The organism is Streptomyces sp. NPDC033131, from assembly GCF_055578365.1.
Genome location: NZ_JBVIPA010000010.1, coordinates 112,080 through 223,780 on the forward strand (window position 1 = coordinate 112,080; position 111,701 = coordinate 223,780).

Genomic DNA, 111,701 nt, shown 5'->3' on the forward strand with positions numbered 1-111,701 from the left:
CGAGGGCACCGCCTACTTCGTACCGCCGAAGAACGCCTTCGAGCGGCTGCAGCAGGAGCTGGCCGTCGTCTCCTTCAAGGAGTACGGGCTGCAGGACGGCAACACCCTCGAAGCGACCCAGACGATGCTGCAGTCCCGGGCGGCCCGGGACTTCCCGCTCAACGACCAGGAAGTACTCCTGCGGCATCTGCACCACACGGCGATGCGGTACGTGAACGATCACGAGGCGAACACGGCCGACGTGTCCTGACAGCAGCCGACAACCCCCGGGAGACACCGACCATGGCGCAGACCTTCCCGCCCGAATTCGCCGCGCTCGAGCCCTTCGCCGACTGGGCGATCCCGACCGAGCGCGCCCGTTACGCCAAGCGCATCGCCTCCACCATGGAGGAGCTCGACGCCTTCTACAGCGTGGCGTTCCCGCTTCTGCGGGACGGCACGGCCTACCTGGAGCAGGTGGACATGACCGAGCCGGAGAACCTCTCCGAGCAGGACAAGCACCTGCTGTGGGCGTTCTGCGCGCTGGTGACCGTCGCCTTCCCCGTGGAGGCCTGGCGCCAGCCGAGGGTTCCCGACTCGGGCGCCTCCAGCATCGACGCCGTCCTCGAACCGGCGGTGTAGGCATGGCCCGGCCCCGCATGCCGTCGCCTCCCGTGCTCCTGCGCGCCGCCAGGCTGCTCGACATCGAGAAGGGGCAGTACGTCACCGAGGGCTCGGTCCTCGTCGAGGGTGAACGGATCACCGCGATCGGCCCCGACTCCCTGCCGGAGGACACGGTCGTACGCGACCTCGGTGATGTCACCTTGCTGCCAGGTCTGATGGACATGGAGGTGGACCTGGTCCTGGGCGGGGCGGACCACCACAGCCCGCTCATCCCGGTCCAGGAGGACCCGGCCGTACGGACCCTGCGCGCCGCCGCCAACGCCCGCCGGACCCTGCGCTCCGGATTCACCACCGTCCGCAACCTCGGACTGTTCGTGCAGACCGGCGGCATCCTTCTCGACGTGGCCCTGAAGAAGGCCATCGACCTGGGGTGGGTCGAGGGCCCGCGGATCGTGCCCGCCGGCCATGCGATCACACCGACCGGCGGCCACCTCGACCCCACCATGTTCCAGGCGCTCGCTCCGCACGTCATGCCGCTCACCGTCGAGGAGGGCATCGCCAACGGCGTCGACGAGGTCCGCAAGGCCGTCCGCTACCAGCTCAAGTACGGCGCCCGCGTCATCAAGGTCTGCGCATCAAACGGCGTGATGTCGCACACCGGACCAGCCGGCGCCCAGCAGTACTCCGACGAGGAACTGCGCGCCATCGTGGACGAGGCCCACCGCGCCGGCGTCAAGGTCGCCGCCCACTGCATGGGCGACCGGGCCATCCGCGCCGCCCTCGACGCGGGCATCGACTGTATCGAGCACGGCTTTCTCGCGAGCGACGAGACCTTGGACCTGATGGCGGAGCGGGGCACTTTCCTCGTCGCCACCACCTGCCTGACCGAGGCCATGGACCTCACACACGCCGCCCCCGAACTGCAGGCCAAGGCCGCCGAGGTCTTCCCGCTCGCCCGCGCCACCACCTCGCGCGCCATCGACCGCGGAGTGCGCGTGGCCCTGGGCACCGACGCTCCCGCGATCCCGCACGGCCGCGGGTCGAAGGAGCTGATCGCCCTGGTCGACCGGGGGATGACACCGCTTCAGGCGCTACGGGCCGCCACGGTCGTCGCCGCCGACCTCATCGACGCCGAGGACCGCGGCCGGCTCGACCCCGGGCTGCTCGCCGACATCGTGGCTGTCACGGGCGACCCCCTCTCCGACATCGCGGTGACCGGTGACGTCCGGTTCGTGATGAAAGGCGGGCAGGTGTACCGGGACTGAAGCCTCGCCTGGGCCCGATCCTCGCGAACACGGCCCAGACATAGGGGAGAACCTGGTTTCTGCGCACTGTCCGCGAGCCTTTTGATGGGGGAGAGGCGCGATCTCGCCCGTGCGCTAGGCTTGGGCCATGACCACGAGCGATCCGGCGCCGGAGCCCTTTTCCACCGAGACCACCGCCAGCTGGCGTGAGCTGGCCGTCGCGCGGTCCGTCGATCCCGCGCGGGTGCGGGCCGAGAAGCGCGTGCAGCGCTTTCTCGACGCGGCCCTCGAACTGCTGAGCGGCGAGTCCGGCAAGGACTTCACCGTGCAGGAAGTGGTCAAGAAGTCCGGCCAGTCACTGCGGAGCTTCTACCAGTACTTCGCTGGGAAGCACGAGCTGTTGCTCGCCCTGTTCGAGGAGTCGGTGTCCTCCACCACGGTCCGGCTGCGCGACGCGCTCGAGGAGATCGCCGATCCGCTGGAGCGTCTGCACCGCTTCACCGTCGATTACTACCGGCTGTGCCGGCCGACCGCCACGGCCCCCAAGGAGCGCACGGCGGCAACACTCGGTATGGCGGAGTTCGCCCAGCAGTTGATGACCGAGCACCCCAAGGAGGCGGCGCGCGCCTTCGGGCCCATCAACGCCCTCCTCGTCGAACTGCTCGAGGCGACGGCCGCCTCCGGTGCCGTGCGCCAGGATCTGGACCTCCGCCGCGTCGCGGGGACGGTGCTGCAGGCGACCATGTTCAGTTCCTTCGCCGTGACCATCGGCGGCCTGCACGCCGGGGACGACACAGCCGCGGAGGCCGAGGAGCTGTGGGAGCTGCTGTTCGGCGGGCTCACGGCCGAGGGCCGCAGCGCGGTCGAAGCGCCGGCCAAGGCCACCGCGAAGAGCACGGCGCCTGCGAAGCGGGCGCCCGCGGCCAAGAAGGCCCCGGCTAAGAAGACGACCGCGACCAGGAAGACCGCCGCGAAGAAGGCACCGGCCAAGAAGCCGACGACCGCGGGCACGACCGAGCGCGCTGCCGACTGACCTCCGTACCGCCTCAGCGCATCACATCAGCCCCGCGCGTACTGCACCAGCGTCCGCGCGGGGCTTTCGCGTTGCCGGCGGCGTGTACCAGGGCCGCCATGGCCGCACCGGGATGAGATTGTCGTTGTCATGTGTGAAAACGTCCTTCTCAAGGCTGTCCGGTGTTGGTAACTTCCCTACCGGGTAACGCCGATGAAGGGAGCCGTGCGGGCAGTGACGGACGATGAGACGGACTTCGAGGCAGTGGACTTCTTCCGTGACGAGAGCGTCGTCGCGGACCCGTACCCCTATTTCGACGGACTCCGCGCGCGCTGTCCGGTGCAGCGCGAGAGTCACCATGACGTGGTCATGGTGACCGGCTACGACGAGGCCGTACGGATCTACAACGACACCGAGGCGTTCTCCGCGTGCAACGCGGTGAGCGGGCCGTTCCCCGGATTCCCGGTGCCGCTCGAGGGCGACGACATCAGCGGGCTCATCGAGGCGCACCGCGACGAGCTGCCGATGAGCGACCAGCTGCCGACTCTCGACCCGCCGGTGCACACCGACCACCGGGCGCTCCTGATGCGGCTGATCACGCCGAAGCGGCTGAAGGAGAACGAGGAGGCCATGTGGCGCCTCGCCGACGGCCTGCTCGACGATTTCCTGGAGGGCGAGGGCGTTGCAGTCCCGGGTGAGTTCGTCAACGGGTTCGCCGGTCCCTTCACCTTTCTCGTCATCGCGGATCTGCTCGGCGTGCCGGAAGGCGACCGGGCGGAGATCGCCGCTTTGCTGAGACACGGTCCGGCGGACGGCGGCGGTATCGGCAGTACCGGCGAGGACACCCTCGACCGCAACCCGCTGGGGCACCTGTACGAGCGCGTCGCACGCTACGTCGAGGACCGGCGCCGTGCGCCGCGCGAGGACGTCCTCACGGGCCTGGCCACCGCCACCTTCCCGGACGGCAGGCTGCCCGAGGTCGCGGACGTCGTGCGGGTCGCCGCGAACCTGTTCGCGGCGGGTCAGGAGACCACGGTGCGCCTGCTCGGCTCCGCACTCAAGCTCATCGCCGAACAGCCGGAACTTCAGGCCCAGTTGAGGGAGCACCGCGACAGGGTGCCGCTCTTCGTCGAGGAAGTGCTGCGCACCGAGAGCCCGGTGAAGGGCGACTTCCGGCTCACCCGCGTACCCGTCACCGTCGGCGGTGTCGATCTGCCCGCGGGCACCACGGTGATGCTCCTCAACAGCGCGGCGAACCGCGACCCACGCCAGTTCGACGACCCCGCCGCGTTCGATCCCGCGCGCCCTGGGGTCCGCCGTCACATCGCCTTCGGGCGCGGACCGCACACCTGCCCGGGAGCACCGCTGGCCCGCGCGGAAGCCCGGGTGGCCATCGAACGGCTCCTCGACCGCACCACCGACATCCGCCTCTTTGAGGACCACCACGGCCCCGAGGGCGCGCGCCGCTTCCACTACGTACCGACCTTCATGTTGCGCGGACTGACCAGGCTGTTCCTGGAGTTCACGCTCGCGCCCCCGCAGGAGGCCGCGTGAAGGCCAGCGTCGACGACGAGCGCTGCCGGGGCCACGGCATCTGCGCGCTCGCCTGCCCGGAGGTGTTCACCCTCACCGATGACGGCTATGCCGAGGCGCGTGAGGGCGAGCTGCCGGCCGGGACGGAGGCGGGCGTGAAGACGGCGGCCGGGTCCTGCCCCGAGCGCGCCATCACCGTGAGCTGAGGGTCCGCCTGCACGTTCCCTGCCTTCCGTCGTACGAAGAGAGGTCCCGTATGCCCAAGGGCTATGTCATCGTCACCGAGGCCATCAAGGACCAGGCCGGAATGGATGCCTACGGCCGCGCGGCGGCGCCGTCCATGGCCGAGGCGGGCGCACGGGTGCTCGCGGTCGACGCGAGCCCGCAGATCCTGGAGGGCCAGTGGCACGAAGGGCGCACCGTCCTCGTGGAGTTCCCGTCGGTGGAGGCGGCCCAGGCCTGGTATGACTCCGCCTCGTATGCGGAGGCGAAGGTGCTGCGGCTGGCCGCGGCAGACTGCAACGGCGTGCTGCTCGCGGGGTTCGAGATGCCGCCACGCCAGAGCTGACCCTGTCGCATCGCCCTGCCCGCGCGTCCGGTTCCCGGGCAGGGCGATGGCGCGCCGCGCTCAGGGGCGGCGGCGCAGCACCTGTTCCGCGGCTTCCCAGTGCTCGTCCGCCACCCACAGCTCGGCGAACGCGTCCACGGCCTCCTGCGCGGAGACTCCGCGGACCACACGCTTGATGCTCGCCGCGGGACGATTGGCCAGCGACGCCGCCAACTGCCGCCAGCCGTCGGCGAATTCGGCTCGCGGCAGCACCAAGTCCACGAGCCCCAGCCGCTCGGCCTCGCCCGCGTCCAGAATCCGCCCCGCCCCGGCCAGCAGCAGCGCTCGTCCCGGCCCGACGAGCGTCGCCAGCCGTTCCGCGCCGCCCCACGCCGGCATGATCTCCAGGCTGACCTGGTTGAACCCGATTCGTATGTCCTCCGCGGCCACCCGGATGTCGGCTGCCACCGCGATCTCGGCACCGCCGCCGAGGGCGTGCCCGTTGAGCGCGGCGATCACCGGCGCGGGGAAGTCCGCGATCCGATCGCAGACGCCGCGCATCCGCCGGGCCATCCCGGCCGCCTCCTCGTGGGTCCGCAGGGCCGCGAGCTCCTTGAGGTCGCCGCCGGAGACGAACGCGCGGTCTCCCGCCCCCGTGATGACCAGCGCCCGCGCCCCTTGTGCCGCATCCAGGGCCTTCTCCAACTCGCCCATGGTGTCCAGGGAGATGGCGTTGCGTGCGTGCGGGCGGTTGATGGTGACGACCGCGACCGCGCCGTACAGCTCTAGCTCGACCGTCGCGACCGCGCCGTCCAGCTCGACCATGCGGAACCTCCATACCCGTGGCGTCGAGGATATTGGCATTCTCATATAACGGAAATAGCATATCCGGCGCCGGGGCGGGTCGGTCCAGGGGGCAAGATCCGACCGCCCGGGCCATGCGGGCGGCGCCCTGCCCGCACTCCCCGCACCGCCCGCCCATCGTGCCCCGGCCCGAGATCCGACCGCCAAGTCGTCAGGGGAGCGTTCGCCATGCCTGCCACGGTGCCGTCAGAGCTGTCGTACACCTTCCGCGAGATCCCGCCGGAGCTGGTCGCCCGCTACGAGGCGGAGGGCTGGTGGACCCGCGACACCATCGGCGACCTCCTGACTCGAGGGCTCGCCTTCGCTCCCGACGTCGCCTTCCGCGTGCATTCGCAAGTCCGGCCGTACGAGGGCACGTTCGCCGAAGTCGAGCGCATCGCACGGAGGTTGGCGGCGGGGCTGCGCGCCGGCGGAGTCGTCCCCGGCGACCGGATCGTGCTGCAGCTGCCGAACTGGATGGAGGCCGCGGCCGTCTTCTGGGCCTCCGCGTTCCTGGGTGCCGTCGTGGTCCCCGTCGTCCACTTCTACGGGCGCAAGGAACTGAGCTACATCCTCGACGCCACCCGCCCCAAGGTCTTCGTGACCGCCGGGAAGTTCGGCCATCTGAGCTTCGACCCGGAGGTCTGCACGGACGTGCCCGTCGTGGGTGTGGTGGGGCGTGACTTCGACGACCTGCTGGCCGGCGAACCCCTGACGGGCACCGCCGCCGTGGACCCGGCCGCGCCCGCACTGATCGCCTTCACCTCGGGAACCACCCGTGATCCCAAGGGGGTTGTACACAGCCACCGCACGCTCGGCTTCGAGACGCGACAGCTGGCCGACCTGTATCCGGCCGACCGCGGCGACCAGCTGACCGCCGCACCCCTGGGGCACTTCATCGGCATGATCAACGCGCTGCTCATCCAGGTGCTCGACGGAATGCCGGTCAACATGACCGACGTCTGGGACCCGGGGCAGGCGCTGCGTCTGATCCGCGAGGAAGGGCTCGCGGTCGGAGGGGGAGCCGCGTACTACATGTCGAGCCTGCTCGACCACCCGGACTTCACCGCCGCCGACGCCGCCCGCCTGCCGTACGCGGGCCTTGGCGGCGCCGCGGTCCCCTCGCCCGTCACCACGCGCCTGGAGGCCCTCGGCATCACGGTGTTCCGCTCATACGGATCCACCGAACACCCCTCGGCCACCGCCACCCGGGTCAGCGCGCCGGCCGCCAAGCGCCTGCACACGGACGGCGATCCGATGCCGGGTGTGGAGGTGCGCCTGGCCGACGACGGGGAGATCCTCACCCGCGGCCCCGACCTCTGCCTCGGGTACACGGACCCGGAGTTGACGGCGGCCGTGTTCGACGCGGAGGGCTGGTACCACACCGGCGACATCGGCGTGATCGATGACGACGGCTACCTCGCCATCGTCGACCGTAAGGCGGACGTCATCATCCGCGGTGGCGAGAACATCAGTGCCGTCGAGGTCGAGGAAGTGCTCCTCGGCCTCGCGGCCGTCGCCGAAACGGCCGTCGTCGCCGCGCCCGACGCCCGCCTGGGCGAGCACGCCGCCGCGTTCGTGCGCCTGCACCCCGGCCATGCGCTCCCTTCACTCGACGAGGTGAGGGCTCACCTCCAACGTGCCGGTCTGGCACGGCAGAAGTGGCCCGAGGAACTGCACGCCGTCGAGGACTTCCCGCGCACGGCGAGCGGCAAGGTCAAGAAGTTCGTGCTCCGTGCGGAACTCTCGGCGAAGGCGCGCGAGGACATTGCGGCGGAAGGTTGATGAGAATAGCATTCTCGTAATCAGTGAAGGAGGATCTCATGCCCTCGCGCGAGCTGCCGTATCCGCTCTTCGACGCGGACAACCACCTCTACGAGACCGAGGAGGCCCTCACCAAGTACCTGCCGGAGCAGTACGCGGGGGCGATCCGGTACGTCCAGGTCGACGGCCGGACGAAGATCGCAGTCCGGGGTCAGATCAGCGAGTACATCCCCAACCCCACTTTCGAGGTCGTCGCGCGGCCCGGTGCCATGGAGGAGTACTTCAAGGTCGGCAACCCCACCGGCAAGACCCGCCGGGAGATATTCGGCGAACCCATGCGCGCGATCCCGGCCTTCCGTGAACCCGGCCCGCGCCTGGAGTTGATGGACGAACTCGGCATCCAGCGCAGCCTGATGTTCCCGACCCTCGCGAGCCTGATCGAGGAGCGGATGAAGGACGACCCGGAGTTGATCCACACGGTCATCCACGCGCTCAACCAGTGGCTGCACGAGACCTGGTCCTTCAACTACGAGGACCGCATCTTCACCGTCCCGGTCATCACGCTCCCGATCGTCGACAAGGCGATCGAGGAGCTGGAATGGGTGGTGGAGCGAGGTGCCCGGGCAATCCTGATCCGTCCCGCGCCGGTGCCCGGCCCCGGTGGCATCACCCGCTCGTTCGCCCTGCCGGAGTTCGACCCGTTCTGGGAGCGGGTGGTCCACCACGACCTGCTCGTCGCCCTGCACTCCTCCGACAGCGGCTACTCGGACTACGCCAATGACTGGGAGGGCAACCAGCGGGAGTTCCTGCCCTTCAAGCCCAACGCCTTCCGGCAGATCAACGAGTGGCGGCCGATCGAGGACGCCGTCTCGTCCCTGATCTGCCACGGCGCGCTGAGCCGCTTCCCGGCGCTCAAGGTCGCCGTCATCGAGAACGGCGCGTCCTGGGTCGAGCCGCTGCTCGACCGCCTGGCCGACGTGTACAAGAAGATGCCGCACGAGTTCCAGGAGAACCCGGCCGACGTCTTCAAGCGCCACATCCACATCAGCCCCTTCTGGGAGGAGGACATGGCCGCGCTCGGCGACCTCATCGGCATCGAGCGGGTCCTGTTCGGCTCCGACTACCCGCACCCGGAGGGCCTCGCCGACCCGGTGACCTATGTCGACCACCTGGCGAAGCTGAGCGAGGAGGACAAGGCCAAGGTCATGGGCGGCAACCTGGCCCGCCTGCTCGGCGTATGAACACCACGAGCGCAAAGGGGTGGGAGAGTTGGGGCACCATCCCGCGGATGGCGCTCAGCGCGGCCGAACGGTTCGGTGACGCCGTGGCGGTCGTGGACGGGGCCACGCGCCTGAGCTTCACCGAGCTCGCGGAGCGCATCCGCAGGGCCGCTGGGGCGTATGCCTCGGCGGGCATCGGCAAGGGCGACCGCGTGGCCGTCTGGGCGCCCAACTCGGCCGAGTGGATCGTGGCCGCGCTCGGCGCGGTCACCGCGGGCGGCGTCCTGGTTCCGGTCAACACCCGGCTGCAGGAGCAGGAGGCCGACGACATCATCGGACGCAGCGGCGCGAAGCTCGTGCTCGTCCAACAGGGCTTTCTCGGGCGCGAGTTCGCCGCGCCGGCCGGCATACCGGTGATGGACCTCGGCTCGGACTTCCTGGCGAGCGGATCGCCGTACGACCGCGCATCCCGCCCCGATGACATCGCCGACGTCATCTACACCTCGGGCACCACGGGCCGTCCCAAGGGCGTGCTGATGACGCACCAACAGACGCTGCGGCTCTACGAGGAGTGGTGCCACCTCGCGGACCTGCGCGAGGGCGACCGGTATCTGGCCGTCAACCCGTTCTTCCACACGTTCGGCTACAAGGCCGGCATCATCGCCTCGCTGATCCGCGGCGCCACGATCCTCCCCTTGCCGGTCTTCGACGTGGACCGGGTGGTGGAGCTGATCCAGCGGGAGAAGATCACGATGCTGCCCGGTCCGCCGACCCTCTACCACTCGCTCCTCGAAGTGGCCGACAAGGGCGGTGACTTGTCCTCGCTGCGGGCCGCCGTGACGGGAGCCGCCGACATTCCCGTGGAGCTCATCCGGCGCGTGCGTACGCAGCTGCCCTTCCGGTCGATCATGACCGGGTACGGGCTGACCGAGGCCGGTACGGTCACCGCCTCACGCCCCGGCGACTCCTTCGAGTCCATCGCCACCACCGTCGGCACCCCGTGCGACGGCGTCGAAGTGCGCATCGCCGAGGACGGTGAGGTCCTGGTGCGCGGCTACAGCGTCATGCAGGGCTACCTCGACGACCCGACGGCCACCGCCGAGGCCGTCGACGCCGACGGCTGGCTGCACACCGGCGACCTCGGCACGCTCGACGCGGACGGACGGCTGCGGATCGTCGGCCGCAAGAAGGACATGTTCATCGTCGGCGGATTCAACGCCTACCCGGCCGAGATCGAGGGTTTCCTCCTCGAGCATCCCGCGGTCGCGCAGGCCGCTGTCATCGGGGTGCCGGACGAGCGCCTCGGTCAGGTGGGCAAGGCGTTCGTCGTCACGCGTTCCCCCGTAGCGCAGGAGGAACTGCTCGCCTGGAGCCGGGAGCGGATGGCCGGGTACAAGGTGCCCAGATCCGTGGAGTTCCGGACCGAGCTGCCGCTGAACGCGTCCGGGAAGGTCATGAAGGACCAGCTGACCATCGCCAAGACCTGAAGGACCAACCGCACATCGCCAAGGGAGGGCCTCAGTGACGACACATGTGGTCGAGACGACAGGGCGCGGCCATGCCTGCGCCGACCTCGCCGCACTCGACGACCAGATCATCGCGCTGCTCGCGCGGCGCCGCGAGCTCGCCCAGGGCCTGCCCATGCCCCCGGGCCCGCGCGCCGTCGACCCGGCCTACACCGGCGCCGTACGCGACACGACCCTGCGCTACGTCGACGGGCTCGGCAGCGGAGGCGAACTCGTGGCCCGGTCCGTGCTCGTGCTGTGCCATCCGGGCGGCGAGCGGGACTGATGGACTTCGAACTCGGCGAACAGCAAAGGGACATCCAGACGGCCGTCCGCGATCTGGCCCGCACCTTCACCCCCGACTACTGGGCCGAACACGACCAACGCGCCGAATTCCCCTGGGAGTTCTACGAGGCCTTCGCGAAGGCGGGCTGGCTCGGCATCGCCGTCCCCGAGGAGTACGGGGGCGGCGGACTCGGCGTCCTGGAGGCCTCGCTGCTCCTCGAGGAGGTCGCGGCATCGGGTGCCGGCATGAATGGCTGCTCCACCATGCACCTGACCATCTTCGGCCTCAACGTCCTGGCCAAGCACGGCAGCGAGGCACTCCGTCGTGCCGTACTGCCGCAGGCGGCCACAGGCGAACTGCATGTGTGCTTCGGCGTCACGGAACCCGACGCGGGCACCGACACCACCCGCATCTCCACCTTCGCGCGCCGCGAAGGCGACCACTACATCGTCCACGGCCGCAAGGTGTGGATCACCAAGGCGGGCGACTCGCAGAAGATGGTGCTGCTCGCCCGTACGACCCCGCGCGATGAGGTGGCCAAGCCCACGCACGGCCTGTCGGTGTTCCTCGCGGATGTCGACCGCGGCGCCGTGGAGATCCGGCCCATCCCGAAGATGGGCCGCAACGCCGTGGCGTCGAACGAGATCGTGATCGACGGTCTGAAGGTGCCGGTCAGCGCCCGGATCGGCGAGGAAGGGGAGGGATTCAAGTATCTCCTTGACGGCCTCAACCCCGAACGGATCCTCCTCGCCCACGAGGCCCTGGGCCTCGGCCGGGCCGCCCTCGACGTGGCGACCCGTTACGCGGGCGAGCGGATCGTCTTCGAGCGCCCGATCGGCCAGAACCAGGGCATCGCCTTCCCGCTGGCCGAGGCCCTGACCCGCCTCGACGCGGCCCGGCTCATGGCCCGCAACGCCGCCTGGCGCTACGACCGCGGCCTGGACTGCGGACGCGAGGCCAACATGGCGAAGTTCCTGTGCGCGGACGCCGGCTTCCAGGCCGCGGACCGCGCCGTGCAGACCCTGGGCGGCATGGGATACGCCCGCGAGTACCACGTCGAGCGCTACTTCCGGGAGTCCCGACTGCTTCGCCTCGCGCCCGTGAGCCAGGAGATGGTGCTCAACTACGTGTCCCAGCACGTGATGGGGCTGCCCCGGTCGTACTGAAGGTCAGGCCCGGACTCGCATCTGTCGCCGGTGTCCATCTGCCACCGGTGTCAATGACTCCTGGGGTAATCGACCACGGATTCGGTCCCGGCCACCGTGGTGTCATGGCCTCCGACCTGACCCGCCCCGCCGACCTCCTGGCCGCCATGCCGTTCGCCAACGGGCTGGGAATCGACCTCACCGGGGCGACCGCCGAGCACGCGAGCGGCACCCTGTCCTGGTCCTCCGACCTGTGCACGGCCGGCGCGACGCTCCACGGCGGTGTGCTGATGACTCTCGCGGACACGGTCGGCGCCGTGTGCGCCTACCTGAATCTGCCGCAGGGTGCCGACAGTTCGACCGTCGAGTCAAGGACCAATTTCTTCCGCCCGGTCCGCGCGGGCACCGTTGAGCAGTGGCCCGCCCTCTGCACGTCGGGCGGTCCTTCATCGTCGTGCAGACCGATGTGTTCAAGGTGCGAGGACGGGTGCTGGTGGGCCAGACCACGCAGACTCAAACGGTGCGCACGCGCTGACGCCCGGGCGACGTTCACTCGTACTCGACCGTCACCGACGGCGTTTCGGGTACCCCCTGGCAGGTGAGCACATAGCCCTCCGCCACCTCGTCGTCCTCCAGAACGTCATTCACTCGCATGCGCACCGATCCTTCGGTGACCTTTGCCATGCACGTGGCACAGTTTCCGGCCTCGCAGGAGAACGGTGGGGTCAGGCCCGCTCGGCGGGCGGTCTGCAGAAGCGTCTCGCCGGGGTGGGCGGGTACCGCGACCCGTTGGTTGCCCAGACGGATCGATATGGTCCCCGGTGCCGCGGCCGTCGGAGCGGGCGGGGCAGCCGTCGCGGGCGGAGGGGCGGCAGGAGCTGCCGCGCCGAACCGTTCGCTGAACAACTTTCCGCCGCCCGGAAGCGCCGACTCGACGAGTTCCATGAAGGGCTCGGGGCCGCACACGTACACGTCCGCGTCGCCGTCCGCACCCACGAACTCCTTGACCCGGGCCTGATCCAGCAGGCCCTGATCCGCGTCCAGATGACGTACGACTGTGAGCCTTCCGGGATAGCGCAGCACCAGCTCGTCGAGGGCCGAAGCGAAGATCATCGCGTCCCGCGTACGGTCGGCGCACAGCAGCCTGACTTTGCGTCGCGTACCGGCGAGTGCGCTCTTGGCCAGCGAGAACACGGGCGTGAGGCCGCTGCCGCCGGCGAATCCGAGCAGCGGGACCTCGCTGTCGCGCAGGCAGAACCGGCCCCGGGGCTGGGTGAGTTCGAGCGTGTCGCCTTCGCGCGCGTGGTCGCCCAGCCAGTTCGAGACCTTGCCGCCCGGCACCCGCTTCACCGTGGTCATCAGCTCGCCGTCCGTCTCCGGCGCACTCGACATCGAGTACGAACGCAGCAGGTGCCGCCCGTCCACCCGCACGCGGAACGTGCAGAACTGCCCTGCGCGATAGGAGAAATCGCCACTGTGCGGACGAAGCGTGTACGTGGTGGTGTCGGCGGTTTCCCGGACGATCCGGGTGATCGTCGCGCGGTGGAAGGCAGCAGGCGCGGGCGAGGGGGTCGGCACGGGCGGCCTCCTTCTGGTATGAAAGTTCTATCGCTTTGAGAATAACGTTCTCGCAGTCGAGATGGGAGCCTCTCACATGCAGACGTCCGGCGCGCAGGACGAGGCAGCCCTGGCCTTCGAGGAGGAGACGTACAGCCGCGGCCGGCTCGAGGCCCTCGCCGGCTCACTCGCCGCGACCCTGGTGCGCCGAGGGGTGCGCCCGGGCGAGCGGGTGGCGCTCATGTCCTCGAACCGGCCGGAGTTCGTGGTGGCCGTCCATGCCGTGTGGAAGGCGGGAGCCGCGGTCGTCCTCATCAGCCCGGCGTGGAAGAGGTCCGAGGTCGAGCATGTCCTGGCGGTCACCCGTCCCGTGGACGCGCTCGGCGACCAGCAGGTGCTCGCCGACCTGATGCCCATGCTGCACCTGGACGAGGTGACGCTTGCCGGGGACGGCGTGGGGGAGTTCCCCCCGCTTGATCCGGCCGCCGATGCCGTCCTCGTCTTCAGCTCGGGCACGACCGGACTGCCGAAGGCCGTACGTCACACTCATGCGTCGTTCGCCGCGGCGATACGGCACTGGACGGACGCCCTCCAACTCACCGGGCAGGACCGCCTCCAGGTGACCACCCCGCCCTCGCACATCCTCGGCCTGCTCAACATCGAGACGGCGCTCGCCGTCGGTGCGTGGGTGCGGCTGCATCGCCGCTTCGATCTGGACCGGGTCCTCGAACGGATCGAGAAGGACCGGATCACCGTCGAGATGGCCGTCGCGCCGATCGCCCTGGCAATGGCGAGACACTCGGACCTGGAGTCGTACGATCTGTCCTCGCTGCGGTTCATCATGTGGGGCGCGACACCCGTGACGGCCGGCGTCGCCGACGAGGTCACCCGCCGTACGGGGGTCGGCTGGGTGCCCGCATACGGGGCCAGCGAACTGCCCGTCATCGCCTGCAATCCCCTTCAAGGCGCGCGGCTCGACAGTGTGGGGCGGGCGGTGCCGGGCGTACGGGTGCGGGTCACGGACCTGGAGACGGGACGCGTCCTCGGGGTCGGCGAGACCGGAGAGATCGAGCTCAAGTCGCCCTCCTTGATGGCGGGTTACCTGCCCGCCGAAGCAACCCACGAGGCCTTCCGGGACGGCTGGTACCGGACCGGTGACGTCGGGCGCGTGGACGGCGAGGGATGGCTGTACCTCACGGACCGCTCCAAGGAGATGATCAAAGTCCAGGGATTCCAGGTCGCACCTGCCGAGGTCGAGGGCGTGCTCCTCGGCCATCGGGCCGTGGCCGACTGCGCCGTCTACGGCGTATCCGCCGATGCGGGCTCGGAGTTGGTGATCGCCGCCGTCTCCAGGCGTGCACCGGTGACGGAGGACGACCTGATCGCCTACGTCGGCGAACGCCTGGCCACGTACAAACGGCCGCACGAGGTCGTGTTCGTGGACGAGATACCCCGCCTTCCGTCAGGGAAGGTCCTGCGCCGAGTCCTGAAGGAGCGTCATGGACGCACGGCTGACCAGTGAGCAGCAGTGGCTGAGGGAGGCGGCCGGGAAACTGGCCGCGGACCTCGGACCGGGGTCGGTCCTCGACCTGGACGACGAAGCGCGCCTCACCCGCCTGGAGAAGGCCGTCGCCGACACGGGCTGGCGCCGGCTGCGCTCCGACGGCGCCACCGGTGTCGAAGTCGCCCTGGTCGCCGAGGAGTTCGGGCGCGGCCTGATCGACGTGCCGTATCTCGGTCCGGTGCTCGCCGACGAACTGCTCCCGGCCGCACCCGCGGACCGCACCGCCTGGACGCTCGCGGTCAACGGCGAGGCCGTCGACGCGCGGGGCATGCGACGCGCGGTCGAGCTGCGGGACACCATCCCCTTCGCGGGCGCGTTGGAGGACGCGGTACGCACCGCTGATCTCACGCGCTCGGGCAGCGAACTCGTCGGCGCACCAGAGCCGCTGCCCGCGCTCACCGAAGAGCGGGCCGCTCGCTTCCACGCCCTCGCGCTCGTCGCGACCTCCGCCGACCTGCTCGGAGCCGCCCGCGGAGCGCACGCGCTGGCCTGCGAATACGCCAAGATCCGCGAACAGTACGGGCATTCCATCGGCTCCTACCAGGCCGTGTCGCACCCGCTCGCCGAGGGCCTCGCCCTCATCGAGGGCTCCACCAGCGTGCTGCGGTACGCGGCCTGGGCCGTCGACGAGACCGGCCCGGACGAGGCGCTGCGATCCGCCCGTATCGCGAAGGTCTACTGCGCACGCGCCGCGCGCACCGTGTGCGAGACCGCGATCCAGGTGCACGGCGGCATCGGCAACACCTGGGAGTGCCTGGCCCATGTGTACCTGCGGCGCGTGCTCACGTCGAGCGAGCTGTTCCCCGTACGCCTGGAGGAGATCGACCTTGGACTATCGTGACGCACCCGAAGAGGCCGCGTTCCGCGGCCGGTTGCGGACCTGGCTGAAGGACAACGCCGGGCGGTTCCCCGCCTCGGGAGCCGGCGAGGACTACTGGTCCCGGCAGGGCGACTGGCACCAGGCCCTGTACGCCGCCGGGTTCTTCGGCCTCACCTGGCCGCGCGCGTACGGCGGCCACGAGCTGCCCCCGGTGTACGACGTGATCCTCGACGAGGAACTCGCCCGCGCCGGAGCCCGCCCGCGCCCCAGCCTCGGCTATCTCGTCCAGGGCCTGGGGCGGCACGGCAGCGAGGAACTGCGCCGCCGGTTCCTGCCCGGCATGATCGACGGAACGGAACGCTGGTGCCAGGGCTTCAGCGAACCCGGAGCAGGCTCCGACCTCGCCTCCCTCACCACCACGGCCGCGCGCGACGGCGACACGTATCTCCTCAACGGCCGCAAGATCTGGACCAGTTACTCGGACGTCGCCGACTGGTGCCTGATGCTGGCCCGCACTGATCCGGACGTGCCGCGCCACAAGGGCATCTCGGCGTTCGTCGTCGACATGCACCAAGAAGGCATCCAGCAGCGGCCACTGAAGATGATCAACGGGGTCACGAGCGAATTCGGACAGCTCGTCATCGACGGTGCGCGAGTTCCCGCGGACCGCATGGTCGGCGCCCCCGGTGAAGGCTGGGCCCTCGCCATGACCGTGGTCGGCCATGAGCGCGAACCTGCCGAACTCGGCTTCACCGCCCGCTACGGCAAGCTCGTGCGCGCCCTCGCCCGGCGCGCACCGGAGACCGAGCCGTCCGACGAACTGCGCTGGGCGGCGGTCCAGGCCGAGATGCTCCGGCTCCACCTGCGCCGCCGCCTGTCCGAACGACTCGACGGCGTGTCCCACGGACCCGCGGGCTCCCTCGACAAACTCCTGATGACCTGGGTCGAACAGGACGTCGGCCACGCCGCACTCGCCGTCGGCGGCACACGCGATCCGGAGCTGTTCGCCGAGTACCTCTACAGCCGTTCCCAGAGCGTCATGGGCGGCACCTCGCAGATCCAGAAGAACATCATCGCCCGCCGGATCCTGGGACTCGGGGGCTGACATGACCTGCTCGACCTGGAGGCTGACAGACCGGCGCGGCCTGGAGGGTGACATGACCTGCCGGACCTGGAGGTTGACATGACCGGCCCGCTGTACGACCTGCCGCCCGAGATCGACGTACGCGCCGAGGGACCGCTGCGTGTGATCACCCTCAACCGGCCCGACGCCCTCAACGCCGTCAATGACGCCCTGCACACCGGACTCGCCCGACTGTGGCCGCAGTTGAGCGACGACCACGAGGCTCGCGCCGCCGTGCTCACCGGGAGCGGACGCGCGTTCTCCGCCGGCGGCGACCTCACCTACCTGGACCAGCTGAGCAACGACCCCGGGCTGCGCACGCGCACCATCGCCCACGGCCGTGACCTCGTCCTCGGCATGGCGCGCTGCCGCGTCCCGGTGGTCGCCGCCGTCAACGGACCTGCGGTCGGGCTCGGGTGCAGCCTGATCGCGCTCAGCGACATCGCCTACATCCACGAGAACGCCTATCTGGCCGACCCGCACGTCCAGATCGGACTGGTCGCCGCCGACGGCGGCCCGCTCACCTGGCCGCTGCACACGAGCCTGATGCTCGCAAAGGAGTACGCCCTCACCGGCGCCCGCATCCGCGCCGACAAGGCCGTCGCCATAGGCCTCGCGAACCACGTCAGCGCGGACCCGCTTTCCGACGCCCTCGACTGCGCCAAGCGCATCGCGGGCCTGCCGCGGCAGGCCGTCGAGGCCACGAAGCGGCTGCTCAACCTGCACCTGGAACGCGCGGTCCTGGCCACCCTCGACTTCGCAACCACCGCCGAGTACCAGTCCTTCCAGACCGAGGACTTCCGGCAGACGCTCTCCGGGCTCCTGGCGAAGGACGCCTGAGCGCGGCGAACGGCATGCGAGCTGAGGAGCATGCGGCGAACGGTGCACCGCATCGCGGTACGCTCCTCAGCTCGCATGAGCGCTGAGCGCTTCGCGTTGCTACTCTGCGCCCAGCCTGCGCACAAACCCCTCCGGTACGAGCACATCCTCGCGCCCGAGTTCCCGTACCGACGCGCGCCCGAGCCCGAGCAGCGCCGAGTCGATTCCGGAGCGCAGGATGTCGAGCACGTTCTCCACGCCGGCCTGACCGTTCGCCGCGAGGCCCCACAGATACGCGCGGCCGATCATCACCGCCCGCGCGCCGAGCGCGAGCGCCTTGACCACGTCGGCGCCGCGCCGCACACCTCCGTCGAGCACGATCTCCACCCCGTCGCCGACCGCCTCGGCCACCGCCGGCAGGGCGCGGATCGCGGCAGGGGTGCCGTCGAGGTTGTTGCCACCGTGGTTGGAGACGGACAGGGCGGTGACGCCCGCGTCGGCGGCACGTTTGGCGTCGTCGATCCGTGTGATGCCCTTGAGCATGAAAGGAGCGTCCCACTGCTTGACCAGCCAGGCCAGGTCCTCCCAGGTGGGGGGCGGGGTCTGCATCCACTCGCCGTACGCGCCGAAGAATCCGGGCACTTCGGCGTCCGGGCCCTGCGTCATGTTCGGCACGGACAGTTCGGGCAGCCGGCGGGCCTTCGCGTAGGCGGCCAGCCAGCGCGGGTGGGTGAGGGCCTGGGGCGCGTACCGGATCATCGCGCGTACGTCGATCCGCTCGGGGATCGCCGGGCTGCCCCAGTCTCGGCCCTGTGAGAACGACCAGTCCAGAGTGAGGATCAGGCCCGTCGCACCGGCGGCGCGGGCGCGCTCCATGCGGTGCAGGATCTGCTCGCGGGTGCCGGACCAGTAGATCTGGAAGAACGTCCGCGGGTTCGCCGCCACCACGTCCTCTACGGGCTTCGATGCGAACGAGCTCAGCCCGAGCGCCGTGCCGCGGGCCGCCGCCGCGCGGGCGACGGCCAGTTCCCCGTCGGGGTGCACGGCCTGTACTCCGGTCGGGGAGCAGATCACGGGGAGTGCGAGTTCCTGTCCCATGACGGTGGTCGTCAGATCGCGCTGTGCGGCGAGGCCCGCCACGTGCGGGGCGAAGCCCAGTTCGCCGAAGGCCACCTGGTTGTCCTTGAGGGTGAGGCCGCCTTCGGAGCCTCCGATCAGCGCGCCGTACACGGCGGGCGGCAGTCGGCGGAGGGCGCGTCGCTGCGCCTCGGCGACCGTCTCGAACCAGGGGTTGCCGAGCAAGGCCATGAGGAGTCCCTTCTACGTACGCAGAGGTGTGCAGGGGTGGTGTGCGGGTCGGAGATGACCGGTTCTCAGAGGGCTAACCCCGCGTCGACCGGGACGACCGCCCCGGTCATGCCGCTGCTGCCGGGCCCGGCGAGGAACGCGAGGACCTCGGCGACCTCGGCCGGATCGAGCAGGCGGCCCATGGGTTGCTGGGCGGCGAACGACTCACGGTCCGGCAGGTCGTACAGGCGGGCACTCTGGGCGAGGATCGGGGTGGCCGTGGAGCCCGGGCTGACGGCGTTGGCGGTCACGCCGGTGCCGCCCAACTCCATGCCCAGGGCACGGATCAGACCCGCCACGCCCGCCTTGGCCGCGCAGTAGGCGGCGAGCATCGGCAGACCTCGCGTGGCCGCGGCCGACGCCACGGCGAGGAAGCGGCCCTGCCGGGGTTCCGGCCTGCGCAGCAACGCGGGCAGTGCGGCCCGGGCGAGGTTCAGGACGCCGCCCAGGTCGATGTCGAGCACCGCGCGTTCCTGCGCGGGCGGCACCTCCCACAGCGGTACGCCGCCTGCGATCACACCAGCGCAGGCGATCGCCGCGTCGAGGCCGCCCCAGTGTCGCTCGGCCTCGGAGACGGCCTCCGCCAGAGCCGCAGGATCCCGTACGTCGGCGACGAAGGGCCGTACACGTTCGGGTGGGCCCGCCCGCGTCGCCACCGCGTCGAGCTCCGCCTTGGTGGCCATCGGATACGGCAGATCCGGGTCGTCACAGGCCAGATCCACGGCGAGCACGGACCAGCCACGGGCGGCGAGTGCCGCCACCGTGGCGGCGCCGATCCCGCGGCCGGCACCGGTGACGAGTGCGACGCCGGGCCTCGTACCGCCCGGACCGTTCGTCATGTGTGTCCGGCTCACGGTGCCACCGCCTGCCGGCCGGCGCGCCAACGGGAGACCTGCGCGACGAGCTCGTCGGTCAACTCCCGCAGCAGCTCCGTGCCTTCGGCCGCGGTGGCGCCTGCGGGATCCCCCAGAACCCCGTTCTCGCTCGCCGCGCGCACGCCTCCTGCCCGCAGGGTCGGCATCAGTTCGGCCAGCGGACGGGAGTTGCCCGCGGCGGCTTCACGCATCCGCAAACGGCCCGGGTGCAGGGCGAGTTGCAGTGACGTCTCCGTACGCCCGGCGTGTGCGTCACCGCCGCGCCATGACGGTAGGAAGACGGTCACATCACGCGATTCTGCCCGCAGCCGGGCAACGGCTCGGTCCACCGGCTCGGCGTTGCCGCCGTGCGCCGAGACGAGCAGCACGTGCTCGAAAGTGTCGGTGGCGCTGCGTACCAGCTCGACCAGGAGGAGTTCGAGCGCCTCCTGCCCGATGGACAGCGTCCCGGGGAACCCGGCGTGCTCGCCGCTGGAGCCGTACGGGACGCAGGGCGCCACCAGCACGTCATCCCGCGCCCGAGCCAGGCGTTCGCACAGCGCGAGCGCGATGTCCGCGTCCGTGGACAGCGGCAGATGCGGGCCGTGCTGTTCGGTGGATCCGACCGGCACGGCAAGCAGAGCGCCCTGGGCGGCGTGCCGTCGCACCTCGGGCCAGGTCAGGTCCGACAGCTGCCGTCCGGACATGGCTCACGGCTCCGGTACGAACCCGGCGAGCGGGCTCTCGTCGCAGGCCCGGTCGGGGGCGTTCAGCCGCTCGGGGCGACGGCCGATCGTCACCGGGACCGGGCGCGAACGGTGCGAATGGTCCTGGGAAGGGCGGGGCGCCGTCCCCACCGCGTTCGCCAGCGCCACCTGCCCGTGCCCCTTGACGCACTCGGGATCCGGCCCGTCGAGGGGCAACCCCGTGAAGAACTTCGCCGCCATGCAGCCGCCGCGGCAGGAGGCGTACGCGGAGCAGGACGTGCACGCCCCGCCGGACTGGGGGCTGCGCAGTTCCTCGAACAACTCGGAGTGCCGCCAGATGCGTTGGAAGCCACCCGGCGAGCGGACGTTGCCCGCGAGGAAGCTCTCGTGGATCGCGAACGGGCAGGCGTACACATCGCCGACCGGATCGATCAGGCACACCACGCGGCCCGCCCCGCACAGGTTCAGGCCGGGCAGGGCCCCGTCGCCATAGCCGGACAGGTGGAAGAACGAGTCCCCGGTGAGCACCGACTCGCCGTGGCTCAGGAGCCACTCGTACAGCTCGCGCTGCTGCTCGGGCAGCGGGTGCAGCTCGCTCCAGGTGTCCGCGCCCCGGCCCGCGGGCCGCAGCCGGGTGATGCGCAACTGGGCGCCGAACCGGTCGGAAAGGTCCTTGAACGCGTCGAGCTGGCCGATGTTGTGACGGGTCATCACCACAGACAGCTTGAAGCCCTCGAATCCGGCGTCGCGGAGGTTGGTCATGGCGCGCAGCGCGGTGTCGTACGAACCGGCCCCGCGGACCGCGTCGTTGACCTCGGCGGTGGCCCCGTCGAGTGAGATCTGCACGTCGACGTAGTCGCTCGCGGCGAGCCGGCGGGCTGCGTCGGGGGTGATCCTGACGCCGTTGGTGGAGAACTTGACGCCGACGTGGTGCCGTGTCGCGTAGTCGATCAGCTCGAAGAAGTCGGGGCGCACGGTCGGTTCTCCGCCGCCGATGTTGACGTAGAAGACCTGCATGCCTTCCAGCTCGTCGATCACCGCCTTGCACTCGGCGGTGGTCAGCTCGCGCGGGTCGCGGCGGCCGGAACTGGACAGGCAGTGCACACACGCCAGGTTGCAGGCGTAGGTCAGCTCCCAGGTCAGACAGATCGGGGCCGCGAGACCGTCCTCGAAGTGCTCGATGAGGGACGCCGATGCGAGGCTCATGCGGGGGACCTCCCTTCGCTGCGGGGGCAGATCATGTCCGAGGCCGCCAGGCCTGCCAAGGCGCGGTCGAACAGTGGCAGGTCCTGCTCTCTGACTCCCGCGGCGAGACAGGCCGAGCGGGCGCTGATCTCCTGGTCGAGTGCGCGGACCACGTCGAGCAGAGTGCGGTTCTTCAGGAAGGAGAGCCGCCGCGTCCCGAAGTGGTAGAGCAGCGCGCCGAACCGCTCGGGACGGATGGCCGCCCGGGGGTGCAGCCGCCAGGGGGCGTCGAGGTCGAAGGCGGGGCTTTTGCCGGCGCCCGCCGGGTCAGTAGACACCGCACATGCCGTCGATCGAGATCTCTTCGACCAGGACGTCCTCGGCCAGGGGTTCGGTGTCCTCGGGGGCTGCGGGGCCGTCCGGTTCGGGGTGTGCGGGGCGCTCGTCGAGGGCGAGCGTTTCAGGTTCGTGGGCCATGTCCGTGCTCCTCAGGAGGATGCGCGCAGTCTTTTTGGCACTCTGTGACGAATACTCGGAACCGTAACGTCACCCTGTGACATAATCAATACGATGGAGCGAAGTCAGGGCAGGGTAGTGTCGGTTGACGACGTCGGCGCCAAGGGGGAGCGGCCCCGTGGGCGGCCGCGCGGCACCAGCGCACGTGCCCTCGACCTGATCGCGCTGCGCCTGTTCAGCGAACGCGGCTTCGACCGGGTCACGGTCGACGACATCGCCGCCGAGGCGGGCGTGACCCGCCGTACCTTCTTCCGCTACTTCGAGTCCAAGGCGGCCGTCCTCTGGCACGGCTGGGACGCTGAAGTAGCGAGGTTGCAGCGGGCGCTGGACCAGGTCGAGGAGGAAGTCCCGCTGATGCAGGCGGTGCGCCAGGCCGTCGTGGACGCCAACCGCACGCGCGGCGGAGACCCCGCCGAACTGCGCACCCGCATGACGCTGCTGACCGCCTCCGAGGCGCTGATGGCCAGCGCGGCTCCGCACTACGAGGCGTGGGGCCGGGCTATCGGCGAGTACGCCGCGCGCCGGCTCGGCGTACCGGCCGACACGCTCATCCCGCTGGCGATCGGACGTACCACGGTCGCGGCCTGCCGTGCCGCGTACGACTGCTGGCTCGCCGAGCCGGAGAGTGACCTGACGGTCTGGCTGGACGAGGCGCTGGGTGCGCTGGGCAGCGGGTTCCTGCCCCAAGAGGGCTCCCCCTAGGTCTACTTGGGCGGGAAGCGCAGCGCCCCGTCCAGCCGGATCACCTCGCCGTTGAGATAGTCGTTCTCGGCGATGTGCTGGACCAGCTGCGCGTACTCGGCCGGGCGCCCCATCCGCCTCGGATGCGGGACCTGGGGACCCCAGTACGCCTCGAGCTTGTCGCCGGCCTGTCCGTACGCGGGCGTGAGGAAGGTGCCGGGCGCCACGGTGACGACACGGATGCCCAGCGGGGACAGGTCGCGGGCCGCGACCAAGGTCATGGCGACGACGCCGCCTTTCGCCGCGGCGTACGGGAGTTGGCCGATCTGCCCCTCGTACGCGGCGATGGACGCGGTGTTGACGATGACGCCGCGCCCCGACTGTCCGTCCTGCGGTTCCTGGCGAGCCATCGCGGCGGCGGCCAGCCGCATCACGTTGAAGACGCCGGTCAGGTAGATGTCGACGGTGCGGCGGAAGCCGTCCAGGTCGAGCGGGGTGCCGTCCTTGCCGACCAGGCGGCCGCCGGAGGCCGGGCCCCCGTGCGCGTCGACCGAGATGCGCAGCTCTCCCAGAGCCTCGGCCTCGGCCAGTGCCGCCTGCACGTCCGCCTCGCTGGTCGCATCGGTGCGTATGTACCGCACCCCCAACTCCTGTTCGAGGGCCTTGCCCTTCTCGTCGGCGAGGTCGGCCACGACGACTTTGGCGCCCGCCTCGTGCAGCCGGCGGACGGTGGCCTCGCCCAGGCCGCCCGCACCACCCACCACGACCGCGGACCTCCCGCTGATGCGCATACGTGCTCCCCACTCTTGAAAGTGCGGCTCTTGAATCGCGAGAATAGCACTCTCATGAATATCACCATGATCCTTGAAATGGCGGCTTCGGCCGACGGTGAGCGGCCTGCGGTGACGGCGGACGGCCACACCCTGACCGCCGGACAACTCCTGGAGCAGGCGCGCCGCGCGGCCGGGCGCTTCCGGGGCAGGCCGGCCGTTCTCTACCGCGGTGTCAACCAACTGGCCTATCCCGTGGCGCTGTTCGGCGCGGCGCTGGCAGGCGTGCCGTTTGTGCCGCTCAATTACCGGCTGGGACATGAGCAGTTGGCGGAGATCGAAAGTCGGCATCCGGGCGCCTTGCTGCTGAGCTCCGAAGACCTCGACACGCTCACCGCGCCATCGGAGAACGGGGTTTCCGTCATCGCTCAGGAACCCGAGTGGGACCCGGACGCGGTGGCGGTCATCCTCTACACCAGCGGCACGAGCGCCGCACCCAAGGCCGCGCTGCTACGCCACCGGCACCTACTCGCGTACATCCTGGGCACCCAGGAGTTCGGCTCGGCCGAACCGGGCGACGCGGCGCTGGTCGCGGTCCCGCCGTACCACGTGGCAGGCCTGACCAATCTGCTCTCGAACCTCTACACCAGCCGCCGGGTCGTCTACCTGTCCGCCTTCGACGCGGGGGACTGGCTCGCCACCGTACGCCGCGAAGGCGTCACCCATGCCATGCTCGTCCCGACCATGCTCGCCCGCGTCGTCGAGGCCGTGAACGGTCCCGACGCGGGCACGCCGACCCTGCGCCACCTCGCGTACGGGGGCGCGCGCACCCCCCGCGCCGTCGCGGAGCGGGCCCTCGCCCTCTTTCCGGAGACCGGTTTCGTCAACGCGTACGGCCTGACCGAGACGGCGTCGTCCGTCGCGGTGCTCGGCCCCGACGACCACCGCGCGGCCCTCGCCGCCGCCGAACCCTCCGTACGCGAGCGCCTGTCGTCGGTGGGACGCGCCCTGCCGGGCGTCGAGATCGAGATCCGTGACAGTGCGGGGAAAGTGCTCGGCCCCGGCCTGACCGGGCTCGTGCACGTGCGCGGGGAGCAGATCTCCGGCGAGTACCAGGGGCGCAGTGCGCTCGACGAGGACGGCTGGTTCCCGACGCGGGACCGCGGGCGGCTCGACGCCGACGGGTACCTGTTCATTGAGGGCCGCGCCGACGACACCATCATCCGCGGCGGCGAGAACATCGCACCCGAGGAGATCGAGGACGTGCTGCTCGCCCACCCCGGCATCCGCGAGGCGGCCGTGATCGGTGTCCCCGACGAGGAGTGGGGGCAGCGGATCGTCGCCTTCGTGGTCGGCGAGGGCGAGCCCGATGCTCTCCGCGGCTGGGTGCGTGAGCGGCTGCGTACCGCCAAGACGCCCGACACGATCGTCTTCCGCGCCGGACTGCCGCGCACCGACACCGGCAAGCTGCTGCGTCGCGTGCTGGTCACCGAGTTCACCGAGCCGGAGACCGCCCCTCTCGCCGATCCCGCAGAACCGGCCGAAACCCCCGCCCAGCCGGGCGACCACCCCGACCGAGAGGCCACCCATGCCTGAAGCCGTCATCGTCCGCGCCCTGCGCACCCCCATCGGTACCGCGGGCAAGGGCACCTTGCGGGACACCAGCGCCTACGACCTCGCGGACCACATCGTGTCCGCCGTGGCGAAGGGCCTCGACCCGGCCGGCATCGACGACGTGGTCCTCGGGGAGGGTCTGTACGGCGGCGGGGTCATCGCCCGGCACGCCGCGCTGACCGCCGGCCTGACCTCGATACCCGGAGCGGCCGTCAACCGGCACTGCGCGGCGGGTCTCGCCGCCGTCGAACACGCCGCCGCGTCCATCCGGTCCGGCATGGACGATCTGGTGATCGCGGGAGGCGTCAACTCGGCCTCGACAGGGCCCCGTTCCAAGCGCCGCACGGACGGCGAGTGGAGCGACTGGTACCCGCCCACCCACCCCAACCGGCCGGACGCGCCCAACTTCGACATGTCGTACACCATCGGCTGGAACACGGCTGTCGCCGAGAAGATCAGCCGCGAGGACATGGACGCCTGGGCCCTGCGCTCGCACCGGAACGCCGTTCGCGCCATCGACGAGGGGCGTTTCGAGGCCGAGACCGTCCCTATCGGGACGCCGCACGGACTGTTCTCGGTCGATGAACACCCGCGCCGGGACACCTCGTTGGAGAAACTCGCCGCGCTCAAGCCGCTGCACCCGGAGATCGAAGGCTTCAGCATCACCGCAGGCAACGCCTGCGGCGGTAACGACGCGGCAGTGGCCCTCGTCGTCGCGAGCGACAGCCTCGGCCTGCCCGCACTCGCCACGGTGCGCGCGTGGGCGTCCGTGGGCGTCGACCCCGCGCAGACCGGCACGGCCCCGGCCCTGGCCATCCCCAAAGCCCTGGCCAGGGCTGGACTTTCCCTCGATGACGTCGACCTCTTCGAGATCAACGAGGCCTTCGCGTCCATGTGCGTGGCCGTCGTACGCCGCCTCGCCCTGGACCCCGACCGGGTCAACGTCAACGGCAGCGGCATCTCCCTGGGCCACCCGGTGGCCGCCACCGGCGCCCGGATGCTGGTGACGCTGGTGCATGAACTGCGGCGCCGGGGTGGGGGAGTGGGCGTCACCGCCATGTGCGCGGGCGGGGGGATGGCGTCGGCGATGGTGGTCGAGGTGGCGGGGCGGTGAGCCGGGTGGAAGGCCGGCTGCGGCGGGACGGCTCTGTATCCAAGAAGCCGCACCATGCAGTGAAGAGACTGCCGCCGGTCCTTGCGGCGTTCGCGGCGATCGCGGCGACGGTGACCGCCACGGGCCGGCCGACGGTGTGACGCGGGTACGAGGCGAGGTGCGGCCGCACCCGCTCACCATCGTCCCGACGAACGAGGACGGCTGGCGCGGCGAGGGCGGTTCGGGCACCCCGGACATCCTCGCGCTGCGCGTGGCGCTGGTCGCCGACGGGCACCGCGTCGTGGTGGTCGCCCCAGCACCGCCAGAGCGGTCAGGGGCGGCCGGGTCCGCCGCGCCACCGGCCACTCTCGAGGTGGTGCGACCGGAGGACGGTGTGTGGACGGTGACCCGGGGCTCGACCTCCGACAGTGTGTACTCGCTCTCGACGAAGTGCTCGGCGGCAAGCCGCCGGACCCTGGTGGTGAGGCACTACGCCTCGTCACGCACCACGGCAATGGGCCGGGGGATGCCCCGAGCACACTCAGGGCATCCCCCCGTCGACCCGCAACGTCGCTCCCGTCGTGTACGAGGCGGCGTCGGACATCAGGTACAGGGCGGCGCCGACGACCTCGCGCGGATCGCCGATGCGCTGTAGCGCGTGGTCGCGTACGCCGGCCGCGAGTGCCTCGGGGTCGTCCTGCCAGTGGCGGGTGGCCCAGGTGGCGAACGGGCCGCACATCAGGGTGTTGACGCGGACCGTCGGCCCGAACGCGTGCGCCAGGCCCTCCGTCATCGCGTTGAGTCCCGCCTTCGCCGCCGCGTACGGCACGATCGGGGCGCGCGGGCGCAGTGAGCCGGTGGAGCTGACGTTGACGATGGCTCCGCCGCCCGCCGCGGCCATCCGCTTCCCGGCGAGCACGGAGAGACGGAACGGGCCCTTGAGGTTGAGGGCGACGACGGCGTCGAACATCTTCTCCGTCACCTCGCCCAAGTCCTCGTACACCGGCGACATTCCGGCGTTGTTGACCAGCACGTCCAGGCGGCCGAAGCGCTCGTGCACCGCGTCCAGGAGCCCCGGCAGCTGGTCCCAGCGGCCCATGTGGACCCCGTACGGCAGGGTGGAGCGGCCCGTCTCCTTCTCGATCTCACCCGCGGTGGTCACGCAGGCCTCGTAGGTCCGCGAGGCGATCACGACGTCCGCGCCGCAGCGGGCCGCCCCGAAGGCCATCTCGCGGCCGAGCCCGCGGCTGCCGCCCGTGACCAGGACCACGCGCCCACTGAGGTCGAACAGGCCGTCTGCGTATCCACTGCGTCCCGCGTGTGCCCTGTGTCCCATGTGCGTCGCGCCCCCGATGACAGGTCCGGCAAGTGCATGCGAAATTAGCATTCTCGCATTCCAGAATGGAACTCTTGCGCAGGAGGTGGAGCGTTGACTCCGACCGACCCCCATCCGCTGTCGCTCGCCGAACGGGCCGTACGCCGCCGGATGGCGGATGCCGAACAGAGCGCCCGCGCCGAGGTGGACGCCCTGCTTGACGCCGGGCTGCGGCTGATGACCGAGGCTGCGCCACGGCCGCCGCGCGTCGCCGACATCGTGGCCGCCGCGGGGCTCTCCAACGATGCCTTCTACCGGGCGTTCTCCGGTCGGGACGCCCTCGTGGAGGCGATCGTCGAGCGCGGCGCACGCGAACTCGCCGGACAGGTCAGGCGCCGGATGGAACGGGCCGCGGGTGACAGCGCCGAGGACCGGCTGCGCGCCGGGATCGCCGCCGTCGTACGGCAGGCGGCGGACCCGCGACTCGCGGCGCGCGTACGGGCGGTCCTCGCCGCCGCCGTCACGCCGGTGCCGCACGCGGGGCACGCCATGGTGGTCCTGGTGGACGGCCTGGGTGCGCTCTTCGCGGACCCGGCAGGGGAGTTGGGGGCCGCTGATCCGGAGCGCGCCGGACGGACGATCGCAGGGGCTGCCGTCGCCGCGCTGCAGCACTGGCTGTTGTCCGGCCACGCGCCGGACGAGGCGGATGTCGAGCAGCTGAAGCGCTTCCTGGTTGCAGGGGCCCGGTCCTGATGGAAGTGCTCCCTGCCTGAGATCAAAATGCTGTTCCTGGACGCGAGAATGTCATTCTGCTAGCGTCCGAACAACGTTCTGTCGCCCTGAAGGGGACCGCCATATGTGGGACTTCAGCACCGACGCCGCGTTCCAGGCCCGCCTCGACTGGGCCGACACCTTCGTACGGGATGAGGTCGAGCCGCTCGACGTCCTCTTCCCGGGCAACGCGGAACCGTACGACCGCACCAGCCGCGTCTACCTCGACGCCGTCCGCCCGCTCCAGCGCCAGGTGCGCGAACAGGGTCTGTGGGCCGCCCACTTGCCGCCCGAACTGGGCGGCATGGGCATGGGACAGGTCCAACTCGCCCTGCTCAACGAGATACTGGGCCGTTCCTCCTGGGCGCCGATGGTCTTCGGTACCCAGGCCCCCGACTCCGGCAACGCCGAGATCCTCGCCCACTACGGCACCGAGGAGCAGCGCAAGGAGTTCCTCGAACCGCTCCTCGACGGCCGGATCGTGTCCACCTTCGCCATGACCGAGCCGACCGGCGGCGCCGACCCCGGCGGCTTCACCTGCCGGGCGGTGCGCGAAGGCGAGCATTGGGTGATCGACGGGGAGAAGTGGTTCGCCTCCAACTACCCGCACGCCGCCTTCGTCATCGCCATGGTCATCACCGATCCGGATGTGCCGGTCCACCAGGGTTCCTCGATGTTCGTCATCCCGGCAGACACCCCCGGCATGGAGATGGTGCGCGGCACCGGACTCGCCGGCGAACCGCTCGGCGAAGGCGTGCACGCGTACCTGCGCTTCACCGGGTGCCGTGTGCCCGCCGAGAACCTCCTGGGCGAGCCGGGCAGCGGGTTCGCCATCGCCCAGACCCGCCTCGGCGGCGGACGCCTGCACCATGCGATGCGCTCCGTCGGACAGTGCCGCCGCGCACTCGACATGATGGGGGAGCGGATAGCCGGCCGCCGCACCCGCGGCCGCCCGCTCGGTGACCAGCAGGCCGTGCGGCACGCGCTCGCGGACTGCTGGATCCAGCTGGAGCAGTTCCGCCTCCAAGTCCTGCACGCTGCCTGGCAAGCGGACCGGGCCGCCCGCAGCGGCTCGCTCGATGACGCCCGGACGGCCCGCCTGCACATCTCCGCCGTCAAAGCGGCCACCCCCAAGATTCTCGTCGACATCACCTACCGGGCCATGCACCTGCACGGGGCGCTCGGCGTCTCCAACGAACTGCCGCTGGCCCGGATGTGGCAGGCGGGACCGGTGCTCGGTGTCGCGGACGGCCCGACCGAGGCGCACAAGGACGTCGTGGCCCGCCTGTTGCTCAAGGACGTGGAACCGCCCGAGGACCCGCTCTTCGGTTCCGGACACCTGCCCGCCCGACTGGCCGCCGCCCGTGAGAAGTACGCGGATCTGCTGCAGCCCGAGGAAGCGAGCGCCCGATGACCGACACCCTCGCACTCCTCAACACCTGGACGGGCCTCGCGGACCTTCCCGGCGACGGTCCGGTGACCGACCTGTCGTCGCTCGCCGGCGGAGCGCAGAACATCCTCTCCCTCATCCGCCGCGCCGACGGCACCGAACTCGTCCTCCGCCTGCCGGGCCGCCACCTCGAGGACCGCGCCGCCGACGCCTTCCGCCGCGAGAGCGGCGCGCTCGCGGCGCTCGCGGACACGGACGTACCGCACCCTCGTCAGTACGCGTTCAGCCTCGACCAGGACTCACCGCTGGGCGGCCCCTTCTCCATCCTGGAGAAGATCGACGGCTTCACCCCGCAGGGCCGTTTCCCCGGCCGCTATGCCGAGGACGCCGACTGGCGCCGCCGCGCCGCGTTCGCCCTGGTCGACGGGGCGGCGAAGCTTGCCTCGGTGGACCCGTACGCGGTGGGCGCGGACCAACTCGGCCGCCCCGACGGGTGGGTGGAGCGGCAGCCGGCCCGATACCTGAAGATGCTGCACGGCTACCGCCGCAGCGCCGCCTACCGGGAGACCGAGTCCCCGCACGTCGACGCGGTGGCCGAGTGGCTCACGGCGCACACCCCGAAGCAGGGCCGGACCGGCATCGTGCACGGCGATCTGCAGTTCGCCAACGTGATGCTGTCGCACGACACCCCGCGCCTGGCCGCGATCGTCGACTGGGAGATGGCCTCCCTCGGCGACCCGCTGCTCGACCTCGCCTGGATCCTCACCGCCTGGCGGGAGGAAGGTGATCCACCTGGCGCCGAGCCCTATCTCCAACCCTGGGACGGCATGCCGTCACGGGCCGAACTCCTCGTCCACTACGCCGAGTCCACCGGCCGCGACACCTCCTCCTTCCGCTGGTTCGAGGTGCTGGCCTGCTTCCGGCTCGCCGCCCTCCTCGAGGGCAGCTGGTACGCCGCCGTGGAGGGGCGACGTGACCGGGCGACCGGCGAGGCGATGCACTCGTACGCCGAGTGGTTGTGGGACAAGGCGCGGCTCGAGATGGCACGGGACTGAGGGGGAGGGGACGAGTGCGCATCGAGAAGGGGCAGGTCGCGGTGATCACCGGCGGGGCCAGCGGTATCGGATACGGCCTCGCCGAGGAACTGGCGGCGCGCGGGGTGCGACTGGTGATCGCCGACATCCGCGAGGACGGACTGACCGCGGCGTGCGAGGTGCTGCGCGAAACCGGGGCGGAGGTCACAGGCGTCGTGACCGACGTGGGCGACGCGACGGCGGTCGGACGGCTCGCCGAGCGGTCGATGACCGCGTACGGGCAGGTGGACCTGGTGTGCAACAACGCCGGGATCGTCTGTCCGGGCGCACCGATGTGGCAACAGGAGGACCACACGTGGCAGCGCATGATCGGCGTCAAACTGCTCGGCGTCGTCCACGGCGTACGCGCCTTCGCGCCTTTGCTGATCGAGCAGGGGTCCGGTCACTTCCTCAACACCGCCTCCGCCGGCGGCCTCGCACCGCTGCCCGGGCGCACCCCGTACACCGGCACCATGCACGCGGTCGTCGGCCTGACCGAGACGCTCGACGCGGAACTGAGACAGGTGGCACCGACGCTTGGCGCGACGGTCGTCTGCCCGGGCCTCGTGGACACTCCACTCGGGCAGAACTCCGCAGCGCTCGGTGCCATCCAACTGCCCACCGGTACCACCTCGATGCGGGACTTCGTCCCGGACGGCATCCTCAGCCCACGTGAGGTCGCGGCGGCAGCGCTGAGCGCGGTGGAGGAGGACCGGGTGCACACCGCACCGGGCGCCGGTGTCGCGGATCGCGCACGGACGCGCGTCGATGCCTTGCTGGCCGACATCGAGGCGGAGGAGAAGGCTTCGAGGATCGGGCCCTGAAGCGTACGAATGCGTCCGGCGCGTACGACGGGACCAGCGATCCGGCCGGCGTGAGCGTCACGCGCCAGCGGTGGTCGCCTCCGTTGACATGTCCCGGTCGCAGTCCGTGCGGGCGGCCTGGACCTCTCGATATGCCTGTCGGCCCACGTCTGGATCGCTGCCATCACCGGCAGCAGGCTGCGGCCGAGCGGGGTGAGTTCGTAATCCGCCCGTACCGGCACCGACGCCGTCACCGTGCGGCTGAGCAGGCCGTCGCGCTCCAAGACCCGGAGCGTCTGGGTAAGCATCTTCTGGCTGACCCCCGTGATGATCCGTCCCGGATCGCTGTAGCGCCGCGGCCCGTCGCCCAGCGCGTTCAGCACCAGGCTCACCCACTTGTCGCTGATCCGGTCGAGCAGTTGCCGGGCCGGGCAGGCGGCGAGGTAGGCGTCGTACACGGCGTGCTCGTCGGCGCGGCGCGGCGCTGGGCTGCGGTGCGGGTGGCCATGGCACTTCCGGGTCGGTTGCGCACTCCGAAGTGCGTACTTCCTGATGGAGAGTAGCTCCCCATAGGTTCGTGAACCTGAGAGCTGTGATCACTCGTTCCTTCGGCGGTCCGGAAGTTCTTGAGGTGGCGGACGTTCCGGTGCCGGATCCGGCGGCCGGCCAAGTCCGGATCCGGGTCGCCGCCGCGGCCGTCAACCCGGTGGACATCCAGTCCCGCTCCGGCGGGCTCACTGCGGGTGGCCTGCTCCCGAAGCGGGAGGTCACCGGCCTGGGGCGGGACATCGCCGGCACCGTCGACGCGCTGGGGCCGGACGTCGCCGGCTTCCGGCCGGGCGCCCCGGTGATCGGGCTGTCCGACCGGCCGGCTCTGCCGCTCAAGGCGCAGGCCGAATACGTGGTGCTCGACGCGGAAGCGGTCGCCGGGGTGCCGGCGGGCACCGACCTGGTCGCCGCCGCGACCCCGCCGCTGGGCGGACTCACCGCCGCACAGGCACTCGACCTCGCCGCGGTCGGGCCAGGCCACACGCTGCTGGTCACCGGCGCGGCAGGGGCAGTAGGCGGCTACACGGTGCAGCTCGCCGCGCCGGCCGGTGTCCGGGTGGGCGCGGGCGCGGGTGCGGGGGATGAGGCGTTGGTGCGCGGGCTCGGCGCCGAGTTCTTCGTGCGACGCCCCGCGGACCTGCCCACCGCGGTGCGCGACCTCGTACCGGGGGTGTGCACGCGGCGGTGGACGCGGCCTCGGTGGGTGTGCTCGCGCTGGACGCGGTACGCGGCGGAGGCTCGCTGGTCGGTGTCCTTGGCAATGCGCCGACACCGCTGCGCGGCATCCGCGTGCGGAATGTGTGGATCCGCGCGGACCGTCCCCGCCTCGCCGAACTCGTCGCCGCCGGGCTGCGTCCGCGGGTCGCCGACGTCATGCCGCTGGACAAGGTGGCCGAGGCGCACCGCAGGCTGGCGGGCGGGCGGGCGGGCTGCGCTGGCGCCTGGTGCTGGTGCCCTGATGCTTGCGGGGCGTATCGAGGGATCACGTAGTGGCTCGTCGGCCGGGCAGATAGGTACTTTGACATACCTATAAAGTCAGACATAGGGTGCGGCGTATGCCCCGCACCAGCGTGTCCGCGAAGGACATCGACCACGTAGCCACCGCGCTCGTGTCGTGCCTGCCCGCGCTGGCACGCGCCATGGAGCGGCAGATCGGTCCGCACTACGAACGCCCCAAGCCGCCCGAGGCGCAGCTCGCGCTGCTGCGTCATGTGGAGGCCAACGAAGGGGTCACCGTGCGCAAGGCGGCAGACGCCTTGCTGATGAAGCCGAACAATGTGAGCGCCCTGGTGACCCAGCTGACCGAGCAAGGTCTGCTTGAGCGCCGGCAGGACCCTGCCGACAAGCGCGTCGCGCATCTGCATCTCACCGCGACCTCGCGCCGTGAAATCGCCGAGGTCCAGGAACTGATGAGCGGCCTGGTCGCCGGCGCGCTGCGGAGCATGACCGAGGGCGAACTCGGCGCCCTCGGCTCGGCAATGGGTGCACTGGAAGCGCTGAACGCGCGCCTGCATCCTGCCACCGACTGACCGCATCCGGGGCGACCGCCCCTGACGAATGCCTTCCCGAGGACAGACACTTCCGTGCCCACCCATGTCTTGAACACCCCTGAGCCGCCGACCCGTTCGGCCCCCGCGGACCAGCCACGCGGCCGACGCGCCAACCCGTGGCTGACGCTGATCGCCGTCGCCTTCGGCCTCTTCATGGTCGGCCTCGACGGCTCGGTCGTCTCGATCGCCAACCCGGAGATCGGCCGGGACCTCAACGCCTCCACGGCCGATCTCCAGTGGGTCACCAACTCCTATCTGCTCGCCCTCGCCGCCGCCCTCATCCTCGGCGGCAAGCTCGGTGACCGTTTCGGCCGCCGCACCTTCTACCTGGTCGGCGTCGCGGGGTTCACCGTCGCCTCCGTGGCCATCGGCCTGGCCGGATCCATCGAGGGTGTCATCGCCTTCCGGGCGCTCCAGGGCTTGTTCGGCGCGCTGTTGATGCCCAACACCCTCGGCATGCTGCGTGCCGTCTTCCCGCCGAAGAAGTTCGGCATGGCGGTCGGGATCTGGGCCATGGTGTCATCGGTCTCCACAGCGCTCGGTCCGATCGTGGGCGGTCTGCTCGTCGAGCACGTCAACTGGGAGTCGGTCTTCTACATCAACGCGCCTATCGGCGTCATCGCCCTCGTTTTCAGCATCGCGGTGCTGCCGCAGAGCAAGAACACCGGCGCCGCGCGGGAGAAGTTCGACATCCCGGGTGTGGTGCTGCTCGCCATAGGCCTTCTCGCCGTCGTCTTCGGCGTGGTCAAGGGCGAGACGTGGGGCTGGACTTCGGGCAGCACCCTCGCGGCCCTCGGGGCCGGCGTGCTGATCCTGCTGCTCTTCGGCTGGTACGAGACACGGGTGGCGCACCCGCTGCTGCCGATGCGGCTCTTCCGCAACCCGGCTTTGACCATCGGCACCGTCATCACCGCGCTGAACTTCTTCGTCCTGCTCGGCATGATCTTCTTCGTGATGCTCTACCTGCAGAACGTGCGGGGCTTCACCCCGGTCGAGGCGGGCGTACGCACCCTGCCGCTCAGTCTCGCCTCGGTCGTGGCGTCGCCGTTGGGTGCCGCGCTCACCGAGAGGTTCGGCCCCCGGCTCACCATGCCGCTGGGCATGGTGCTCCAGGCGGGGGCCTGCTTCTCCATGCTCGGCTGGGGCGCGGACTCCTCGTACGCCTCGATGTGGCCGCCGTTCATCGCCCTCGGGCTCGGCGTCGGCATGGTGATGGCCTCGTCCTCCGACGCCATCGTCGGCAACGCTCCGGTGAAGGACGGTGGCGTAGCCGGCGGTCTGCAGGCGACCGCGCTGCAGGTCGGCGGTGCGCTGGGCACATCCGTCCTGGTGTCGCTGATCAGCAGCCGGGTCGGCTCGACCCTGACCGGTGAGCTGACCTCGTCCGGGGTGCCCGCCGCCGCGGCCCACCGGCTGAGCGAGGCGAAGGACGCCGTGGCGATGGGCGTCGCACCGGTCTCCGACGGAATGCCCGCCCAGCTCAAGTCCGCGGTGGTGGAGGGTAGTCACCAAGCGTTCATGAACGGAGTGCACACTGCCGTGCTCGTCTCCGGAGTGCTCTGCGTCCTGGGCGCTCTGCTCGCCGTCGCCGGCGTGCGGCGCAATCCCGCGGCGGTCGGTCACTGAGCGGCCGGTCACCGACCGGCGGTTGAGCAGGTCCCGCCGAGGTCGCGACGACTTCGGCGGGGCCCCGCGGGTCAATTCGGCGGAACCTGCTGGTCAAGGTGCGTGCGGAAAGCGCAACAGCGCGTCCTGCGCGTAGGACGCCACGAGGGAGCCGTCCGCGGTGAGGACATCGCCTCGCCCGTGGCAGCGGCCGTGGGCGATCAGCGGCGCGTGCTGGCGAAGCAGTAGCCAGTCGTCCACGCGGACGGGGCGGTGGAACCACACCGTGTGCGAGGTGACGGCCGAGGTGAAGGCCTTGCCGGCGTCCCGCTGGCCGATGCCGTCGACCGCGCGCAGTGCGGTGCCGATCAGGGTCAGGTCGGAGGCGTACGCGAGCAGTGCCGGGCCGAGATCCGCGTCCACGTGCGGGGTGCGCATCCACAGGTCCAGCTCGGCGGGTGCCACGCCCGGGGAGTCGACGTCGGCGCTCGTACGGGTCTCCCAGGGCAGCAGCTCGAACTCGACGCGATGTTCCGGCCCGAGAACCTCCGGTACGGGCGCCGTGAACTGGTGCTCCATGCCGGGCTCGTCCCGGTGCAGGGACACGGCTGCGGTGGCGATGACGCCCGCGCTCTGGCGGGCGGTGAGGGACCACGTGGCGAAGGTGTTGCCCTCCTGGACGCGGGTCGCCTCGTAGTGGACGGGCTCGTCGCTCCGGCCCGCGCGCGGGAAGAGTACGTGCAGGGACTTCACGGCCTTGTCCGGGCCGAGCCGCTGGGCGGCCCGGACGCACTGGGCCAGGAGCTGGCCGCCGAACAGGCGGTGATACGCGAGCTGCTGGTTGGTGCCTTCGAAGGCCGGTGCGGCGGCGTGCGGCAGAGGGCGCAGGTCGAGGCAGGCGAGAAGGTCGCTCCACAGGTCCGACATGCGGCGAGTGTAATGGAGTTACGCGAACTTGAGAATGGCGTTCTCTTTGCGCTGGGGGGAGGCGATACTTCAGGTCCTCGCCTCGAACCCGCCGGAGCAGAACGCCCACACTTCGTCGGCGGTGAGCGGCCGGGGCGCGGGGCCCTGCGGGTTCACGCCGATGGCCGACTGCGACAGGAACATGGCCGTCTGCATCAGCATCGCCGCCGCGCGCCGGGGCCGCATGCCGGAACGCAGTCCGCCGGCCGCGTCGACCCCCTCCATCAGTTCGGCCAGGATTCCAAGCACTGGAGCGTGCGCGAGCCGTACCTCGTCGGGGTGCGTGAGTAGTAGCTGCGGTGCGAACTCGCTGAACAGAGGGTGCAGGTCACCGGGGTCCGGGCGGCACATGGTGAACAGCAGCCGGGTGGCCGCCTCCAGGCGCGTCACGGGCGCTTCGGCGGCTCCGGGGCCCGACGTGGCGGCGCGCAAGGCGTCGCCGGTCCGGCTCAGCGCGTCCTCGAAAAGGGCGAGCAGCAGCTCGTGTTTGCCGTCGAAGTGCTGGTAGAAGCTGCGCAGCGACTGGCCCGAGCGGTCGACCACCTCCTGCACCGTGAAGTCCGTGGTGCCCTTGTCCGCCATGAGCTCCTGAGCTGCGTCGAGGAAGCGCTGCACCCGCTGCTCGGCGCGCTGTTTGGCCGCCCGGGTGGAGCGCTCGACCGCGCGCTGCTTCCACGTCGGTTCGGTATCCGCAGGGCCCGTGTCGAGGGAGATCTCCGGTTTCATGAGGGGAGGTTACCTCGCTCTGACAAGCTGAGACTATTACTTTCCGATCGAGAGAACGTTATTATCGCCTGCGTCTGAGCGGCCCGTCGGGCTCGGTCGTTCACGGACATCCGGACCAGGAGGCGACGATGCTCTTCGAGTTCGACGACGATCAGCGGCTGTGGCAGAAGTCCGTCCGTGAGGTCCTCGCCAAGGAGTGCCCGCCGGCGCTGGTACGTGCGGTAGTCGACGCGGACGGTGACCCGCAGCCGCTGTGGCGCACCTACGCCGACCTCGGCTGGACCGGGCTCACCGACCAGGCGAACATGGTGGAACTCGCCATCTTGCTCGTAGAGTTGGGCCGCACGACGGATCCGACGCCCTATCTCGCCACACTCACCCAGTTCGCCCCCCTCGTGCCGGAAGGTCTGGCCGCCCCACGGGAGTCGGGCGCCGCAGTCGTCGAGGGCGTGCGGGCCCGGCGCGAGGGACGAGTGTGGTTCCTCGACGGCCGTGCCCACCACGTCCTGGACGGCGACCGGGCGGACTGGCTCGCCGTGGTCACCGATGACGGGGTGTTCCTCGTGCCCGCCCAGGAGGCGCGGGCCGTACGGACACCGGCGCTGGATCCCGTCCTGCACCTGGCGGAAGTGACGTTCTCGCAGGTGCGTGTCACCGAGGATGCCCGCGTGAGCGACGCGCCTCCACCGCACGCCAACGATGTGGCCCTCACCGCCATGGCCCTGACGATGGTCGGCGCGTGCCGCCGCGTGCTCGACCTGGTGCTCGAACACGCCCGTACGCGGCGCCAGTTCGGTGCACCCATCGGCTCCTTCCAAGCAGTACAGCACAAAGCCGTCGACATGCACGTGGCTGTCGAGCGCGCGGGCGCACTCGCCTACCACGCCGCGCTGACCATCGCGACGGACGACCCGGACCGGCCGCTCGCGGCGGCGATGGCGAAGGCGGCGGCGGGGGAGTGTCAGGCGCTCGTCTTCCGGCACGGCATCCAGCTGTTCGGCGCGATGGGCTTCACCTGGGAGAACGACCTGCAGTTCGCGCTCAAGCGGGCCAAGGCGGGGGAGCTGCTGCTCGGCGGTGCGGCGGCGCACCGGGCCCGTATCGCCGAAATCATCACCAACCGAGCCGCGAAGCAGGAGGCGTAGGCGCACCATGCAGCTGACCTTCGACGCCGAAGTCGAGGCGTTCCGTGCCGAGTTCACGGCCTTCCTCGACGCGCATCTGCCCGCCGAGGCCGAAACGGCCGAGCGCTCGCACTCCACCGCGGACGTTCCCGCATGGGCCCGGCGCTGGCAGCGGCTGCTCTTCGACGAGGGCTGGCTGCTGCCCGGGAATCCGCCGGAGTTCGGCGGCCGGAACGCGACACTGATGCAGAGTTACGTCCACCTGGAGGAGCTCTCCCGGCGCCGCATCTACCACTCCTTCAACCCCCAAGGCCTCGGCATCATCGCCGCGTCCCTGCTCACCTTCGGCACCGAGGAGCAGAAGCGGCGCTGGGCCGTACCGATTCTGCGCGCGGAAATGACCGCGGCACTCGGGATGAGCGAACCGGGCGCCGGCAGCGATCTCGCGTCCCTGAGCACTCGCGCCGAACTCGACGAGGACGGCGCCCAGTTCGTCGTCCATGGCCAAAAAGTGTGGACCTCCGGCGCCCACGACGCCGACGTCCTGCTCACCTTCGTCCGCACCGACCCCGACGCGCCCAAGCACAAGGGCATCAGCTGTCTTGTCATCCCCACCGACACCCCCGGCGTGATCCGGCGCCCCTTCGGCTCCCTCACCGCCCCCGACGACCTCGACTTCAACGAGGTCTACTTCGACGACGTCCGCGTCCCGGCGCAGAACCTGGTCGGCCCGCTGAACGAGGGCTGGCGCGTCGCGAACGGTTCCCTCGGACATGAACGCACCCTGCTGTGGCTCAGCTTCAGCGACCGCATGGACGAACTCCTGCGGGACTTCCGCCCCCTCACCGACCTCGACAAGGACTGGTACGCCACCCTCGCGATGGACGCCCGGGCCCTGCGGCTGCTCGGCCTGCGGGCCCTGGCGCGCGCGGCACGCGGCGAACAGGACGTACCTGCCCTGTCCGTACTGAAGCTGCTCGGCTCGGAGGCGGTGCAGAAGGCCGCCGAACGCGCCCTCGAAGCGGCAGGACCGGACGGTCTCGCGCACCCCGCCACCACCGCCCCGTACGCGTACATGCACTGGGAGGACTTCGCCGGCAGCTGGTTCCAGCGCTACGCCCGCACCTTCGCCGGCACCATCGCCGGCGGCACCTCCGAGATCCAGCGCACCATCGTCGCCGAGCGTGTGCTCGGCCTGCCCCGAGGCTGAGGAGCCGATACGTGAACATCCTGTACGAGGTGAAGGACCGCGTCGCGACCCTCACGCTCAACCGCCCCGAGGTGGCCAACGCGCAGAACGCCGAACTGCTCGACGAACTCGACGCCGCCTGGACGCGGGCCGCCGAGGACGACGAGGTGGCGGTGATCGTCGTGCGCGCCGAGGGCAAGCACTTCTCCGCCGGGCACGACCTCAACGACCGCTGGCCCTCGCCCGACGAGATCACCCTGGAGTGGATCTACAGCGCCGAGAGCCGCCGCTATCTCGACTACACGCTGCGCTGGCGCAATGTGCCCAAGCCCTCCATCGCCGCGGTGCAGGGCCGCTGCATCGCGGGCGGTCTGATGCTCTGCTGGCCCTGTGACCTGATCGTGGCGGCCGAGGACGCGCTGTTCTCGGACCCGGTGGTGACCATGGGGATCGGCGGCGTCGAGTACCACGGCCACACGTGGGAGCTGGGCCCGCGCAAGGCCAAGGAGATCCTGTTCACCGGGCGTCCGCTGACCGCCGAGGAGGCGGAGCGGATCGGCATGGTGAACAAGGTCGTGCCACGCGATCAACTGGACGGGGAAACACGAAAGCTGGCCGAGCGGATCGCCGCGATGCCGTCGTTCGGGCTGCGGCAGGCCAAGCGGGCGGTGAACCAGACGCTCGACGTGCAGGGCTTCCACGCCGCCGTCCAGTCGGTCTTCGACATCCACCAGACCGGGCACGGAAACGCGTTGAGCGTCACCGGATACCCGATTCTCGCTCGGCTCGACGAAATGAAGCAGAAGCTGCGCTGAGAACCGGACCGGTCCCCGTACGCCCGCGAAGGAGCCCGCCCGTGCCCCGTATCGAACCCCTGCCCGTCCGTTCCTGGCCTCCCGAGATGCGCGCCGCCCTCGCCTCCCTGACCCCGCCGAACCCACGCCACCCCGCGCCCGTGTCCGAGGGCCGCCCCAAGGCCCTGAACGTGCTCGGCACCTACGCGCACCACCCCGAACTCGCCCACGCCTTCCTCACGTTCAACGGCCACATCATGCGCGCCACCACGCTCACCCCGCGCCAGCGCGAGCTCCTGGTGCTGCGCGTATCGGCGCTGCGTGACTGCGCCTACGAGTGGTCCCAGCACGTGGTCCAGGCCGGCGACGTGGGCCTGACCGCGGACGAGGTGCGCCGCATCGGCCTCGGCCCCGACGAACCCGGCTGGGATCCGCAGGACGCCGCACTGCTGCGCGCGGCCGACGAACTCGTCGGGGACGGCGCCATCGGCGAGAAGACCTGGACCGAACTCGGCTCGACCCTCGGCACACAGCAGTTGATCGACCTCATCTTCACCGTCGGCGCGTACGAGACCATCGCCTACCTCATGCGGTCCTTCGCTCTGGAGCTGGACGACGACCTGCCCGCCACCGCCATCCCGCACGCCCCCCGCCGTCCGGAGGAACCGTGACCGTCGCCTTCACCCCCATCGCCCCCGAGATCGGCGCGCAGACCACCGGTCTGTCCGGCACCCGCCTCCTCGAACCCGACGCGGTGGCCGCGCTGCGTACCGCCCTTGCCGAGCGCGGTGTGGTCGTCTGCCGCGAAGCCGATCTCAGCGATGATGATTTCTCGGCGCTGGGCGGGCAGTTGGGTCAGGCCGTCGTCCCGCCGATGGGCGGTGACGCGGCCCATCCGGAGATCGACACGATCACCCTCGATCCGGCCAAGAGCCAACTGGCCGAGGTGCGCCGCGGCACCTTCTTCTGGCACATCGACGGCACCCGCGACGAGACCCCGCAGAAGGCCACCGTTCTGCTCGCCCGGCAGGTCGCGGACGAGGGCGGCGACACCGAGTTCGCCAACACCTACGCTGCCTGGCGGGCCCTGCCCGAGGACGAACGCAAGCAGCTGGCGGACCTGCGGGTGGTGCACAGCTTCGCCGCCGCTCAGCTTCTCGTGAACCCCGATCCCTCGCCGAAGGAGCGGGCCGCCTGGGACCGGATCCCCAGCCGCGAGCACCCCCTGGTGTGGACGCACCGCGACGGCCGCACCTCGCTCCTGATCGGCGCCACGGCCGAGCGGATCGTCGGCATGACGGAGAAGGAGAGCCGTGAACTCCTCGACCGGTTGCTCGGCTTCGCGACGCAGGAGCGCTTCACCCTGCGCCACAGCTGGCACCCCGGCGACCTCGTGCTGTGGGACAACACCGGCATGCTGCACCGCGCCCTGCCCTATGATCCGACCTCCCTGCGACTGTTGCGGCGCATCACCTTCGCGGGCGAGGAGCCGGTGACCGCATGAGCGGCGACGAGGAGCGCCTGGCGCGGCTCGAGCGCCAGGTCCGCCACCTGAACGACCGGCAGGAGATCCTGGACTGCGTCGCCCGACACGCCCGCGGACACGACCGGTTCGACGCGGATCTGCTCACGGCCGCGTACCACCAGGACGGTGTCGACGAGCACGGCGCGACGGTCAACTCCGGTCCCGTGTACGCACAGTGGGCGCTCGGCCGACTTGGCGTGGATCATGTTGCACACCCACAACATCACCACGCACCTCTGCGAGATCGACGAGGACGGTGACACCGCGCACTGCGAGAGCTACGTGCTCGTCGGGCTCCTCTCGCACGACGGCAGGACCGCGCAGCTGATGAGCGGCCGCTACCTCGACCGCCTGGAGCGCCGCGACGGCACCTGGCGCATCGCCGTACGCCGATGCACGGTCGACCTCGCGCTGTCCGCCGACGCGTCCGTCCTGCGTACGCCCTTCTTCAAGGAACAAGGCTTCGTCAAAGGCACCCGCGACCGCGACGACCTGTCCTATCGCAGGCCGCTGACCGCCGAGGACGACTCGGGACAGACACCGGTGACACGGTGGTGAGGGGGGCACGGAGATGCGGATCGGTCTGACCGGAGGCGCCGCCACCATCGACGGCATCGTGCGCCAGGCCGAGGAAGCGGAACGCGACGGCTTCCACGCACTCTGGTACGCCAGCGCCGTGGCGGGCGACCCGCTGGCCGCCATGGCGGTCGCGGGACGCGCCACCACCGCCATCGAGCTCGGCACGGCGGTCGTCCAGACCTACCCGTGCCACCCGGTACTGCAGGCGAGCCGTGCGGCCTCCGTCCCGTACGCCATGGGCAGACCGGGCTTCACGCTCGGCATCGGACCGTCGCACCGGCCGTATGTGGAGGGGGCGCTGGGTCTGTCGTACGAGGGAGTGGGCGCCGCCACCGAGGAGTATCTGCGCATCCTCACGGCGCTGTTGCGCGGCGAGCAGGCCGACCTCACCGGCGAGCACTGGTCTGCGCACGCCTCCGCGCCGGCGGGGCTGCCTGCCGGAGGCGTGCCGGTCCTGCTCGCGGCGCTCGGACCGCGGCTGCTGCGCGTGGCGGGGGAGTACGCGGACGGGGTGGTGCTGTGGATGGCGACGGCCGAGGCCATCGACGCCCACATCGTGCCCCGCCTGCACAAAGCCGCGGCGTCCGCGGGCCGCCCTGCCCCGCGCATCGTCGCCGGGCTACCGGTTACCGTGCACCACGACCCCGACGAGGCGCGTACCGCGGCGGCGGCCACGGCGGTGTCGTACGACGGTCTCCCGAACTACCGCCGGATCCTGGAGATCGGCGGCAAGACGTCACCGGCCGGGGCGGCGGTGATCGGAGACGAGGATTCCGTACGAGGTCAGTTGGCGGCCCTGGCCGACGCGGGCGCGACCGACCTGTGGGCACACATCGTGCCCGTCGGCCCCGACCGCGACAGCCGCCGCACCTCGGCCCGCCGCACGCGCAGCCTGCTCGCGGAGCTGGCCGCGCGTGGCTGACAGGCCGACGCGCTGCACGGCCAGGCCAGGTCGGGCAGCTCACGTCAGCAGCGGCACGATCTGCGGCAGATCCGCGGTGGTCCGTATGCCCGCCGGCGCCTCGCACACCCACGGCACCGCGTTGACCGCGCGGTTGGCGGTGTACGAGGGATAGACGGCGGCCGCGTCCTCGGCGGCCACGGGAAAGCGGATGGTCACGTCGAGCGGGGCGTCGCCGTCGACCGTCAGGCGCCAGCCCGTGTCCCGCAGGTCCCAGGACCGGTCGAGATCGGTCGTGCAGTACCAGGTGGCCCGGAACCGGAGGACGGGATTCCCGCGGTTCAGCCAGGCGACCGTGATCCGCTGCGCTGCGACCGTGCCCGCCTCCAGAATCCCGGCCGCGATCGACGTGCGCTCCCGCGCGTACGCGAACTCGCCCTGGGCCTGGGACTGTTCGACCGGCAGCCCGAGGGTGTCGGCCACCAGGCGCAACGACGGTCCGAAGCTCGCGCGCAGCGACGCGAGCCGCTGCTCGTCGAACGTCCCCTCGCGGCCGCCGAACCCCATCACGTCGAAGAGCAGCCCGGGGGAGTCGCGCCGCGACAGGTCGGCGAACTCCTCGATCAGCAGCCCATCGAGGCGCCGTTGCAGCGACGCGAGGACGAACGGCAGGGCCTCCGTGACGAAGCCGGGGCTGCTGCCTGTGCTGTGGATGCTGGCGCCGCCCTCGGCGCAAGCCGCCTCGACACTGCGCCGCAGCGGCTCCTCCATCGCGTCCGGGTAGTGGAAATCGGTGCGCGTGGCGACGACGTTGATCCCCGCCGCGAGCAGCGTGCACACGTCGTCCGGGCCCAGCTCGCGCGGTGTGTACAGCACGCAGTCCGGCTTCAGCGCGAGGACGTCGTCCAGATCGGTGGTGGCGCGTACGCCGAGCGGCGCGAGACCGCACAGCTCCCCGGCGTCGCGGCCGGATTTGGCGGCGCTGTGCACCAGGACCCCGACGACGCCGAGGCGGGGGTGCTCAACCGCCGCGCGCAGGGTGCGGCTCCCGATGTTCCCCGTCGCCCACTGCACCACGCGGTACGCGGCCGTGCTCTTCGGTTCGCTCATGACGAGAACGCTACTCTCAATGAGGGAGAACGTTAATACTGCAGGCGTCCCGGGTGCTTCGCATCCGAAGTGCAACCACCTGAACTCGTGTCAGGTTCTCGTGTGCGAGTAGTTGCCTTACCCAAATCGAGAATGTAGTTTCCGTCGCGGTTGACCCCTCGTACGATCCGGCCGTGCTCCAGCGGACACCGGCGTCCGATTCCCCGAGGAGGACCCCTTGAGAAGGCTGCTCATAGGCGTGGTCACCGTGCTCGCGGTGCTGCTCGCCGGCTGTTCCACCCGCTCGGGCTCGACCGGCAGTGAACCCGAGGAGACCCGGGACGCCACCCAGAAGGTACCGTCGGTCCAAGGCGCCGGCTTCGGCACCCTGAAGGACGTGTGCGGCAAGGGCGATGCCAAGCCCGGCACCGCCCAGGGCGTGACCGACAAGGAGATCAAGGTCGGCGTCTTCACCGACATGGGCTTCAACAAGAATTCCGAGATGCCCGACACGGCCAAGGCGTTCACCTCCTGGTGCAATGAACTCGGTGGCATCAACGGCCGCAAGCTCGTGCCCGTCGTCCGCGACGCGAAGCTCATGGAAGTCCGCCAGCGCATGCAGCAGGCCTGCAAGGAGGACTTCGCCCTGGTCGGCGGCAGCGCCGCCCTCGACGGCATGGCCGTCAAGGACCGCCTCGGCTGTCTGCTCCCCGCCTTCCCCGCCCAGTCGTCGCTCGCCCCCAGCATCGGCTCCGACCTGCAGGTGATGTCCGCCGGACCGTATTCGGCGCACTTCCAGTACGGCGGGTTCTACAACTGGCTCCTGAAGGAGAAGTTCCCCTCCTCGGCCCAGGATGTCGGCATCATCTCCGGCGACAGCCCGGTGACCAAGGTGATCGGAGCACAGTTCGAGGAGTCCATCGCCACGCTCGGCGGCAAGGTCTCCTACTCCGACCTCTATCCGACCGCCGGAGTAGCCGACTGGACCCCGTACGCCCAGGCCATCAAGAACAAGAAGGTCAAAGGCCTGGTCTTCCTGGGGCAGTTCGACCAGCTCGCCAAGTTGGAGCAGGCGCTGACCAGCATCGGCTACGCCCCGGACTGGATCGACTCCAACAGCAACTCGTACAACCAGAACTTCATCGACCTGGCCGGCGCGGCACTCCGGACCCAGCACAACTACGCGGAGCTGTTCGCCACCCACCCGCTGGAGACGGGCTCCGACAGCGAGGCCATCAAGCAGGTCAAGGCACTCTTCGAGAAGTACGCGCCGGGCAAGCCCGTCACCTATCCCGCGCTGCGGTCCTTCTCCGCCTGGCTGCTCTTCGCCACCGCGGCCCGCGACTGTGCAGAGCTCACCCGCAAGTGCGTCTACGAGAACGCGCTGAAGCAGACCGAGTGGACCGCCGGCGGCATCCAGGCACCGTTCGACGTGAGCAAGCAGGACGTCCCGTCCAAGTGCTACACGATCGTCGAGACCACGCCCAAGGGCTGGAAGCCCGCCGACTTCAAGCCCGACAACGGCCCGTACCGCTGTGACGCGCCCGTCGTGAAGTACAAGGGCAAGTACGGCGCACCGGCGCGGCTCACCGATGTCGGCAAGTCGATGGACGACCTGAAGTGACCGGCCGACGGTGCCACTTGACCTGGCTCGTACATCCGTACTGGCCGCTGGTCATCCGCGTGGCGCCGCCGAGCAGGCGCCGCGCCCGCCGGTATCCCCGAGGAGGAGACCCCGTGACACCGACACCTGTACCGCCGGGTGCCCGGATTCGGACGGGCGCGTGATGGAACAGTTCCTCACCTTCGGTGTGGTCGGCCTGACGACGGCCGCGATCTACGCGGTCGTCGGCAGCGGCCTGGTCCTCACCTACACCACCGCCGGAGTCTTCAACTTCGCACACGGCGCGTCCGGCATGCTCTCCGCGTTCGCCTACTGGCAACTGGCGTTCGGCTGGGGCTGGCCGGTACCCGTCGCCCTGGCCGTCGTCCTGCTCGTCCTCGCACCGGCCTTCGGCCTGTTCGTCGAGCGGGTCCTGATGCGACCGGTGCAGGCGCTCGGCGAGGCGGAGCGCCTGGTGATGACGGTCGCCCTGCTCACCGGGGCGATCGCGCTGGCCCGCTGGGTCTGGGACCCCAACACCGCACGCCCGCTGCGCCCGTTCTTCGCGGACGAACCGGCCATCAAGCTGGGTCTCGCCGCGATCACGGGGCACCAGCTGCTCACCCTGGCAGTGGCCGCACTGGTCGCCGTCGGGCTGTGGCTGCTCCTCAACCGCACCCGCGCCGGTACCGAGATGCGCGCCTGCGTCGACGACCGCGCGCTCGCGTCCCTCGCGGGCGCCTCCCCGCAGCGCGCCAGCCGCCTCGCCTGGATTCTCAGCACCCAACTCGCCGCCCTCGGCGGCATCCTGATCGCCCCGACCGTCGCCCTCGACGCCGCGCAGCTGTCGCTGCTCATCGTCAGCGCGTACACCGCAGCGGTCTTCGGCCGGCTGCGCAGCCTCCCGCTCACCTTCCTCGGGGCGCTCGTCGTCGGCTGCCTGGAGAGTTATCTCACCGGCTACCTGCCGCAGAACGACTACCTCCCCGGACTGCGGCTCGCCGCCCCCGCCCTGCTGCTCTTCCTCGCGCTGCTGCTGTTCCCGCACCGCCGGCTGCGCGGCCGCGACCGACGCCTGGTCCGTGTGCCGCTGCCGACCGCGCGCGGCAGCGGCGTCTTCGCCGCGAGCGTCGTGCTGTTCGCGGTGTTCCTGGTGACCGTCCTCGACGAGGAGGGCCTCATCTCGTACGGGCCGATCTTCTCGCTCGGCATCGTCGCGCTCTCCTACGTACCGCTCGCGGGGTACGCGGGCCAGATCTCCCTGTGCCAGCTGAGCATCGCAGGAATCGGAGCCGTGGTGTGGGGACACCTGGGAGCACAGGGGCAGTTGTGGGCGCTGCCCGTCGCCGTCCTCGTCGCCGGCATCGTCGGTGCGCTGATCGCCATTCCGGCCCTGCGCCTGTCCGGCATCTACCTGGCCCTCGGCACCGCCGCCTTCGCCGTGATCCTCGACCGCTGGGTGTTCACCCTCCCGTCGTTCGAGATCCTCGGCGTCCGTATCGCGCTGTTCGACCAAGGGTCCGTTGAAGCGGCGGGACCGAACCTGTTCGGATGGCGGCTCGACTCCGACACCGAACTCCTGCTGCTCGCCGCCGTGTTCCTCGCGCTCGCCTCCCTCGCCGTGGCGTGGCTGCGGCGAGGCAGCTTCGGCCGGAGCCTGATCGCGCTGCGCGACAGCGAAACCGCGTACGCGACCCTCGGCGGCCGCCCGCTCGCCTCGAAGGTCCTGGTGTTCGCCCTGTCCGCGGCGATCGCCGGTCTGGGTGGCGCGCTCTACGGGATGCAGCAACGCACTGTCACCGCCGAGCAGTTCAACCTCGTTGCCAACCTGCCGATCTTCCTGGTCGCGGTGATCGGCGGACTCGGCGCGGTCGGCACCGGACTGTTCACGGGCATCGCCTTCGTGGCGCCACCGCATCTGCTCGGGCACTTCGGGGACTGGGCGCACGACGTCTCCACCCTCATGATCGCCCTGGCCGGGATGGGACTCGCGCACAGCCCGGGCGGCATCGCTCCGCGCTTCAGGGCCGAGTGGACACCGCTCGCGCGCGACCGGCTGCTTCTGCCCGTCACCGGTGGCGTGCTCGCCGTGCTCTGGGCCCTGTACGCGAGCGACCTGATCGGCGGCGCGATGTTCCTGCTCACCGCCGTGGCGGTCGGCACCGCGCTGCGCATCCGCGCCACCGCGCGCCTCGAAGGCCCACGGCCCGTGCCCGACCCCGTGGAGTGGTGGGGCCTGCGGCGCCCCTGGCGGACCGAGGACCGGGAGGTGATCGCGCGTGGCCTTGCTGGAAGCAAGTGACGTGACCGTCGCGTTCGGCGGGAAACGGGCGCTCGACGGCACCGGATTCGCCGCCGAGGCAGGCCGGATCACGGGGCTCATCGGGCCCAACGGTGCAGGAAAGTCAACCCTGTTCGACGTCGTCTCCGGACTGCGCCGACCCCAGGCGGGGCAGGTACGCCTCGACGGCCGGGACATCACCCGGCGCACCCCGGCTCAGCGGGCCCGCAAAGGCATGGCCCGCACCTTCCAGCGCCTCGAACTCTTCGGCCGGCTCAGCGTCCGCGACAATCTGCGCGTCGCGGCCGAACTCGGCCCGCGGCGCCGCGAGGCCGACCGCGTCGCCGACCAGATCCTGGAACGCATCGGCCTCACCGCGGACGCCGCCACCCTCTCCGACGCCCTGCCCACCGGGGCCGCCCGGCTCCTCGAAGTCGGCCGGGCGCTGGCCGGCCGGCCACGGGTGCTGCTCCTCGACGAACCGGCCGCGGGCCAGGACGCCGAGGAGACCCGGCGCTTCGCGGCACTGCTGCGCGACGTCGCGGGCGAGGGGCGCGCCGTGGTCCTCGTCGAGCACGACATGAGCCTCGTGATGAGCGTCTGCGACGAGATGTACGTACTCGACCTCGGCAAAGTCGTCGCCCACGGCACGCCCGAGGAAATACAGCAGGACCAGACGGTCCTGGCGGCCTACCTCGGGGAGGCGTGAGCACATGACCGAGAGCCCAGCGCTGCGGCCGGTGGCAGAAGGCATCCCGCCCCCGCTGCTCGAACTGCGCGGCATCCAGGCGGCGTACGACCGCATCACCGTGCTCCACGGCGTGGACCTGACTGTCGCCGCCGGCCAGGTCGTGGCCCTGCTCGGCCCGAACGGCGCCGGCAAGACCACCACGCTCAACGTCGCCGCCGGGGCGCACCACCCCTCGGCGGGCACCCTGCGCCTCGGCGGCCGCGACGCCACCGGCGCCCGCCCGCGTGACCTCGCCCGGACCGGCGTCTGCCTCATCCCGGAGGGCCGGGGCATCTTCCCCAACCTCTCCGTACGCGACAACCTCCGCATGATGACCTTCAGCGGGCGCGGCCTGGCGGAGATCGAGGAACTCGCCTACAGCCGCTTCCCGATTCTCGGCGAACGCGCGAAGCAGGCAGCAGGCACCCTGTCCGGTGGGCAGCAGCAGATGCTCGCGCTCGCCCGGGGCCTCGCCACCGACCCGGCCGTCCTGCTCCTCGACGAACTCTCCATGGGCCTGGCGCCGGTCGTCGTCGCCGAGTTGTACGAGCACGTCGCCGAACTGGCCCGCCAGGGCGTGGCAGTGCTCGTCGTCGAGCAGTTCGCCGCCTCCGTCCTGAAGATCGCCGACCATGCGGCCGTCCTCGTGCGCGGCCGCATCCAGTGGCAGGGCCACCCCGACAGCTCCCTGCACGCCGAACTGTCCTCCTACTACCTGGGGAGCGCGGCATGACGCCGACCACCGACACCACGACACAGCCGCCCACCCTCACCCACGCGGACCGTCCCCAACTCTCCTCCCGAGCCGACCGGTTCGCCCGCGACCTGGCCGCCCTGAAGATCCCCGACCCGGCCGCCGCACGCCACACCTTGTGGCTGCGCATCGGAGGCATTCTGCTCCTGGCCGGACTGGTCCTCGGCGCGCTGACCTACCCTCTCGCCCATGCGAGCGAGGATCCACTGGCCCAGCGCGACGCCCTCGCCATCGGCCTGACCGCAGTGGTGTGCGCGGTGGTGGGCGGGGTGCTGTACCTGCGCTACTCGCTCACCGGCTTCCTGCGCTTCTGGCTGGCGCGTCAGGCGTACGACCTCTCCGAACTGGGCGACCGGCTCACACCCGCCGCCCAGCCGGAGCCGGCCGCCACTGCCGTCCCGGCTGCCGAAGCCGAGGTCTCCAACGGCTCAAGCCCGCGTTGAGGGCAGCCCGCCGAACGCCGCGGGAGCGCCGCCTCGATCACGGACGCCCGCGCCGCGCCACCCTCCCCAACCACGCGAGGCTCGGCTTCGGGATGCGCTCGAAGGTCGTGGGATCGAAGGCGATCAGTCCCTGCTTCGCCTTCCACGATCCCCAGCGGTAGTTGTCGAGCACGCTCCAGTGCAGATATCCCCGCACGTCGATGCCGTCGTCCACCGCCGCGAACAGATGGCGCAGCGCCTCGTCGGTGTACGCGACCCGGCGGGCGTCGTCGGCGGCGGCGATGCTGTTCTCGGTGACGAGAATCGGCACCCCGCCGGTGGCGTCCCAGACCTGACGCACCGCCATGCCGAGTGCATCGGGCCGGTATGCCGTGCCGACCTGAGTGTTGTCCGGGTGCGGCGGATGGGGCTCGATGCCGTCGGATCCGACCCACTCGCTGGAGTACGACTGGACGCCGACGAAGTCGTCGTCGCGAGAGGCCTCCAGATACAGGCCCTCCCAGACGTGGTGCACCTCGCGGAGACGCTCCTCGGCCCCGGGCCGCGCCGCGAAAGCGCGGTTCGCGAGCGTCCAGCCCACGGCCGCTCCGGTGTTCGCGCGCACCACCGCGCGGGCCGCGTGGTGCGCCTTGATGAGGGCCGCGCCGATTTCCGGGTCTGGGGTGGGCAGTTCGGGTCGTACGTTGTCCGAGAGGACGGAGCCGTCCGTCCCGCCGCCGAGGTTCGCGAGCATCCGGCGCTCGATGGTGAGCATCATGGCCAGCATGTTGGGCTCGTTGAGGGTGGCCACGTACGGTACTCCCTCGAGGATTGCGCTGACCTGCTCCACGTACGAGACGAAGCGGTCCACCGCGCGTTCGCCGAGCCAGCCGCCCTCCTCGCCGAACCAGCGGGGACTGGAGAAGTGGTGCAGCGTGATGACGGGGCTGAGACCGAGACGGAGCGCGGTGTCGATCATGCGGCGGTAGTGGGCGAGCTGAGCCCGTGAGAAGTGGCCGGGCTCCGGCTCGATCCGGGCCCATTCGACGCCGAAGCGGTAGGCGTTGAGGCCGGCGTCGGCGAGCAGGTGCATGTCCTGCGCGTAGCGGTGGTAGCTGTCGCAGGCATCGCCGCTGCGCTCCAGGCCCGGGATCAGGCCCTCGCGGGCCCACCAGTCGCTGTTCACGTTGTTGCCCTCCACCTGATGCGGCGCGGAGGAAGCTCCCCACAGAAATCGGGCGTTGGCGGTCATCGGTGATCCTCGCTGATCGGGGCGGTGGGGTCAGGCCGTCGTGCCGCCGTCAGCGAGCAGGGTGCTGCCGGTCATGAACATCGACAGGTCGCTGACGCAGAAGAAGGCGACGCGGGCGATGTCGTCCGGGGTGCCGATGCGACCCACCGGGCTGGTCATCATCAGCGGCATCGCGTCGGGTTCGACCGGGCCGTCGCCGGCTGCGAGGGTGTTGCCCTCCGTCGGGACGTAGCTGGGGGCGACGCCGAGCACGCGGATCCCGTGCGGCGCCAGCTCCAGGGCGCTCTGCCGGGTGAGGCCCCGTACGGCGTGCTTCGATGCCACGTACGCGCCCATGCCGGGGGCGGTGCCCTCGAACCCCGCGGTGGAGCAGATGTTGACGATCACTCCGCCGTGCCCGCCTGCGGTCATGACCCGGGCGGCTTCCCGTGTGCCGGCGAGTGTCCCCCGGGCATTCACCGCGAAGACGGTGTCCCAGGCCGCGTCGTCCATCTGCGCGATCGGGATGTACGGAAAGACTCCGGCGTTGTTGACCCAGGCATCGAGGCGGCCCCAGCGTTCGACGGCCAGATCCGCTGCCTCGCGCACGCTGTCCGAGTCCGTCACGTCCATTTCGACGCCCACGATTTCGGCGTCATGACGGTGCGCGAGGTCTGCGGCGGCGGTCTTCGCGAGCGCGCCGTCGACGTCCGCCACGAGCACGTGGGCACCGGCCTCCGCGAGCCGCGCGGCTATCGCCTTGCCGAGGCCGCGCCCTGCGCCGGTCACCACGGTCGTGCGGCCGTGGAGGGAAACGAGATCGTCGAGCGAGCGGGTCGAGACGTCAGGCATGGGCATGAGGTGCTCCTTCGATGGTGTGGTGGTGGACGGGCTGCGGAGGGGATGCGGGCGGGAGCTCGCACTCGCCGTGCAGGTGGCCGGGTCCGGCACGCAGTGAGGTGCCGTCGGGCAGGACGACGCTGGCCGTCGAACCCGGGGGCACCGTGACGTCGATCCAGAACGTGTCCCCGTCGACCGACCAGTCGACGGCGATGGTCCCCTGAGGTCCGTCGAACGTGCCGGATACCCAGATGAGTTGGGCGCCCGGGACGGGGCTACGACGAGCGACTCCCAGTCCACCGAGCCTGGCGTTCGGCGCAGGCCGAGAGTGTGCGTGTGCAGGAACCGGACGACCGCGCCCTTGCTGTAGTGGTTCAGTGAGGCGGTCGCGTTGCCCGCCTCGTCGACGCCGTCCCAGTCCTCCCAGACGGTGGTGGCGCCGCGGTCGAGCATGGTGAGCCAGGACGGATCGGAGCGCTGGGTCAGCACGGCGTACGCGATGTCGGCGTATCCGGCGTCCGCCAGTACGGGCAGCAGGTCGGCGGTGGACAGAAAGCCCGTGTCGAGGTGGCCGCCGGCCGTGCGGATCAGCGCGACCAGGTCCGCGCGGCCGCGTCGCGCAGCCCCGCCGGTACGAGGTCGAAGGCCAGGGCGCGCACGTAACCGGCCTGTGTTCCTGCGGTCGTACGGCCTTCGGCGTCCAGGAACTCGGTACTTCAGGGTCCCTGATCCGCTCGGCGAGCCCGCCGTAAGGGAGCGCCGCGTCGTTCTTGCCCAGCACACCGGCGGTGGCGGCGAGCGTGTGGACCGACCGGTAGAGGTACGCGGTGCCGACCTCGCCCTTGTCGGCCATGAACCAGGCCGTGGGATCGGCGGCCACGGGATTGATGGGCGTGCCGTCCACGCAGCGCTTCCTGGGCTCACACCATTCGCCCCAGTGGAAGGTGCCGTCCTAGAGGTACTCCTCGTGCACCGGTCAGACCCGTCAGGCCGGAGACCTTGCCGCGCTGTTCCTCGGGGATGCGGTCGGCCTGGACGGTGAGGATCGCCTGGGAGGCCGTCGCCCACCCCAGCATCGCGAGCACCCAGCCGACCTCGATCAGGAGAAGGTTCGGCGCCACGGCGATACCGGCCAGGGCGAGGAGGCCGAGAACGCTGCCGCCGACGAGGAAGAGCGGCGGCCCGGAACGCTCGTGGGCCGGCTCGGCCGGGGCGGCGGGCGGCTGTGATCTCGGCGCTGCGTCCGCCTCGGCGGACAGGGATCCTTCGGGCACGGTGACTCCGTCGTCAGTACGTCAGTACGTCAGTGCGGCAGCAGCTCAAAGTGTGTGTGGGGGAGGGAGAAGGCGGGCGCAGGGTGAGGTGTTCGCCCCGCGCCCGTACAGTGGGCGGCGATGCTCAGGGTCGGCCGCGGCGGGCCACGTCACCGAGCCAGGCGAGGCTCGGCTTCGGGCGCCGCTCGAAGGTTTCCCGGTCCACGGCGATCAGGCCGAACGTCGGACCCCAGTGCCCCCACTCGAAGTTGTCCAGGGCGGTCCAGTGCGTGTAGCCACGCACGTCGATGCCGTCGTCCACCGCCGCGAACAGGTGCTGGAGGGCCTCCTGCGTATAGGCGATGCGGCGGGTGTCGTCGTCGGTGGCAATGCCGTTCTCGGTCACTACGACCGGGATTCCGCCCGTGACGTCCCAGGTGTGCCGCACGGCCATGCCGAGCGCGTCGGGCCGGTACGCCGTACCGACTTGAGTGTTGTCGGGCAGCTGCGGATGCGGCTCGATGCCGCCATTGCCGACCCACTGGCTCGAGTACGACTGGACACCGACGAAGTCGTCGCCGCGCGAGGCCTCCAGGTACAGGTCCTCCCAGACGTACTGCAGCTCGGCGAGCTTCTCCTCCGCGCCCGGGCGGGCGGCGAAGGCCCGGTTGGCCACTGTCCAGCCGACGGCCGCGTCGGTGTTGGTGCGCACGATGTCGCGGACCGCGTGGTGTGCCTTGACGAGGGCGTCGCCGATCGACGTGTCCGGGGCCGGCAGCTGCGGGCGGAAGTCGTTGTCGACCGTCGGGCTCTGCCACAGGTCGGACTGTTGCCGCTGGAGCATCTGCTGCTCCATGGTCATCATCATCGCGAGCATGTTGGGCTCGTTCATGGTCGCGACGTACGGGACGTCGCCGAGGATCTCGGTCACGCGCTCGACGTAGGCGGTGAAGCGGTCGACCGCGCGCTCGCCGAGCCAGCCACCCTCCTCGGCGAACCAGCGGGGGTTGGTGAAGTGATGCAGGGTGATCACCGGCGCGAGGCCGAGCCCGAGCGCGGTGTCGATCATCCGGCGGTAGTGCGCGAGCTCGGCCCGCGAGAACTCACCGGGGACCGGCTCGATCCGCGCCCATTCCACACCGAAGCGGTACGCGTTCAGGCCGGCGTCGGCGAGCAGGCGCATGTCCTCCTCGTAACGGTGATAGCTGTCGCAGGCGTCGCCGCTGCGCTCAAGGCCCGGCACCTGTCCTTCGCGCGTCCACCAGTCGCTGTTGATGTTGTTGCCCTCGATCTGGTGCGGGGCGGTGGCGGCTCCCCAGAGGAAGCGGGCGTCGTCGGGCATATCGGGTCCTTCGGGTGCGGTGGTGCCGTGGGCGGAGGGAGGGTGCGCGAGGAGAAGGGCGCAGGGGGCGTACGGGTCGAGCTGCGGCGGAGCGCGTGGGAGGAGAGGTCGCGGATTTTCGGCGGGCGGCTGCGCAATCCGGCGGTTCATTGGAATGTAACCATCGTGGCAACATTTCGGGGAGATTAAACTCCCGGGTCTGCGGATGGCAAGACCCCGACCGCAAGAGACCTCCAAGGCGCAGGAGACAGCATGAGTTCGACCCCGAGCACCCGTCGTCGCGGTCCGTACGCGACGACGCCCGCGCGGCGCTCGCAGATCGCGCGCGCGGCGCTCGCGGGTTTCGCCGAACATGGCTATGAGCGCGCCTCGCTACGGGACATCGCGGCGCGGGCAGGAGTGACGCACGCGGCGCTCCTGCGTCACTTCTCCGGCAAGGAGGAACTGCTCCTTGCCGCGCTCGCGCAGCGGGAGGCGGACGAGGAGGAGCAGGCGGCACGGATCCTCGTCGCGGGCACGGCGGGGTCGGCCGTACTGGGAGCGGTGCTCACCGACGAGTTCGAGGACCCGGAGTATCAGCGCAACTGGCTCGCGCTGGCGATCGCGGCGACCAACCCGGCCCACCCCGCGCACGAGTTCTTCGCCGGGCGGCGCGAGCGGATGCGGACGCGGTTTCGCAGCGGCCCGCTGAACACCGCGCACGACAGCCCGGACCTGACCGCTGACGACAAGGTCGTCATGGTGCTCGCGATGATGGACGGTCTGCGGATGCAGGCGCTGCTCGACCCGTCTCGCGACATGCTGCGGCTGCTGGAGATCTTCATGCAGACGGTGATCGGCCCTGGGCAGGGCGAGTAGCCCGCCAGGGGGTTTTCAGGCTGCGGTGAGACCGCCGTCGAGGAGCGTCCGGCGGTTGGTGGCGAGCAACTCGAACCGGTCGCCCTCGGTGTCGTCGATCTCCGTGATGTGCCAGCGCAGGTGCCGGCCCGCGCGCAGCGCTGCCGCGTAGTCGACGTCGCCGGTGCCGAGCGGTGTCTGTGGAGTGTCCGGGCGGGCCGGACCGTCCTTGACGTGGGCGGCGACCGCGCGTTCACCAAGGCGCTCGACCACCTCGGCCGGGTCCTGGCCGGCCACGGCGGCCCAGTAGAGGTCCACCTCGGCGAGCACGTCGGGGTCGAGCAGTTCCCACAGCACGTCGAAGGCCCGCGCTCCGTCCGGGAGTTGCTCCCATTCGAGGTGGTGGTTGTGGTAGCCGAGCCGGATCCCGGACCCGGCCACCTCGCGCGCCGCCGCGTTGAGCCGGTCCGCGAACAGAGCCACGGCGTCGCGGTCCTCGAAACGCTGACCCTCGAACCCCTCGACGAGAAACGGGATGGGCACGAACGCGGTGTCGGTGCCGAGGGTGCGGCACATCTCGACCAGGCCGCGCTGTTCGTGCGCGGAGACCGAGGTGTGCACGGAGCTGACCGCCAGCCCGACGGCATCCAGATCGTCGCGCAACGCACCGGCGGCGGAGGCGAGTTCGTCGGCCGGGGTGTTCCAGAAGCCGAGTGCGAAGGGCTCGACGTAGCGGTAGCCGAGGTCGGCCAGGCGTTTCAGGGTGCCCGGCCGGTCGGCCGCCAGGGCTTCGTGCACGCTGTAGAGCTGTACTGCCAAGGTGCCGGTGACGGCCGGGTTCACGTGTCGGTTTCTCCTGTCGGGTCGGTGCCGGATGCCGGGTCACTGCCGAACGCCAGGCGCAGAAACGACCCGAGCGGTCCGACGATGTCGAGGTTCTGGTCGAGCAGCCACTGCAGTTGGAGGCCATTGAGCACGGCCTGGAGGAGCACCGTCGTGTGCTCGGGCGGCAGGTCTTCGTGCAGCTTGCCGAGCTCCGCCCGCTCCCGCATGCCGGCCCCGAGCTGGGTGCGCACCCGGTCGTAGCGTTCGGCGAAGTAGTCGTGCGCCGGATGGTCCGGGCGCGAGGCGGCCGCGGCCAGCTCGATCCACAGCCGCATCAGCTCAGGGGACTTCTGGTGCTGTCGCAGCAGATCGCCGAGGTACGGCGCCAGCTGGTCCATCTCGCTGACCTGCGCCAGGCCGTGCTGCCACTCCTCGGAGTCCCGGTCGGCAAGCACCTCGGCAAGGAGCTCGTCCTTGTTGCGGAAGTGGTGCAGCAGTCCGGCGTGGGTGATGCCGGCCCGCTCGGCGATATCGCGCAGGGAGGCCTGGCTGTAGCCGTGCTCCGCGAAACTGTCGCGTGCCGCGCGGATGATCTTGGCCCGCCGGGCCGCCGTCTTGGCGTACGGCCCACGGGACTTGGCCTCGGTCACAGCGCATGTCCTTTCCCGCCCGGCGGTTACCACGTGGTCGGATTTGGGCGGCTGACCGGAGTGTCCCCAGCGGGAGTCAGAAAGGCAAGAGACCCCGTTTCTGACGTTCAGTCAGGTCACGCTCTGATTACGAAGCTGAACCGCGCTCTTCCTGTGCTGGTCACCGCGCCCTATCTTCCCAATGAAAACCAACCGTGTGGTAACAGTTGGCTCGGTCGCGGCTTCGGCGGTTCCGCAGCTTCCCGAAGCGCCCCCACTCACAGCTACGTTCCCGACTTCACGCATGGCACTGACGTACTCACGCAGGTTTCTCTGCTTCTCGGTTCCCGGACGAAGGAATCCACCCATGCGCATTCGCCCCCTGCACTCCCCGACCCGGCCGAACAACCGGACCCGACCGCACACCCGGACCGCCGCCGCACTCGGAGCCGCAGCCGCGCTCCTCGCCGTCACGGCGTGCGACAGCCAGCCCACCGACGCGTCGTCGCCCTCCGCCGCCGACAAGACGCTTGCGCTGTCGATCTTCGGTACGCCCAACTCGTTCGACCCCGCACAGCTCGTCGAGGGGCAGCAGACCTACGTCTGGAACTCGGTCTTCGACACGCTCCTGATCCAGGACAACAAGGGAGAGCTGCAGCCCGGGGCCGCACAGAGCTGGGAGTACTCCAAGGACGCGCGGACGCTCACGCTCAAGCTGCGTACGGGCATGAAGTTCAGTTCGGGCGCCGTGGTCGACTCCGCCGCGGTGAAGGCCACCATGGAGCACATCCGCAAGACCCCGGGCCAGGGGCAGGCGGCCCTCGCCGCGGTCTCCTCGGTCGAGGCGCCCGACGCCTCCACGGTGGTGCTCAAGCTCCGGCAGCCCGACGGCTCCCTGCTGTGGTCGCTGTCCTCGCAGGCCGGCGTCATCGGCGACCCGAAGACCATGACGACCAAAGCCGCCGCCCTGAACCCCGTGGGGTCCGGTCCGTACACCCTCGACAAGAAGGCGACGGTGAACGGCTCCGTCTACGTGCTCAACCGGCGCGAGGACTACTGGAACAAGGAGCTCTACCCCTTCAGGACCGTCAAGATCCGGGTGATCGCCGACCCGACCGCGGTGGCCAACGCCCTCAAGGCCGGCGAGACCAACGTGGGCACGGTGGACGTCTCGCAGATCGACACCATCAAGGCGGCGGGCTTCGACGTCAAGCACGTGCAGGCGACCGCGGGCGCCAGTCTGATCCTCGCCGACCGCGGCGGAAGCAAGCTGAAGGCGCTCGGTGACGTACGGGTCCGCAAGGCCATCAACATGGCCTTCGACCGGGAGAAGATGGTCAAGCAGCTGCTCCAGGGCTCCGGCAAGGCGACCCGGCAGCTGTACAACCCACAGGGCCAGGCCTACGACCCCGCGCTGGAGAAGGCCTACGCCTACGATCCGGCCGGAGCGAAGAAGCTGCTCGCCGAGGCCGGTTACGCGAACGGCTTCTCGGTCACGATGCCCAGCCTCTTCTACACCAAGCAGAACGAGCCCGCGATCACCCAGGCGCTCGGTGACATCGGCATCAAGGTGAAGTGGGAGCCGATCCCGGCGCAGCAGAGCGTCTCGGCCCTGCTGTCGCGGAAGTACGCGATGTTCCTGGTCGTGGACGGGCTCAACACCACTCCCATCGAGACCCGCAACTTCTACGGTCCGACCGGCTTCCGCAACGTGTTCGGCTCCACCGACCCGGAGTTGACCAAGCTCCTGCGGCAGGCCGACAAGGAGCTCGACCCGGCCAAGGCCGCCGGTATCTACAAGCAGATCAACAAGTTCGGGGTCGAGAACGCCTGGCAGGCGCCCCTCTTCTACATCGGCAGCGACTGGGCCACCAAGAAGGGCATCACCTATCTCGGCGACGGTGCCTCGACGTTCTCGACCGTCCGGCAGTTCGGCGTGGCCGACTAGTCCACCGAAACGAGCCGCCGAGATGATCCTCTACGTAGTGCGTCGCCTGAGCGCGGGCCTGGTGCTCGCGGTCCTGGTGACCATGATCACGTTTCTGCTTCTGAGTCTCTCCTTCGACGACGTGGCGAGCAGCCTCGTCGGCACCGGAGCCACACCGGAGGCCATCGCCGCCCAGAAGTCCCAAATGGGCCTCGACCGGCCATTGTTCACCCAGTACGCCGAGTGGCTCTGGCACGCCGTCACCGGAGACTTCGGGCTCTCCTACTTCACCAGCGAACCCGTCCGCTCGGCCATCACCGCACGGCTCGGCGTCACCCTGTCCGTCGTCGTCGTCGCGCTCCTCATCACCTGCGTGATCAGCGTGGTGCTCGGGGTGCTCGCCGCCTCGCGCGGCGGCGCCGTCGACCGGATCGCCCAAGGCGCCTCGATGGCCGGGTACCTCATCCCGAACCTGCTGATCGCCATCGCCCTCGTCTACATATTCGCCATCGAGCTGGATGTCTTCCCGGCCACCGGCTACACCCCCTTCTCCGAGGACCCCGGACGCTGGGCGAGCAGCATCGCCATCCCCGTGGCCGCTCTGATGATGGGCGGCATCGCGAGCCTGACCGCCCAGATCCGCGGCGCGATGATCGGTGAACTACGCAAGGACTACGTACGCACCCTGCGCACCCGCGGCATTCCGACCCGGTCGATCGTGCTGCGGCACGCGCTGCGCAACGCGGCGGGTCCCGCGCTGACCGTGCTGTCCCTGGAGTTCATCCAGATGCTGGGCGGTGCGCTGATCATCGAGCAGGTCTTCGCACTGCCGGGCTTCGGCCAGTACGCGTTCAACGCCTCCTTGCAGGGCGACGTCCCGATCATCATGGGCATCAGCCTCTTCGGTGTGCTGCTCGTGGTGTGCGTCAACCTCGTCGTCGACCTGGTCAACGGCTGGCTCAACCCGAAGGCGAGGATGGTCAGTTGAGTACGGCACCGTCTCAAGCGGCCCCGGCCCGCACCGTGCACCGCCGATCCGCGCTGCGCAAACTCCTCAAGGATCCACAGGCCGTCATCAGCGCGAGCGTGCTGCTCGTCGTCGTCCTGCTCGGTCTGCTCACCCCGCTTCTCACCGATCACGGTGCCAACGCGGTCGACCTCGACGCGGTCAACGCCGGCGTGGGTGAGCACGGCTATCTGCTCGGCGGCGACAAGAGCGGCCGCGACATCTTCACGCGGCTCCTGCACTCCATCAACACCAGCGTGGTCTCCGCCCTGATCGGTGCGAGCATCGCCCTCGTCATCGGTGTCACCTTCGGACTCGTCGGCGGGTACTTCGGGCGGCGGGTGCGAGGTGTCACCGAGTGGGTGTTCAGCCTGATCATGACGTTCCCCGGACTGCTCCTGCTCATCGTCCTGATGCCGGTGACCAAGGGCGACTTCCGGGTCACGATGGTCATCTTCGGCGTGCTGCTCTCACCGGGGATCTACCGGCTCGTGCGCAATCTCGTCGTCGGCGTCAAGAACGAGCTGTACGTGGACGCCGCTCGCGTCTCCGGCCTGCCCGACCGGCGCATCCTGCGCCGCCATGTGTTCACAGTGGTCCGCGGACCGGTCATCATCGCCACCGCGTTCCTCGCCGGATCGTCCATCGCCGTGCAGTCGGGACTCGCGTTCCTCGGCGTCGGCGAGAGCACGGTGCCCAGCTTCGGCGCGATGATCTCCGAAGGCTTCGGCAATCTCTATCAGGATCCCCTGCAGTTCCTGTGGCCCAGCCTCTCGCTGGGTGTCATCACCGCCGCGCTCGTCCTGCTCGGCAACTCGCTGCGCGACGCGCTGGAGGGTGGCCGCCCCAAGCCGGTGAAGATCACCACACCGGAGAAGCGCCCCGACGCCGGCACGGCAGGGCATACGGTCACGGGCCTGCTCACCGTCGAGGACCTCGCCCTCGCCTATCCGACGCCCTCCGGCGACCTGAAGGAGGTCGTCAGCGGCGTCACCCTGGCCGTGGAGGCGGGCGAGACCGTCGGCCTGGTCGGCGAATCGGGCTCCGGCAAGACCCAGACCGCCTTCGCCGTCCTCGGTGTCCTGCCCGCGGAAGCGGTCGTGACGCAGGGCTCGATCCGGCTCGACGGCCGTGAGCTGCTCGGCCTGCGCGAGGCCGAACTGCGCGCCGTACGCGGCACCTCCATCGCGTACGTACCGCAGGAACCCATGTCCAACCTCGACCCGTCCTGCACCATCGGCGCTCAGCTCGTCGAAGGCGTGCGCGCCGCCGCCGAGTCGCCCCTGTCGCGCAAGGAAGCCCGGGACACGGTGCTCGCGCTGTTGCGCAAGGTCGGCATCCCCGACCCCGAGCGCACTTTCCGCTCGTATCCGCACCAGATATCCGGCGGAATGGCGCAACGCGTCCTGATCGCGGGCGCCGTCGCGAGCCGGCCACTGCTCCTGATCGCCGACGAACCCACCACCGCGCTCGATGTGACCGTGCAGGCGGAGATCCTCGACCTGCTGCGCGATCTGCAGAAGGAACTGAACATGGCGGTGCTCATGGTCACCCACAACTTCGGTGTGGTCGCCGACATCTGCGACCGGGTGGCCGTGATGCAGAAGGGCACCGTCGTCGAGACCGGCGCCACCGAGGACCTGTTCCGCGAGCCCCGGCATCCGTACACCCGGATGCTCCTCGATTCCATTCTCGACGAGGACACACTGCGCAGCGATCAGCCGGTCGCCACCGCGGATGCGCTCGGAACGGAGCTGCGATGACTGCGGAAAACCTGTTGGACATACGTGAGTTGCGCATCTCCTTTCCCGGACGGGGCTTTCGCGCGCGAGCCCACGAGGTGCTGCACGGGGTGTCGCTGACCGTGGGGGAGGGCGAGACCGTCGGGCTCGTCGGCGAGTCCGGGTCGGGCAAGACGACCATCGGCCGCGCTGTGCTCGGCCTCACCGCGCCGAGCGGTGGCACGGTGCGCTTCCAGGGCAAGGACATCACCCACGCCGCGGGCAAGGAGCGCCGTGCGCTCGCCCGCGACCTGCAGGTCGTCTTCCAGGACCCGTACAGCTCGCTCAATCCGTCCCTCACCATCGGCGACATCCTCAGCGAACCGCTGGTGGTGCAGGGCGTGACCGCACGTGAGGCGAGGGCCCAGGTCGGCGGCCTGCTCGACCAGGTGGGGTTGCCGAAGGACGCCGCCGAGCGGCTGCCGCGCGAGTTCAGCGGCGGCCAGCGCCAGCGCGTCGCGATCGCCCGTGCGCTGGCGCCCGCGCCGCGGCTCATCGTCTGCGACGAACCGGTCTCCGCGCTCGACCTGTCCACCCAGGCCCGGATCCTCGACCTGCTCGTCGACATCCAGCGCCGGACGTCGGTCGCCTATCTGTTCATCTCGCACGACCTGGCCGTCATCCGGCACGTCAGCCACCGCGTGAGCGTGATCCGCAGCGGCGAGATCGTCGAGACCGGGCCGGCCGGTAGGGTCACCTCGACGCCGGAACACCCTTACACGCGACAGCTGTTGCTCGCCGCGCCCGTCGCCGATCCGGTCGAACAGCGCCGGCGCCGCGTGGAACGCCAACGCCTCGCGGCCGCGGGTCGGGAGGAGGTGGCGTGAGCCGCGACCGCCCGACCGGCTCACTCCGCCAGCCCAGGGACCACCGACATCAGGAACCTGCGGATCGTGCGCTCCACGTTCACCGCCTCCCGGTCGAAGAGCCACTGCTGCTGCACCCCGTTGACCAGCGAGACGGCCATCGTGGCCCCCCCCGGCGGCAAGGACGAGGACAGTTCGTGACGCTCGGCCGGCGCGCGGAAGACCGTCGCGTAGAACCGGTGGAGCCCGCGATAGCGCTCGGCGTAGAAGGCTGCGCCGGGTGGCCGGTCTGCGCCGCCTCGGCCGACAGGACGCAGTGCAACTCGACGAGCCCGGGCTGCCGTTCGTTGTCCGCGAGTACGGCGAGCATGCCGCGCAGCGCCTGCAGCGGACGCGCCGCCGCGTCGAGCGCTTCGGCGGACTGGAGGAACGAGGTGCAGCGCCGGTCGCGCAGCTCGAGTATCCCGAGCAACAGGTCCTCCTTGCGCGGGAAATGGCGCATCAGAGCCGCTTGGCTCACGCCGGCGCGACGCGCGACCTCCCCCGTCGAGGCGCCCTGAACACCGGACCCGGCGAACGCCACCGCACAGGCCTCGAGGATCCGCCCGCGGGCCTCCGACTGCGTGGCATGACCCATCACTGACCTCCCCACCCATCCCCATCAACTGCGCAATCCAGCTCATATCACTTGACGTGGCGGTTGGCCATGTCGACGGCCAATCCCGTCGCCACCGCCGTACAGAAAGAGATCCCATGCTGAAGCCCCGCCCCACCGCCACCCGTGAGCAGGTCAGCCTGGACGGCCTGTGGCGGTTCGCCACCTCCGCCGCCGTCGGCGACCAACCCTGGACCGGACCGCTCGACACCCCGCTCGAAGCAGCGGTACCCGCCAGCTACAACGACCAGTTCACCGACAGCGCCATCCGCGACCATGTCGGCTGGGTCTGGTACCAGCGCCATGTCCGCGTCCCGCGCGGCTGGTCGGGCGAGCGCGTGCTGCTGCGCCTCGACGCCGCCACGCATGAGGGGAAGGTGTACGTCGACGACGTCCTGGTGGCCGAACACGTCGGCGGATACACGCCGTTCGAGGCCGACATCACCGAGCACGTCAGCGCGGGCGGCGAGTTCCGGCTGACCGTCGGCGTCAGCAACGAGCTCACCAACACGACCATTCCGCCGGGCTCCATCACCGTCGCCCAGGACGGCCGCCGCAAGCAGACGTACCTGCACGACTTCTACAACTACGCAGGGCTGGCCCGTTCCGTGTGGCTGCACAGCCTGCCACCCCTCCACATCGCGGACATCACCGTCGTGACCGGCCTCGACGACACCATCGGCACGGTGGAGTACGAGGTGGAGACCAGCGCGCCCGCCACCGTGCGCGTACGGATCCTGGACGCGGCGGGCACGGAGGTCGCCGCGTCCGAAGGGGCGAGCGGCAGTGTACGAGTCGAGAACGCGACGCCCTGGCGTCCCGGTGCGGCATACCTCTACGAGCTCGTCGCGGAGGTGGTCGACGACTCGGGAGCGGTCCTCGACACCTACACCGAGTCGTTCGGCGTACGTACCGTCGAGGTTCGCGGCACCCAGTTCCTGATCAACGGCGAACCGTTCTACTTCGCCGGCTTCGGCAAGCACGAGGACACCGCCGTACGGGGCAAGGGGCACGACGACGCCTACCTCGTGCACGATTTCCAGCTCATGGAGTGGACCGGCGCCAACTCCTTCCGTACCTCCCACTATCCGTACGCGGAAGAGGTGATGGACTTCGCCGACCGGCACGGCATCGTCGTCATCGACGAGACGGCGGCCGTCGGCCTCAACCTGATGGTGGAGGCCGGACTGCTCGGCACCCCGCCGCGGCCGACCTTCTCACCCGACACCTTCAACGACGAGACCCGCGCCGCCCACGCGCAGGCGATCCGCGAGCTGATCGCCCGGGACAAGAACCACCCCAGCGTGGTCATGTGGTGCATCGCCAACGAGCCGGCCTCCAACGAGGAAGGCGCGCGTGAGTACTTCGAACCGCTCGTGGAGCTGACCCGCAAGCTCGACGCCACGCGCCCCGTCACCTACGCCGCCGTGATGTTCGCGACCTCGGACAACGACCGCATCGCCGACCTCTTCGACGTGCTGTGCATCAACCGCTACTACGGCTGGTACGTCGCGACCGGCGACCTCGCTGCGGCCGAGCAGTACATGGAAGGCGATCTGCGAGGCTGGGCCGAAAGGTTCGGCAAGCCGCTCATCCTCAGCGAGTACGGCGCGGACACCATGCCCGGTCTGCACTCGGTGTGGGACCAGCCCTGGACGGAGGAGTACCAGGCGGCCTATCTGGCCGCGAACCACCGGGCGTTCGACCGGATCGAAGCGGTCGTGGGCGAACACGTGTGGAACTTCGCCGACTTCCAGACCTCCCACGGCATCCACCGCGTCGACGGCAATCGCAAGGGCGTCTTCACCCGCGACCGCAAGCCCAAGGCGGCCGCGCACGAACTGCGGCGGCGCTGGCGGGGGCTCGGCGGCCGCAAGCCCTCGGGTGAGGGGACCTGACGGAGCCTCACTGTCCGGCGGCCCGCGCGGGGTCGCCCTCGTACTCGTGGAGCACCTGCTCCACGAAGGCGAGGGCCTCCACGTGCCGGGTCGTCATGCCCAGGGCCCGCTCCATCATCAGGTTGCGGCCGACGGCGTTGGTGAGTACGAGCAGTACGGCCGGGGACATCCCGGCCGGCAGCCGGGTGCCCGCCTGTTCGAGGCCGCGCGTGAGGGCTTCGAGCTGGACTTCGCGATAGCGCTCCGAGATCGCGGCCAGTTCGGCGCGGATCTCCTTGCGGTGATTGGCGAGGGCCGCGAACTCCGTGGTCAGGGCGTTGCCCGGATGGCTGCTGAGCCGCCACAGCGCCCGCAGCGGCTGCGGTCCGCTCAGCAGCCGCTCGGCGCGCTCCAGTTCCTTGTCCGCGCGACGCCTCAGCATGGCGAGGAACAGGTCGTCGAGCGTCCGGAAGTAGTAGAGGACCAGGGCCGGCGCCACCTCGGCCTCGCGCGCCACGCGCCGTACGCCGACGGCCGCGTACCCCTCCTCCAGCATCAGGCGCTGTGCGGTGTCGAGCAGCAGCAGGCGAGTCTTGGAGTTCTCGGCGCCCATTCGGCGAGGCGTGGCAGTCATGCCCGTCATTGTGCTTGACGCGCTCGAACGGCGGGTGTTAAACAGTCGTTCAGCACCTTGGTTAAACACTCGTTCAGCACGTAAGCGCGGCACATGAGTCCAGCCCCTGAGTTCAGCCCCTGAGTTCAGCCCCTGAGTTCAGCCCCTGAGATCAGCCCCTGAGTTCAGCTCCTGAGTTCCGCACGTGAACGGAGGAACGGACCGATGGCACCAACCGGGCGCGCAGCCGCATACGCCGGCACCCGCATCCCGCGCGTCGAGGACGCGCGACTCCTGACCGGCACGGGCACCTACGTCGATGACGTCGTACGCCCCGGCATGCTCCATGTGTGCTTCGTGCGCAGCCCGATGGCACGGGCCCGGATCCTCGACATCGACGCGTCCGAGGCCCGCGAACTCCCCGGCGTGCACGCCGTGTTCGTGGCCGCCGACCTCAACCCCGGCGTCCACGAGCAGTGGTACACGCTCAACGGACGCGACGATCCGGACACTCCGCGTCCGCCGCTCGCCGAGGGGGAGGTGCGTTTCGTCGGCGACCCGGTCGCGATGATCGTGGCCGACGACCGCTATCTCGCGGAGGACGCGGCGGAGTTGGTGATCGTCGACTACGACCCGCTCGTGCCGGTCGTCGACTACGCGACGGCTCTCGGCTCTCCGGAGTCGGTGCACGCGGAGCATCCCGGCAACCTCGTCGGTCAGCTCGGCGGTCGCCCGATGGCCGACCTCGAACCCGTCTTCGCGAGCGCGTCCCACGTCGTCGGCCAGACCCTGTACCAGCAGTCGCACGGCCCGGTCCCGATGGAGACCCGCGGGATCGTCGCCGAATGGACCCCGGCAGGCGGGGAGATGAGCATCTGGGCCTCGACCCAGTCACCGCACGAGGTCCGTTCCTTCTGCGCGCGACTGCTTGGCATCGCCGAGCACCGGGTGCGCGTCGTGATGCGGGACACCGGCGGCGGCTTCGGGCAGAAGGTCCTGCCGCAGCGCGAGGACATGTGCGTGATGCTCGCGGCCCGCAAGCTGCCCGCTGCGCTCAAGTGGATCGAGGACCGTCAGGAGCATCTCCTGGCGGCAGGCCAGGCGCGCCACGAGCACGGCGAGGCGCGCATCGCCCTGGACGAGGACGGCCGCATCCTGGCCGCGACGCTCGACCACGTCCAGGACGCCGGCGCGTACCCGACGCCGTCACCCGTACAGAGCGGCATCGCGGTCGGGATGCTCTTCCCCGGCCCGTACCGCATCCCGGAAGGCACGTTCTCCTCGCGCTTCGTCTACTCCAACACCAGCGGTCGCGTCGCCTACCGCGGCCCCTGGCAGTACGAGTCCATGGCCCGCGAAACGCTCCTGGACACCGCGGCCCGGCAACTCGGCCTCGACCCGGTGGAGTTACGCCGCCGGAACATGCTCACCCGCGACGAGCTTCCCACGGCGAACTTCAACGGGATGCCGTACGACCACATCTCCCCGCGCGAGACCTTCGAGCAGGCCCTGCAGATTCTCGACTACGAGGCCTTCCGCAAGGAGCAGGCGCAGGCCCGGCAGCAGGGCCGCTACCTCGGTGTCGGAACGTGCACGTACGTCGAGCCGACCGCCGGCGCCACGCCGTTCCACGCCACAGAGGGCGCGACGATCCGCGTCGAGCCCTCCGGCAAGGTCAATGTCTACGTGGCCGGCGGGTCCTGCGGCAACAGCCTGGAGACCACGGTCGTCCAGCTCACCGCCGACGCGCTCGGCGTCGCCATCGAGGACGTCGGCACCGTGCAGGGCGACACGGCCATCACACCGTACGGAGCCGGCACCGGCGGCAGCCGCTCGGGGCCCATGACGGCGGGGGCGATCCAGGAGACGGCCGGGGTGCTGCGGGAGCGCATCCGGGCCATCGCGGCCCACCGGCTGCAAGTGCCACTGGAAGACGTCGAGTTCCAGCGCGGACAGGCCACGGCCCAGGGTGCGGATGGGTCACTGTCCCTCGCGGAGATAGCCGACATCGCGTATTACCAAGTGCACGCCCTGCCGCCCGGAGTGCCCGCCGGGCTTGAAGCGAGCGGCCGCTACCACACCCCGCACCTGATGATCTGGGCCAACGCCACCCACGTCTGCACCTGCGAAATCGACGTGGTCACCGGAGAGGTGAAACTCCTGCGGTACATCGTCAGTGAGGACTGCGGCCCGATGATCAACCCGAGTGTGGTGGAGGGCCAGATATACGGCGGCACCGTCCAGGGCATCGGCGGCGCGCTCTACGAGGAGCTCGCCTACGACACGGACGGCAACCCCGTGTCGACCACGTTCATGGACTATCTGCTGCCCACGGCCACCGAGGTGCCGGTCATCGAGGTGGGCCATGTCGAGACGCCGAGCCCCGGGCCCGGCGGCTACAAGGGAGTCGGCGAGGGCGGCGCGATCGGCTCCGCGCCCGCCGTCGTCAACGCGGTCGCCGACGCGCTCGCGCCGCTCGGCGTACGGATCGAGAGGCTGCCGCTGACCCCCGCGTCGATCGTGGGACTCATCGAGAAGCAGCGGCAGGGGCAGGGTCTGGGGGTGCGCTCATGAAGCCGGCGCCCTTCAGGTACCACGCGCCCGAGACTCCCGGCGAGGTCGTCGGTCTGCTGGGGGAGTGGGGGGACGAGGCGAAGGTCATCGCGGGAGGGCAGAGCCTCGTCCCCATGCTGGCCCTGCGCCTGGCGTCCTTCGGCCACCTCGTCGACCTGCGGCGCCTCGACGAACTGCGCGGGATCGAGCGCAGGGACGACGACACCGTGTGGGTCGGGGCGGCCACCACTCAGGCCGCCGTGCAGCGGTCCGAGGAGGTACGAGCCTCGGTTCCGCTCCTTGCCCGCGCCACCCCGTTGATCGGTCACTTCCAGATACGCAGCCGGGGTACCGTCGGCGGATCGCTCGCGCACGCCGATGCCGCGGCCGAGTATCCGGCGGTGGCCCTGACCCTGGACGCCGAGCTGGAAGCGCTCTCGCCGCGTGGCCGGCGCACCATCCCGGCAGCGAACTTCCTCAACGGTGTCTGGACCACGGCCCTCGCCGAGGACGAACTGCTCACCGGGGTCAAGTACCCGGTGTGGAGCGGGCGGTGCGGGTTCGCCGTCGAGGAATTCGCCCGCAGAAGCGGGGACTTCGCCATCGCCGGCGCCACGGTCGCCCTCCGCGTGGACACTGCGGGCCGTCTCGACCGGTGCGCCATCGGCCTGTTCGGCCTCGGCCCGACCGCGCGGCGGGCCACAGCGGCCGAGACCGCGCTGCTCGGCACGGACCCGCTGGGGACCGACGCCGAGGACATCGGCCGGCTCGCGACCGAAGACCTCGAATCCGTCCCCTCCGATCTGCACGGATCGGCCCCTTACCGCATCCGCGTGGGCGCCGCGATGGTCGCCCGCGCCTGGCACGGCGCCGTACAGGAGGCACTCCATGACTGACGCGGAGACCATCGAGATCGACGTGCGGGTCAACGGCGCCGGCCGCAGGGCTGCGGTGGCGCCCCGGCTCACCCTCGCCGACTTCCTGCGCGTCACCTGCTCGCTGACCGGAACCCACCTCGGCTGCGAGCACGGCGTCTGCGGCGCGTGCACCGTGCTGCTCGACGGCGAACCCGTCCGCGCCTGCCTGGTGTTCGCCGTGCAGGCCGACGGCGGGGAGGTGACCACCGTCGAGGGTCTCGCGGGACCGGACGGTGAACTGTCCAAGGTGCAGGCGGCGTTCAGGGAGCACCATGGGCTCCAGTGCGGGTTCTGCACCCCGGGGTTCGTCGTCTCGGTGACCGCGTTCCTGGCCGAGAACCCCAAACCCACCGACGAGGAGATCCGCGAGGCGCTCACCGGGAACCTGTGCCGCTGCACCGGCTACCAGGGGATCGTCAACGCCGTCCGAGCCGCGGCGCAGGACACGATATGACGGGGGAGTCGGCATGAAGTTGGAGAACAGTCTCACCATCCCGGTGCCGGTCGAGGAGGCCTGGCCCGTCCTGCTCGACGTGCAGCGCGTCGCGCCCTGTGTGCCCGGCGCGACGCTCACCTCGAGCGAAGGCGACGAGCACCGCGGCCGGATCAAGGTGAAGCTGGGCCCCATCGCGCTCACCTACAGCGGCACGGTCACCTTCCTCGAGCGCGACGAGCAGGCAAAGGTCGTGGTCCTGGAGGCAGGCGGTCGCGAGGCGCGCGGCAACGGCACCGCGAAGGCACGGGTCACCTGCCGCCTCAAAGACGCCGGTGGTGGCCGTACCGCCGTGCACGTGGAGACCGACCTCAGCATCACCGGCAAGCCCGCCCAGTTCGGCCGGGGCACCCTCGCCGAGGTGTCCGGCGCCCTCATGGAACGGTTCGCCGAGAACCTCGCCGCCGGAATCGCGGCCAACTCGCCGAAAACACGTACGAGTTCACCCGCTCCGGCGCCGGTCGCGGCGCCACTGGACCTGATCGACGCAACCGGCGCCACGGCTCTCAAGCGCATGGCGCCGCTGATGGCCGCGGCCCTGCTGATCCTCACGCTCGGCCGCCTGGGCGCCCGGCGCCGCCGCGCTTCGTAAGCCGTCACGCCTCGCAAAGCCACAGCGACACCACCCGCACGCCCTTCACCCGAGCACGTCCACCCAGAAACGAGGCTCCCCATGCCCGGACGCGTAGAAGGAAAGGTCGCCTTCATCACCGGAGCGGCGCGAGGACAGGGCCGCAGCCATGCGATCCGTCTCGCCGAAGAAGGCGCCGACATCATCGCGATCGACGTCTGCAAGCAGCTCGACGGCGTCAAGTTCCCCATGTCGACGCCCGAGGACCTGGACGAGACCGTCAACCAGGTGCAGAAGCTGGGGCGGCGCATCCACGCCGTGCAGGCGGACGTACGCGACCACGACGCGCTCAAGGCCGCCGTGGACGAGGGTGTCGCCCAGTTCGGCAGGCTCGACATCGTCTGCGCCAACGCAGGCCTCGGCAGCGACGGCGCCCGTCTGGACGCCATGGACGAGAAGACCTGGCGCGACATGATCGACGTCAACCTCACCGGCGTGTGGCTGACCGCCAAGGTCGCCATCCCGCACATCATCGCCGGCGGACGCGGCGGCTCGATCATCCTGACCAGCTCCGTCGGCGGCCTGCGCGGCCACGCCAACATCGGTCACTACATCGCCGCCAAGCACGGCGTCGTGGGCCTGATGCGCACCCTGGCCTGGGAGCTCGGCGAGCACAGCATCCGGGTCAACTCCATTCACCCTTCCCAGGTCAACACACCGATGGTCATGCACGAGGACACGTATCGGATGTTCCGCCCGGACCTGGAGAACCCCACGGTCGACGACTTCGCGGCCGTCTCGCAGAGCATGCACCTGCTGCCCACCCCCTGGGTCGAGCCCCGCGACATCAGCGGAGCCGTGCTCTACCTCGCGTCCGACGACGGGCGCTTCGTCACCGGGACCACCACCGTCATCGACGCGGGAGCCATGCTGAAATGACCGTCGCCGACACCACCACCGAGCCCGTCTACTGGGACCCCTTCGACGCCGCCCTGGCCCGCGACCCGTACCCCGTCTTCGCCCGCCTGCGCGAGGAGGCCCCGCTCTACTACAACGAGCGGCACGACTTCTACGCGGTCAGCCGCTACGCCGACTGCCAGCGCGGTCTCGCCGACTGGCAGACGTACTCCTCGGCGCGCGGCGACATCCTGGAGATCATCCAGGCGAACATCGAACTGCCGCCGGGCACCCTGATCTTCGAGGACCCGCCCGTCCACGACATCCACCGGCGCCTGCTCGCCCGCGTCTTCACCCCGCGCCGCATCGCCCAACTGGAGCCGAAGATCCGGGCGTACTGCGAGCGCGTCCTCGAACCGGTCACCGGAGCCGATCGCTTCGACCTCGTGGCGGCCGTCGGCGCCGAGATGCCGATGCGCGTGATCGGGATGCTCCTCGGCATTCCCGAGGCCGACCAGGTGCGCTACCGGGACCGTACCGACGCGACCCTGGAGACCGGGGACGGCGGTCGGATCGACTCCGGCGAGATCCTCAACGCCGAGGGGTTCCAGGACTACATCGACTGGCGCAAGAAGCACCCGTCCGACGACCTCATGACCGAGCTGATGACTGCCGAGTTCGAGGACGAGAGCGGCAAGCTGCGCACCCTCACCGATGAGGAGGTCCTCACGTACTGCACGGTGGTCGCGGGCGCGGGCAATGAGACGACCGGCCGGCTGATCGGCTGGTTCGGCGCGCTGATGGCCCGCTACCCCGAGGCGCGCCGGGAGTTGGTGGCCGAGCCCGCCCTCATCCCGAACGCCATCGAGGAGATCCTGCGTTTCGAGCCGACAGGGCCGTTCACGGGCCGGTACGTGACCCGCGACGTGGATCTGCACGGCTCCACCGTGCCGGCCGGCAGCGCCATCCTCTTCATCCAGGCCGCCGCCAACCGCGACCCCGACCGCTTTCCCGACCCGGATGTCTTCGACATCCACCGGGTGTCACAGCACATGTCGTTCGGCGTCGGCGCGCACTACTGCCTGGGCGCGGCACTCGCCCGCCTGGAGGGAAAGGTGGCGGCCGAGGAGATCCTGCGCCGCTTCCCCGCCTGGGAGGTCGACTGGGACGGCGCGGAGCTGGCCCAGACCTCGACCGTACGGGGCTGGAAGACGCTGCCGCTCGTCATCTCCAAGTCCTGACGGCGAGGGATGAGTTGAGGAAGGGAGCCCGCTCGTGACCGAGCACTGGAGAGTCAAGGTCGACCCGCGCATGTGCGTCCGTACGGGGCTGTGCGCGGCCTCCGCGCCGCAGGAGTTCCAGCTCGACGAGACGACCGGGCAGGGCCGCGCCACCGCCGAGGTCCTGCCGGCATCGGAGGAGGTCCTCGAGGTCGCCGAGTCCTGCCCCATCGAGGCGATCTCGATCGCGGACGCGCAGTCCGGGAGGGCGGTCTTTCCGCCTGACGATTGAGGGGACCGGGGCGGCTGCGAGGCGTGGTGCTTCGTGCCGCCCTGGTGCGATCAGGGCCCTGGCGGCCCGGCGGCGCCCACGGCCCCGAGTGGGGAGGCGGCTCTACACGGGGCGTCAGCCCTTGGAGCGGCCCGCGGTGGACCGGCGCACAAAAGGCAGGCCCACCTTCGGCAGCAACGGCGCGAGGGCGCGATGGCGCCAGGCGGAGGCCGTCACGCCCGTGCCGTACGCCAGGTCGTCGAGGCAGCGCAGAGCCGTCCAGCGCACGGGGTCCAGGGGCGGCCGACGCGCCACCCACTCCGCGAGGACCGGGGCGAGCATGGCCGCCGTGGCCGCCCGGGCGGTGCGGCTGCGGGGCGCCGCGCCCAGGCACAGCAGCCCCAGGGGCCACCACTCGCGGCGCAGCGCGAGCCCGAGCGCCATGGAGTCGGCGACCAGGCCCTGTGCCACCACGGATGCGCTCAGTTCCGTCGCGGCGGGGGTGTCCGCCAGGTGTCGGCGAAGGAGCGCCGCGGACGTGAGCGTGCTGAGTGCCGCGGCGCCCGGGCGGCCATGGGCGAGGAGACCGAGTGTCAGGAGATTCCAGGCGGACGGGCGCGCCGGTGCGACCCGGCCGGGGTGGCGTTCGGCCAGTGCGGCCGCCGAAGTCCCGTACTCGTGACGGCGTTCGAGCGCCGCTCGCCACGCGAGCCGGGGCGTGTGCAGGACACGGGCACGCGGCTGGTAGCGCACGTGGAACCCGTGGTCGTGCAGCCGCCAGACGAAGTCCACGTCCTCGCCGAGCCGCAGCTCCGCGTCGAACGTGACCTTGTGCAGTACGTCGGTGCGCACGACCAGTGTGGCCGTGGGCACGAAGCCGACCCGTGCGCCGGGGCGCACCACGGCCTGCTCCCGGCCCAGGTCGAGTGCGGAACGCGCGGCCTCGTAGCGGGCGAGAAGGCCCTTCGGGGGATACGGAACATCCGGCACGATCCGCGGTGCGACGGCCGCGACCCGAGGATCGTCGAAGGCCGGGACGAGCAGGTCGAGCCAGCCCTCGTCGGGGCGGCAGTCCGAGTCGACGAACGCGACGAGTGGCGTGGTCGCGAGTGCGGCGCCGGTGGTGCGCGCCGCCGCCGGCCCCCGGTTGACCGCGTGCCGGACGAGGCGGGCGCCGTGCGCCTCGGCGATCGCCCGCACGGCCTCGGGATCCGGTGAGCAGTCGTCGACGACGATCACCTCCAGGGCACACAACGCGTACAGGCAGCGGGCCAGTTCGCCCGTACGTCCGTACGCGGGGACGACCACGGTGACCGGATGGGGCCCGTCCCGCCTCGGGGGCACAGGGTGGGCGAGGCCTCGGTCGAGCAGCTGCCGGGCCAGAGCGCGCCCCACCACCGTGTCCGGTGTCAGGCCGTGCCGCCCCGCCTGCCGTAGGGCGGCGAGGTGGGGCAGCGCGGCGGCCTTGATGCGCGCGACGCCCCAGGGTGAGCCGCCGGTCACCACCCGGCCGCCGCCGTAGAAGGACGCGGCGTGGTCGAGTGCGATGGGCAGGCCGGACGGGGACAGCGGCCGACTGTTCGACGCGGAGGATGAAGCCACCGTTCAACTCCCCTGATTCATCACGCTCTTGGAGCCACCGGACTGCGGCGTCCCCCAGGGCGTGTACGGATCGTGGTGCAAGGGCCCGTCCGTGTCCCGGAGCGGCAGACCGCCACCGCCCCGCCGCGCCGCGACGATCTCCGCGCCGATGGCCACCGCGGTCTCCTCGGGCGTACGTGCCCCCAGGTCGAGGCCGATCGGTGAGCGCAGCCGGGCGAGTTCCCGCTCGGTGAGCCCTGTCTCACGCAACCGGTCGAGCCGCTCCTGATGCGTACGCCGGGACCCCATCGCCCCCACGTACGCGACCGGCAGCCGCAGCGCCACTTCGAGCAGTGGCACGTCGAACTTGGCGTCGTGGGTGAGGATCACGACGACCGTGCGGCCGTCGACCGGTGTGCGGGCGAGGAATCGGTGCGGCCAGTCGACCACCACCTGATCCGCGTCCGGGAAGCGCGCCGGCGTGGCGAACACCGAGCGGGCGTCGCAGACCGTGACCTCGTATCCGAGGAACGCGCCCAGCGAAGCGACCGCCCCGGCATGATCCGTCGCACCGAACACGAGGAGCCGTGGACGCGGTGCGTACGAGGCGATGAACACCTCCGTACCCGGGCGGCAGCGGACCGCGCGGATGCCGCTCGCCGCTACGTCCAGCATGGCGCGCGCCTCGGCGATGATCGCGGCGTCGACCTCCGCCGCCCCCGTGGACCCACGAACCTCCTCGGGGCCGACGGCCAGGATCGCGCCGCTGCCGTCGAGAAGCTGCGCTACGGCGACGGGTGTCCGGCCGGCCACCGCGGCGAGCACGGCGGACGGCGGCTGCGGCTGCACCCACACCTCGATCGTGCCGCCGCAGCTCAGACCCACCGCGAACGCGGTGTCGTCCGAATAACCAAAGCTCTCCCGCATGCCCGTGCCCGTCGAGAGCACCTCCTGGCACAGCTCGTGGACGGCGGCTTCGACGCACCCGCCGGACACGCTCCCGAGCACCTCTCCGGTCTCGGACACCGCCATCACGGCGCCCGGTGCACGGGGCGCGCTGCCGTTGACCGAGACGACGGTGGCCAGGGTGAAGCGGGTGCCCGCCCGGTCCCAGGCCGTGAGCCGCGCGGCGATCTCACGCATGGCCGTGACGCGTCACGCGGGCCGCCCGGCCCACGCCGCCTCCACCGAGTCCGCGAGCGCGTCGCCCTTCGCGAAGCCGTAGTAGGCCGCGAACTGCAGGACGATCTCGTCCATCTCCTCTTTGGTCAGGTCGCCGGAGTGCAGGGCCGCCGCGACGTGCGTGCGCAGGGGAACGGGCGAGTCGTCGAGCGCGACGCTGGCGACCGTGATGATCCGGCGCTCCCTGCGGGTGAGCCCGGGGCGCTGCCAGACGTGTCCGAACACGAAGTTCAGGATGCCGGCGTGCCGGTAGGGGGAGTTGACGGGGGGCGCGGGCGTGAGGTTCACGTCGATGAACTCCTCCACGCCGCGCGCGATGCGCTTCTCCATGTCGCCGGGTCCGAGCGTGAGGTTGTCCAGCTCGGGCCAGGCAGGCGTGGGTTCACCGCGGTCGCGGTGGATGCGGTCCCATTGGCGTGCGATGGCGCCCTCCAGATGGGAGGCCTTGGGCCAGCCGCAGTACACCGCGAAGTGCAGGACGAGTTCGAGCATCTCTTCGAGCGAGATGTCACCGCTCGCGAGCGCCGCGTGCACCTGCTCCTCGATCGGCTCCGGCGAGTCGGCGGCCGCCACGCAGGTGAGCGCGACAAAGCGCCGGTCCCGCCGGCTCAGTCCCGGCCGCGACCACACCTGCCCGTACAGGAAGTCACGGGACGCGCGGCCGAACGGGGTGTGACGGAAAGGGAGTTCGGCGGCCCCCAGAACCTCGGCCGCGGTCTGCTCCCCGCGGCCCCCTTGTGCCGATGCGTCCACTGACATGTCCGTCGATACGTCCATCAGGACTCCCTGACTTCCTAGGCGCGAATGAAGACGTTCTTGGTCTGCAGGAACTCGTACAGCCCTTCCTTGCCGCCCTCACGGCCGTGACCGCTCTGCTTGTACCCGCCGAACGGAGCCCCCGGCGGCTGCCCTGACGGCCCGTTGACATGCACCGTGCCCGCCTCAAGCTGCGGCACGATGCGCTGCACCCGCGCCACGTCATGGGTGAACAGGACCGCGCCGAGGCCGTACGGGGTGGCGTTGGCCAGCTCGACGGCCTCCTCCTCCGTGTCGAACGGGATGATGGACAGGACCGGGCCGAACACCTCGTGCCGGGCGACCTCGCTGTCCGGATCCACATCGGCGAGCACGGTCGGCTCGACGAAGAAGCCGCCCTGCACCTGCGACGGGAGCGAGGCCTTGTCGACGGCGTGACCGCCCGCGACGAGCCGGCTGTCGGCCGCCGCCTTGTCGATCACACCGAGGATCCGGTCCCGCGCCTGAGCACCGACCACCGGACCCAGGGCCGTCGTCGGCGCGAACGGATCCCCGACGGTCAGGGCCTTCGCGGCAGCCCCGGCGGCCCCGACGACCCGCTCGTACACCTCGCGGTGGACCAGCATCCGGGTGGTGAGGTTGCAGCCCTGACCGGAGAGGTTGAAGCAGGAGCGGACGGTCTCGGTGACGGCGGTGTCGATGTCGGCGTCGGGGAACACGATGCTCGCCGTCTTGCCGCCGAGTTCGAGCAGCACCGGCTTGAGGGTGTGGCGGGCGGAGTCGAGGATCTTCTTGGCGGTCGGGATGCCGCCGGTGAAGGAGATCATGCCGACGTCCGGGTGGCGCACGAGGTGCTCACCGGCCTCGGGGCCACCGGGCAGGATGTGCAGCACTCCCGGCGGCAGCCCGGCCTCCAGGGCGATCTCCGCGAACTTCGCCACGGTGAACGGCGCGAGATCGGGCGACTTGACGACCACGCAGTTCCCGGCGGCGAGCGCCGGGGCGATCTTCATGCCGACCGACATGATCGGACCGTTCCAGGTGAGGATGATTCCCACGACGCCGTATGGTTCCGGGACGGTGTAGTCGAGCCCCGGGGCCATGACCGGGCTCGGCGGGATCGTCGCCCCCTCGATCTTGTCCGCCCAGCCCGCGTAGTACCCGAACCAGCCGGAGCACAGATACGCGAGCGCCGACGCCACGGCGATGGGCGCGCCGAGTTCGAGCGTGGTGAGGCGGCCGAGCTCCGGGACGCGGGCGAGCATCAGCTCTTCGATGCGCTGCAGGATGCGGCGGCGCTTGTCCGGGGACATGGCCCGCCACTCGGGATACGCGTCCTTCGCGGCGGCCACGGCCGCGTCGACCTCCTGCGGTCCGCACAACAGCACCGAGCCGTTGACGCGGGCCGTCGCCGGATTGACGTGGTCGATCGTGCCGATGGATGTCTTCTCGAGCCAGATGCCGTTCACCAGCGGTCCGGTGACGCCGAGTTCGTCGCTCAAGATGTGCCCCTCTCCTTCTGCGGAACCGCGTACGGCACCGTCTGCGGAACCGTCGTGAACCCGGCTCACAGCCGGGTGACCCAGCCGCCGTCGACGCTGATGGTCTGCCCGTTGATCCACACGCCGGCGTCCGAGGCGAGCAGCAAAAGGGTGCCGAGCAGGTCATCGGCCGGGGCGGACTTCTTCCCCGGGATGGCCGAGGCGAGCGCGGCGCGCGCCGGGTGGTCGGCCGGCAGGCTTTTGAAGCCGGGCTCGTTCTCCACCAGCCCCGGTGCGATGGCGTTGACGTTGATCCCGTGCGGACCGAGTGAACGGGCAAGCCCGACCGTGACGTTGACCAGCGCGAGCTTGCTCACCCCGTAGATCCCGCCGCCCATGAACGCGCCGGCCGACACCTGGTTGATGATCCGCCCGCCCCCGCGCTCCACCATCGAGGCCTTGACCGCCTTCGCGCACACGATGGCGCCGAACACGTTGACCCGCATGACGCGCTCGAACCATTCGCCCGGCAGATCGAGGAGATCGACCTGGGGGATGTCGGCCATCAGGGCGGCGTTGTTGACGAGGATGTCGATTCCGCCGAAGGCGTCGACGGCCTGCTGCGCCATGTCGGCTGCGGAGTCCCGGTCGGTGATGTCCACCCGTACGCCGAGCGCCTGCAGCCCGTCGCCGGCAAGGGACTTGGCGGCCCGCTCGGCGCCCTCGGAGTCGAGGTCCGCGAGGACGACTCGCGCCCCGGCCTCCGCAAGGGCGCGGGCGTAGACCTGGCCGATGGCGCCTGCGCCGCCGGTGATCACGGCGACCTTGCCGTCGAGGCTCATCCGGTCGAGGGTGCTGCTCGATGCGTTCATGAGGAGTCCTTGATCAGTCGGGACAGGTAGAGGTCGACGTCGGTTCCGAGTTCGCGCAGTTCGTCGGCGGCTTCGGGAGCGGTGAGGATGAGGAAACGGTCCTCGCCGACGCCGTCGGCGACGATCTCGCCGACCGACTCGGCGTCCAGGACCGGGAACTGGGGGCCCTTGGGGGGTGCCGGCTCCCCGTAGAAGGTGATCTGCTCGACGATGTTGGTGGCGACCCCGGCCGGGCACAGGCAGGAGACGCCGATGCCGCGCGGCCGCAGGGAGAGCGCGAGGGATTGGGAGAGCCCGACGACGGCGTGCTTCGTCGCCGTGTACGGAAGGCGGTCGTGCCCGTACGGCAACAGCCCGGCTGTGGAGGCCGTGTTGACCACGTGACCCGATCCCTGCTCCAGGAGCAGCGGCAGGAACACGAGGTTGCTGCGCACGACGCTCAGCAGGTTCACGTCGATGACGCGCTGCCACGCCTCCAGCGGAATGTCCTCGACGGGGCCGACGGCCAGGATGCCGACGTTGTTCATCACGAGATCGACCCGGCCGAAGCGCTCCAGCGCCAAGTCCCTTACCGCGCACAGGTCGTCGAGGCTGGTGACGTTGCAACCGGTAGCGGCGTTCCGCGCACCCATCCCGTCGAGCTCGGCCGCGACCGTCCGTGCCCGTTCGGCATTGAGGTCGGTGACCACCACTCGCGCGCCCCGGCGGGCGAAGGCATGCGCGGCGGCCCGCCCGATCCCGCTGCCCGCGCCGGTCACGACCGTGACGGCCTCCCGTAGATCCATGGTGATCGAACTCCCTTTGGGGTACGGGTAGTTGGTGAAGGTGGGTGAGGTGGTGCGGGGCCTGGGGCCTGTCGTTTGGATCACGCCGCAGACGCGGGGTCTGGCACGCGCATCTGCCGCGTTGTCACGCTCGCGCGGGGGCACCCCCATCGCGTCGACGCCCTCCTCCGCCTTGCAGCGGCACGCACCAGACCCCGTTCACCGGCACTGAACAGCGCTGTCGATTTCCTGCGACCTGATCCAAACGACAGGCCCTAGGGGTGGACGGGCAGCGCGACCTCGCGTGGTCCGGCCTCCGTCAGGGCCGACGCGGTGGCCGGGGACACCGGCGCCTGCAGAAACCCGACCATGCCGTCGAGGAGATCCCCGACGTGGACGGTGTACGGCAGTACTTCCTCGTCACGGGCCCGGCTCTGCTCGCGTTCGGCCCCGGCGTGCACGCTGAACGCCATCGCATGGGCGATGCGGTGGCCGCGCAGCGGCTCCGGAACGTGCGGCAGCAGCGCCCCGGCCCGCTCGCGGAAGACGTGCGTCGGTGCGAGCAACTCGGGTGTGAGCCGGTCGAGGACGTCCCGCCGGCCGTGCTGCTGGAGTTTCGCCACGAAGCTGAGGTAGTGGCTGCCCTCCCGTTCGCCCTGTTCGAGCACCGGGACGATGTGGCACTCGACCCAGGTGCGCAGATCCTGCGGACGCCGGCCGGCGATCAGAGCGGCGCGGCGTTCGTTGAGATCCCGTAGGCGGTACTCGAAGATCGCCTGGATCAGGCGCTCCTTCGAGCCGAAGTGGTATTGCACCGCCGTGTTGTTGCCGTTGTGGGCGGCCGCGCTGATCTGTCGCAGGGAGGCCCCGTCGAGGCCGCGCTCGGCGAAAAGTCGCTCCGCGGCCAGCAGGATCCGCTCCTTCACGGAAAGTTGCACCACGACACCACCCGTACGAGAGGGTTGTTGCGCGCTTGCGAGAATTACGTTTCCGTACGACGGGAATCGAAGCATGGCCCGTGGGGGAAGTCAACCGCCTTAAAGCGCGCGGAAATGTGGTCGTCGTGAGCGTTGTGCTGTACTCGGGGTGTTCGTAAACTTACCGCCTGGCAGAGATTGAGCGCACTACTCCTGGAGATCCACAACCTGGAGGCCGTCCTCGGCCGCAAACCGTCCCTCGACCGGGACGCCGAGCTGTTCACGGTCGCCGTCGCGCGCACCGGCTTCGCCCGCACCGGCACGTTCACCACGGACAACGCGCTGCTCAACCGGATCCAGCGCAACCTGGAATGGGCCGAGCAGAACAACCTCGTCCAAAAGCCCACCGACACGCCCTCGCGCGAGAAGAACGGCTGGACCGGCGACGCCATGGCCAGCTCCGAGTCGCAGTCCCTCACCTGGGACGTCAACGGGGTCTTCACGACCTTCCTGCGCCACTTCCCCGACACGCAGATCTCCACCGGCCAGCTGCCGATGATCGTCCCCGTGGCGAAGGGGGCTTACGGCTACGACCGCACCCCCGGTTGGGACAAGGCGTGGAAGGCCGTGCCGACCTGGGACTCCGCGTACTTCGTCATCCCGCAGGAGCTCTTCGCGTACTACGGCAACAGCAGCCTGTTCGCCGAGCTGTACGAGCACCAGGACCGGCTTCTGAAGACCTACGAGGCGCTGTTCACGGCGGAGAACGGCTACCGGTTCGAGGCCGCGCTCGGCGCGTACTCCGGAGCGGAGCCCAAGGGCAGCAACGCCGTGATCAGCCTCGCCTACTACATCCACTTCTGCGACTACATGGCGGACGTGGGCAAGCTGCTCGGACGCACCGGACGAGCCGCCCACTACGGCAACCTGGCCAAGATCCTGCGCAAGGCGTTCATCGCCAACTACTGGGACGAGAAGCTCGGCCACTTCACCGAGGGCAGCATCTCCAGCGAGAACGCCATGGCCCTCGCCTTCGACCTGGTCCCCGGCTCCGACCTGAGCACCGACGACCCCCGGTACCTGCCCGGCACGAAGAAGCTCGCCGAGAACGAGAAGGCCCTGGCCAAGCTGCTCGCCGACCGCATCGTGGCCGCCGGTCACCACCTGCAGAACGACATGTACGGCTCGCGTTACGAGTTCAACATCCTCAGCGAGTACGGCTACACCGACATCGCCCTCAAGGCCGTCACCCAGACCGGCGAGCCCGGCTACGTCCACCAGATCGCCCGGGGCGCCACCTCGCTGTGGGAGGAGTGGCAGGAGCGGTTGTCCGTGAACCACCACTACCGCTCCAACGTGGCCACGTGGTTCTACCAGAGCCTGGCCGGCATCAAGCCGACCTCCACCGCGTACGAGACCCTGCGCATCCGCCCGTACATTCCGGCCGTGGCCGTCAACAGCCGTGTTCCGGTGGACACATCGGACCTCGACCTTTCGCCCGCACCCCTGGACCGGGTGAGCGCCTCGATCAAGACGGTGCGCGGTGAGGTGTCCTCGCAGTGGCACCGGCGTACGGACGGCAGGATCGATCTTTCGGTGACCGTGCCGTACAACACCGACGCCGAGATCTGGGTGCCGACGCAGGGCAAGCCGGTGAGCGCCCCCGGACGGCGTGCAGTTTGTACGGGACGACTCCTCGGGCGGTGCGGCGTACAAGGTGTACCGGGCGAAGGCGGGTTCCTATCGCTTCAACGCCTGAGCGCGGCGGGCTGCGCGGTTCGTCCTTGCGGACGGGTGATCCGCGCGGCTCCCAGAAGCTGGGCGACCCGCGCGCCTCTCAGAGTTGGGCGATCCGCGTGGCCCGGCCTTCGCTTCGGATCCGGGCGCCCGCCTCGCGGGTCAACTCCCGTGCACTCCCGAGCAGTCCGTCCAGCGCGTACGCCCGCCGTACGTGCCGGTGCAGGGCGTGTTCGGCGGTGAAGCCGATGCCGCCGAGCACCTGCTGGCAGTGGCGGGCGGCGGTCAGGGCCGCGCGGCCCGCGGCGGCCTTGGCGAGCAGAGAGCTCAGGTCGCCGCGGTCGTCGTCCCCCACGGTCAGGGCCGCTTCGGCGCCGTCGATCGCGATCAGGGTTTCCGCGAGGCGGTGGCGTACGGCCTGGAAGGAGGCGATCGGGCGGCCGAACTGTGTCCGGTCCAGGGCGTGTTGCCGGGCCAGGGCAAGCATGGCGCGGGCCGTCCCGGTCAGCCACCAGGCCAAGGCCCGGCGACCCGCGGTGAGAGGCAGCGCCTCGGCCTCGGTGGGGGTGAGACGCCAGGGCAGTTCCTGGTCCAGTGCGTCGGCGGGCGTGAGATCGGTGCCGCGCTTCCAGACGAGCTGCCCACCGCCGGCGTAGGGAAGGGGCACGCTGTCGCCCAGCGGGCGCCCCGCCTCGTGGAGCACCACGTCGTTGAGCACGGAGGCGTGTGCGCCCGTCTCGCCGAGCAGACGGCAGACCAACGGGACCGTTTCGTTCGGCAGTTCGGCGAGCATGTCCCGCCAGCCCATGCCGTCGAGTGCGGCATCCAGAGCCGCGCCCGTGTGATCGGTCATCGTCTTGCGCAGGGCCTCGGCCAGCAGGCCCAACTCGGTTGTGTCAGCGCTCATCCGGGTTCACTCCTTGCCGAGATCGAGCAGCCGCCGAGCGATGATGTTGCGCTGCACCTCGGCGGTGCCGCCGTAGATGGTCGCCGCACGCGAGTACAGGAACTCGGTGCGCCAGGTGTCGTCCGCATCCGTGAGCTCGACCGCACCCGGGAGCAAGTCCCTCGCGGTGTCGAACAGTTGCTGCTCGGCGGTGGCCAGAAGGACCTTGTCGACCGAGGTCTCCGGGCCGAGTGCCGCGCCTTCCGCGAGCCGTCGCTGCGTCGCGTAGGAGCGGGAGCGCGCGGTGTGCAGCGCGAGATAGGCCTCGCCGATGGCCCTGTCGTCCGGGTCGCGGCACTCCTCGAGGAGACGGTCGAGGCGCGTGTACAGGTGGGCGATGCGGTGCCAGAAGCAGGTGGAGCGCTCGTGCGGCAGCAGGTCCATCGCCAGGCGCCAGCCGTCGCCCGGCCGGCCGAGCATCCGTGCGCCGGGCACGACCACGTCGTCGAAGAAGACCTCGGCGAACTCGTCGACGTCATGCATCGTGCGCAGGGGGCGGACCGTGATGCCGGGGGAGTCCATGTCGACGAAGAAGGCGGTGATGCCGCCGTGCCCGGGCTCTCCCGTCCGCGCGAGCAGTACGCAGCGGGCAGCGTACTGGGCGAGGCTCGTCCACACCTTCTGGCCGGAGACCACCCAGTCGTCGCCGCGCGGCCGGGCGCGGGTGGTGAGCGAGGCGAGATCGCTGCCGGAGCCCGGTTCGGAGAAGCCCTGGCACCACTGCTCGCGGCCGCCGAGCAGCAACGGGACCATCTCGGCGGCCAGTCGAGGCGAGGCGTACGAGATCATGGTCGGGGCCAGGACTTCGACCATGGAGTAGATGCCGGGCTCCGCGAGGCCGCGGGTGGCCACCTCCTCGCCGAGCACGGCCCGCAGTACGGCGGGTCCGCCGAGCCCGCCGACGGACGCGGGCCAGCCGTGGCGCATCCAGCCCGCCTCGTACAACGCCCCTCGCACCCGCGCCAGTTGTGCCACCTGGGCGTCCAGGGAGTGGTCGGCGGGATCCGGTGTGAGGTCGTGTGCGTCGAGCCAGGCGGTCAGGTCGGCGCGGAACTGCGCGGTTGTGCGGAACTCCGCGGTTGTGTGGAACCCCGCGGGCATGCGCCCGTCCATGGGCCTTCGGCTCTCCTCGGCGCTCACGCGCCCGCCGGGTCGAAGGCGTGCGGGCGTCCGGAGTCATGGGCGCCGCTGCGGCGGATGAAGGTCATCGCGCGGGAGCGCAGCCGCCAGCCGCGTTCGGTGCGCCGGTAGGAGTCGTTGTAGTAGCCGATGCGCAGGTCGTGAGTGGCGTGGTCGACGAAGCAGAGCGGCTGGGTGCCCGTGGCGCTGTCGTCCGCCAGTTCCACCAGTGCGGCGCCGGTGAGGAACAGCCCCTTGGGTGCGGCGGCGACCAGCGCCGGGAAGTCGGAGAGCGGGTAGGTGTCGCCGAAGGCGCTGTACGTCCCGTCCTCGGTGAACACCTCGAGCAGGCCGTCGATATCGCCCTGGGTGATCGTCACCGCGTAGCGGGCCAGGAGCTGGTGGATCTCCATGAGGTCGTCGGTCGGACGGGGTGAGGTCACCTGTTCGCTCCGTTCTCGTGTATGAGAATGATGTTCTCGTCTGTTTCCTTCAGGGTTCCACGAGGGTGGTGATGCGTCAACGTGCAAACCGGCGGTGGGAGTCGGGTGGGCCCGGCGGAAATGCCCCGTGTATCGCGCAATGTTGCGTACGAATGGTTGATTCGCGGATCAGGAGAAGATAGTTTCCGTTTGCTGAGAGGGGAATCCTGTCCGGCAGGGGAAGGGAAGTCGACATGACGTCACCGGCCCTGGGGCTGCGCCCCGGAGCGCAACTGGCCAGCACCGTCTGCGGTACCCGTGTGGTCGTGGTGAAGGCGCAGGCCGACGCCAGTCCGCGGCTCACCTGCGGAGGTGAGCCGATGGTGCCGGCGGCCGAAGCGGCGCCGGCACCCCCAGCCGCGCCCGCAACCCAGAGCGCGGGCACTCTCATCGGCAAGCGTTATGTCGACGCCTCCGGCTCCCTGGAGCTGCTCTGCACCGCCGCGGGCGGTGGGCCGCTCGCCTGCGACGGCACGGTGATGGAGATCAAGGCTGCCAAGCCGCTGCCCGCGTCCGACTGAGCCCGCCCCGCACACCTTCGTACTCATGCGTATGCACGCGCTTGGAGGCCCGTCATGCACCGGGACGACATGATCCTGATCAGCGTCGACGACCACATCATCGAGCCGCCAGACATGTTCGTGAACCACCTGCCGGAGAAGTACCGCGAAGAGGCCCCGCGCCTGGTCCACCGCGAGGACGGCACCGACGTGTGGACCTTCCGCGACACGGTCATCCCGAACGCCGCGCTCAACGCGGTGGCCGGGCGGCCGAAGGAGGAGTACGGCATGGAGCCGCAGGGTCTCGACGAGATCCGGCCCGGCTGCTACGACGTGCACGAACGCATCAAGGACATGAACGCGGGCGGCATGCTCGCCTCGATGAACTTCCCCTCGTTCCCCGGCTTCGCGGCCCGCCTGTTCGCCACCGAGGACCCCGACTTCTCCCTCGCCCTGGTGCGCGCGTACAACGACTGGCACATCGACGAGTGGTGCGGCGCCTACCCGGGCCGCTTCATCCCGATGGCGCTGCCGGCGATCTGGGACGCGGAGCTGTGCGCGGCGGAGGTGCGCCGGGTCGCCGCCAAGGGCTGCCACTCGCTCACCTTCACCGAGAACCCGGCGGCCCTCGGTTATCCCAGCTTCCACGACCCGTACTGGAACCCGCTGTGGAAGGCCCTGGTCGACACCGACACCGTGATGTCCGTGCACATCGGCTCCTCGGGCCGGCTCACCATCCCGGCCGCCGACTCCCCGCCGGACGTGATGATCACGCTGCAGCCGATGAACATCGTCACCGCCGCGGCCGACCTGCTCTGGTCCAAGCCCGTCAAGGACTATCCGGACCTGAAGATCGCGCTGTCCGAGGGCGGCACCGGCTGGATCCCGTACTTCCTCGAGCGCGTCGACCGGACCTTCGAGATGCACTCCACCTGGACGCTGCAGGACTTCGGCGGAAAGCTGCCCAGCGAGGTCTTCCGCGAGCACTTCCTGACCTGCTTCATCAGCGACCCGCTGGGCGTACGGCTGCGGCACGACATCGGCATCGACAACATCTGCTGGGAGGCCGACTACCCGCACAGCGACTCCATGTGGCCCGGCGCGCCCGAGGAGCTGGGCGGCGTCATGGACGCCTGCCAGGTGCCGGACGACGAGATCAACAAGATGACGTACGAGAACGCCATGCGCTGGTTCTCCTTCGACCCCTTCGCACATGTGCCGCGCGAGGAGGCGACGGTGGGTGCGCTGCGGGCCGCGGCGGCCGGGCACGACGTGAGCGTCCAGTCGCGCAGCCACCGGGTCGTCGCGCCCGCCGAGAAGCTCGCCGGGTACCGGGAGCGGGCGCAGCGGGCGGTCGCCGCCGCGTCGAAGTAGCCGGCGGCCCCGACTGTCTCACAGTCCGTTCAGCCCCCGAACCGTCGACGTAGCCCGTTCAGCCCTCGGACCCAGGAGGTCGCACCGTGGCGGACGCCGCCAACCCCTTTGCGCTCACCGGCCGTTCGGCCCTCGTCACCGGCGCCGCGGCGGGCATCGGCGCCGCCGTGGCGCAGGCGCTCGCCCGGGCCGGCGCCACCGTCCTGGTCACGGACCTCGACGGCGTGGCGGCCGAGACGAGCGCCGAGAAGATCCGTGCCGAGGGCGGCAAGGCGGAGAGCGCGGTTCTCGACGTACGGGACCGGGCCGCCGCCGACGCCGCCTGCGCGCGGGCCGCCCAACTCGCCGACGGCCGACTGCACATACTCGTGAACAACGCAGGTGTCACCGCGCCGGCCATGTTCGCCGACCTCACCGAGGAGAGCGTCACGCGGCTCGTCGACATTCATGTGATGGGCGCGTTCCGGTGCGCGCAGGCCGCGCTGCCGTTCCTGCCCGTGGACGGCACCGGACGCGTCATCAACGTGACCTCGTCCGCCGGCCTCACCGGCACGCTCGGCCAGGTCAACTACTCGGCCGCGAAGGCCGGGATCATCGGGATGACCAAGTCGCTCGCCCGGGAGCTGGCGCGCAAGCAGATCACGGTCAACGCCGTGGCACCGCTGGCCGCCACGCCGATGACGGAGACCATCCGTACGCACGAGAAGTTCGCCGGACCCATGCTCGCCCGCATTCCCATGGGCCGGTGGGCCGAGCCGGAGGAAGTCGCCCCGGCCTTCGTCTTCCTCGCCTCCGACGCCGCGTCGTTCGTCACGGGGCAGGTCCTGCCCGTCGACGGCGGCCTGGTCATCTGATGCCCGGAACCGGGGGGCGGGGGCATGGAGGGCGGGGACCGCTTGCCGGCGTCACCGTCGTCGCTCTGGAGCAGGCGGTCTCCGCTCCCATGTGCACCCGTACGCTCGCCGACCTCGGCGCCCGCGTCATCAAGGTGGAGAACCCGCGCGGCGGTGACTTCGCCCGGCACTACGACGACGTGGTGGGCGGACTCGGCGCGCATTTCGTGTGGGCCAACCGCGGCAAGGAGTCGGTCACCCTCGACCTGAAGACCGAGCGGGGCCTCGATCTGCTGCACCGGCTGCTCGACCGGGCCGACGTCCTGGTCTCCAACCTCACCCCGGGCACCACGGCCCGGCTCGGAGTGGCGCCCGAGGACCTCGCCGCCCGCCACCCCGGCGTCATCGGTGTGGAGATCGACGGCTACGGCCCCGGTGGCCCGCTCTCCCACAAACGCGCGTACGACCTGCTCGTCCAAGCCGAGTCGGGCGCCTGCTCGATCACCGGGCGCCCCGGCGCTCCCGCGAAACCGGGACCGCCGGTCGCCGACACCACGACCGGCCTGTACGCGGCGCTGAGCATCCTGGCGCTGCTGTATGAGGGGCGCGGATCGGGGCGCGATGGGCAACGTGGGTCCAGGCGCGATGGGGTACGCGGATCCCGGCTCGACGGTGCACGCGGGTCCGCGCTCGAAGGGGCACACGGATCCGGCAGTGGCCCCACGCCTTCGGTGGCCGTCAGCCTCTTCGACACGATGACCGAACTCATGGGGTACGCGCTCACGTACACCCGCCATTCGGGCCTGGAGCCCGACCCGCTCGGCATGAGCTCCCCGGCCGTCGCGCCGTACGGGGCGTACCACACCGCCGACGGCCGGACCGTCGTCCTCGGCACGACCAACGACCGCGAATGGCAGCGTCTGGCCGAGGAGTTGATCGAGCGGCCCGACCTCGCCGCCGACGACCGGTTCCGCACCAACACCGGCCGGTGCGCCCACCGCGAACTCCTCGACAAGGAGATCGCCGCCTGGTGCGCCCGTCACGACCTCACCACGATCCAGGACCGTGCCGACGAGGCCGGCATCGGCAACTCGCGCTACAACACACCGAGTTACGTCAACGCCCACCCGCAACTCACCGCCCGCGACCGCTGGCGCACCATTCCGACCCCAGCAGGCGAGATCCCCGCTCTGCTGCCGCCACCGGTCATCTCCGGTTACGAGGCGCGGATGGGCGCGGTACCGGGGCTCGGCGAGCACACGGAGACGGTGCTCGGCGAACTCGGCCTGAGCGCGGAGGAGATCACCGTGCTGCGCGAGGGCGGGGTGATCGGGGAGGCTCCCGAGGCCAGGGGGCCGGCGTGAGGGCGTACGAGCCCCGGAGCGCAACCAGTCCCGTGCTGCTGACCCACGACACCCCCGAGGGCATCCGCACCCTCACCCTCAACCGCCCGCACCGCAAGAACGCCCTGAACACCGCCCTCTGGTCCGCGCTGCACAACGCGCTCGTGGCGGCCGGCGAGGACCGGTCCGTACGGGCCCTGGTACTCACGGGCGCCGGGGGAGCGTTCTGTTCGGGCGCCGATCTCACCAGCCCCCGTCCCGACTCCCACCCCCTGCACCGGATGCGGACCCTGACCGACGTGGCGCTGCTGTTGCACGAGCTGCCCGTCCCCACCGTCGCCAAGGTCACCGGGGTCGCCGTCGGGGCGGGCTGGAACCTCGCTCTCGGCTGCGACCTCGTCGTGGCCTCTCAGGGCGCCCGGTTCTCGCAGATCTTCGCGCGCCGCGGCCTCTCCCTCGACCTCGGCGGTTCCTGGCTGCTGCCCCGGCTCGTCGGGCTGCAGCAGGCCAAGCGGCTCGCGCTGCTCGCGGAGACGATCGACGCGGAAGAGGCCCACGCCCTGGGGCTCGTGACGTGGGTGGTGCCCGAGGAAGAGATCGACGGCTACGTCGAGGAGCTCGCCGTCCGCCTCGCCCAGGGGCCGGCAATCGCGCTGGCCCAGAGCAAGGCCCTGCTCAACGAGGGGACGGGATACACCCTGCGCGAGGCCCTCTCCGCCGAGGCACGCGCGCAGGCGGTCAACTTCGCCACCGCGGACGTCCCCGAGGCCTACGCGGCCTTCACCGAGAAACGCGCACCCGTCTTCACGGGGACCTGGGCCGTACCCGCGCCCGCCCTCGCGCCCGTCACCCAGTCAACGGAGGAACCCCGCGATGCCTGAAGCAGTGATCGTCGAGGCGGTCCGCACCCCCGTGGGCAAACGGGGCGGAGGCCTGTCCGCCGTCCACGCCGCCGACCTCTCCGCCGTGGTCCTGGGCGCACTCGTCGACCGCACCGGCATCGATCCGACGGTGGTGGACGACGTGGTGTGGGGCTGCGTGGGACAGATCGGCGACCAGTCCGCGAACATCGCCCGCTACTCGGTCCTCGCGGCGGGCTGGCCCGAGTCCGTGCCCGGCACCACGGTCAACCGTGCCTGCGGCTCCAGTCAGCAGGCCCTGGATTTCGCCGTTCAGGCCGTCCTGTCCGGTCAGATGGACGTGGTCGTCGCCGGCGGCGTGGAGGTGATGAGCCGTGTGCCGCTGGGCGCGGCGAGAACGGGCGGGCAGCCCTTCGGGCCCCAAGTCCTGTCCCGCTACGGGGGGTTCGACTTCAACCAAGGCGTATCCGCGGAGAAGATCGCGCAGAAGTGGGGCATCACGCGTGCCCAGGCCGATGAGTTCGCCGCCCTGTCGCATGCGCGTGCCGCTGTCGCGCAGGACGCCGGCGCGTTCGACCGCCAGATCGTCCCGGTGACCGCGCGTGCCGCGACGGTGAGCGCCGACGAAGGCGTACGTCGCACCACCAGCGTGGAAAAGCTAGCCTCCCTCAAGCCGTCCTTCAGCGAGGACGGCCTGATCCACGCGGGCAACGCCTCCCAGATCTCGGACGGTGCCGCCGCTCTCCTGGTCACGACACCGGACAAGGCCCGTGAGCTGGGCCTGACCCCGTTGGTCCGGTACCGCGCGGGTGCGGTGGTAGGCGCCGATCCCGTACTGATGCTCACCGGTCCGATCCCGGCCACGGAGAAGGTGCTCCGCAAGACGGGCCTCGCCCTTGCCGACATCGGGGTGTACGAGGTGAACGAGGCCTTCGCGCCCGTACCTCTCGCCTGGCTCGCCGAGACCGGAGCCGACCCCGACCTGCTCAATCCGCTCGGCGGCGCCATCGCCCTGGGCCATCCGCTCGGTGCGTCCGGCGCCGTGTTGATGACCCGCATGATCCACCACATGCGGGAGAACGGCATCCGCTACGGCCTGCAGACCATGTGCGAAGGCGGCGGCACCGCCAACGCCACCGTCGTCGAACTCGCAGCCGACTGAAGGGGTTCGGAACCATGCGCCGTGACCTCTTCACTCCCGACCACGAAGCGTTCCGCGAACTCGCCCGCGACGTCATCGCCAAGGAGGTCGTCCCGCACTACTCCGACTGGGAGAAGGCCGGGCAGTTGCCGCGCGAGGTCTTCCGCCGGCTCGGCTCACTGGGGCTGCTCGGCGTCGCGATCCCCGAGGAGTACGGGGGAGGGGGCGTCGCCGACTACCGCTACAACGTGGTCCTCCAGGAGGAGGCAGCCCGCGCCCTGGTGACGCTGGGCACCGTACGTACGCAACTCGACGTGATCCTCCCGTACTTCCTCGCGTACGCGAACGACGAACAGCGCGGGCGCTGGTTCCCCGGCCTGGCCACCGGGACCCTGCTCACCGCCATCGCCATGACCGAACCCGGCACCGGCTCCGACCTCGCCGGCATTCGCACCACTGCCGTGCGCGACGGCGACCAGTACCTCGTCAACGGCGCGAAGACGTTCATCACGGGCGGTCTCCTCGCCGACCTGGTGATCGTCGTGGCGCGTACGTCGACCGATCCGGAAGACCGGCGGGCCGGCCTCACCCTGCTCGTCGTCGAGGACGGCATGCCCGGCTTCACCCGCGGCCGCACCCTGGAGAAGATCGGCATCAAAGCGCAGGACACCGTCGAGCTGGCCTTCGACGACGTCCGCGTGCCCGTGGCGAACCGGCTCGGCGAAGAGGGCGCCGCGTTCGGCTACCTCGGTCACAATCTGCCTCAGGAGCGCCTCACGGTCGCCGTCGGTTCGGTCGCACAAGCCGCCGCCGCCCTGGAGGCGACCATCGCCTACGTCAAGGAGCGCAAGGCCTTCGGGAAGCCGGTCGCGTCCTTCCAGAACACGAAGTTCGAACTCGCCGCCGTGGCAACGGAGACCGAGGCCGCGCAGGCGATGCTCGACCGGGCCGTCCTCGCCCTGGTCGCTGGTGAGCTGTCCGGCCCGGACGCGGCGAAGACGAAGCTGTTCTGCACCGAGGTGCAGGCGCGGGCCGTCGACCGCTGCCTCCAGCTCTTCGGCGGATACGGCTACATGCAGGAGTACGCGATCGCCCGGCTGTACACCGACGCCCGGATCACACGGATCTACGGAGGCACCAGCGAGGTCATGAAGGTGATCGTGGCGAAGTCGCTGGGGCTGTGAGCGGGGGGTCTGCGGACGGGCCGTCGACCGTGCGGCGATGGCTGGCCACGATCGGTGACGCACTTGGGCCGTCGGCACCGGCAGGGCCGACGATCTCGACCGGTCCGCCACCCCTGGCCGGTCCGCCATCCCCGACCGGTCCGCCACCCCCGACCGGAACGGCCGACTGCCCCTGCCGGGACTGGGCCACGTCCGGCGCCATGTCCCTGACCGGCCATGCCTCCGGCCCGCCCGTACTCGCCCCGGCGAGCGCCGTCCCGTTGCTGCGGGCCGCCGCTTCAGCACTCCAGCCGCTCGGAGCTGCCCTCGCCCACCCGGTCCGTGTGGACCCCCTGGCCCTGCTCACCGGTCGCGCGGGCGCACTGGGGCTGACCCGGCAGGGTCGCATGTCCGCCGGTGGGGCCACCCGGCTGCTGCGGGCGGCGGACGGATGGTGCGCTGTCTCGCTCAGCCGCGCCGACGACCTCGAACTGCTCCCGGCACTCCTGGGGCGCACCGACGTGGACGACCCCTGGCGATCACTCACCCGGGCTGTGCGGCGCATGCCGGCGGGGGACCTCGCGGAGCGCGCCCAGATGCTCGGCATCCCGGCCGCAGGGCTCCCGCCCGCACCATCCGTCCCTTCAACTCCCTGGCGGGTCAGCCGTATTGCGTCCCCGGCACGTACGGTGCCCGGCCGCCGACCGCTGGTCGTCGACCTCTCCTCCCTCTGGGCCGGCCCCCTGTGTGCCGACCTGCTGCACCAGGCGGGCGCACGCGTGATCAAGGTGGAGAGCACTCGTCGCCCCGACGGTACGCGCAGCGGCAAGCGCCTCTTCTACGACTGGCTGCACGCCGGCCACGAAAGCGTCGCCGTCGACTTCACCACCCGCGAGGGTCGCACCGCCCTGGCCGCCCTGATCGATGCCGCCGACGTGGTCATCGAGGCTTCCAGGCCGCGCGCCCTGCAACAGCTGGGTGTGGCCCCGGAACAACGGACACACCACGCGGGCAAGGTCTGGATCGCCATCACCGGAGACGGCCGCGCGCACCCCGATCGGGTGGCTTTCGGGGACGACGCCGCCGTGGCGGGCGGGCTCGTCGGCTGGGCGGGCGGCGAGCCGGTGTTCTGCGCCGACGCGGTCGCCGACCCGCTCACCGGTCTGGTGGCCGGACTCGGAGCGCTCGCCTCCCTGGCAACAGGCGGGGGCCACCTGATCGACGTGGCGATGAGGGAGGTCGCCGCGGCCTTCGCCGCCGGCGCACCGACGGCGGCTCACACACTGCACGGCGACCACGGCACCTGGAGCGTCCGTTGCCCACGGCTGCGGCAGACACACGCTGTACGGTCACCGCTGCCGCCGCAACCACGGGGAACTGCGGTGGAGTTGGGGGCGGACACCGCGAGAGTCCTGGATGAGGTGGCGGTGGAACGCCGCTGAACGGTCAGCGCACGACCACGTCAACGCGGAGTCACGGGACCGTACACCGCCCGCCCGCCAACATATGTGGCCCGCACCAGAGCCGGGTCCGGGTGGCGCAGGGCCTCGTCGAGGGGTGTGTGCAGCAGGACGAGATCGGCGCGTGCCCCGGTGGTGAGACGGCGCGGCGGGCCGCCGGGGTCGCACGGACGGGACAGCATGCCGCGCAGCACCCGTACTGTCGAAGTCCGTTCGCCCGGTCCCAGGACTCGTCCCGAGGGTGTCGTGCGGTCCCGGGCCGCGCGCAGACAGGCCCACGGATCCGGATCGCCGTACGGGGCGTCGCTACCGGGGGCCGTGGGAACTCCGGCGCGCAGCAGGCTTCCGTAGCGCCACAGGTCTGCGTGCTCACTTGTCGGGGTCCTGGCCAGGTATGTGTCGCCCCGCTGTGCGATGAACGTCGGTTGGGTGACGACGCGCAGCCTGCGTGTGGCGAGTTCGCGCACGGCGGGGGAGTCCGCGAGGGCGCAGTGCTCGATGCGGTCGCCCGCCCGGCTGCCCGCCGCGTCCAGCGCAGCCAGAGTGAGTGCGAGCGTGGTGGGGGTCACGCAGTGCACGGCCACGGGGCGGCGCGCGGCATGGGACGTGGATATCTCCCTCACGAGGGTGGTGAGTTCGGGCAACTCATGGTCGGTGACCACCAGCTTGCGGGCGCCGAGCCGCAGCCGTGGGTGGCTGACATGCGTCGGCCGGTACGCGGCCAGGGACGTGACGTACTGGGGCATCTCGCCCCGGTGCAGTGCACCGGCCAGCACGGATACAGCGGCCGGATCACGGGTCGCGTCCGTGACATGGGTGATCCCGAAGGCGGCCAGCCGGGCGCCGATCTCGGTGAGCGAGGGCGGGCGGGCGCCGATGCGCTCGCGCAGCCAGCCGTCCACCCGCCAGAGCCGTCCCGTCGCACGGCCGGCGTCGTCCCGCTCCACCCCGGGTGGCGCGGTGGCCGCCTCGGCACCGAGGCGTTGCAGGGCCGCGGAGTTGACCACCCACAGGGCACCCGAACGGTGCTGCACCCGCACCGGCCGCCCACCGGCCCAGGCGTCGAGCATCTCCCTGTCCAGCGGGCCGTGCGTGCCGTCGTCGTACCCGGTCGCGCGGATCCAGCCGTCCGGACCGGGGGCCGTGCTGCCGATTGTCCGGCCGAGCGTGACGGCCGTATGTTCCGACAGATCGATGGAAACGGCCTGCGCGGCCATCGCGGCCAGATGCAGATGGTGGTCGGAAAGCCCTGGGAGCAGAGCGCCACCGCCGCCGTCCACCACACTCTCGCCCGGTGCGGCCCGCAGCCGGGGCGCGAGGGCGACGACGCGCCCGCCCCGCACGCGGCAGTCGCCCAGGCGGCCGGGGACCACTTCCACGGATCTGAACAGGACGGACGAGCCTGGGAGTTCAGCCATGTGGCACACCGTCGACCATCCGGCTCCCTTGCGCCCCGGTCGCGTCGAGCCCCTCCACCTCGTCCACCAACCCCCACCGTAACGCCGTCCCCGCGCCGATCTCCTCCCCGGTCAGCATCAGCCACGCCGCACGCCACCGGCCCACCCGGCGGGTGACGCTGACCGTTCCTCCGGCTCCCGGAACCAGGCCCATCGACAGCTCGGGGAGCCTGAAGCGCGTATCGGCCGCCGCGGTCACCAGGCCCGCGAACGCGGCGAGTTCGAGACCCGCACCGATCACGGGCCCGTGCACCCGCACCCGGGTCCGGTCGCGCAGTGCCTCCAGGAGGCGCCACGGCGCACGATCGAGACGGACGACGTACGTCGCCACGGGATCGCGAGCGGAGCCGAACTCGGCCAGGTCGCCGCCGCTGCAGAACGCCGGCCCGGCTCCCCGGAGTTCCACCCGCTCGACGCCGTCATCCCACACGGCGACCTCCAGTGCCGCGTGCAACTCCTCCCGCATCCGGGCCGACAGGGCGTTGCGCCGCTCCGCATGGTCCAGTTCGATCGTGAGCAGTCCACCGTCGCGCGTCGCCCGTACGAGCGGCCGCACCGGAGTCGACGGGCGCGTAGCCGTGCGCTCGGCGAGCCATCCCTTGTACTCGGGTCCGCCGAGCAGCATGGAGTACACCGCGGCCTCCGCCGCGAGACCGCGCACCGTGTCGAGGCAGGCCGTCTGCCGCAACAGATGCCCGAGAGCCAGGCCCGCCCCGGGACGATGCGCGACCGCCTCCTCAAGCTGGTCGTACGCCTTTCCGACGTGCGCAACCGGCATCAACTCCGGCCGTTCGGCGACGACATCGGGCCCGGCCAAGGTCAGGGTCAGGGCGTCGAGCAGCGGTGCGAGGCGCTGCGTCGGCGTGTGCCGGGCCACGCCGACGACCATCGGCAGCACCCCCCGTACAGCCGCGGCGCACCGGGCGATCTCCGCGTCACCGGCGGCGTGCCACCGATCGAGATCCAGAAAGTGCAGCACCCGACTCGGTACTCCCTCCGGGCCCGGCAGCACACCGGCGTCGGCGGCGGCGACCCGTGCCGCCGACACGGTCGTGTCCGCCCACTCCGGGAAACCCGCGTTCTCCCTGTTCATCCCGCAAGAGTAGAGCGAGAGCTGAGGCCGCCGACAGGCCTCTGCGTGAAGCATCAAGTCGCGGATCCATCACCGTATTCTCGATAACGGTATTGGCATTCTCGTAGCACGCAAGTAACGTATCCGCCGATGGACGCCTCCTCGCACACCTCGTCGGGCATCCCGCTCAAGCCGGTCTACGGACGGCAGGACCGTGGTGCCGAGCCGCCCCCGCCGGGCAGCTATCCCTTCACCCGCGGCAATTACGCGACCGGCTACCGGGGTCGACTGTGGACCCTGCGCCAGTACTCGGGCTTCGGCACCGCCGAAGAGTCCAACCGGCGTTACCGCTACCTCCTCGACCAGGGAGGCACCGGCCTGTCGGTGGCCCTGGACCTGCCCACCCAGTGCGGATACGACTCCGACGACCCTGAGGTGGCCGAGGAAGTGGGCCGGGTCGGCGTCGCCGTCGACACCCTCGCGGACGCCGAGGTGCTCTTCGACGGGATACCGCTCGACCGGATCAGCACCAGCTTCACGATCAACGGCACCGCCGCGATCCTCCTCGCCTTCTACGTGGCGGCGGCGGAGCGCAAGGGCGTGCCGCGGGAGAAGCTCACCGGCACCATCCAGAACGACATTCTCAAGGAGTACGCCTCACGCGGCACCTGGATCTGGCCCGCGGAGCCGTCCCTGCGCCTGATCGCGGACACCATCGAGTTCTGCGCCGCCGAGGTGCCGAGGTTCAACGCGATCTCGGTCGCCGGAGCGCACTTCCGCGACGCGGGAGCCAACGCCGTGCAGGAGATGGCGTTCACGCTCGCCGACGGCGTCACGTACTGCGACACCGTCCTCGCGCGCGGCCGGATGACCATCGACCAGTTCGCGCCGCAGGTCTCGTTCTTCTTCTACACGCACGGCGACTTCTTCGAAGAGGTCGCCAAATACCGTGCCGGACGCAGGCGTTGGGCCACGATCGTGCGCGAGCGTTACGGGGCGGGCACCGACAAGGCGGCGATGTTCCGCTTCGGCTGCGTGGCGGGCGGAGCCTCCCTGTACGCGCCGCAGGCCCGCAACAACACCGTGCGCGTCGCCTACGAGGCGCTCGCTTCCGTCCTCGGCGGCGTGCAGTCGATGTTCACCGCCGCCTGGGACGAGCCGTTCGCGCTGCCCAGCGAGGAGTCGGCCACGCTGGCCCTGCGCACCCAGCAGATCCTCGCCCACGAGACCGGTGTCACGCGCGTCGCCGACCCGCTCGGCGGCTCGTACTTCGTCGAGGCCCTCACCGACGCCACCGAGGCCCGCATCGTCGAGATCATGGACGACCTCGACGCCCACGGCGGCATGGTCCGCGCCATCGAGGACGGCTATCTGCAAGGCCTCATCGCCGACGAGGCGTACCGCATCCATCAGGCGACCGAGTCGGGTGAGCGGCCGGTCGTGGGCGTCAATCGTTTCGTCTCGGACGAACCCGCGCCGGATATCTCCACCTACGAACTCGACCCCAAGGGGCGCCAGTTGCAGCTCGACCGGCTCGCCAGGGTCAAGGCGGAGCGCGACCCCTCGGCCGTAGGGACCTCGCTCACCGCACTGGCGCGCGCTGCCGAAGGGACGGACAACCTGATGCCCCTGCTCGTCGACTGCGCCCTCGCCTACTGCACGGTCGGAGAGATGGTGACCGCGCTCAAAGATGTGTGGGGCGAGTTCCGGCAGCCGGTGGTGTACTGATGGCCGGCGCCCGCATCCTCGTCGCCAAACCCGGACTCGACGGACACGACCGAGGAGCGAAGATCGTCGCGCGAGCGCTGCGCGACGCGGGCTTCGAGGTCATCTTCACCGGCATCCGGCAGCGCATCGACGACATCGTCGCCACCGCGGTCCAGGAGGACGTCGCGGTGGTCGGACTGAGCATCCTGTCCGGCGCCCATCTGGCGCTGACCCGCCGCACGGTGGAAGCACTGCGTGCCGCGGGCGCCGAGGACATCGCGGTCGTCGTGGGCGGCACCGTCCCGGCGGGCGACGTATCCCGGCTCCTCGACGCGGGGGCGGCCGCGGTCTTCCCGACGGGCGTGCCGCTGGACGAACTCGTTCACAAGATGCGCAAGTTGGCAGCCCAGGCGGACGCGGCGGCCCTGGGCCTCGGGGGCGCCGCGTCACCCGCCCCATCCGACCGGGCCGTGTGAGCCGCCCCCTGCGCGCGGCACAGGTCCGCGGCGACAGCCCCGAACCAGCAGGAGGACATACCGTGCGCACAGGCGTGATGATCGGCCCCGAGCGCGGTGACAGCGCCCGCAAAGCCGCCCGGATGCTCGACGATGTCGCGTGGGCCGAGGCGGCGGGACTCGACACGGTGTGGGTCCCGCAGATCCCCACCGACTTTGACGCGCTGACCGCCGTGACCCTCATGGGAACGCGCACCACCCGTATCGAGTTGGGCACCGCCGTGGTGCCGTTGCAGGCACAGCACCCGATCGCCCTCGCCCGCCAGGCTCTTTCCGCCCACGCGGCCACCGGCGGCCGGCTCGCCCTCGGCGTCGGCCCCTCGCACCACTGGGTGATCCGCGACATGCTCGGCCTGCCGTACGAGAAGCCTGCCGGCCTTACCCGCGACTACCTCGACGTCCTCGACGCGGCACGCGCCGCCCCCGGTCCGGTCGACGTCGAGAACCCCACCTTCAACGTCCACAACCCCCTCGACATCGGGCCGGTGACCCCGCTGCCCGTCCTCGTCGCCGCACTGGGGCCGGTCATGCTGCGTCTCGCCGGCGAACGCGCGGACGGCACAGTCCTCTGGATGGCCGACGAGCGCGCCATCGCCGACCACGTCGTTCCCCGCATCACGAAGGCCGCCGAAGCCGCCGGCCGCCCCGCCCCGCGTATCGTGGCCGGTGTCCCCGTCTGTCTGTGCGAGCCCTCGCGGGTCGACGAAGCCCGCGAACGCGCCAACCGCATTCTCGGCGAGGCCGAGATTTCACCCAACTACCAGCGCCTTCTCGAGCAGGGCGAAGCCCGCGACATCGGCGACCTGTGCGCGGTGGGCGAGGAGAAGGCGATCCTGTCCCGCCTGCGCCGCTTCGCCGACGCGGGCGCCACCGACCTCTCGGTGCGCCTGCTTCCGATCGGGGACAACCGCGAGGAACTGATTGCCTCCAAGTTCCGGACCCGCGAACTGATCGCGACGCTCGCCGCGGAGCTTCGCTGAGAGGACATCCTGCTGCATGGGAACGGTCACCTCCGGCTGGGCCTGGCTGACGTAGAGCACGACAGTCGGCGTTGTCACGTTGCTGGCTGTGACTGCCTGACGGCGCGTCGGGGCAGGGTGGGCTTGGGAGCCGGGCTGGTGCTCAGGCCGCGGTGGCAAGGCCGGCGACGCCGGTGATCTGCACCCAGAGGGCGAAGCGGACGGTCTCTCGGCTCGGCAGTCGTGGGCGGGCATCCGTTGGCGGCGGGGCCGGGAGGGATACCGCTGAACGCGGGCAGGAACCGCTGGGGCCTGCGCACGGAGCGGAAGTTCTTCGTCGCCCGTTCACGCTGCCGGGTCGGTTGGTGGCTGTTCTCGGCCCGGTTGTTCAGGCCTTCGACTTCGGTGCTCGACGCAGTGCATGACCTCCCGGTGGGCAGCGCCGTAGGAGCGGAGCTTGTCGGTGACGACCACCCGCGGCACCGCGCCCATCCTCTTCATCAGACTGCGGATGAAGCGCCTGGCCGCGGTCTTGTTCCGACGGTTCTGCGCCAGGATGTCCAGGACGTTGCCGTTTTGGTCGACGGCCCGCCACAGGTTCTGCAACCGCCCGTTGATCGTGATGAGGACCTCGTCCAGGTGCCACTTGTCACCGGGCCGGGGCTGCCCGCGGCGCAGCGCGGTGGCGTAGGCCTGCCCACCTCGGCGCATCAGCGGCGGATCGTCTCGTAGGAGACGCTCACGCCGCGCTCGAGCATGAGCTCCTCGACCTCGCGGAAGCTGAGCGGGAAGCGGTGGTGCAGCCACACACAGTGGGAGATGACCTCGACCGGGTGCCGGTGCCCCTTCTACGACAGCCGCCTGCCGCCGTCGCCGGGACCGCCGTCGGAACGTTTCCCGGGCAGGAAGAATCGGCGGGTGCTCGGCACTGCCGGGACAGATGAATCCGGCACGTTCCATGCGGATGTCCGGCAGGAGGAGCCAGTGGCCGGTCATGAGGTCTATGCCGCCAGCGCGTTGTCGGTGGTGGCGACGGTACTGCCGGCGCGATGGTGCCTGGCGGGCCGACGTGGCAGGCCGCGCACTGTGGGCGTATCCCGCTGTGCCTCGCGCCGGACGGCGCTGGGGGATGGTCGGGGCACGGGCTGCGCCGGGTGCCCCGGCTGGGCAGGGCCTGTCGATGGACCTGGCATGCACTCAGCGGGCGGTGCGCGAGGCTGAAGGCATCGTGCACGGCCACTGGCGCCAGCTCGGTTCCCGCTACCCGTCCCAGCGCGATCACTGTCAGCACTGAGCCGGTCGGTCAGCGCAGCCGTTGAGGGCGCTGGGGTCAGACGCTGAGGGCTTGGTGGAGGGCTTCGGGGCAGTCGAGGATGGCGTGCGGTTGACGATCGATACCAGCACCGACACATACGAGCGGGCGGTCGCGGCACTGCCGCCTGAGTCCTGGTCCCTTCCGGCTGACGGAGGACGGCGCTGTCCCCGAGAGGGCCGGGAATGGTGTGGAGCTGGCGTTCGACACACAGACACCTACGAGCGGGCCCCTCCCGCGCCCGTGCAAGCCGCATATGGACGCGGATCACAGGCGTGGGCGACGCTGAGCCTCTCCCGTCCCTCTGATGGGCTGTCTGCTCGGGCGGTCCCGCGGGCCGGCCTTGTTCGGGTCAGGCGATGAGCTTGAGCTTATGAGAGATGACGAGTCCGGCGGCGGACATCGCCGCCAAGATCCACACGGGCAAGCCCGTGCAGAAGGAGGTCCTCTTCCCGGCCGTGCCGGTCAACGCGGACAACATCAAGGCTGCGGTGAAGACCGCCGGGTATCCCATCTCTTCCTGTCCTGCCGCCAAGTGAGGAGCGACGACCCGCAAAGGAGAGCAGCCATGCAGAAACTCGGACAGCACCCTGGCGGCGAGACGGGGCCAGCCCCCGCGGTCTCGGCACAAGGGATCATCAAGTGCTTCGGTGGTGTGGTGGCACTGGACAACGTGACCTTCTCAGCCCGGGCAGGAGAGGTGACCGCCCTGGTCGGAGACAACGGCGCAGGCAAGTCCACCTTGATCCGGTGCCTGTCCGGTGTGCACTCACCCGATGAAGGAGGGCTGTTCGTGAACGGGGCGCCGGTGACCTTCGCCGGCCCCAACGACGCACGGCTTGCGGGCATCGAGACGGTCCACCAGAACCTGGCCCTGGCCGACAACCTGGACGTCGCGGCGAACCTCTTCCTTGGCCGGGAACTGTCCGGCGGCCCCCGCTCACTGTTCCGTCTGCGGAAGAAGCCCATGGAAGCCAAGGCTGCAGAACTGATCGACGAGTACGGGATCCGCATGCCCAACATCAAGGCGAAGGTGGGCGCCATGTCGGGCGGCCAGCGGCAGGGCATCGCCATCGCCAGGGCCGTCGGCTGGGGCAGCGAGGTCGTGCTGATGGACGAGCCCACCGCCGCACTGGGCGTGAAGGAAACCGGGCGCGTGCTGGAAGTCGTCAGGTCCCTGGCCGATCGCGGTCTGGCGGTCGTGTTGATCAGCCACAACATCGAGCAGGTCATGCAGGTGTCCGACTTCGTGTGGGTGCTGCGAGGCGGGCACATGATCGCCGATCTGCGGGCCGAGAACACAAACACCCAGGAAGTGGTCCACTACATCACCACCGGCGTAGGTCTCGGCGCATGACAGCCGGGAGCCAGGCTCCCCGGTCGACGCCGCACCGCCATCGAATGCGTACAGGGGCAGGAGCATCCGCTTCGAGATGACCGGCTACGCGGGGCTTTGAGTGGCCAAGAAGGGCTCGAAGGACAGGACTTCAGGTCGGAATCTGGGGAACGATGGACGGCTTCCGCCGCCGGAAGCGCCCCCGAGTTCGCGCACTTCGCCGCCACGCCGGGACGACTGCTCGATCCACACCCCCGGCGCGATGATCAGGTGCATCTGGCCGTTGGTCGCACACTGCGACCTTTCATCCCCGCGTACTGCTCAGGCCAGTAGCCACCCCTGACCAAGATCCCGGCCACAGGGGCCCGACCGACATCACGGTGCGATATCCCTGCCCCCGACCAGGACGACAATTCCGCCCACAACCCCAACCGACAACCTCGCCCACTACCAGGTTCACCGGTCCTTTTTGACATGGACGGAAGGCCCGACATCACCTCAGCAGACCCCCGCGCCACTCCCAGACAAGGTAAGAGGAGGAACGGCAGGCACGGGCTGGTGCGCCTCGGCGGCTCGGGGCGCACCGGCTACCGGTTGCGCGTCGGCGGGGCTTCCGCGCCTCAAGCGCCGGGCAGAAGCCGGCGCATCGAAGAAACTGGCGGCTGGGAACAGCCGAGCCGCTGCGCACCACCCCGCACCCCATTCACCGACCATCAGCGAGGCAGAGCTCCACGGCCTGCGCCGCGCCTGGGCGTCCTCTTCGTCGACCTCGACGCCGACACCCCGCCCGGGACCACCGGCCCCCAACTGCGTCAGTGCACCGATGGTAGGACGGTGCTCACCACAAGATCGTCTGTTGAACCACAGGCTTCACGTTGGGCACCTGTGTTGCCACGCTCGACGTCCCGCGCCACACCGGCGAGTTCCTCGCCCGCCTGCTGACTGCCCACCAGCAGCGGTTGCCCACCATATGATTTCTGACTTCCGGCGGCCGCCGGTCCGGCTGACCTCTGACCCCCGCCGATGCCTTCGAGGCATGTCGTCGAACCCCAATTGGTCTTCGACGGCAGCAGCGCGCGTCACCAGAATGCGGGCACTACCCCTTCGTGTTCCCGAGGAGTTCACTGTGTCCGTCTTGTTCGCCCGGCGCTGTTGCGCCGTGCTGGCATTCCTCGTACTGGCTCTGGTCCTCGTGCCGTTGTCGCCGTTGACGGCGAGACCCGCGTACGCCACGACCGCCGTACCCGGTGATCCGCTCACCGGCAGCGGCGCCGTGACCAGGAAGGTGCTGACCGCCGCCGACCTGACCAGCGGCGCGGCCACCGGCACCGTCGCCAACGACGCCTTCGCGCTGCCCGCGGCTGCCGCAGCCCCGACGCGCACCTTCGAGGGCACCCTGACGCTCAACGGCGTGGCCACCGCAGGCGGTTTCCGGACCGTCAAGGACACCTACAACTACGCGGCCACCGCCGCGCTCAAGCACCTGCCGCCGGTGAGCATCGATCTCGTGCAGAGGGGCAGCCACGTCATCCCTGCCGTCCGCGGCCTGCAGATCACCGGGAGCGCGTACTGGAACCTGATCGTCGGGGGCGGCCGCGCCTGGAACGAGTACGGCGACGGTGGCCGCACCCGCGTCTCGCTGCCTTTCGCGCTGGTCGAGCGCAACGCGAACTGCGTGCACAACGGCCTGCTGACCTTCCTCTTCGGCGGCAGCAAGATCTCCAAGGTCCGCTACCAGATCACGCACGAGACGTGCCAGTACTTCCAGTTCGACATGTGGGGCCAGGTCGGCGCGACCTACTCCCGGCACACCGTGACCGGTGACACCGACCTGAAGAACGCGTACGCCGCCGAGGTCGCCCACCGCGTCCCGACCAAGCCGATCAGCGCGCTGCGCACCGACTACCCGAACGCCGGCATCGACACCAGCGCGTTCGGCAGCGGCGTCAGCGCCTCGGCGCTGAGTACGTACGGCGTGTCCTACGGCGGGGTGAACTACGTCGGCGCGTGCCAGACCCGGCAGGGCGCGTACCCGTATTGCAACCAGATGGTGCTGCCGTCGTACTCGCTGGCCAAGACGATGTTCGCCGGCATCGTGCTGATGCGGCTGACGCAGGTCTACGGCTCGTCCGTGCCGTCGCAGCTGATCCGCGACTGGGTCGGCGAGGCGGACACCTCCGCCTGGAGCGGCGTCACGTTCCAGGACACCGCGAACATGGCCACTGGCAACTACCTCTCCAGCGCCTTCGAGGCCGACGAGTCCGGCGGCGGCATGACGGCGTTCTTCGACGCCGAGGCGTACGGGCCGAAGATGAACGCCGCGCTGGCCTTCCCGCACTCCGCCGCACCCGGCACGAAGTGGGTCTACCACTCCTCCGACACCTTCGTGCTGGCTCGGGCGATGCAGAACTACCTGGTGTCCAAGGCCGGCGCCGGCAGCGACATCTACCGCTGGATCCGCGACCAGGTGCTGGTCCCGCTGCACCTGAGCCCGGACGTGCTGACCACCGAGCGCACCGACAACAGCGCCACCGGGCAGCCGTTGGGCGGGTACGGCCTGTTCTACACGCAGGACGACATCGCCAAGGTCAGCCGGTTCCTGAACGCCGACGGCGGGAAGATCGACGGGGTGCAGAAGCTCGACGCGACGATGCTCGCCGACGCGATGCAGCAGAACCCGGCGAACCGCGGCATCACCACGACCGCCGACACGACCGGCAAGACCTACAAGTACCAGAGCGGCCTGTGGGCCCGGCAGTTCACCTCGGCGGACAACCCGGTGTTCACCAGCCCGGTGTACGTGCCGTTCATGTCCGGCTTCGGCGGCATCACCGCGGCGATGCTGCCCAACGGCGCCACGTACTACTACTTCAGCGACAACGACGAGTTCGGCTGGTCGGCGGCAGCCGCGCAGGCGTACAAGCTGCCCGCCACCGGCGGGGGCGGCGGGACGTGCACGGCCGGCCAGTTGCTTGGCAATGACGGCTTCGAGACCGGGGAGATCGAAGGACCCAGGGCGGCCGGCGGCAGCGTGACGTCACCCCTGGCCAGAAGGACCTGCAAGGCCCGGAACATCATCCGCGGTTGACGTCCGCCGATGGCGACTCGTGGTAGGGAGCTCGGCAGATGCGGGCCCCTACCACGTTCCTCTGCGGTCAACAGCCGTCCGCCCGCCTCGGCGAGGGATGGGGGGCCCGCAGGTCACACGCCGGTCCCGCTCCTGATCCGCGCCTTCTCGAACTCGGACGCCGGGTCGCCGCCGACGCTCCAGGGCCAGGACGCGACCGTACCGTTGATCGCCTCGAAGACCGCACTGGCCTCGCCGCGCCGCTCGGCGGCCATCAGCGCGTAGGCCAGCAGGTTCAGGTGGGCCAGGGCCGCCGCGCGGTGGAAGAACCCGGGCCGGGCCCAGGTGTGTGCGCCGCACGGTCGAGGGCCTGGGCGGCCGATGCGTGGGACCAGTGGTTGCGTGCCATCAGTGCCTCGACTCCGCCCCGGGTGAGGACGGAGTGGTACTGCAGAGTCTGGGCGGTGAGCTCGGTGGCCGCGACCAGGGCGCGTCCGCGGGTGTGCGGGCGCGGACCGCGTCGACGAAGTCCAGTACCTGGATCCGCGATCCCATCTCCTCCGGCTCCAGACAGCGCAGCATGCTCAGGTACGCCTCGCGGTTCCACGGTCGCGGGTCAGGACCTCGTTCCACAAGCCGAACACCTTCGGCTGACTGCGGCGCTCCAGCCGTGACAGACCCAACAGGACCACCCAGGGAGTGGTCCTCCGGCGCCAGTTCGGCGGCGCGCAGACAGCTGCCGGCGATTGCGGCCCTCCAGGCGCCCCCGGGAGCTTCCGCGTTCGAGCTGTGCCCATGCGGAGAGGAGAAGCGCGCTCGCGTTGCGCGGCTCACGATTGGCCCAGGCACGGGGCCCGTGCGGTTCGGACGGGCGGTACGCCAGCACGGAGCGCTGGTGGGTTCGGTCCCAGCCGGCCCGGCTCTGGTCCAGGAGACGGGCTATCTGCGCCATGCACAGGCCCGTCGTCGCGATCGTGCCCGCACTTGTCGTTCGCCTGGAGGGACTTCAGCAGTCTGCTGAGGGCAGCATCGTCGAGCTCCAGGACGGGACGTGTCCGTCTGCGGCGACTTGAGATGAATGCCATGAACACCTCGTCAAGGACCTGGTCGTGCCCGCTGGCGTTCCCGAGGCCGCGGCGACCCTCCTGCGCACGGCCCGCAAGCTGCTGCGCCAGTCGTCTCGGGCTCGCAGCTGATGCGGATATCGCCGCATGGTGGGGCGCACCGGGGGCCATCGTCCGATGCCTGCCCGGTCTGGCCAGGCTGCCTGCCGGGCATACCTTCAGCTCTCCTTGGCCTGTCGGCCGTCGGGTCGGCGTGCGGTCACGCCTCGCGCCGTGGCGAGGGCTGTGGTCTGTAGTCGTCGCTGCAGTTCACAGGCGGGCGGCGACCTGGGGCCCGTACCGCTCGACACAAAAGCGTGACAACCCGGCCGCGAATGCCTCGATGCTGTGCAGCGCATAGTGGCCGGCGTCCCATGCCGCGTGCAGGTGGATCTGCAGCGGTTCGCCCGTGCTGTCGAGGATCAGCAGCGGGTGCAGGTCGAAGCGGGGATCGTCGGAGACCACCGCGACACCATGGCCCGAAGCTGCCATGGCCTGTGCGACGTGCGGGGTGTCGCATTCGAGCACGATGTCGTACGAGGCGTCCGCGTCCTGCACGGCATGGTCCACGATGCGGCGGGTGCCGTGCGCCGGGGTGAGGACGATGAGGGGCGCCGCGGCAAGTTCCCTGATGGTGACGCGGTCCCGGTCCGCCCAGGCATGGTCGGCACGGACGTAGGCCCACAGCGGCAGGCGGGCCACCGGGAGCCCGGCGAAACGGCGCCTCGGCGCTGCCGAGGAGATGGCTACGTCGGCGCCCCTCGCAAGGGCCTGGTAGGCATGTGCCGGGGTCTCCGCCTGCACGGTGACGAGCGGATCCTCCGGCCCCCAGGTGGCCAGAAACGGCGCGATCACGTCGGTGATGGTGGTGGCCGGCGCCGCCACGGTGATCCGCATGGCACGACCGGCAGCCAGCGCACCGACCGCGGCCTCGGCAGTGTCCGCGCGGGCGACCAGGTCCCGGGCCAGGGGAAGGAAGCGCCGGCCGGCCGCCGTCAGGACCATCTGCTTGCCGCCGCGGTCGAAGAGCGTCATCCCCAAGTTCCCTTCCAGGCTGCGCAGTTGGCGTGACAGCGAGGGCTGGGCGACGCGGACCACCTCGGCAGCCTTGGTGACCGAACCGGTCTCCACGATGGTCAGGAAGTAGCGCAGCACTCGGAGTTCCATGGCGGTGATCCCTCGGGAGACGGAGGAGGCTTTCATGCCTCAAAGGCATGATAGTCAACCCTTCCAAGTATTTGAGGCTATGGCTGACTGGCTGCATTCTTGGACCACCGTAACTTTCGGTTATCGGCACCCGAATCTCCGTCGACTTCCCCTCATACAACAATCTTTCGATTGGCTGGTTCCCGCATGGCCCGCCCCCTGCCCCTGATCCTCGCCCAGGCGCCCGGCCGCCCGGTCGACGACCTCGCAGGCTTTGCCGCCGACGTGGAGCGGCGCGTGAAACTGCACGCACCCGGCGCCCTCGTCGTCTACCCCGAACTGCACCTCGGCGAGAGCGACCCCGGCATCCCGGCCGCCCCGGAGAAGGCCGCCGAGCCGCTCGACGGCAAACGCGATGCGGCCTTCGCCGAACTCGCGGGGGATCTGGGTATCTGGCTCGTGCCCGGCAGCGTCTACGAACGAGGCACCGGCGACCGCGTCCACAACACGACACCGCTCTATTCACCACAGGGTGAGCGCCTCGCCGCCTACCGCAAGGTCTTCCCGTGGCGCCCGTACGAGACGACCACGCCCGGCGACCGGTTCGAGGTCGTCGACCTCCCCGGGGTCGGTCGCATCGGACTGTCCATCTGCTACGACGCCTGGTTCCCGGAGGTCTCCCGCCATCTGGCCTGGATGGGCGCCGAGTTGATCGTCAACGTGGTCCGCACGCCGACGACCGACCGCACGCAGGAAGTCGTCCTCAGCCGCGCCAACGCCATCACCAATCAGGTCTTCGTCGCCAGCGTCAACTCCGCCGCCCCCTCCGGGATCGGCCGCAGCCTCGTCATCGATCCCCAGGGCACGGTGCGCGCCGAAACCGTCGACGCCGGCGACTCCACCCTCACCGACGTGATCGACCTCGACGAGGTCGGCAACGTGCGCCGCTACGGCACCGCCGGTCTCAACCGGATCTGGGACCAGTTCCGCCCCGGCGACCCGTCCCTCGAACTCCCGCTGTACGGGGGCCGCATCGACCCCGCCACCTGGAACCCCGCCCACACCACCGAGGAGCCACCACGATGAGCAGCGAGACAACTGGGAACAGCATGAGACTGAAGGGCGACCTGAGCCTCCTCTCCGTCGTCCTGTTCGGCCTGGCCTACATCTCCCCTGGCATCGTCGTCACCATGTTCGGCGTGGTCGCCGCCACCAGCGGCGGCGTGGCCCCGACCGCGTTCGCCGTCGCCACCCTCGCGATGCTGCTCACCGGGCTGAGTTACGCGAAGATGGCGCGCGCCGTGCCCGGCGCGGGGTCGGTCTACACCTACGCCCGCAAGATGCTCGACAGCCGCATCGGTTTCCTGTCCGGCTGGGCGATGCTGCTCGACTACTTCTTCATCCCGATGGTCGGCTGGCTGATCACGGCGATCTACTTCCACGCCCAGTTCCCCGAGATACCCAAGTGGGTCTGGCTGATCGGTTCGGTGGGCATCACCACCGCCATCAACGTCTTCGGCATGAAGCTCGCGGACCGCGTCAACAAGGTCCTGATGTTCATCGCTCTGGGGTCGCTGGTCCTCTTCGCCACCCTGTGTGTCGTCTTCCTCGGCAAACACGGCTCCTCCGCGCCCGCCACGGACGCCCTGTGGAACTCCGGCACTTCGATCGGCGCGGTCACCGCGGCCGCCGCCATCGCCGCGTACTCCTTCCTCGGCTTCGACGCCGTCTCCACGCTGGGCGAGGAGGCCAGGGGCGGGGCGAGGACGATCGGCCGCGGCATCATCGGCTGCGTCCTCGCCGCCGGAGCCATCTTCATCGTGCTGTCCTTCGTGATGCAACTGGTCCACCCCGGCGCGCAGTTCGCCGACGTCGACGCGGCCGCCTACCACCTGAAGGTCCAGGTCGGCGGCGAGACGTACGCCGAGCTCATCAACTTCGTCACCATCGCCGGATCCATCGCCTCCTGTATCGCCCTGCAAGCCTCCGCCGCCCGTCTCATGTACGTCATGGGACGCGACGGCGCACTGCCCAAGGCCGTCTTCGGCAACCTGTCGGGGAAGACCGGCACGCCCGTCCTGAACCTGCTGCTGACCGCGGCCGCCGGTGTCATCGCCATGAAACTCGACCTGACCACAGCCACCTCGTTCATCAACTTCGGCGCCTTTCTCGGCTTCGCCCTGGTGAATGTCTGCGTGATCGCCCACCTGGTCCGCGAGCGCAGACACGGCCGCACCCCCCACCTCTTCTCGTACCTGGTGATGCCGGCCATCGGCGCCGGCGTTTCCCTCTACCTGCTCACGAGGCTCGGTGACGTCGCACTCCAGATCGGCGGCGTATGGCTGGGGATCGGCGTCGTCTACCTGGCCGTCCTGACCAAGGGCTTCCGCCGGCCCGCACCGGAGATGACCTTCGATGACGACCCCGCGGCCACGGACAGAGTCACCGCGTAGCTCCCCTCCCGATGCGAGGAGACGAGGGTGCCCCCAACAACTGCTGTACTGGCGCGTGACCGGAGCCTCGACGACCTGTTGATCCACCGAGATGTGGTGCTCGACGGACTCGATGCTGCGCAGCGCAGTGTTCGCCGTCCGCGGGCGGGACTGTAAGACGTTCGGCTCTGTTCCGTAGTCGGTGGTGACGGTGCGTTCTCCTCAATGCAGGTGGATGCGGTGACGGAGGAGGCCGAATCCTGCTCGGCCGTGCATCTGCCGCATGATCTTCTTGGTACGGGTATTGGCGCCCTCGGTCCGGCCGTTGTGGTGGGGCAGGATGAGGGGCCGGCGTTCACGGCGGCGCGGTCGAGTTCGAGGCCGTTGCAGAAGCTGTGCAGGCGGGGGGCGGGCCAGCGGTGCGGGGTGTGGCGATCCACTGGGTGAGCTTGTCGTCGTTGCCCTGGGCCGGCGTCAGGAACGCGGCGAACTCGTTAATGACTCGGGCGAGTTGGGTCATCTCCGGGCACGCCGCGGCGAGGAGGCCGAGCAGGTCGGTGTCCCTGGTCCACAGGTGCTCGGGGTGGGTGAGCAGGAGCCGGGCGACGCGGCGGGGGGCTGTCACGGGCCGGTGGCCTTCGGCGCGGCCCTGATTGAGGTAGCGGACCAGCAGATTGGCACTGCCGGTAGCCGTGCACCTTCCCCGTCGGGACCCCCGCACATCGGGCAGGGAAAGGGGACAACCCGGGTCCGGACAAGACCCGGATCATCTCGCCGTCGTCCGCCACATCCTCGATGACCAGCGCCGAGAGCCCTGAAACACCGTTGCCACAGGGGAGTTGACATCGCGCATACAACATCAATGACATCCGTCACCAGCCGTCACCACCGACTCCGGATCAGAGCCACTCGTTTGACAGTCCCACACCCCGTAGTGCCGGGCGTACCGCCACTCCTCCCCTGCAGGCAGCGTTTCAGTCCTCCACAGCATCTTCATTGGCGAGCCGCAGGTTCGTCGCGCGCAACTGCCACTGTGTCCAGTAGCGCAGCCGTGCCACGTCCGCGGGGGACAGGCGGTCGCAGGCCCAGTCCCAGTGCAGGGCCAGCCAGTCCCCGGGGCCGGCATCCGGGACGAAGCCGGCTCCCTCCACCACGATGCGCACCCGTTCGCGTCCAGCGGGGGACAGCCCGAGGCGCCGGCCGTTCCACGTCAACCGCCGCGAGCGGGCGATGACATGGTCGCCGTCCCGTGCCACCACACGGCCCCAGCGAATACGGCAGTTGTCCAGCACGTACAGCGGTTGGTCGGCCGGTCCGGAGCTCAGCAGCCGGGTCCACGGGTAGACGCCGAACACATGGAAGCCGTGGGTGGCGCTGGCCTCGGTCACCAATGAGTCGGTGAGGTGCTGCCAGTAGTGGCCCGCCTGCGAGCCGATGGTCGCGAGCAGCCGTTCGCCGAAGCGCAGCTGGTCCACCTCGCGCAGGAGGGGGCCGCCGATCCAGTACGCACGCACGACCCGCTCGTCGAGCGGGTCGTCCAGACCGGCCAGCTCGGCCAGAGTCGTCAGGTACGGCCACGCGCCGTGGAAGCGGCGTGCCAGTGCTACCACGTCGGCGCCGGTGCTCCCGGTCGCGCCGAGCTCGAACATGCTCGCGGCCTCAGCGGGGCCGCAGTAGCCGAGCTCGTTCGGCGCGTAGGCGTACCGGGCGAACAGTTTCGGACCCGGGCCGGACGGTGCGTGTGTCACGGCCGACGGGCCTGGCCGACGAGCAGTGCGGTCTCGCGGTGCAACCGTCCGAAGTTGTAGTAAGCCGCGCAGGCCCCCTCGGGGGAGACCATGCAAGTGCCGATGGGGGTCTCCGGTGTGCACGCCGTGCCGAACACCTTGCACTGCCATGGCTTGAGGACACCTTTGAGCACCTCACCACACTGGCAGGCCTTGGGGTCGGCGACCCGTATCCCCGGCATGTTGTAGCGCAATTCGGCGTCGAAGTCGGCGTAGCGCTCATGCAGCTTCAGCGCGCTTTGCGAGATGAACCCCAAACCGCGCCATTCGAAGTGCGGGCGCAGTTCGAAGACCTCGGCCAGCAACTCAAGGGCATGCGGGTTGCCTTCCTCACGGACCACACGCGAGTACTGGTTCTCGACTTCGCAGCGGCCCTCCCGGATCTGCAGCAGCAGCATGTGCACCGACGCCAGGATGTCCAGTGGCTCGAAGCCGGCGACCACGAGGGGCTTCTTGTACACCTCGGACACGAAGCGGTAGGGGCGGTTGCCCACGACCGTGGAGACATGGCCAGGGCCCAGGAAGCCCGAAAGCCTGAGATCCGGCGAGTCCAGGATGGCCTTGATCGGCGGCACGATCGTGACGTGATTGCAGAAGACGCTGAAGTTCCGCACACCGAGTTCCTTGGCCCGGACGAGTGTCACCGCGGTGGACGGTGCCGT

General features: G+C 70.4%; 106 protein-coding genes and 7 pseudogenes (2 of these 113 cut by a window edge). 71 read left to right on the plus strand and 42 right to left on the minus strand.

The features are described 5' to 3' along the window. The 7 genes from ACZ5XS_RS15525 to ACZ5XS_RS15555 form a co-directional block, all read left to right on the plus strand. A protein-coding gene (locus ACZ5XS_RS15525; RefSeq protein ID WP_468651455.1) for an aromatic ring-hydroxylating oxygenase subunit alpha crosses the window boundary here: on the plus strand, positions 1 to 250 show its final stretch. 1,028 nt of this gene lie to the left of the window's left edge; the window shows 250 of its 1,278 coding nt (coding positions 1,029-1,278); its start codon lies off the left edge, out of view; it ends in the stop codon at positions 248 to 250. Positions 251 to 282: 32 nt separating this feature from the next. Then, positions 283 to 621, plus strand: coding sequence for a hypothetical protein (locus ACZ5XS_RS15530; protein ID WP_069765126.1), 339 nt, complete (start codon positions 283 to 285; stop codon positions 619 to 621). Positions 622 to 623: 2 nt separating this feature from the next. Continuing rightward, positions 624 to 1,868, plus strand: a complete 1,245-nt coding sequence (locus ACZ5XS_RS15535) for a metal-dependent hydrolase family protein (RefSeq protein WP_468651457.1) — start codon at positions 624 to 626, stop codon at positions 1,866 to 1,868. A 127-nt stretch (positions 1,869 to 1,995) separates the two neighbouring features. Continuing rightward, the gene (locus tag ACZ5XS_RS15540) at positions 1,996 to 2,880 is read left to right on the plus strand and encodes a TetR/AcrR family transcriptional regulator (protein WP_468651459.1); all 885 of its coding nucleotides are present in this window, start codon (positions 1,996 to 1,998) and stop codon (positions 2,878 to 2,880) included. Between the two features lie 213 nt (positions 2,881 to 3,093). Further along, a complete protein-coding gene (locus ACZ5XS_RS15545; protein ID WP_468651461.1) occupies positions 3,094 to 4,413 on the plus strand; it encodes a cytochrome P450 in 1,320 nt (439 codons plus the stop codon). After that, a complete protein-coding gene (locus ACZ5XS_RS15550) occupies positions 4,410 to 4,598 on the plus strand; it encodes a ferredoxin (protein ID WP_468651463.1) in 189 nt (62 codons plus the stop codon). Before ACZ5XS_RS15545 ends, ACZ5XS_RS15550 begins: the two co-directional genes overlap by 4 nt. Before the next feature lie 50 nt (positions 4,599 to 4,648). Further along, entirely contained in the window at positions 4,649 to 4,960 is a 312-nt protein-coding gene (locus ACZ5XS_RS15555; protein WP_468651465.1) for a DUF1330 domain-containing protein, read from the plus strand. A 60-nt stretch (positions 4,961 to 5,020) separates the two neighbouring features. On the opposite strand, the gene ACZ5XS_RS15560 is transcribed toward ACZ5XS_RS15555, so the two are convergent. Then, positions 5,021 to 5,764: an enoyl-CoA hydratase/isomerase family protein gene (locus ACZ5XS_RS15560; RefSeq protein ID WP_468651467.1), complete on the minus strand. Its 744-nt coding sequence runs from the start codon at positions 5,762 to 5,764 to the stop codon at positions 5,021 to 5,023. A gap of 207 nt (positions 5,765 to 5,971) precedes the next feature. Between ACZ5XS_RS15560 and ACZ5XS_RS15565 the strand changes: the two genes are divergently transcribed. The 6 genes and pseudogenes from ACZ5XS_RS15565 (at position 5,972) to ACZ5XS_RS15590 (ending at position 12,237) form a co-directional block, all read left to right on the plus strand. After that, positions 5,972 to 7,567: an AMP-binding protein gene (locus ACZ5XS_RS15565; protein ID WP_468651469.1), complete on the plus strand. Its 1,596-nt coding sequence runs from the start codon at positions 5,972 to 5,974 to the stop codon at positions 7,565 to 7,567. A 38-nt stretch (positions 7,568 to 7,605) separates the two neighbouring features. Next, positions 7,606 to 8,787, plus strand: coding sequence for an amidohydrolase family protein (locus ACZ5XS_RS15570; protein ID WP_468651471.1), 1,182 nt, complete (start codon positions 7,606 to 7,608; stop codon positions 8,785 to 8,787). After that, positions 8,784 to 10,253 (plus strand): FadD3 family acyl-CoA ligase, encoded by a 1,470-nt coding sequence (locus ACZ5XS_RS15575; RefSeq protein ID WP_468651473.1) that lies wholly within the window; start codon positions 8,784 to 8,786, stop codon positions 10,251 to 10,253. Before ACZ5XS_RS15570 ends, ACZ5XS_RS15575 begins: the two co-directional genes overlap by 4 nt. 34 nt (positions 10,254 to 10,287) lie before the next feature. Then, positions 10,288 to 10,557, plus strand: coding sequence for a chorismate mutase (locus ACZ5XS_RS15580; protein WP_468651475.1), 270 nt, complete (start codon positions 10,288 to 10,290; stop codon positions 10,555 to 10,557). Beyond that, positions 10,557 to 11,723 carry an acyl-CoA dehydrogenase family protein gene (locus tag ACZ5XS_RS15585; protein WP_468651476.1) on the plus strand — a complete coding sequence of 389 codons (1,167 nt, stop codon included), beginning with the start codon at positions 10,557 to 10,559 and terminating at the stop codon, positions 11,721 to 11,723. Before ACZ5XS_RS15580 ends, ACZ5XS_RS15585 begins: the two co-directional genes overlap by 1 nt. A gap of 104 nt (positions 11,724 to 11,827) precedes the next feature. Continuing rightward, positions 11,828 to 12,237 (plus strand): annotated as a pseudogene (locus tag ACZ5XS_RS15590) (PaaI family thioesterase). 14 nt (positions 12,238 to 12,251) lie between these two features. Here the strand turns inward: ACZ5XS_RS15590 and ACZ5XS_RS15595 are convergent. Next, positions 12,252 to 13,280: a 2Fe-2S iron-sulfur cluster-binding protein gene (locus ACZ5XS_RS15595; RefSeq protein WP_468651478.1), complete on the minus strand. Its 1,029-nt coding sequence runs from the start codon at positions 13,278 to 13,280 to the stop codon at positions 12,252 to 12,254. 76 nt (positions 13,281 to 13,356) lie between these two features. On the opposite strand from ACZ5XS_RS15595, the gene ACZ5XS_RS15600 reads away from it, so the two are divergent. The 4 genes from ACZ5XS_RS15600 to ACZ5XS_RS15615 all read left to right on the plus strand — a co-directional run bounded on the left by ACZ5XS_RS15600 (position 13,357) and on the right by ACZ5XS_RS15615 (position 17,606). Continuing rightward, positions 13,357 to 14,781 (plus strand): class I adenylate-forming enzyme family protein, encoded by a 1,425-nt coding sequence (locus ACZ5XS_RS15600; protein ID WP_468651480.1) that lies wholly within the window; start codon positions 13,357 to 13,359, stop codon positions 14,779 to 14,781. Next, a complete protein-coding gene (locus ACZ5XS_RS15605; protein WP_468651481.1) occupies positions 14,759 to 15,664 on the plus strand; it encodes an acyl-CoA dehydrogenase family protein in 906 nt (301 codons plus the stop codon). Before ACZ5XS_RS15600 ends, ACZ5XS_RS15605 begins: the two co-directional genes overlap by 23 nt. Next, the gene (locus ACZ5XS_RS15610) at positions 15,651 to 16,748 is read left to right on the plus strand and encodes an acyl-CoA dehydrogenase family protein (protein ID WP_468651483.1); all 1,098 of its coding nucleotides are present in this window, start codon (positions 15,651 to 15,653) and stop codon (positions 16,746 to 16,748) included. Before ACZ5XS_RS15605 ends, ACZ5XS_RS15610 begins: the two co-directional genes overlap by 14 nt. Before the next feature lie 78 nt (positions 16,749 to 16,826). Further along, the gene (locus ACZ5XS_RS15615; RefSeq protein WP_468651485.1) at positions 16,827 to 17,606 is read left to right on the plus strand and encodes an enoyl-CoA hydratase/isomerase family protein; all 780 of its coding nucleotides are present in this window, start codon (positions 16,827 to 16,829) and stop codon (positions 17,604 to 17,606) included. Positions 17,607 to 17,705: 99 nt separating this feature from the next. Here ACZ5XS_RS15615 and mftD read toward each other — a convergent pair whose 3' ends face one another. The 6 genes from mftD to mftA form a co-directional block, all read right to left on the minus strand. After that, positions 17,706 to 18,893: a pre-mycofactocin synthase MftD gene (gene mftD, locus ACZ5XS_RS15620; protein WP_468651487.1), complete on the minus strand. Its 1,188-nt coding sequence runs from the start codon at positions 18,891 to 18,893 to the stop codon at positions 17,706 to 17,708. A 65-nt stretch (positions 18,894 to 18,958) separates the two neighbouring features. Next, on the minus strand, positions 18,959 to 19,771 hold the full coding sequence (locus tag ACZ5XS_RS15625) for a mycofactocin-coupled SDR family oxidoreductase (protein ID WP_468651489.1): 813 nt from the start codon (positions 19,769 to 19,771) through the stop codon (positions 18,959 to 18,961). An 11-nt stretch (positions 19,772 to 19,782) separates the two neighbouring features. Further along, entirely contained in the window at positions 19,783 to 20,493 is a 711-nt protein-coding gene (gene mftE, locus ACZ5XS_RS15630; RefSeq protein ID WP_468651491.1) for a mycofactocin biosynthesis peptidyl-dipeptidase MftE, read from the minus strand. Between the two features lie 3 nt (positions 20,494 to 20,496). Beyond that, positions 20,497 to 21,699 (minus strand): mycofactocin radical SAM maturase, encoded by a 1,203-nt coding sequence (mftC, locus tag ACZ5XS_RS15635; protein ID WP_468651493.1) that lies wholly within the window; start codon positions 21,697 to 21,699, stop codon positions 20,497 to 20,499. Beyond that, a complete protein-coding gene (gene mftB / locus ACZ5XS_RS15640; protein ID WP_468651495.1) occupies positions 21,696 to 22,016 on the minus strand; it encodes a mycofactocin biosynthesis chaperone MftB in 321 nt (106 codons plus the stop codon). Before mftB ends, mftC begins: the two co-directional genes overlap by 4 nt. After that, positions 22,006 to 22,155 carry a mycofactocin precursor MftA gene (mftA, locus tag ACZ5XS_RS15645; RefSeq protein WP_468651497.1) on the minus strand — a complete coding sequence of 50 codons (150 nt, stop codon included), beginning with the start codon at positions 22,153 to 22,155 and terminating at the stop codon, positions 22,006 to 22,008. Before mftA ends, mftB begins: the two co-directional genes overlap by 11 nt. A 117-nt stretch (positions 22,156 to 22,272) precedes the next feature. Between mftA and mftR the strand changes: the two genes are divergently transcribed. Further along, entirely contained in the window at positions 22,273 to 22,896 is a 624-nt protein-coding gene (gene mftR / locus ACZ5XS_RS15650; RefSeq protein ID WP_468651498.1) for a mycofactocin system transcriptional regulator, read from the plus strand. Positions 22,897 to 22,898: 2 nt separating this feature from the next. Here the strand turns inward: mftR and ACZ5XS_RS15655 are convergent, their stop codons facing one another. Next, positions 22,899 to 23,666, minus strand: coding sequence for an SDR family oxidoreductase (locus ACZ5XS_RS15655; protein ID WP_468651500.1), 768 nt, complete (start codon positions 23,664 to 23,666; stop codon positions 22,899 to 22,901). A gap of 54 nt (positions 23,667 to 23,720) precedes the next feature. Between ACZ5XS_RS15655 and ACZ5XS_RS15660 the strand changes: the two genes are divergently transcribed. The 3 genes from ACZ5XS_RS15660 to ACZ5XS_RS15670 are packed head-to-tail and all read left to right on the plus strand — an operon-like array spanning position 23,721 to position 26,513. Next, the gene (locus ACZ5XS_RS15660) at positions 23,721 to 25,241 is read left to right on the plus strand and encodes a class I adenylate-forming enzyme family protein (protein WP_468651502.1); all 1,521 of its coding nucleotides are present in this window, start codon (positions 23,721 to 23,723) and stop codon (positions 25,239 to 25,241) included. Then, entirely contained in the window at positions 25,234 to 26,373 is a 1,140-nt protein-coding gene (locus tag ACZ5XS_RS15665; protein ID WP_468651504.1) for a thiolase family protein, read from the plus strand. The genes ACZ5XS_RS15660 and ACZ5XS_RS15665 overlap by 8 nt, the downstream gene beginning before the upstream one ends. Further along, positions 26,370 to 26,513 carry a hypothetical protein gene (locus ACZ5XS_RS15670; protein ID WP_468651506.1) on the plus strand — a complete coding sequence of 48 codons (144 nt, stop codon included), beginning with the start codon at positions 26,370 to 26,372 and terminating at the stop codon, positions 26,511 to 26,513. Before ACZ5XS_RS15665 ends, ACZ5XS_RS15670 begins: the two co-directional genes overlap by 4 nt. A 380-nt stretch (positions 26,514 to 26,893) precedes the next feature. Here the strand turns inward: ACZ5XS_RS15670 and ACZ5XS_RS15675 are convergent, their stop codons facing one another. After that, positions 26,894 to 27,688 (minus strand): SDR family NAD(P)-dependent oxidoreductase, encoded by a 795-nt coding sequence (locus ACZ5XS_RS15675; RefSeq protein WP_468651508.1) that lies wholly within the window; start codon positions 27,686 to 27,688, stop codon positions 26,894 to 26,896. Between the two features lie 93 nt (positions 27,689 to 27,781). Here ACZ5XS_RS15675 and ACZ5XS_RS15680 point away from each other — a divergent pair, with 93 nt between their 5' ends. The 4 genes from ACZ5XS_RS15680 (at position 27,782) to ACZ5XS_RS15695 (ending at position 31,725) form a co-directional block, all read left to right on the plus strand. Beyond that, positions 27,782 to 28,420 carry a TetR/AcrR family transcriptional regulator gene (locus ACZ5XS_RS15680; RefSeq protein WP_468651509.1) on the plus strand — a complete coding sequence of 213 codons (639 nt, stop codon included), beginning with the start codon at positions 27,782 to 27,784 and terminating at the stop codon, positions 28,418 to 28,420. A gap of 103 nt (positions 28,421 to 28,523) precedes the next feature. Continuing rightward, positions 28,524 to 29,852 carry an acyl-CoA dehydrogenase family protein gene (locus ACZ5XS_RS15685; RefSeq protein ID WP_468651511.1) on the plus strand — a complete coding sequence of 443 codons (1,329 nt, stop codon included), beginning with the start codon at positions 28,524 to 28,526 and terminating at the stop codon, positions 29,850 to 29,852. After that, the gene (locus tag ACZ5XS_RS15690) at positions 29,849 to 30,883 is read left to right on the plus strand and encodes a phosphotransferase family protein (RefSeq protein WP_468651513.1); all 1,035 of its coding nucleotides are present in this window, start codon (positions 29,849 to 29,851) and stop codon (positions 30,881 to 30,883) included. Before ACZ5XS_RS15685 ends, ACZ5XS_RS15690 begins: the two co-directional genes overlap by 4 nt. A 14-nt stretch (positions 30,884 to 30,897) precedes the next feature. After that, positions 30,898 to 31,725 (plus strand): SDR family NAD(P)-dependent oxidoreductase, encoded by an 828-nt coding sequence (locus tag ACZ5XS_RS15695; protein WP_468651515.1) that lies wholly within the window; start codon positions 30,898 to 30,900, stop codon positions 31,723 to 31,725. Between the two features lie 182 nt (positions 31,726 to 31,907). Here ACZ5XS_RS15695 and ACZ5XS_RS15700 read toward each other — a convergent pair. After that, positions 31,908 to 32,162, minus strand: a pseudogene (locus tag ACZ5XS_RS15700) (winged helix-turn-helix transcriptional regulator); the annotation flags it as partial. A gap of 134 nt (positions 32,163 to 32,296) precedes the next feature. Here ACZ5XS_RS15700 and ACZ5XS_RS15705 point away from each other — a divergent pair. The 3 genes from ACZ5XS_RS15705 to ACZ5XS_RS15715 are packed head-to-tail and all read left to right on the plus strand — an operon-like array spanning position 32,297 to position 35,429. Then, positions 32,297 to 33,286 carry an alcohol dehydrogenase catalytic domain-containing protein gene (locus ACZ5XS_RS15705; protein ID WP_468651517.1) on the plus strand — a complete coding sequence of 330 codons (990 nt, stop codon included), beginning with the start codon at positions 32,297 to 32,299 and terminating at the stop codon, positions 33,284 to 33,286. A gap of 22 nt (positions 33,287 to 33,308) precedes the next feature. Then, positions 33,309 to 33,782, plus strand: a complete 474-nt coding sequence (locus ACZ5XS_RS15710; RefSeq protein ID WP_468651518.1) for a MarR family winged helix-turn-helix transcriptional regulator — start codon at positions 33,309 to 33,311, stop codon at positions 33,780 to 33,782. 54 nt (positions 33,783 to 33,836) lie between these two features. Continuing rightward, positions 33,837 to 35,429, plus strand: coding sequence for an MFS transporter (locus ACZ5XS_RS15715; RefSeq protein ID WP_468651520.1), 1,593 nt, complete (start codon positions 33,837 to 33,839; stop codon positions 35,427 to 35,429). A gap of 93 nt (positions 35,430 to 35,522) precedes the next feature. Here the strand turns inward: ACZ5XS_RS15715 and ACZ5XS_RS15720 are convergent, their stop codons facing one another. Continuing rightward, positions 35,523 to 36,335, minus strand: coding sequence for an acyl-CoA thioesterase (locus ACZ5XS_RS15720; protein ID WP_468651522.1), 813 nt, complete (start codon positions 36,333 to 36,335; stop codon positions 35,523 to 35,525). Positions 36,336 to 36,404: 69 nt separating this feature from the next. Next, on the minus strand, positions 36,405 to 37,100 hold the full coding sequence (locus tag ACZ5XS_RS15725; protein WP_468651524.1) for a TetR/AcrR family transcriptional regulator: 696 nt from the start codon (positions 37,098 to 37,100) through the stop codon (positions 36,405 to 36,407). Positions 37,101 to 37,228: 128 nt separating this feature from the next. Between ACZ5XS_RS15725 and ACZ5XS_RS15730 the strand changes: the two genes are divergently transcribed. From ACZ5XS_RS15730 to ACZ5XS_RS15765, 8 genes are read left to right on the plus strand one after another with little or no spacing between them, the layout of a single operon-like run. Beyond that, a complete protein-coding gene (locus ACZ5XS_RS15730) occupies positions 37,229 to 38,245 on the plus strand; it encodes an acyl-CoA dehydrogenase family protein (protein WP_468651526.1) in 1,017 nt (338 codons plus the stop codon). A gap of 7 nt (positions 38,246 to 38,252) precedes the next feature. After that, a complete protein-coding gene (locus ACZ5XS_RS15735) occupies positions 38,253 to 39,434 on the plus strand; it encodes an acyl-CoA dehydrogenase family protein (RefSeq protein ID WP_468651528.1) in 1,182 nt (393 codons plus the stop codon). Between the two features lie 11 nt (positions 39,435 to 39,445). Beyond that, entirely contained in the window at positions 39,446 to 40,228 is a 783-nt protein-coding gene (locus ACZ5XS_RS15740) for an enoyl-CoA hydratase (protein WP_468651530.1), read from the plus strand. Between the two features lie 41 nt (positions 40,229 to 40,269). Then, entirely contained in the window at positions 40,270 to 40,878 is a 609-nt protein-coding gene (locus ACZ5XS_RS15745; protein ID WP_468651532.1) for a carboxymuconolactone decarboxylase family protein, read from the plus strand. Then, positions 40,875 to 41,711: a TauD/TfdA dioxygenase family protein gene (locus ACZ5XS_RS15750; RefSeq protein WP_468651534.1), complete on the plus strand. Its 837-nt coding sequence runs from the start codon at positions 40,875 to 40,877 to the stop codon at positions 41,709 to 41,711. Before ACZ5XS_RS15745 ends, ACZ5XS_RS15750 begins: the two co-directional genes overlap by 4 nt. Further along, positions 41,708 to 41,992 carry a nuclear transport factor 2 family protein gene (locus tag ACZ5XS_RS15755; RefSeq protein WP_468651536.1) on the plus strand — a complete coding sequence of 95 codons (285 nt, stop codon included), beginning with the start codon at positions 41,708 to 41,710 and terminating at the stop codon, positions 41,990 to 41,992. The genes ACZ5XS_RS15750 and ACZ5XS_RS15755 overlap by 4 nt, the downstream gene beginning before the upstream one ends. Further along, a complete protein-coding gene (locus tag ACZ5XS_RS15760; RefSeq protein WP_468651538.1) occupies positions 41,937 to 42,290 on the plus strand; it encodes a nuclear transport factor 2 family protein in 354 nt (117 codons plus the stop codon). Before ACZ5XS_RS15755 ends, ACZ5XS_RS15760 begins: the two co-directional genes overlap by 56 nt. 13 nt (positions 42,291 to 42,303) lie before the next feature. Continuing rightward, the gene (locus tag ACZ5XS_RS15765; RefSeq protein WP_468651540.1) at positions 42,304 to 43,233 is read left to right on the plus strand and encodes a TIGR03564 family F420-dependent LLM class oxidoreductase; all 930 of its coding nucleotides are present in this window, start codon (positions 42,304 to 42,306) and stop codon (positions 43,231 to 43,233) included. A gap of 39 nt (positions 43,234 to 43,272) precedes the next feature. Here ACZ5XS_RS15765 and ACZ5XS_RS15770 read toward each other — a convergent pair whose 3' ends face one another. Then, positions 43,273 to 44,322: an NAD(P)H-dependent amine dehydrogenase family protein gene (locus tag ACZ5XS_RS15770; RefSeq protein WP_468651542.1), complete on the minus strand. Its 1,050-nt coding sequence runs from the start codon at positions 44,320 to 44,322 to the stop codon at positions 43,273 to 43,275. Between the two features lie 217 nt (positions 44,323 to 44,539). Between ACZ5XS_RS15770 and ACZ5XS_RS15775 the strand changes: the two genes are divergently transcribed. The 5 genes from ACZ5XS_RS15775 (at position 44,540) to ACZ5XS_RS15795 (ending at position 50,112) form a co-directional block, all read left to right on the plus strand. Next, a complete protein-coding gene (locus ACZ5XS_RS15775) occupies positions 44,540 to 45,925 on the plus strand; it encodes an ABC transporter substrate-binding protein (protein WP_468651544.1) in 1,386 nt (461 codons plus the stop codon). Between the two features lie 163 nt (positions 45,926 to 46,088). Continuing rightward, positions 46,089 to 48,206 carry a branched-chain amino acid ABC transporter permease gene (locus ACZ5XS_RS15780; protein WP_468651546.1) on the plus strand — a complete coding sequence of 706 codons (2,118 nt, stop codon included), beginning with the start codon at positions 46,089 to 46,091 and terminating at the stop codon, positions 48,204 to 48,206. Next, positions 48,184 to 48,894: an ABC transporter ATP-binding protein gene (locus ACZ5XS_RS15785; RefSeq protein WP_468651548.1), complete on the plus strand. Its 711-nt coding sequence runs from the start codon at positions 48,184 to 48,186 to the stop codon at positions 48,892 to 48,894. The genes ACZ5XS_RS15780 and ACZ5XS_RS15785 overlap by 23 nt, the downstream gene beginning before the upstream one ends. Before the next feature lie 4 nt (positions 48,895 to 48,898). Then, the gene (locus ACZ5XS_RS15790; RefSeq protein ID WP_468651550.1) at positions 48,899 to 49,648 is read left to right on the plus strand and encodes an ABC transporter ATP-binding protein; all 750 of its coding nucleotides are present in this window, start codon (positions 48,899 to 48,901) and stop codon (positions 49,646 to 49,648) included. Then, positions 49,645 to 50,112, plus strand: coding sequence for a hypothetical protein (locus ACZ5XS_RS15795; RefSeq protein WP_468651551.1), 468 nt, complete (start codon positions 49,645 to 49,647; stop codon positions 50,110 to 50,112). Before ACZ5XS_RS15790 ends, ACZ5XS_RS15795 begins: the two co-directional genes overlap by 4 nt. Before the next feature lie 37 nt (positions 50,113 to 50,149). On the opposite strand, the gene ACZ5XS_RS15800 is transcribed toward ACZ5XS_RS15795, so the two are convergent. From ACZ5XS_RS15800 to ACZ5XS_RS15825, 6 genes and pseudogenes are all read right to left on the minus strand, one after another. After that, positions 50,150 to 51,343, minus strand: a complete 1,194-nt coding sequence (locus tag ACZ5XS_RS15800; protein ID WP_468651553.1) for a family 1 glycosylhydrolase — start codon at positions 51,341 to 51,343, stop codon at positions 50,150 to 50,152. Between the two features lie 30 nt (positions 51,344 to 51,373). Continuing rightward, positions 51,374 to 52,180: an SDR family NAD(P)-dependent oxidoreductase gene (locus ACZ5XS_RS15805; RefSeq protein WP_468651683.1), complete on the minus strand. Its 807-nt coding sequence runs from the start codon at positions 52,178 to 52,180 to the stop codon at positions 51,374 to 51,376. Then, entirely contained in the window at positions 52,167 to 52,625 is a 459-nt protein-coding gene (locus tag ACZ5XS_RS15810) for an alpha-L-rhamnosidase C-terminal domain-containing protein (RefSeq protein ID WP_468651685.1), read from the minus strand. The genes ACZ5XS_RS15805 and ACZ5XS_RS15810 overlap by 14 nt, the downstream gene beginning before the upstream one ends. Then, positions 52,553 to 53,086, minus strand: a pseudogene (locus ACZ5XS_RS15815) (alpha-L-rhamnosidase-related protein); the annotation flags it as partial. The pseudogene ACZ5XS_RS15815 and the gene ACZ5XS_RS15810, both read right to left, overlap by 73 nt. Beyond that, positions 53,083 to 53,436: a hypothetical protein gene (locus ACZ5XS_RS15820; protein WP_468651555.1), complete on the minus strand. Its 354-nt coding sequence runs from the start codon at positions 53,434 to 53,436 to the stop codon at positions 53,083 to 53,085. The gene ACZ5XS_RS15820 and the pseudogene ACZ5XS_RS15815, both read right to left, overlap by 4 nt. A 124-nt stretch (positions 53,437 to 53,560) precedes the next feature. Then, the gene (locus ACZ5XS_RS15825; RefSeq protein ID WP_468651556.1) at positions 53,561 to 54,757 is read right to left on the minus strand and encodes a glycoside hydrolase family 1 protein; all 1,197 of its coding nucleotides are present in this window, start codon (positions 54,755 to 54,757) and stop codon (positions 53,561 to 53,563) included. Positions 54,758 to 55,009: 252 nt separating this feature from the next. On the opposite strand from ACZ5XS_RS15825, the gene ACZ5XS_RS15830 reads away from it, so the two are divergent. Beyond that, complete coding sequence (locus ACZ5XS_RS15830; protein ID WP_468651558.1) at positions 55,010 to 55,615, plus strand: TetR/AcrR family transcriptional regulator; 606 nt, start codon at positions 55,010 to 55,012, stop codon at positions 55,613 to 55,615. Positions 55,616 to 55,630: 15 nt separating this feature from the next. Here ACZ5XS_RS15830 and ACZ5XS_RS15835 read toward each other — a convergent pair whose 3' ends face one another. Together ACZ5XS_RS15835 and ACZ5XS_RS15840 are read right to left on the minus strand one after the other, a co-directional pair. Then, positions 55,631 to 56,437 carry a sugar phosphate isomerase/epimerase family protein gene (locus ACZ5XS_RS15835; protein WP_468651560.1) on the minus strand — a complete coding sequence of 269 codons (807 nt, stop codon included), beginning with the start codon at positions 56,435 to 56,437 and terminating at the stop codon, positions 55,631 to 55,633. Beyond that, positions 56,434 to 57,069, minus strand: coding sequence for a TetR/AcrR family transcriptional regulator (locus ACZ5XS_RS15840; protein WP_468651562.1), 636 nt, complete (start codon positions 57,067 to 57,069; stop codon positions 56,434 to 56,436). Before ACZ5XS_RS15840 ends, ACZ5XS_RS15835 begins: the two co-directional genes overlap by 4 nt. Before the next feature lie 346 nt (positions 57,070 to 57,415). Between ACZ5XS_RS15840 and ACZ5XS_RS15845 the strand changes: the two genes are divergently transcribed. The 4 genes from ACZ5XS_RS15845 to ACZ5XS_RS15860 are packed head-to-tail and all read left to right on the plus strand — an operon-like array spanning position 57,416 to position 62,589. Further along, positions 57,416 to 58,996: an ABC transporter substrate-binding protein gene (locus ACZ5XS_RS15845; RefSeq protein WP_468651564.1), complete on the plus strand. Its 1,581-nt coding sequence runs from the start codon at positions 57,416 to 57,418 to the stop codon at positions 58,994 to 58,996. Positions 58,997 to 59,018: 22 nt separating this feature from the next. Beyond that, positions 59,019 to 59,963 (plus strand): ABC transporter permease, encoded by a 945-nt coding sequence (locus tag ACZ5XS_RS15850; protein WP_468651566.1) that lies wholly within the window; start codon positions 59,019 to 59,021, stop codon positions 59,961 to 59,963. Beyond that, positions 59,960 to 61,744, plus strand: coding sequence for a dipeptide/oligopeptide/nickel ABC transporter permease/ATP-binding protein (locus ACZ5XS_RS15855; protein WP_468651568.1), 1,785 nt, complete (start codon positions 59,960 to 59,962; stop codon positions 61,742 to 61,744). Before ACZ5XS_RS15850 ends, ACZ5XS_RS15855 begins: the two co-directional genes overlap by 4 nt. After that, the gene (locus ACZ5XS_RS15860; RefSeq protein WP_468651570.1) at positions 61,741 to 62,589 is read left to right on the plus strand and encodes an ATP-binding cassette domain-containing protein; all 849 of its coding nucleotides are present in this window, start codon (positions 61,741 to 61,743) and stop codon (positions 62,587 to 62,589) included. The genes ACZ5XS_RS15855 and ACZ5XS_RS15860 overlap by 4 nt, the downstream gene beginning before the upstream one ends. A gap of 505 nt (positions 62,590 to 63,094) precedes the next feature. On the opposite strand, the pseudogene ACZ5XS_RS15865 reads toward ACZ5XS_RS15860, so the two are convergent. Further along, positions 63,095 to 63,205 (minus strand): annotated as a pseudogene (locus tag ACZ5XS_RS15865) (hypothetical protein); the annotation flags it as partial. A 116-nt stretch (positions 63,206 to 63,321) separates the two neighbouring features. Here ACZ5XS_RS15865 and uidA point away from each other — a divergent pair. Further along, the gene (uidA, locus tag ACZ5XS_RS15870; protein ID WP_468651572.1) at positions 63,322 to 65,121 is read left to right on the plus strand and encodes a beta-glucuronidase; all 1,800 of its coding nucleotides are present in this window, start codon (positions 63,322 to 63,324) and stop codon (positions 65,119 to 65,121) included. 7 nt (positions 65,122 to 65,128) lie between these two features. Here uidA and ACZ5XS_RS15875 read toward each other — a convergent pair whose 3' ends face one another. Continuing rightward, complete coding sequence (locus ACZ5XS_RS15875) at positions 65,129 to 65,734, minus strand: TetR/AcrR family transcriptional regulator (RefSeq protein WP_468651574.1); 606 nt, start codon at positions 65,732 to 65,734, stop codon at positions 65,129 to 65,131. Positions 65,735 to 65,938: 204 nt separating this feature from the next. Here ACZ5XS_RS15875 and ACZ5XS_RS15880 point away from each other — a divergent pair, with 204 nt between their 5' ends. From ACZ5XS_RS15880 to ACZ5XS_RS15910, 7 genes are all read left to right on the plus strand, one after another. Next, entirely contained in the window at positions 65,939 to 68,287 is a 2,349-nt protein-coding gene (locus tag ACZ5XS_RS15880) for a xanthine dehydrogenase family protein molybdopterin-binding subunit (protein ID WP_468651576.1), read from the plus strand. Continuing rightward, positions 68,284 to 69,162 carry an FAD binding domain-containing protein gene (locus tag ACZ5XS_RS15885; RefSeq protein ID WP_468651578.1) on the plus strand — a complete coding sequence of 293 codons (879 nt, stop codon included), beginning with the start codon at positions 68,284 to 68,286 and terminating at the stop codon, positions 69,160 to 69,162. The genes ACZ5XS_RS15880 and ACZ5XS_RS15885 overlap by 4 nt, the downstream gene beginning before the upstream one ends. Beyond that, positions 69,155 to 69,637 (plus strand): (2Fe-2S)-binding protein, encoded by a 483-nt coding sequence (locus ACZ5XS_RS15890; RefSeq protein WP_468651580.1) that lies wholly within the window; start codon positions 69,155 to 69,157, stop codon positions 69,635 to 69,637. The genes ACZ5XS_RS15885 and ACZ5XS_RS15890 overlap by 8 nt, the downstream gene beginning before the upstream one ends. A 13-nt stretch (positions 69,638 to 69,650) precedes the next feature. Then, on the plus strand, positions 69,651 to 70,268 hold the full coding sequence (locus ACZ5XS_RS15895) for an SRPBCC family protein (protein WP_468651581.1): 618 nt from the start codon (positions 69,651 to 69,653) through the stop codon (positions 70,266 to 70,268). Positions 70,269 to 70,349: 81 nt separating this feature from the next. Beyond that, positions 70,350 to 71,186 (plus strand): mycofactocin-coupled SDR family oxidoreductase, encoded by an 837-nt coding sequence (locus tag ACZ5XS_RS15900; RefSeq protein WP_468651583.1) that lies wholly within the window; start codon positions 70,350 to 70,352, stop codon positions 71,184 to 71,186. Further along, positions 71,183 to 72,385: a cytochrome P450 gene (locus tag ACZ5XS_RS15905; RefSeq protein WP_468651585.1), complete on the plus strand. Its 1,203-nt coding sequence runs from the start codon at positions 71,183 to 71,185 to the stop codon at positions 72,383 to 72,385. The genes ACZ5XS_RS15900 and ACZ5XS_RS15905 overlap by 4 nt, the downstream gene beginning before the upstream one ends. Before the next feature lie 34 nt (positions 72,386 to 72,419). Further along, on the plus strand, positions 72,420 to 72,656 hold the full coding sequence (locus ACZ5XS_RS15910) for a ferredoxin (protein ID WP_468651587.1): 237 nt from the start codon (positions 72,420 to 72,422) through the stop codon (positions 72,654 to 72,656). A gap of 114 nt (positions 72,657 to 72,770) precedes the next feature. Here ACZ5XS_RS15910 and mftF read toward each other — a convergent pair whose 3' ends face one another. The 7 genes from mftF to ACZ5XS_RS15945 all read right to left on the minus strand — a co-directional run bounded on the left by mftF (position 72,771) and on the right by ACZ5XS_RS15945 (position 80,212). After that, entirely contained in the window at positions 72,771 to 74,237 is a 1,467-nt protein-coding gene (gene mftF / locus ACZ5XS_RS15915) for a mycofactocin biosynthesis glycosyltransferase MftF (RefSeq protein WP_468651589.1), read from the minus strand. 3 nt (positions 74,238 to 74,240) lie between these two features. Then, positions 74,241 to 75,359 (minus strand): XdhC family protein, encoded by a 1,119-nt coding sequence (locus ACZ5XS_RS15920; RefSeq protein ID WP_468651591.1) that lies wholly within the window; start codon positions 75,357 to 75,359, stop codon positions 74,241 to 74,243. 12 nt (positions 75,360 to 75,371) lie between these two features. Further along, entirely contained in the window at positions 75,372 to 76,175 is an 804-nt protein-coding gene (locus tag ACZ5XS_RS15925; protein WP_468651593.1) for a carboxymuconolactone decarboxylase family protein, read from the minus strand. 17 nt (positions 76,176 to 76,192) lie between these two features. After that, positions 76,193 to 77,656 (minus strand): aldehyde dehydrogenase family protein, encoded by a 1,464-nt coding sequence (locus ACZ5XS_RS15930; RefSeq protein WP_468651595.1) that lies wholly within the window; start codon positions 77,654 to 77,656, stop codon positions 76,193 to 76,195. Between the two features lie 65 nt (positions 77,657 to 77,721). Further along, positions 77,722 to 78,507: an SDR family oxidoreductase gene (locus tag ACZ5XS_RS15935; RefSeq protein WP_468651597.1), complete on the minus strand. Its 786-nt coding sequence runs from the start codon at positions 78,505 to 78,507 to the stop codon at positions 77,722 to 77,724. Continuing rightward, a complete protein-coding gene (locus ACZ5XS_RS15940) occupies positions 78,504 to 79,376 on the minus strand; it encodes an SDR family oxidoreductase (protein ID WP_468651599.1) in 873 nt (290 codons plus the stop codon). The genes ACZ5XS_RS15935 and ACZ5XS_RS15940 overlap by 4 nt, the downstream gene beginning before the upstream one ends. A 170-nt stretch (positions 79,377 to 79,546) precedes the next feature. Next, positions 79,547 to 80,212 (minus strand): TetR/AcrR family transcriptional regulator, encoded by a 666-nt coding sequence (locus tag ACZ5XS_RS15945; protein ID WP_468651601.1) that lies wholly within the window; start codon positions 80,210 to 80,212, stop codon positions 79,547 to 79,549. Positions 80,213 to 80,386: 174 nt separating this feature from the next. On the opposite strand from ACZ5XS_RS15945, the pseudogene ACZ5XS_RS15950 reads away from it, so the two are divergent. Then, a pseudogene (locus ACZ5XS_RS15950) lies at positions 80,387 to 81,784 on the plus strand (alpha-L-rhamnosidase-related protein); the annotation flags it as partial. A 241-nt stretch (positions 81,785 to 82,025) separates the two neighbouring features. Here the strand turns inward: ACZ5XS_RS15950 and ACZ5XS_RS15955 are convergent. Genes ACZ5XS_RS15955 through ACZ5XS_RS15965 form a run of 3 tightly spaced genes read right to left on the minus strand, consistent with a single transcriptional unit; the run spans position 82,026 to position 84,433 of the window. Further along, a complete protein-coding gene (locus tag ACZ5XS_RS15955) occupies positions 82,026 to 82,832 on the minus strand; it encodes an acyl-CoA dehydrogenase family protein (RefSeq protein WP_468651603.1) in 807 nt (268 codons plus the stop codon). 6 nt (positions 82,833 to 82,838) lie between these two features. After that, on the minus strand, positions 82,839 to 83,984 hold the full coding sequence (locus tag ACZ5XS_RS15960) for an acyl-CoA dehydrogenase family protein (RefSeq protein ID WP_468651604.1): 1,146 nt from the start codon (positions 83,982 to 83,984) through the stop codon (positions 82,839 to 82,841). 23 nt (positions 83,985 to 84,007) lie between these two features. Continuing rightward, positions 84,008 to 84,433 carry a nuclear transport factor 2 family protein gene (locus tag ACZ5XS_RS15965; protein ID WP_468651606.1) on the minus strand — a complete coding sequence of 142 codons (426 nt, stop codon included), beginning with the start codon at positions 84,431 to 84,433 and terminating at the stop codon, positions 84,008 to 84,010. A 233-nt stretch (positions 84,434 to 84,666) separates the two neighbouring features. On the opposite strand from ACZ5XS_RS15965, the gene ACZ5XS_RS15970 reads away from it, so the two are divergent. The 8 genes from ACZ5XS_RS15970 (at position 84,667) to ACZ5XS_RS16005 (ending at position 93,128) form a co-directional block, all read left to right on the plus strand. Beyond that, positions 84,667 to 84,993, plus strand: a complete 327-nt coding sequence (locus ACZ5XS_RS15970; RefSeq protein WP_468651608.1) for a hypothetical protein — start codon at positions 84,667 to 84,669, stop codon at positions 84,991 to 84,993. Positions 84,994 to 85,047: 54 nt separating this feature from the next. After that, positions 85,048 to 86,346: an amidohydrolase family protein gene (locus tag ACZ5XS_RS15975; RefSeq protein ID WP_468651610.1), complete on the plus strand. Its 1,299-nt coding sequence runs from the start codon at positions 85,048 to 85,050 to the stop codon at positions 86,344 to 86,346. 86 nt (positions 86,347 to 86,432) lie between these two features. Further along, positions 86,433 to 87,200: an SDR family NAD(P)-dependent oxidoreductase gene (locus ACZ5XS_RS15980; protein WP_468651612.1), complete on the plus strand. Its 768-nt coding sequence runs from the start codon at positions 86,433 to 86,435 to the stop codon at positions 87,198 to 87,200. Beyond that, positions 87,200 to 88,543: a CaiB/BaiF CoA transferase family protein gene (locus ACZ5XS_RS15985; protein ID WP_468651613.1), complete on the plus strand. Its 1,344-nt coding sequence runs from the start codon at positions 87,200 to 87,202 to the stop codon at positions 88,541 to 88,543. Before ACZ5XS_RS15980 ends, ACZ5XS_RS15985 begins: the two co-directional genes overlap by 1 nt. 32 nt (positions 88,544 to 88,575) lie before the next feature. Further along, a complete protein-coding gene (locus ACZ5XS_RS15990) occupies positions 88,576 to 89,403 on the plus strand; it encodes an enoyl-CoA hydratase/isomerase family protein (RefSeq protein WP_468651615.1) in 828 nt (275 codons plus the stop codon). Then, positions 89,396 to 90,544: a thiolase family protein gene (locus ACZ5XS_RS15995; RefSeq protein WP_468651617.1), complete on the plus strand. Its 1,149-nt coding sequence runs from the start codon at positions 89,396 to 89,398 to the stop codon at positions 90,542 to 90,544. The genes ACZ5XS_RS15990 and ACZ5XS_RS15995 overlap by 8 nt, the downstream gene beginning before the upstream one ends. 14 nt (positions 90,545 to 90,558) lie before the next feature. Further along, positions 90,559 to 91,707, plus strand: a complete 1,149-nt coding sequence (locus tag ACZ5XS_RS16000; RefSeq protein ID WP_468651619.1) for an acyl-CoA dehydrogenase family protein — start codon at positions 90,559 to 90,561, stop codon at positions 91,705 to 91,707. Between the two features lie 200 nt (positions 91,708 to 91,907). Then, positions 91,908 to 93,128: a CoA transferase gene (locus ACZ5XS_RS16005; RefSeq protein WP_468651621.1), complete on the plus strand. Its 1,221-nt coding sequence runs from the start codon at positions 91,908 to 91,910 to the stop codon at positions 93,126 to 93,128. 20 nt (positions 93,129 to 93,148) lie between these two features. Here the strand turns inward: ACZ5XS_RS16005 and ACZ5XS_RS16010 are convergent, their stop codons facing one another. Together ACZ5XS_RS16010 and ACZ5XS_RS16015 are read right to left on the minus strand one after the other, a co-directional pair. Beyond that, complete coding sequence (locus ACZ5XS_RS16010) at positions 93,149 to 94,564, minus strand: amidohydrolase family protein (protein ID WP_468651623.1); 1,416 nt, start codon at positions 94,562 to 94,564, stop codon at positions 93,149 to 93,151. Next, positions 94,557 to 95,696, minus strand: coding sequence for an enoyl-CoA hydratase/isomerase family protein (locus ACZ5XS_RS16015; RefSeq protein WP_468651625.1), 1,140 nt, complete (start codon positions 95,694 to 95,696; stop codon positions 94,557 to 94,559). The genes ACZ5XS_RS16010 and ACZ5XS_RS16015 overlap by 8 nt, the downstream gene beginning before the upstream one ends. 129 nt (positions 95,697 to 95,825) lie before the next feature. Here ACZ5XS_RS16015 and ACZ5XS_RS16020 point away from each other — a divergent pair, with 129 nt between their 5' ends. The 3 genes from ACZ5XS_RS16020 (at position 95,826) to ACZ5XS_RS16030 (ending at position 98,877) form a co-directional block, all read left to right on the plus strand. After that, positions 95,826 to 97,403 (plus strand): methylmalonyl-CoA mutase family protein, encoded by a 1,578-nt coding sequence (locus ACZ5XS_RS16020; protein ID WP_468651627.1) that lies wholly within the window; start codon positions 95,826 to 95,828, stop codon positions 97,401 to 97,403. Beyond that, positions 97,403 to 97,858, plus strand: a complete 456-nt coding sequence (locus ACZ5XS_RS16025; protein WP_468651629.1) for a cobalamin B12-binding domain-containing protein — start codon at positions 97,403 to 97,405, stop codon at positions 97,856 to 97,858. The genes ACZ5XS_RS16020 and ACZ5XS_RS16025 overlap by 1 nt, the downstream gene beginning before the upstream one ends. Before the next feature lie 62 nt (positions 97,859 to 97,920). Then, a complete protein-coding gene (locus tag ACZ5XS_RS16030; RefSeq protein ID WP_468651631.1) occupies positions 97,921 to 98,877 on the plus strand; it encodes an LLM class F420-dependent oxidoreductase in 957 nt (318 codons plus the stop codon). A 142-nt stretch (positions 98,878 to 99,019) separates the two neighbouring features. Here ACZ5XS_RS16030 and ACZ5XS_RS16035 read toward each other — a convergent pair. Then, positions 99,020 to 99,677: pseudogene (locus tag ACZ5XS_RS16035) on the minus strand (IS6 family transposase). Positions 99,678 to 100,548: 871 nt separating this feature from the next. Between ACZ5XS_RS16035 and ACZ5XS_RS16040 the strand changes: the two are divergent. The 3 genes from ACZ5XS_RS16040 (at position 100,549) to ACZ5XS_RS16050 (ending at position 104,592) form a co-directional block, all read left to right on the plus strand. Further along, a complete protein-coding gene (locus ACZ5XS_RS16040) occupies positions 100,549 to 100,707 on the plus strand; it encodes a hypothetical protein (RefSeq protein ID WP_468651633.1) in 159 nt (52 codons plus the stop codon). 29 nt (positions 100,708 to 100,736) lie between these two features. Continuing rightward, a complete protein-coding gene (locus ACZ5XS_RS16045; protein ID WP_468651687.1) occupies positions 100,737 to 101,525 on the plus strand; it encodes an ATP-binding cassette domain-containing protein in 789 nt (262 codons plus the stop codon). Positions 101,526 to 102,630: 1,105 nt separating this feature from the next. After that, positions 102,631 to 104,592 (plus strand): serine hydrolase domain-containing protein, encoded by a 1,962-nt coding sequence (locus tag ACZ5XS_RS16050; protein WP_468651635.1) that lies wholly within the window; start codon positions 102,631 to 102,633, stop codon positions 104,590 to 104,592. A 113-nt stretch (positions 104,593 to 104,705) separates the two neighbouring features. Here the strand turns inward: ACZ5XS_RS16050 and ACZ5XS_RS16055 are convergent, their stop codons facing one another. After that, positions 104,706 to 104,846, minus strand: coding sequence for a hypothetical protein (locus tag ACZ5XS_RS16055; protein WP_468651637.1), 141 nt, complete (start codon positions 104,844 to 104,846; stop codon positions 104,706 to 104,708). Positions 104,847 to 105,944: 1,098 nt separating this feature from the next. Beyond that, entirely contained in the window at positions 105,945 to 106,877 is a 933-nt protein-coding gene (locus ACZ5XS_RS16060; RefSeq protein WP_468651639.1) for a LysR family transcriptional regulator, read from the minus strand. A 150-nt stretch (positions 106,878 to 107,027) separates the two neighbouring features. Between ACZ5XS_RS16060 and ACZ5XS_RS16065 the strand changes: the two genes are divergently transcribed. Both ACZ5XS_RS16065 and ACZ5XS_RS16070 read left to right on the plus strand, forming a co-directional pair. After that, positions 107,028 to 107,906, plus strand: coding sequence for a carbon-nitrogen hydrolase family protein (locus ACZ5XS_RS16065; RefSeq protein ID WP_468651689.1), 879 nt, complete (start codon positions 107,028 to 107,030; stop codon positions 107,904 to 107,906). Further along, positions 107,903 to 109,273 (plus strand): APC family permease, encoded by a 1,371-nt coding sequence (locus ACZ5XS_RS16070; protein WP_468651641.1) that lies wholly within the window; start codon positions 107,903 to 107,905, stop codon positions 109,271 to 109,273. The genes ACZ5XS_RS16065 and ACZ5XS_RS16070 overlap by 4 nt, the downstream gene beginning before the upstream one ends. 201 nt (positions 109,274 to 109,474) lie before the next feature. Here ACZ5XS_RS16070 and ACZ5XS_RS16075 read toward each other — a convergent pair. From ACZ5XS_RS16075 to hypD, 3 genes and pseudogenes are all read right to left on the minus strand, one after another. Continuing rightward, positions 109,475 to 109,940 (minus strand): annotated as a pseudogene (locus ACZ5XS_RS16075) (transposase); the annotation flags it as partial. A gap of 286 nt (positions 109,941 to 110,226) precedes the next feature. Beyond that, positions 110,227 to 111,000, minus strand: coding sequence for a DUF6390 family protein (locus ACZ5XS_RS16080; RefSeq protein ID WP_468651643.1), 774 nt, complete (start codon positions 110,998 to 111,000; stop codon positions 110,227 to 110,229). Further along, positions 110,997 to 111,701: the 3' portion of a hydrogenase formation protein HypD gene (gene hypD / locus ACZ5XS_RS16085; protein ID WP_005476245.1), read on the minus strand. 429 nt of this gene lie beyond the right edge of the window; only the last 705 of its 1,134 coding nucleotides appear in the window; its start codon lies off the right edge, out of view; it ends in the stop codon at positions 110,997 to 110,999. The genes ACZ5XS_RS16080 and hypD overlap by 4 nt, the downstream gene beginning before the upstream one ends.

Coding starts and splice junctions, on each gene's coding strand:
- ACZ5XS_RS15530 (WP_069765126.1), top strand. CDS start 283: ATGGCGCAGACCTTCCCGCCCGAATTCGCCGCGCTCGAGCCCTTCGCC.
- ACZ5XS_RS15535 (WP_468651457.1), top strand. CDS start 624: ATGGCCCGGCCCCGCATGCCGTCGCCTCCCGTGCTCCTGCGCGCCGCC.
- ACZ5XS_RS15540 (WP_468651459.1), top strand. CDS start 1,996: ATGACCACGAGCGATCCGGCGCCGGAGCCCTTTTCCACCGAGACCACC.
- ACZ5XS_RS15555 (WP_468651465.1), top strand. CDS start 4,649: ATGCCCAAGGGCTATGTCATCGTCACCGAGGCCATCAAGGACCAGGCC.
- ACZ5XS_RS15560 (WP_468651467.1), bottom strand. CDS start 5,764: ATGGTCGAGCTGGACGGCGCGGTCGCGACGGTCGAGCTAGAGCTGTAC.
- ACZ5XS_RS15565 (WP_468651469.1), top strand. CDS start 5,972: ATGCCTGCCACGGTGCCGTCAGAGCTGTCGTACACCTTCCGCGAGATC.
- ACZ5XS_RS15570 (WP_468651471.1), top strand. CDS start 7,606: ATGCCCTCGCGCGAGCTGCCGTATCCGCTCTTCGACGCGGACAACCAC.
- ACZ5XS_RS15575 (WP_468651473.1), top strand. CDS start 8,784: ATGAACACCACGAGCGCAAAGGGGTGGGAGAGTTGGGGCACCATCCCG.
- ACZ5XS_RS15585 (WP_468651476.1), top strand. CDS start 10,557: ATGGACTTCGAACTCGGCGAACAGCAAAGGGACATCCAGACGGCCGTC.
- ACZ5XS_RS15600 (WP_468651480.1), top strand. CDS start 13,357: ATGCAGACGTCCGGCGCGCAGGACGAGGCAGCCCTGGCCTTCGAGGAG.
- ACZ5XS_RS15605 (WP_468651481.1), top strand. CDS start 14,759: ATGGACGCACGGCTGACCAGTGAGCAGCAGTGGCTGAGGGAGGCGGCC.
- ACZ5XS_RS15615 (WP_468651485.1), top strand. CDS start 16,827: ATGACCGGCCCGCTGTACGACCTGCCGCCCGAGATCGACGTACGCGCC.
- mftD (WP_468651487.1), bottom strand. CDS start 18,893: ATGGCCTTGCTCGGCAACCCCTGGTTCGAGACGGTCGCCGAGGCGCAG.
- ACZ5XS_RS15625 (WP_468651489.1), bottom strand. CDS start 19,771: ATGACGAACGGTCCGGGCGGTACGAGGCCCGGCGTCGCACTCGTCACC.
- mftE (WP_468651491.1), bottom strand. CDS start 20,493: ATGTCCGGACGGCAGCTGTCGGACCTGACCTGGCCCGAGGTGCGACGG.
- mftC (WP_468651493.1), bottom strand. CDS start 21,699: ATGAGCCTCGCATCGGCGTCCCTCATCGAGCACTTCGAGGACGGTCTC.
- mftA (WP_468651497.1), bottom strand. CDS start 22,155: ATGGCCCACGAACCTGAAACGCTCGCCCTCGACGAGCGCCCCGCACAC.
- ACZ5XS_RS15655 (WP_468651500.1), bottom strand. CDS start 23,666: ATGCGCATCAGCGGGAGGTCCGCGGTCGTGGTGGGTGGTGCGGGCGGC.
- ACZ5XS_RS15660 (WP_468651502.1), top strand. CDS start 23,721: ATGAATATCACCATGATCCTTGAAATGGCGGCTTCGGCCGACGGTGAG.
- ACZ5XS_RS15665 (WP_468651504.1), top strand. CDS start 25,234: ATGCCTGAAGCCGTCATCGTCCGCGCCCTGCGCACCCCCATCGGTACC.
- ACZ5XS_RS15675 (WP_468651508.1), bottom strand. CDS start 27,688: ATGGGACACAGGGCACACGCGGGACGCAGTGGATACGCAGACGGCCTG.
- ACZ5XS_RS15685 (WP_468651511.1), top strand. CDS start 28,524: ATGTGGGACTTCAGCACCGACGCCGCGTTCCAGGCCCGCCTCGACTGG.
- ACZ5XS_RS15690 (WP_468651513.1), top strand. CDS start 29,849: ATGACCGACACCCTCGCACTCCTCAACACCTGGACGGGCCTCGCGGAC.
- ACZ5XS_RS15710 (WP_468651518.1), top strand. CDS start 33,309: ATGCCCCGCACCAGCGTGTCCGCGAAGGACATCGACCACGTAGCCACC.
- ACZ5XS_RS15720 (WP_468651522.1), bottom strand. CDS start 36,335: ATGTCGGACCTGTGGAGCGACCTTCTCGCCTGCCTCGACCTGCGCCCT.
- ACZ5XS_RS15725 (WP_468651524.1), bottom strand. CDS start 37,100: ATGAAACCGGAGATCTCCCTCGACACGGGCCCTGCGGATACCGAACCG.
- ACZ5XS_RS15730 (WP_468651526.1), top strand. CDS start 37,229: ATGCTCTTCGAGTTCGACGACGATCAGCGGCTGTGGCAGAAGTCCGTC.
- ACZ5XS_RS15735 (WP_468651528.1), top strand. CDS start 38,253: ATGCAGCTGACCTTCGACGCCGAAGTCGAGGCGTTCCGTGCCGAGTTC.
- ACZ5XS_RS15755 (WP_468651536.1), top strand. CDS start 41,708: ATGAGCGGCGACGAGGAGCGCCTGGCGCGGCTCGAGCGCCAGGTCCGC.
- ACZ5XS_RS15760 (WP_468651538.1), top strand. CDS start 41,937: ATGTTGCACACCCACAACATCACCACGCACCTCTGCGAGATCGACGAG.
- ACZ5XS_RS15765 (WP_468651540.1), top strand. CDS start 42,304: ATGCGGATCGGTCTGACCGGAGGCGCCGCCACCATCGACGGCATCGTG.
- ACZ5XS_RS15770 (WP_468651542.1), bottom strand. CDS start 44,322: ATGAGCGAACCGAAGAGCACGGCCGCGTACCGCGTGGTGCAGTGGGCG.
- ACZ5XS_RS15780 (WP_468651546.1), top strand. CDS start 46,089: ATGGAACAGTTCCTCACCTTCGGTGTGGTCGGCCTGACGACGGCCGCG.
- ACZ5XS_RS15790 (WP_468651550.1), top strand. CDS start 48,899: ATGACCGAGAGCCCAGCGCTGCGGCCGGTGGCAGAAGGCATCCCGCCC.
- ACZ5XS_RS15795 (WP_468651551.1), top strand. CDS start 49,645: ATGACGCCGACCACCGACACCACGACACAGCCGCCCACCCTCACCCAC.
- ACZ5XS_RS15800 (WP_468651553.1), bottom strand. CDS start 51,343: ATGACCGCCAACGCCCGATTTCTGTGGGGAGCTTCCTCCGCGCCGCAT.
- ACZ5XS_RS15805 (WP_468651683.1), bottom strand. CDS start 52,180: ATGCCCATGCCTGACGTCTCGACCCGCTCGCTCGACGATCTCGTTTCC.
- ACZ5XS_RS15825 (WP_468651556.1), bottom strand. CDS start 54,757: ATGCCCGACGACGCCCGCTTCCTCTGGGGAGCCGCCACCGCCCCGCAC.
- ACZ5XS_RS15830 (WP_468651558.1), top strand. CDS start 55,010: ATGAGTTCGACCCCGAGCACCCGTCGTCGCGGTCCGTACGCGACGACG.
- ACZ5XS_RS15845 (WP_468651564.1), top strand. CDS start 57,416: ATGCGCATTCGCCCCCTGCACTCCCCGACCCGGCCGAACAACCGGACC.
- ACZ5XS_RS15850 (WP_468651566.1), top strand. CDS start 59,019: ATGATCCTCTACGTAGTGCGTCGCCTGAGCGCGGGCCTGGTGCTCGCG.
- ACZ5XS_RS15860 (WP_468651570.1), top strand. CDS start 61,741: ATGACTGCGGAAAACCTGTTGGACATACGTGAGTTGCGCATCTCCTTT.
- uidA (WP_468651572.1), top strand. CDS start 63,322: ATGCTGAAGCCCCGCCCCACCGCCACCCGTGAGCAGGTCAGCCTGGAC.
- ACZ5XS_RS15875 (WP_468651574.1), bottom strand. CDS start 65,734: ATGACTGCCACGCCTCGCCGAATGGGCGCCGAGAACTCCAAGACTCGC.
- ACZ5XS_RS15880 (WP_468651576.1), top strand. CDS start 65,939: ATGGCACCAACCGGGCGCGCAGCCGCATACGCCGGCACCCGCATCCCG.
- ACZ5XS_RS15885 (WP_468651578.1), top strand. CDS start 68,284: ATGAAGCCGGCGCCCTTCAGGTACCACGCGCCCGAGACTCCCGGCGAG.
- ACZ5XS_RS15890 (WP_468651580.1), top strand. CDS start 69,155: ATGACTGACGCGGAGACCATCGAGATCGACGTGCGGGTCAACGGCGCC.
- ACZ5XS_RS15895 (WP_468651581.1), top strand. CDS start 69,651: ATGAAGTTGGAGAACAGTCTCACCATCCCGGTGCCGGTCGAGGAGGCC.
- ACZ5XS_RS15900 (WP_468651583.1), top strand. CDS start 70,350: ATGCCCGGACGCGTAGAAGGAAAGGTCGCCTTCATCACCGGAGCGGCG.
- ACZ5XS_RS15905 (WP_468651585.1), top strand. CDS start 71,183: ATGACCGTCGCCGACACCACCACCGAGCCCGTCTACTGGGACCCCTTC.
- ACZ5XS_RS15920 (WP_468651591.1), bottom strand. CDS start 75,359: ATGCGTGAGATCGCCGCGCGGCTCACGGCCTGGGACCGGGCGGGCACC.
- ACZ5XS_RS15925 (WP_468651593.1), bottom strand. CDS start 76,175: ATGGACGTATCGACGGACATGTCAGTGGACGCATCGGCACAAGGGGGC.
- ACZ5XS_RS15935 (WP_468651597.1), bottom strand. CDS start 78,507: ATGAACGCATCGAGCAGCACCCTCGACCGGATGAGCCTCGACGGCAAG.
- ACZ5XS_RS15955 (WP_468651603.1), bottom strand. CDS start 82,832: ATGAGCGCTGACACAACCGAGTTGGGCCTGCTGGCCGAGGCCCTGCGC.
- ACZ5XS_RS15960 (WP_468651604.1), bottom strand. CDS start 83,984: ATGGACGGGCGCATGCCCGCGGGGTTCCACACAACCGCGGAGTTCCGC.
- ACZ5XS_RS15970 (WP_468651608.1), top strand. CDS start 84,667: ATGACGTCACCGGCCCTGGGGCTGCGCCCCGGAGCGCAACTGGCCAGC.
- ACZ5XS_RS15975 (WP_468651610.1), top strand. CDS start 85,048: ATGCACCGGGACGACATGATCCTGATCAGCGTCGACGACCACATCATC.
- ACZ5XS_RS15985 (WP_468651613.1), top strand. CDS start 87,200: ATGCCCGGAACCGGGGGGCGGGGGCATGGAGGGCGGGGACCGCTTGCC.
- ACZ5XS_RS15995 (WP_468651617.1), top strand. CDS start 89,396: ATGCCTGAAGCAGTGATCGTCGAGGCGGTCCGCACCCCCGTGGGCAAA.
- ACZ5XS_RS16000 (WP_468651619.1), top strand. CDS start 90,559: ATGCGCCGTGACCTCTTCACTCCCGACCACGAAGCGTTCCGCGAACTC.
- ACZ5XS_RS16005 (WP_468651621.1), top strand. CDS start 91,908: ATGTCCCTGACCGGCCATGCCTCCGGCCCGCCCGTACTCGCCCCGGCG.
- ACZ5XS_RS16010 (WP_468651623.1), bottom strand. CDS start 94,564: ATGGCTGAACTCCCAGGCTCGTCCGTCCTGTTCAGATCCGTGGAAGTG.
- ACZ5XS_RS16015 (WP_468651625.1), bottom strand. CDS start 95,696: ATGAACAGGGAGAACGCGGGTTTCCCGGAGTGGGCGGACACGACCGTG.
- ACZ5XS_RS16020 (WP_468651627.1), top strand. CDS start 95,826: ATGGACGCCTCCTCGCACACCTCGTCGGGCATCCCGCTCAAGCCGGTC.
- ACZ5XS_RS16025 (WP_468651629.1), top strand. CDS start 97,403: ATGGCCGGCGCCCGCATCCTCGTCGCCAAACCCGGACTCGACGGACAC.
- ACZ5XS_RS16040 (WP_468651633.1), top strand. CDS start 100,549: ATGACGAGTCCGGCGGCGGACATCGCCGCCAAGATCCACACGGGCAAG.
- ACZ5XS_RS16045 (WP_468651687.1), top strand. CDS start 100,737: ATGCAGAAACTCGGACAGCACCCTGGCGGCGAGACGGGGCCAGCCCCC.
- ACZ5XS_RS16055 (WP_468651637.1), bottom strand. CDS start 104,846: ATGGCCGCCGAGCGGCGCGGCGAGGCCAGTGCGGTCTTCGAGGCGATC.
- ACZ5XS_RS16060 (WP_468651639.1), bottom strand. CDS start 106,877: ATGAAAGCCTCCTCCGTCTCCCGAGGGATCACCGCCATGGAACTCCGA.
- ACZ5XS_RS16065 (WP_468651689.1), top strand. CDS start 107,028: ATGGCCCGCCCCCTGCCCCTGATCCTCGCCCAGGCGCCCGGCCGCCCG.
- ACZ5XS_RS16070 (WP_468651641.1), top strand. CDS start 107,903: ATGAGCAGCGAGACAACTGGGAACAGCATGAGACTGAAGGGCGACCTG.